General features: G+C 69.6%; 114 protein-coding genes, 1 tRNA gene and 1 riboswitch (1 of these 116 cut by a window edge). Of the genes, 70 read left to right on the top strand and 45 right to left on the bottom strand.

Annotation, left to right across the window (positions count from 1 at the left end):
* Both CQ047_RS18980 and CQ047_RS02090 read right to left on the bottom strand, forming a co-directional pair.
* Nucleotides 1-516, bottom strand: a 516-nt coding sequence (locus CQ047_RS18980) for an alpha/beta hydrolase (protein ID WP_219844577.1), incomplete at its 3' end; no start/stop codon positions are given.
* Entirely contained in the window at nt 513-1,520 is a 1,008-nt protein-coding gene (locus CQ047_RS02090) for an alpha/beta hydrolase (protein WP_105672608.1), read from the bottom strand. The genes CQ047_RS18980 and CQ047_RS02090, both read right to left, overlap by 4 nt.
* Nucleotides 1,521-1,593: 73 nt before the next feature.
* On the opposite strand from CQ047_RS02090, the gene CQ047_RS02085 reads away from it, so the two are divergent.
* Nucleotides 1,594-2,619, top strand: a complete 1,026-nt coding sequence (locus CQ047_RS02085) for a LacI family DNA-binding transcriptional regulator (protein WP_105672631.1) — start codon at nt 1,594-1,596, stop codon at nt 2,617-2,619.
* Here the strand turns inward: CQ047_RS02085 and CQ047_RS02080 are convergent.
* On the bottom strand, nt 2,600-3,070 hold the full coding sequence (locus CQ047_RS02080; RefSeq protein ID WP_105672607.1) for a DUF4442 domain-containing protein: 471 nt from the start codon (nt 3,068-3,070) through the stop codon (nt 2,600-2,602). The genes CQ047_RS02085 and CQ047_RS02080 overlap by 20 nt on opposite strands.
* 108 nt (nt 3,071-3,178) lie before the next feature.
* Here CQ047_RS02080 and CQ047_RS02075 point away from each other — a divergent pair, with 108 nt between their 5' ends.
* From CQ047_RS02075 to CQ047_RS02025, 11 genes are all read left to right on the top strand, one after another.
* A complete protein-coding gene (locus tag CQ047_RS02075; RefSeq protein WP_105672606.1) occupies nt 3,179-3,577 on the top strand; it encodes a GntR family transcriptional regulator in 399 nt (132 codons plus the stop codon).
* On the top strand, nt 3,574-4,629 hold the full coding sequence (locus tag CQ047_RS02070) for a DUF1648 domain-containing protein (protein ID WP_105672605.1): 1,056 nt from the start codon (nt 3,574-3,576) through the stop codon (nt 4,627-4,629). Before CQ047_RS02075 ends, CQ047_RS02070 begins: the two co-directional genes overlap by 4 nt.
* Nucleotides 4,626-5,594 carry a CPBP family intramembrane glutamic endopeptidase gene (locus CQ047_RS02065; protein ID WP_105672604.1) on the top strand — a complete coding sequence of 323 codons (969 nt, stop codon included), beginning with the start codon at nt 4,626-4,628 and terminating at the stop codon, nt 5,592-5,594. The genes CQ047_RS02070 and CQ047_RS02065 overlap by 4 nt, the downstream gene beginning before the upstream one ends.
* Before the next feature lie 31 nt (nt 5,595-5,625).
* Nucleotides 5,626-6,285: an O-methyltransferase gene (locus CQ047_RS02060; protein ID WP_105672603.1), complete on the top strand. Its 660-nt coding sequence runs from the start codon at nt 5,626-5,628 to the stop codon at nt 6,283-6,285.
* 76 nt (nt 6,286-6,361) lie between these two features.
* Nucleotides 6,362-7,642, top strand: coding sequence for a phosphopyruvate hydratase (gene eno, locus CQ047_RS02055; protein ID WP_105672602.1), 1,281 nt, complete (start codon nt 6,362-6,364; stop codon nt 7,640-7,642).
* A 62-nt stretch (nt 7,643-7,704) separates the two neighbouring features.
* Complete coding sequence (locus tag CQ047_RS02050) at nt 7,705-8,265, top strand: septum formation initiator family protein (RefSeq protein WP_105672601.1); 561 nt, start codon at nt 7,705-7,707, stop codon at nt 8,263-8,265.
* Nucleotides 8,266-8,323: 58 nt separating this feature from the next.
* A complete protein-coding gene (locus tag CQ047_RS02045) occupies nt 8,324-8,860 on the top strand; it encodes a DUF501 domain-containing protein (RefSeq protein WP_105672600.1) in 537 nt (178 codons plus the stop codon).
* Nucleotides 8,857-10,149, top strand: coding sequence for a S8 family serine peptidase (locus CQ047_RS02040; protein WP_105672599.1), 1,293 nt, complete (start codon nt 8,857-8,859; stop codon nt 10,147-10,149). The genes CQ047_RS02045 and CQ047_RS02040 overlap by 4 nt, the downstream gene beginning before the upstream one ends.
* A 38-nt stretch (nt 10,150-10,187) precedes the next feature.
* Nucleotides 10,188-11,669: an NAD(P)/FAD-dependent oxidoreductase gene (locus tag CQ047_RS02035; protein WP_105672598.1), complete on the top strand. Its 1,482-nt coding sequence runs from the start codon at nt 10,188-10,190 to the stop codon at nt 11,667-11,669.
* Nucleotides 11,670-11,958: 289 nt separating this feature from the next.
* Nucleotides 11,959-12,819 (top strand): cation-transporting ATPase, encoded by an 861-nt coding sequence (locus tag CQ047_RS02030; protein WP_105672597.1) that lies wholly within the window; start codon nt 11,959-11,961, stop codon nt 12,817-12,819.
* Nucleotides 12,820-12,889: 70 nt separating this feature from the next.
* Nucleotides 12,890-13,618, top strand: coding sequence for a DedA family protein (locus CQ047_RS02025; RefSeq protein ID WP_105672596.1), 729 nt, complete (start codon nt 12,890-12,892; stop codon nt 13,616-13,618).
* On the opposite strand, the gene CQ047_RS02020 is transcribed toward CQ047_RS02025, so the two are convergent.
* Nucleotides 13,589-13,661, bottom strand: a tRNA-Leu gene (locus CQ047_RS02020). The two genes, CQ047_RS02025 and CQ047_RS02020, sit on opposite strands and share 30 nt — an antisense overlap.
* Nucleotides 13,662-13,746: 85 nt before the next feature.
* On the opposite strand from CQ047_RS02020, the gene CQ047_RS02015 reads away from it, so the two are divergent.
* From CQ047_RS02015 to CQ047_RS02005, 3 genes are all read left to right on the top strand, one after another.
* Nucleotides 13,747-14,982 carry an alanine racemase gene (locus CQ047_RS02015; RefSeq protein ID WP_105672595.1) on the top strand — a complete coding sequence of 412 codons (1,236 nt, stop codon included), beginning with the start codon at nt 13,747-13,749 and terminating at the stop codon, nt 14,980-14,982.
* Nucleotides 14,979-16,292, top strand: a complete 1,314-nt coding sequence (locus CQ047_RS02010) for a D-arabinono-1,4-lactone oxidase (protein WP_105672594.1) — start codon at nt 14,979-14,981, stop codon at nt 16,290-16,292. Before CQ047_RS02015 ends, CQ047_RS02010 begins: the two co-directional genes overlap by 4 nt.
* A 79-nt stretch (nt 16,293-16,371) precedes the next feature.
* Complete coding sequence (locus CQ047_RS02005) at nt 16,372-16,938, top strand: LemA family protein (RefSeq protein ID WP_105672593.1); 567 nt, start codon at nt 16,372-16,374, stop codon at nt 16,936-16,938.
* A 128-nt stretch (nt 16,939-17,066) separates the two neighbouring features.
* On the opposite strand, the gene CQ047_RS02000 is transcribed toward CQ047_RS02005, so the two are convergent.
* Entirely contained in the window at nt 17,067-17,540 is a 474-nt protein-coding gene (locus CQ047_RS02000; protein ID WP_105672592.1) for a hypothetical protein, read from the bottom strand.
* Nucleotides 17,537-18,799 (bottom strand): winged helix-turn-helix domain-containing protein, encoded by a 1,263-nt coding sequence (locus CQ047_RS01995; RefSeq protein ID WP_105672630.1) that lies wholly within the window; start codon nt 18,797-18,799, stop codon nt 17,537-17,539. The genes CQ047_RS02000 and CQ047_RS01995 overlap by 4 nt, the downstream gene beginning before the upstream one ends.
* Nucleotides 18,800-18,875: 76 nt before the next feature.
* Here CQ047_RS01995 and CQ047_RS01990 point away from each other — a divergent pair, with 76 nt between their 5' ends.
* Both CQ047_RS01990 and ilvA read left to right on the top strand, forming a co-directional pair.
* Entirely contained in the window at nt 18,876-20,072 is a 1,197-nt protein-coding gene (locus CQ047_RS01990) for an AI-2E family transporter (RefSeq protein ID WP_105672591.1), read from the top strand.
* The gene (gene ilvA / locus CQ047_RS01985; RefSeq protein WP_105672590.1) at nt 20,069-21,298 is read left to right on the top strand and encodes a threonine ammonia-lyase; all 1,230 of its coding nucleotides are present in this window, start codon (nt 20,069-20,071) and stop codon (nt 21,296-21,298) included. Before CQ047_RS01990 ends, ilvA begins: the two co-directional genes overlap by 4 nt.
* Nucleotides 21,299-21,361: 63 nt before the next feature.
* Here ilvA and greA read toward each other — a convergent pair whose 3' ends face one another.
* Nucleotides 21,362-21,850: a transcription elongation factor GreA gene (gene greA, locus CQ047_RS01980; protein WP_105672589.1), complete on the bottom strand. Its 489-nt coding sequence runs from the start codon at nt 21,848-21,850 to the stop codon at nt 21,362-21,364.
* Nucleotides 21,851-21,946: 96 nt separating this feature from the next.
* Nucleotides 21,947-22,333, bottom strand: coding sequence for a DUF4307 domain-containing protein (locus CQ047_RS01975; RefSeq protein WP_105672588.1), 387 nt, complete (start codon nt 22,331-22,333; stop codon nt 21,947-21,949).
* A gap of 68 nt (nt 22,334-22,401) precedes the next feature.
* Between CQ047_RS01975 and CQ047_RS01970 the strand changes: the two genes are divergently transcribed.
* Nucleotides 22,402-22,686, top strand: coding sequence for a hypothetical protein (locus CQ047_RS01970; RefSeq protein WP_223586764.1), 285 nt, complete (start codon nt 22,402-22,404; stop codon nt 22,684-22,686).
* Nucleotides 22,687-22,729: 43 nt separating this feature from the next.
* Here the strand turns inward: CQ047_RS01970 and CQ047_RS01965 are convergent, their stop codons facing one another.
* Nucleotides 22,730-23,464, bottom strand: a complete 735-nt coding sequence (locus CQ047_RS01965) for a hemolysin III family protein (protein WP_105672587.1) — start codon at nt 23,462-23,464, stop codon at nt 22,730-22,732.
* Nucleotides 23,465-23,560: 96 nt separating this feature from the next.
* On the opposite strand from CQ047_RS01965, the gene CQ047_RS01960 reads away from it, so the two are divergent.
* The 3 genes from CQ047_RS01960 (at nt 23,561) to CQ047_RS01950 (ending at nt 27,036) form a co-directional block, all read left to right on the top strand.
* The gene (locus CQ047_RS01960; protein ID WP_105672586.1) at nt 23,561-24,340 is read left to right on the top strand and encodes an isoprenyl transferase; all 780 of its coding nucleotides are present in this window, start codon (nt 23,561-23,563) and stop codon (nt 24,338-24,340) included.
* 22 nt (nt 24,341-24,362) lie between these two features.
* On the top strand, nt 24,363-25,493 hold the full coding sequence (locus CQ047_RS01955; RefSeq protein WP_105672585.1) for an aminotransferase class V-fold PLP-dependent enzyme: 1,131 nt from the start codon (nt 24,363-24,365) through the stop codon (nt 25,491-25,493).
* A gap of 157 nt (nt 25,494-25,650) precedes the next feature.
* Nucleotides 25,651-27,036, top strand: a complete 1,386-nt coding sequence (locus CQ047_RS01950; protein ID WP_105672629.1) for a PhoH family protein — start codon at nt 25,651-25,653, stop codon at nt 27,034-27,036.
* Nucleotides 27,037-27,101: 65 nt separating this feature from the next.
* Here CQ047_RS01950 and CQ047_RS01945 read toward each other — a convergent pair whose 3' ends face one another.
* Genes CQ047_RS01945 through xseA form a run of 5 tightly spaced genes read right to left on the bottom strand, consistent with a single transcriptional unit; the run spans nt 27,102 to nt 31,423 of the window.
* Nucleotides 27,102-28,523: an aspartate ammonia-lyase gene (locus CQ047_RS01945; protein ID WP_105672584.1), complete on the bottom strand. Its 1,422-nt coding sequence runs from the start codon at nt 28,521-28,523 to the stop codon at nt 27,102-27,104.
* Nucleotides 28,524-28,576: 53 nt separating this feature from the next.
* A complete protein-coding gene (locus CQ047_RS01940; protein WP_105672583.1) occupies nt 28,577-29,227 on the bottom strand; it encodes a carbonic anhydrase in 651 nt (216 codons plus the stop codon).
* Nucleotides 29,224-29,868: a DUF4245 family protein gene (locus CQ047_RS01935; RefSeq protein WP_105672582.1), complete on the bottom strand. Its 645-nt coding sequence runs from the start codon at nt 29,866-29,868 to the stop codon at nt 29,224-29,226. Before CQ047_RS01935 ends, CQ047_RS01940 begins: the two co-directional genes overlap by 4 nt.
* Nucleotides 29,865-30,095, bottom strand: coding sequence for an exodeoxyribonuclease VII small subunit (locus CQ047_RS01930; protein WP_105672581.1), 231 nt, complete (start codon nt 30,093-30,095; stop codon nt 29,865-29,867). Before CQ047_RS01930 ends, CQ047_RS01935 begins: the two co-directional genes overlap by 4 nt.
* Nucleotides 30,096-30,145: 50 nt before the next feature.
* Nucleotides 30,146-31,423 (bottom strand): exodeoxyribonuclease VII large subunit, encoded by a 1,278-nt coding sequence (xseA, locus tag CQ047_RS01925; RefSeq protein ID WP_105672580.1) that lies wholly within the window; start codon nt 31,421-31,423, stop codon nt 30,146-30,148.
* Nucleotides 31,424-31,511: 88 nt separating this feature from the next.
* Here xseA and CQ047_RS01920 point away from each other — a divergent pair, with 88 nt between their 5' ends.
* The 4 genes from CQ047_RS01920 to CQ047_RS01905 all read left to right on the top strand — a co-directional run bounded on the left by CQ047_RS01920 (nt 31,512) and on the right by CQ047_RS01905 (nt 34,702).
* Entirely contained in the window at nt 31,512-32,552 is a 1,041-nt protein-coding gene (locus tag CQ047_RS01920) for a 4-hydroxy-3-methylbut-2-enyl diphosphate reductase (RefSeq protein ID WP_105672628.1), read from the top strand.
* 2 nt (nt 32,553-32,554) lie between these two features.
* Complete coding sequence (locus CQ047_RS01915) at nt 32,555-33,346, top strand: IclR family transcriptional regulator (protein WP_105672579.1); 792 nt, start codon at nt 32,555-32,557, stop codon at nt 33,344-33,346.
* Nucleotides 33,347-33,638: 292 nt separating this feature from the next.
* Nucleotides 33,639-34,157, top strand: coding sequence for a DUF6264 family protein (locus CQ047_RS01910; protein ID WP_105672578.1), 519 nt, complete (start codon nt 33,639-33,641; stop codon nt 34,155-34,157).
* Nucleotides 34,154-34,702: an MOSC domain-containing protein gene (locus tag CQ047_RS01905; protein ID WP_105672577.1), complete on the top strand. Its 549-nt coding sequence runs from the start codon at nt 34,154-34,156 to the stop codon at nt 34,700-34,702. Before CQ047_RS01910 ends, CQ047_RS01905 begins: the two co-directional genes overlap by 4 nt.
* A gap of 121 nt (nt 34,703-34,823) precedes the next feature.
* Here CQ047_RS01905 and fbaA read toward each other — a convergent pair whose 3' ends face one another.
* On the bottom strand, nt 34,824-35,852 hold the full coding sequence (gene fbaA / locus CQ047_RS01900; RefSeq protein ID WP_105672576.1) for a class II fructose-bisphosphate aldolase: 1,029 nt from the start codon (nt 35,850-35,852) through the stop codon (nt 34,824-34,826).
* 181 nt (nt 35,853-36,033) lie between these two features.
* Between fbaA and glpX the strand changes: the two genes are divergently transcribed.
* Together glpX and CQ047_RS01890 are read left to right on the top strand one after the other, a co-directional pair.
* The gene (gene glpX / locus CQ047_RS01895; RefSeq protein ID WP_105672575.1) at nt 36,034-37,020 is read left to right on the top strand and encodes a class II fructose-bisphosphatase; all 987 of its coding nucleotides are present in this window, start codon (nt 36,034-36,036) and stop codon (nt 37,018-37,020) included.
* A gap of 182 nt (nt 37,021-37,202) precedes the next feature.
* A complete protein-coding gene (locus CQ047_RS01890; protein WP_105672574.1) occupies nt 37,203-37,493 on the top strand; it encodes a hypothetical protein in 291 nt (96 codons plus the stop codon).
* Nucleotides 37,494-37,629: 136 nt separating this feature from the next.
* Here CQ047_RS01890 and CQ047_RS01885 read toward each other — a convergent pair whose 3' ends face one another.
* Together CQ047_RS01885 and CQ047_RS01880 are read right to left on the bottom strand one after the other, a co-directional pair.
* Nucleotides 37,630-38,868 (bottom strand): DNA recombination protein RmuC, encoded by a 1,239-nt coding sequence (locus CQ047_RS01885; RefSeq protein WP_105672627.1) that lies wholly within the window; start codon nt 38,866-38,868, stop codon nt 37,630-37,632.
* A 40-nt stretch (nt 38,869-38,908) separates the two neighbouring features.
* Nucleotides 38,909-39,502 (bottom strand): 3'-5' exonuclease, encoded by a 594-nt coding sequence (locus CQ047_RS01880; RefSeq protein ID WP_105672573.1) that lies wholly within the window; start codon nt 39,500-39,502, stop codon nt 38,909-38,911.
* 59 nt (nt 39,503-39,561) lie between these two features.
* Here CQ047_RS01880 and CQ047_RS01875 point away from each other — a divergent pair, with 59 nt between their 5' ends.
* From CQ047_RS01875 to CQ047_RS01860, 4 genes are all read left to right on the top strand, one after another.
* Nucleotides 39,562-40,302, top strand: a complete 741-nt coding sequence (locus tag CQ047_RS01875; RefSeq protein WP_105672572.1) for a class I SAM-dependent methyltransferase — start codon at nt 39,562-39,564, stop codon at nt 40,300-40,302.
* A 166-nt stretch (nt 40,303-40,468) separates the two neighbouring features.
* Nucleotides 40,469-41,542, top strand: coding sequence for a redox-regulated ATPase YchF (gene ychF / locus CQ047_RS01870; protein ID WP_105672571.1), 1,074 nt, complete (start codon nt 40,469-40,471; stop codon nt 41,540-41,542).
* 115 nt (nt 41,543-41,657) lie between these two features.
* Entirely contained in the window at nt 41,658-42,470 is an 813-nt protein-coding gene (locus CQ047_RS01865; protein WP_105672570.1) for a DNA-formamidopyrimidine glycosylase family protein, read from the top strand.
* A gap of 211 nt (nt 42,471-42,681) precedes the next feature.
* On the top strand, nt 42,682-43,248 hold the full coding sequence (locus CQ047_RS01860) for an alpha/beta fold hydrolase (RefSeq protein ID WP_105672569.1): 567 nt from the start codon (nt 42,682-42,684) through the stop codon (nt 43,246-43,248).
* Nucleotides 43,249-43,558: 310 nt separating this feature from the next.
* Here CQ047_RS01860 and CQ047_RS01855 read toward each other — a convergent pair whose 3' ends face one another.
* Both CQ047_RS01855 and CQ047_RS01850 read right to left on the bottom strand, forming a co-directional pair.
* Nucleotides 43,559-44,194 (bottom strand): hypothetical protein, encoded by a 636-nt coding sequence (locus CQ047_RS01855; RefSeq protein ID WP_146114247.1) that lies wholly within the window; start codon nt 44,192-44,194, stop codon nt 43,559-43,561.
* A gap of 168 nt (nt 44,195-44,362) precedes the next feature.
* Nucleotides 44,363-44,707 (bottom strand): LysR family transcriptional regulator, encoded by a 345-nt coding sequence (locus CQ047_RS01850; protein ID WP_105672567.1) that lies wholly within the window; start codon nt 44,705-44,707, stop codon nt 44,363-44,365.
* A gap of 117 nt (nt 44,708-44,824) precedes the next feature.
* Between CQ047_RS01850 and CQ047_RS18785 the strand changes: the two genes are divergently transcribed.
* The 3 genes from CQ047_RS18785 to CQ047_RS01840 all read left to right on the top strand — a co-directional run bounded on the left by CQ047_RS18785 (nt 44,825) and on the right by CQ047_RS01840 (nt 47,428).
* Nucleotides 44,825-44,995 (top strand): hypothetical protein, encoded by a 171-nt coding sequence (locus tag CQ047_RS18785; protein WP_181155805.1) that lies wholly within the window; start codon nt 44,825-44,827, stop codon nt 44,993-44,995.
* Between the two features lie 49 nt (nt 44,996-45,044).
* Nucleotides 45,045-46,706 carry an ABC-F family ATP-binding cassette domain-containing protein gene (locus CQ047_RS01845; RefSeq protein WP_105672566.1) on the top strand — a complete coding sequence of 554 codons (1,662 nt, stop codon included), beginning with the start codon at nt 45,045-45,047 and terminating at the stop codon, nt 46,704-46,706.
* Between the two features lie 80 nt (nt 46,707-46,786).
* Complete coding sequence (locus tag CQ047_RS01840; protein WP_105672565.1) at nt 46,787-47,428, top strand: DUF1345 domain-containing protein; 642 nt, start codon at nt 46,787-46,789, stop codon at nt 47,426-47,428.
* 139 nt (nt 47,429-47,567) lie between these two features.
* On the opposite strand, the gene CQ047_RS01835 is transcribed toward CQ047_RS01840, so the two are convergent.
* From CQ047_RS01835 to CQ047_RS01825, 3 genes are all read right to left on the bottom strand, one after another.
* On the bottom strand, nt 47,568-47,864 hold the full coding sequence (locus CQ047_RS01835) for a Fe-S cluster assembly protein HesB (protein WP_105672564.1): 297 nt from the start codon (nt 47,862-47,864) through the stop codon (nt 47,568-47,570).
* Nucleotides 47,865-47,978: 114 nt separating this feature from the next.
* Nucleotides 47,979-48,473: a DUF6328 family protein gene (locus CQ047_RS01830; protein ID WP_105672563.1), complete on the bottom strand. Its 495-nt coding sequence runs from the start codon at nt 48,471-48,473 to the stop codon at nt 47,979-47,981.
* 33 nt (nt 48,474-48,506) lie between these two features.
* On the bottom strand, nt 48,507-49,091 hold the full coding sequence (locus tag CQ047_RS01825; RefSeq protein ID WP_105672562.1) for a 1-acyl-sn-glycerol-3-phosphate acyltransferase: 585 nt from the start codon (nt 49,089-49,091) through the stop codon (nt 48,507-48,509).
* A 142-nt stretch (nt 49,092-49,233) separates the two neighbouring features.
* Between CQ047_RS01825 and CQ047_RS18780 the strand changes: the two genes are divergently transcribed.
* Nucleotides 49,234-49,389 (top strand): hypothetical protein, encoded by a 156-nt coding sequence (locus CQ047_RS18780; RefSeq protein ID WP_181155804.1) that lies wholly within the window; start codon nt 49,234-49,236, stop codon nt 49,387-49,389.
* An 18-nt stretch (nt 49,390-49,407) separates the two neighbouring features.
* Here CQ047_RS18780 and CQ047_RS01820 read toward each other — a convergent pair whose 3' ends face one another.
* Nucleotides 49,408-50,886, bottom strand: coding sequence for a DHA2 family efflux MFS transporter permease subunit (locus CQ047_RS01820; protein ID WP_105672561.1), 1,479 nt, complete (start codon nt 50,884-50,886; stop codon nt 49,408-49,410).
* A gap of 157 nt (nt 50,887-51,043) precedes the next feature.
* On the opposite strand from CQ047_RS01820, the gene CQ047_RS01815 reads away from it, so the two are divergent.
* Nucleotides 51,044-53,098, top strand: a complete 2,055-nt coding sequence (locus tag CQ047_RS01815; protein ID WP_181155803.1) for an ABC transporter ATP-binding protein — start codon at nt 51,044-51,046, stop codon at nt 53,096-53,098.
* Between the two features lie 6 nt (nt 53,099-53,104).
* Here CQ047_RS01815 and CQ047_RS01810 read toward each other — a convergent pair whose 3' ends face one another.
* The 7 genes from CQ047_RS01810 to CQ047_RS01780 all read right to left on the bottom strand — a co-directional run bounded on the left by CQ047_RS01810 (nt 53,105) and on the right by CQ047_RS01780 (nt 60,497).
* A complete protein-coding gene (locus CQ047_RS01810; protein WP_105672559.1) occupies nt 53,105-53,878 on the bottom strand; it encodes an SDR family NAD(P)-dependent oxidoreductase in 774 nt (257 codons plus the stop codon).
* A gap of 111 nt (nt 53,879-53,989) precedes the next feature.
* A complete protein-coding gene (locus CQ047_RS01805; protein ID WP_105672558.1) occupies nt 53,990-54,937 on the bottom strand; it encodes a glycosyltransferase family A protein in 948 nt (315 codons plus the stop codon).
* A gap of 38 nt (nt 54,938-54,975) precedes the next feature.
* The gene (locus CQ047_RS01800; protein ID WP_105672557.1) at nt 54,976-56,106 is read right to left on the bottom strand and encodes a cysteine desulfurase family protein; all 1,131 of its coding nucleotides are present in this window, start codon (nt 56,104-56,106) and stop codon (nt 54,976-54,978) included.
* The gene (gene nadC / locus CQ047_RS01795; protein WP_105672556.1) at nt 56,106-56,957 is read right to left on the bottom strand and encodes a carboxylating nicotinate-nucleotide diphosphorylase; all 852 of its coding nucleotides are present in this window, start codon (nt 56,955-56,957) and stop codon (nt 56,106-56,108) included. The genes CQ047_RS01800 and nadC overlap by 1 nt, the downstream gene beginning before the upstream one ends.
* Nucleotides 56,957-58,465, bottom strand: a complete 1,509-nt coding sequence (gene nadB, locus CQ047_RS01790; RefSeq protein ID WP_105672555.1) for an L-aspartate oxidase — start codon at nt 58,463-58,465, stop codon at nt 56,957-56,959. The genes nadC and nadB overlap by 1 nt, the downstream gene beginning before the upstream one ends.
* Nucleotides 58,462-59,790 (bottom strand): quinolinate synthase NadA, encoded by a 1,329-nt coding sequence (nadA, locus tag CQ047_RS01785; RefSeq protein WP_105672554.1) that lies wholly within the window; start codon nt 59,788-59,790, stop codon nt 58,462-58,464. Before nadA ends, nadB begins: the two co-directional genes overlap by 4 nt.
* Complete coding sequence (locus CQ047_RS01780; protein WP_105672553.1) at nt 59,787-60,497, bottom strand: NUDIX domain-containing protein; 711 nt, start codon at nt 60,495-60,497, stop codon at nt 59,787-59,789. The genes nadA and CQ047_RS01780 overlap by 4 nt, the downstream gene beginning before the upstream one ends.
* Nucleotides 60,498-60,740: 243 nt before the next feature.
* Here CQ047_RS01780 and CQ047_RS01775 point away from each other — a divergent pair, with 243 nt between their 5' ends.
* From CQ047_RS01775 to CQ047_RS01720, 12 genes are all read left to right on the top strand, one after another.
* Complete coding sequence (locus CQ047_RS01775) at nt 60,741-62,081, top strand: extracellular solute-binding protein (protein WP_105672552.1); 1,341 nt, start codon at nt 60,741-60,743, stop codon at nt 62,079-62,081.
* 65 nt (nt 62,082-62,146) lie between these two features.
* Complete coding sequence (locus tag CQ047_RS01770; RefSeq protein ID WP_105672551.1) at nt 62,147-63,094, top strand: carbohydrate ABC transporter permease; 948 nt, start codon at nt 62,147-62,149, stop codon at nt 63,092-63,094.
* Complete coding sequence (locus CQ047_RS01765) at nt 63,091-63,996, top strand: carbohydrate ABC transporter permease (protein WP_374954047.1); 906 nt, start codon at nt 63,091-63,093, stop codon at nt 63,994-63,996. The genes CQ047_RS01770 and CQ047_RS01765 overlap by 4 nt, the downstream gene beginning before the upstream one ends.
* Nucleotides 63,997-64,215: 219 nt before the next feature.
* A complete protein-coding gene (locus CQ047_RS01760) occupies nt 64,216-66,537 on the top strand; it encodes a chitobiase/beta-hexosaminidase C-terminal domain-containing protein (RefSeq protein WP_105672549.1) in 2,322 nt (773 codons plus the stop codon).
* Between the two features lie 116 nt (nt 66,538-66,653).
* Nucleotides 66,654-66,748, top strand: a riboswitch (glycine riboswitch).
* A gap of 136 nt (nt 66,749-66,884) precedes the next feature.
* Complete coding sequence (gcvT, locus tag CQ047_RS01755) at nt 66,885-67,991, top strand: glycine cleavage system aminomethyltransferase GcvT (protein ID WP_105672548.1); 1,107 nt, start codon at nt 66,885-66,887, stop codon at nt 67,989-67,991.
* On the top strand, nt 67,988-68,365 hold the full coding sequence (gene gcvH, locus CQ047_RS01750) for a glycine cleavage system protein GcvH (protein WP_105672547.1): 378 nt from the start codon (nt 67,988-67,990) through the stop codon (nt 68,363-68,365). The genes gcvT and gcvH overlap by 4 nt, the downstream gene beginning before the upstream one ends.
* A 61-nt stretch (nt 68,366-68,426) precedes the next feature.
* Nucleotides 68,427-71,255 (top strand): aminomethyl-transferring glycine dehydrogenase, encoded by a 2,829-nt coding sequence (gene gcvP, locus CQ047_RS01745; RefSeq protein ID WP_374954048.1) that lies wholly within the window; start codon nt 68,427-68,429, stop codon nt 71,253-71,255.
* 235 nt (nt 71,256-71,490) lie between these two features.
* Nucleotides 71,491-73,140: an ABC transporter substrate-binding protein gene (locus CQ047_RS01740; RefSeq protein WP_181155802.1), complete on the top strand. Its 1,650-nt coding sequence runs from the start codon at nt 71,491-71,493 to the stop codon at nt 73,138-73,140.
* 93 nt (nt 73,141-73,233) lie between these two features.
* Entirely contained in the window at nt 73,234-74,166 is a 933-nt protein-coding gene (locus CQ047_RS01735; protein WP_105672544.1) for an ABC transporter permease, read from the top strand.
* Entirely contained in the window at nt 74,153-75,094 is a 942-nt protein-coding gene (locus CQ047_RS01730; protein WP_105672543.1) for an ABC transporter permease, read from the top strand. Before CQ047_RS01735 ends, CQ047_RS01730 begins: the two co-directional genes overlap by 14 nt.
* Complete coding sequence (locus CQ047_RS01725; RefSeq protein ID WP_105672542.1) at nt 75,091-76,761, top strand: ABC transporter ATP-binding protein; 1,671 nt, start codon at nt 75,091-75,093, stop codon at nt 76,759-76,761. The genes CQ047_RS01730 and CQ047_RS01725 overlap by 4 nt, the downstream gene beginning before the upstream one ends.
* A 59-nt stretch (nt 76,762-76,820) precedes the next feature.
* On the top strand, nt 76,821-77,327 hold the full coding sequence (locus tag CQ047_RS01720; protein WP_223586738.1) for a PH domain-containing protein: 507 nt from the start codon (nt 76,821-76,823) through the stop codon (nt 77,325-77,327).
* A gap of 9 nt (nt 77,328-77,336) precedes the next feature.
* Here the strand turns inward: CQ047_RS01720 and CQ047_RS01715 are convergent, their stop codons facing one another.
* Nucleotides 77,337-78,122 (bottom strand): CPBP family intramembrane glutamic endopeptidase, encoded by a 786-nt coding sequence (locus CQ047_RS01715; RefSeq protein ID WP_223586737.1) that lies wholly within the window; start codon nt 78,120-78,122, stop codon nt 77,337-77,339.
* A 102-nt stretch (nt 78,123-78,224) separates the two neighbouring features.
* Here CQ047_RS01715 and typA point away from each other — a divergent pair, with 102 nt between their 5' ends.
* A complete protein-coding gene (gene typA / locus CQ047_RS01710) occupies nt 78,225-80,138 on the top strand; it encodes a translational GTPase TypA (protein WP_105672540.1) in 1,914 nt (637 codons plus the stop codon).
* Nucleotides 80,139-80,347: 209 nt separating this feature from the next.
* Nucleotides 80,348-81,235, top strand: coding sequence for a phospholipase (locus CQ047_RS01705; RefSeq protein ID WP_181155801.1), 888 nt, complete (start codon nt 80,348-80,350; stop codon nt 81,233-81,235).
* A 90-nt stretch (nt 81,236-81,325) separates the two neighbouring features.
* Here the strand turns inward: CQ047_RS01705 and CQ047_RS01700 are convergent, their stop codons facing one another.
* A complete protein-coding gene (locus tag CQ047_RS01700; protein WP_105672539.1) occupies nt 81,326-81,874 on the bottom strand; it encodes a helix-turn-helix domain-containing protein in 549 nt (182 codons plus the stop codon).
* 93 nt (nt 81,875-81,967) lie between these two features.
* On the opposite strand from CQ047_RS01700, the gene CQ047_RS01695 reads away from it, so the two are divergent.
* From CQ047_RS01695 to CQ047_RS01665, 7 genes are all read left to right on the top strand, one after another.
* Entirely contained in the window at nt 81,968-82,666 is a 699-nt protein-coding gene (locus CQ047_RS01695; protein ID WP_258132435.1) for an AzlC family ABC transporter permease, read from the top strand.
* Nucleotides 82,663-82,977, top strand: a complete 315-nt coding sequence (locus CQ047_RS01690) for an AzlD domain-containing protein (RefSeq protein WP_105672538.1) — start codon at nt 82,663-82,665, stop codon at nt 82,975-82,977. Before CQ047_RS01695 ends, CQ047_RS01690 begins: the two co-directional genes overlap by 4 nt.
* Before the next feature lie 43 nt (nt 82,978-83,020).
* Nucleotides 83,021-83,404, top strand: a complete 384-nt coding sequence (locus tag CQ047_RS01685; RefSeq protein WP_258132434.1) for a histidinol dehydrogenase — start codon at nt 83,021-83,023, stop codon at nt 83,402-83,404.
* A 9-nt stretch (nt 83,405-83,413) separates the two neighbouring features.
* Nucleotides 83,414-83,734, top strand: a complete 321-nt coding sequence (fdxA, locus tag CQ047_RS01680; RefSeq protein ID WP_091231642.1) for a ferredoxin — start codon at nt 83,414-83,416, stop codon at nt 83,732-83,734.
* A gap of 3 nt (nt 83,735-83,737) precedes the next feature.
* Nucleotides 83,738-84,850 carry a succinyldiaminopimelate transaminase gene (gene dapC, locus CQ047_RS01675; RefSeq protein ID WP_105672537.1) on the top strand — a complete coding sequence of 371 codons (1,113 nt, stop codon included), beginning with the start codon at nt 83,738-83,740 and terminating at the stop codon, nt 84,848-84,850.
* Between the two features lie 154 nt (nt 84,851-85,004).
* A complete protein-coding gene (locus tag CQ047_RS01670; RefSeq protein WP_105672536.1) occupies nt 85,005-86,300 on the top strand; it encodes a citrate synthase in 1,296 nt (431 codons plus the stop codon).
* A gap of 13 nt (nt 86,301-86,313) precedes the next feature.
* The gene (locus tag CQ047_RS01665) at nt 86,314-86,784 is read left to right on the top strand and encodes an SRPBCC family protein (protein WP_105672535.1); all 471 of its coding nucleotides are present in this window, start codon (nt 86,314-86,316) and stop codon (nt 86,782-86,784) included.
* A 130-nt stretch (nt 86,785-86,914) separates the two neighbouring features.
* On the opposite strand, the gene CQ047_RS01660 is transcribed toward CQ047_RS01665, so the two are convergent.
* Both CQ047_RS01660 and dapD read right to left on the bottom strand, forming a co-directional pair.
* On the bottom strand, nt 86,915-88,309 hold the full coding sequence (locus CQ047_RS01660; RefSeq protein ID WP_105672534.1) for a DEAD/DEAH box helicase: 1,395 nt from the start codon (nt 88,307-88,309) through the stop codon (nt 86,915-86,917).
* A 284-nt stretch (nt 88,310-88,593) separates the two neighbouring features.
* On the bottom strand, nt 88,594-89,547 hold the full coding sequence (gene dapD, locus CQ047_RS01655) for a 2,3,4,5-tetrahydropyridine-2,6-dicarboxylate N-succinyltransferase (protein WP_105672533.1): 954 nt from the start codon (nt 89,545-89,547) through the stop codon (nt 88,594-88,596).
* Nucleotides 89,548-89,635: 88 nt separating this feature from the next.
* On the opposite strand from dapD, the gene dapE reads away from it, so the two are divergent.
* The 3 genes from dapE (at nt 89,636) to CQ047_RS01640 (ending at nt 92,176) form a co-directional block, all read left to right on the top strand.
* Nucleotides 89,636-90,709, top strand: a complete 1,074-nt coding sequence (gene dapE, locus CQ047_RS01650) for a succinyl-diaminopimelate desuccinylase (protein ID WP_105672532.1) — start codon at nt 89,636-89,638, stop codon at nt 90,707-90,709.
* Complete coding sequence (locus CQ047_RS01645) at nt 90,691-91,908, top strand: hypothetical protein (protein ID WP_105672531.1); 1,218 nt, start codon at nt 90,691-90,693, stop codon at nt 91,906-91,908. The genes dapE and CQ047_RS01645 overlap by 19 nt, the downstream gene beginning before the upstream one ends.
* Before the next feature lie 94 nt (nt 91,909-92,002).
* Nucleotides 92,003-92,176, top strand: coding sequence for a DUF3117 domain-containing protein (locus CQ047_RS01640; RefSeq protein WP_067122349.1), 174 nt, complete (start codon nt 92,003-92,005; stop codon nt 92,174-92,176).
* Between the two features lie 181 nt (nt 92,177-92,357).
* On the opposite strand, the gene CQ047_RS01635 is transcribed toward CQ047_RS01640, so the two are convergent.
* Nucleotides 92,358-92,993: an O-methyltransferase gene (locus tag CQ047_RS01635; RefSeq protein WP_105672530.1), complete on the bottom strand. Its 636-nt coding sequence runs from the start codon at nt 92,991-92,993 to the stop codon at nt 92,358-92,360.
* 90 nt (nt 92,994-93,083) lie between these two features.
* On the opposite strand from CQ047_RS01635, the gene CQ047_RS01630 reads away from it, so the two are divergent.
* Complete coding sequence (locus CQ047_RS01630; protein WP_105672529.1) at nt 93,084-93,467, top strand: twin-arginine translocase TatA/TatE family subunit; 384 nt, start codon at nt 93,084-93,086, stop codon at nt 93,465-93,467.
* A complete protein-coding gene (locus CQ047_RS01625; protein ID WP_105672528.1) occupies nt 93,464-94,066 on the top strand; it encodes a hypothetical protein in 603 nt (200 codons plus the stop codon). The genes CQ047_RS01630 and CQ047_RS01625 overlap by 4 nt, the downstream gene beginning before the upstream one ends.
* A gap of 1 nt (nt 94,067) precedes the next feature.
* Here CQ047_RS01625 and CQ047_RS01620 read toward each other — a convergent pair whose 3' ends face one another.
* From CQ047_RS01620 to CQ047_RS01605, 4 genes are read right to left on the bottom strand one after another with little or no spacing between them, the layout of a single operon-like run.
* Nucleotides 94,068-94,550 (bottom strand): hypothetical protein, encoded by a 483-nt coding sequence (locus CQ047_RS01620; RefSeq protein ID WP_105672527.1) that lies wholly within the window; start codon nt 94,548-94,550, stop codon nt 94,068-94,070.
* Nucleotides 94,551-94,553: 3 nt separating this feature from the next.
* The gene (locus CQ047_RS01615; protein ID WP_105672526.1) at nt 94,554-95,672 is read right to left on the bottom strand and encodes an Mrp/NBP35 family ATP-binding protein; all 1,119 of its coding nucleotides are present in this window, start codon (nt 95,670-95,672) and stop codon (nt 94,554-94,556) included.
* Nucleotides 95,669-96,172, bottom strand: coding sequence for a DUF1003 domain-containing protein (locus CQ047_RS01610; protein ID WP_105672525.1), 504 nt, complete (start codon nt 96,170-96,172; stop codon nt 95,669-95,671). The genes CQ047_RS01615 and CQ047_RS01610 overlap by 4 nt, the downstream gene beginning before the upstream one ends.
* Nucleotides 96,172-97,434 (bottom strand): magnesium transporter MgtE N-terminal domain-containing protein, encoded by a 1,263-nt coding sequence (locus CQ047_RS01605; protein ID WP_105672524.1) that lies wholly within the window; start codon nt 97,432-97,434, stop codon nt 96,172-96,174. Before CQ047_RS01605 ends, CQ047_RS01610 begins: the two co-directional genes overlap by 1 nt.
* 87 nt (nt 97,435-97,521) lie before the next feature.
* Here CQ047_RS01605 and CQ047_RS01600 point away from each other — a divergent pair, with 87 nt between their 5' ends.
* From CQ047_RS01600 to CQ047_RS01585, 4 genes are all read left to right on the top strand, one after another.
* A complete protein-coding gene (locus CQ047_RS01600; RefSeq protein WP_258132432.1) occupies nt 97,522-98,271 on the top strand; it encodes a general stress protein in 750 nt (249 codons plus the stop codon).
* 10 nt (nt 98,272-98,281) lie between these two features.
* Nucleotides 98,282-98,935 (top strand): alpha/beta family hydrolase, encoded by a 654-nt coding sequence (locus CQ047_RS01595; RefSeq protein WP_258132431.1) that lies wholly within the window; start codon nt 98,282-98,284, stop codon nt 98,933-98,935.
* 14 nt (nt 98,936-98,949) lie between these two features.
* Nucleotides 98,950-100,134 (top strand): MalY/PatB family protein, encoded by a 1,185-nt coding sequence (locus CQ047_RS01590; RefSeq protein WP_105672523.1) that lies wholly within the window; start codon nt 98,950-98,952, stop codon nt 100,132-100,134.
* 220 nt (nt 100,135-100,354) lie between these two features.
* Nucleotides 100,355-100,747, top strand: coding sequence for a VOC family protein (locus tag CQ047_RS01585; protein ID WP_105672621.1), 393 nt, complete (start codon nt 100,355-100,357; stop codon nt 100,745-100,747).
* 178 nt (nt 100,748-100,925) lie between these two features.
* Here the strand turns inward: CQ047_RS01585 and CQ047_RS01580 are convergent, their stop codons facing one another.
* Both CQ047_RS01580 and CQ047_RS01575 read right to left on the bottom strand, forming a co-directional pair.
* The gene (locus CQ047_RS01580) at nt 100,926-102,347 is read right to left on the bottom strand and encodes an aminopeptidase P family protein (RefSeq protein ID WP_105672522.1); all 1,422 of its coding nucleotides are present in this window, start codon (nt 102,345-102,347) and stop codon (nt 100,926-100,928) included.
* Between the two features lie 121 nt (nt 102,348-102,468).
* Nucleotides 102,469-103,491 (bottom strand): endonuclease/exonuclease/phosphatase family protein, encoded by a 1,023-nt coding sequence (locus CQ047_RS01575; protein ID WP_105672521.1) that lies wholly within the window; start codon nt 103,489-103,491, stop codon nt 102,469-102,471.
* A gap of 82 nt (nt 103,492-103,573) precedes the next feature.
* On the opposite strand from CQ047_RS01575, the gene CQ047_RS01570 reads away from it, so the two are divergent.
* Complete coding sequence (locus tag CQ047_RS01570) at nt 103,574-104,437, top strand: PHP domain-containing protein (protein WP_105672520.1); 864 nt, start codon at nt 103,574-103,576, stop codon at nt 104,435-104,437.
* A gap of 63 nt (nt 104,438-104,500) precedes the next feature.
* A complete protein-coding gene (locus CQ047_RS01565) occupies nt 104,501-105,496 on the top strand; it encodes a DUF817 domain-containing protein (protein WP_105672519.1) in 996 nt (331 codons plus the stop codon).
* Here the strand turns inward: CQ047_RS01565 and CQ047_RS01560 are convergent.
* Nucleotides 105,406-106,923: a DEAD/DEAH box helicase gene (locus CQ047_RS01560; protein ID WP_105672620.1), complete on the bottom strand. Its 1,518-nt coding sequence runs from the start codon at nt 106,921-106,923 to the stop codon at nt 105,406-105,408. The genes CQ047_RS01565 and CQ047_RS01560 overlap by 91 nt on opposite strands.
* Before the next feature lie 191 nt (nt 106,924-107,114).
* Between CQ047_RS01560 and CQ047_RS01555 the strand changes: the two genes are divergently transcribed.
* Complete coding sequence (locus tag CQ047_RS01555) at nt 107,115-107,831, top strand: ferritin-like fold-containing protein (RefSeq protein ID WP_105672518.1); 717 nt, start codon at nt 107,115-107,117, stop codon at nt 107,829-107,831.
* 16 nt (nt 107,832-107,847) lie between these two features.
* On the opposite strand, the gene CQ047_RS01550 is transcribed toward CQ047_RS01555, so the two are convergent.
* From CQ047_RS01550 to CQ047_RS01540, 3 genes are read right to left on the bottom strand one after another with little or no spacing between them, the layout of a single operon-like run.
* A complete protein-coding gene (locus CQ047_RS01550) occupies nt 107,848-108,342 on the bottom strand; it encodes a hypothetical protein (RefSeq protein WP_258132429.1) in 495 nt (164 codons plus the stop codon).
* A gap of 4 nt (nt 108,343-108,346) precedes the next feature.
* Nucleotides 108,347-108,634: a hypothetical protein gene (locus CQ047_RS01545; RefSeq protein ID WP_105672517.1), complete on the bottom strand. Its 288-nt coding sequence runs from the start codon at nt 108,632-108,634 to the stop codon at nt 108,347-108,349.
* 6 nt (nt 108,635-108,640) lie between these two features.
* The gene (locus tag CQ047_RS01540; RefSeq protein ID WP_045259005.1) at nt 108,641-108,865 is read right to left on the bottom strand and encodes a DUF3107 domain-containing protein; all 225 of its coding nucleotides are present in this window, start codon (nt 108,863-108,865) and stop codon (nt 108,641-108,643) included.
* A 156-nt stretch (nt 108,866-109,021) separates the two neighbouring features.
* Between CQ047_RS01540 and CQ047_RS01535 the strand changes: the two genes are divergently transcribed.
* Nucleotides 109,022-111,403, top strand: the 5' portion of a protein-coding gene (locus CQ047_RS01535) for an ATP-dependent DNA helicase (protein WP_258132428.1). Its footprint extends 828 nt past the window's final position; 2,382 of the gene's 3,210 nt are visible here — the first part of the coding sequence; it begins with the start codon at nt 109,022-109,024; the stop codon falls past the right edge of the window.

Here is a 111,403-nt window from a genome sequence, read left to right as displayed (position 1 = left end):
GCCGCCGATGCCGAGCCGGGAGGGGTCGATGCCGAGTTCGTCGGTGCGGAGGCGCAGATCGGCGAGCGCGGCGACCGCATCCTCCACCGCGGCGGGGAACGGATGCTCGGGCGCGAGGCGGTACTCGAGCGAGATGAGCTGCACTCCCGAGCGGAGAGCACGGTCGGCGCAGAGCCGTTCGTTGACGATCTCGTCGATGGTTCCGCTCACCCAGCCGCCGCCGTGCAGCCAGAGCATGGTCGGCAGGAGCCCGCTCGCGCTCTCCGGGCGGAACCGGCGTGCACGGAGGAGTCCGCCGCCGCCGGCCATCACCATCTCGTCGACGCGCACGCCGTCTCCGGCAGGTTCGGTGAACTCCAGCGCGAGCAGGTCGCTGAGCTCCCACGCGGCGAGGCGTCGTGCGGCGGGGTCGTCCGAGTCGATGCCGGGGATCGCGGCGGAGAGCTCCTCGGCGCGACGGATCCACTCTCGGACGGGGGCCGCGAGCGGAGGGATGCCGTGTTCGGATCCGGTCATGCGCGCCCCCGATCGTGCAGGGTGCGCAGCTCCCCGACGAGGATGCGGTGCGCGGCATCCGCAGCCGGCACGTACCCCGTGGACCCCAGGGATCCGTGGGTCTGTCCGATGAACCGGATCGCCGTCACCGGGACGTCGGCGGCGGAGAGTGCACGCGCATAGGCCTCACCGTCACCGCGGAGCGGATCCAGCTCCGAGGTCAGGATGAGCGCGGGCGGGAGGCCCTCATGGCTGTCGGCGAGCAGCGGAGACGCGTACGGGTGGCGGGCCAGTGCGCGGTCGTCGCCGACGTACTGCCGCACGAGGGCCTGTCCGGCCGTGCGCACGATCACGCCCGGCATGCCCGCGCTGATGCCGCGCATGTCCGCGTGGCCGATCGTGAGGTCGAGCGCCGGATTCTCGAGCACCTGCATCGCGATCGGCCTGTTCTCGCGGTCGCGGTTCATGAGGGTCACGGCTGCCGCGAGGTCGCCGCCGGACGACGCGCCGCCCACCGCGAGACGCTCCCGCGACCCGCCCAGCTCCTCGGCGTGCGCGTACGCCCATTCGAAGGCGCTCCAGCACTGCTCGGGCTGCGCGGGGAAGTGCTGCTCCGGCGCGTGAGCGTAGTCCGCCGCGACGATGATGATCCCGGCATCCCGTGCTCGCTGGCGGAACCGTGCGTCCCACGACACCCAGTCGATGCCGGCGATCGTGAAGCCGCCGCCGTAGAAGTACACGAGGATCGGCAACCCCGCACCCCGGGGCGCGGGCACGGCGCCCGGCCAGTACACGCGCACCCGCACGTCGGGGTGCTCGTCCACGGGGACGGTGCTGTCTTCCGTCGCCACGGCGATCGGCTCGATCCCCAGCGCCGCGCTCACCGCCGTGTCGTTCTCCTGGGCGACCCGTCGGCGCCCGGAGGGATCGGCCGGTTCGGGCGCGAGCAGGGGAGCGATCCTCTTCTCGTACGCGGCGACGGCGCTGTCGAGTGTCGGTCTGCGGTAGCGGGGGCTTCTCGGCATCGGTCATCTCCTTCGACGGCTGCGGACTAGTCTGAGGAATCGAAGAACTTCGATGAAGTGCGGAGGCCGGAACATGCGCGCACGCCCTGGACGGGTCACGATCTACGACGTCGCCGAGCGCGCCGGCGTGAGCATCTCGACCGTGTCGCTCGCCGTCAGCGCCCCGCACCGGGTGCGTCCGGAGACCAGGGAGCGCATCGTGGCGGCCGCGACCGCTCTCGGCTATCGGATGACGGCCGGGCGCCGGGTGGGCGCCGCCCGGATCGCCGTCGCCGCGCCGTTCACGACCTACCCCTCGTATCTGCGCCGGCTGTCCGGCATGCTGCGGCGGGCCAGGGATGCCGCGGTCGACATCATCCCGTACGACCTCGACTCCGCGGCATCCGCCGACGAGCCGCTGCTCGACGTCCTGCCGACCCGCACCGACGTGTCGGGGCTCGTGGTGATGGGGGTGCCGCTCGGAGGCGCGGCGAGGCGTGCGAGTCGCGCGGCGCGCATCCCCGTCGTGTACGTCGACGTCGTCCCCACGCGCGCCGATGTAGGCGGACCCGTCGTGCTCGTGGACGACCGCGACGGAGGCGCGCAGATCGGCCGTCACCTCGCGGAGCTCGGCCATCGCCGGGTCCTGTTCGTGCACGAGCCGCAGCGGTCAGAGGCCTACGTCTCGGCGGGGATGCTGCGCATCGACGGCCTCGAAGAGCACGTGGCGGTGACCAGGCTCGCCGTCTCCGACCCGGCGTCGATCGACGACCGCGTCTTCCGGGCGGCGCTCGCCGCCGATGCCACGGCGATCGTCGCGAACCACGACCAGTTCGCCGCCGCGATCCTGAGCGCGCAGCGCGCACGGCCGGAGCACGACCGCCTGGCGGTGGTCGGCTACGACGACGGCGAGGTGGCTGCGGCGCTCGGACTGACGACCGTGCGGCAGCCGTTCGAGGAGAGCGGACGGACGGCGCTCGAGCTCGTGCTCGGGCTCGTCTCGGGCGCGACCGCGTCGCATGAGACGGTGCGGCTGGCCCCGGCGCTGGTGGCCCGCGCCTCCACGCTGGTCCCTGCGGCGTCGGCGGCGGGCGAGGACGTCAGGAACGCGCCGCGGTGACCCGCTTCTTCTCGCGGATGTAGACCTCGCGGCGGACCCTGGCCACGACGTCGCCCTCGCGGTCGGTGATGACGGTCTCGAACCACTCGAGCACCTTCGCGCCGCCCTTCGCCTTCTCGCGGATCTCCTCCGCCTGCTCCCTCGACACCTCGAACTCGGCGGTGAGCACTCCGCGGCCCGGCTTGAGGAACTCGATCTCGCCGCGGGTGTCCCACACGACGTAGTCGCGGCCGAGCTGGTGCATCACGAGCATGAAGAAGTACGGGTCGGTCATCGCCGACATCGACCCGCCGAACGCGGTCTTGACGTAGTTGCGGGTGAACACGTTCACGCGCAGCTCGACCGTGGCGTGCGTCCAGTCCTCACTGAATCGACGGATGCGGATGCCGCTGAAGAGGTTCGGGATCCACAGGCTCATGCCCATGGCGAGACGGCGAGGAGTGATGCGCATGACGTCAGTCTGGACGAGGGTCCGAGTCGGCACAAAGCTCTCTGGAGGGTTGCCACAGTTGTTCTAGTTCTCATAGAATTACTAGAACACGGGAGAGGGAGGTGAGAGATGCTGCTCAGAGTCGATGCCGACAGCGCGCGGCCCCTGTACGACCAGGTCGCGGCATCGATCCGCGCCGACATCCTCGCCGGCGCCCTCGCCCCCGGTGATCGCCTGCCGCCGGCGCGCGATGTGGCGGGCGCGCTGGAGATCAACCAGCACACGGTCCTCCACGCCTACCAGCGGCTGCGCGACGAGGGCCTCATCGATCTCCGCCGTGGCCGGGGCGCCGTGATCGCCGCGTCCGCCGCCCCGCTCGCCGAACTCGCCCACGACATCGACGTCCTCGTGCGCAAGGCCGCCGCACTCGGCGTCTCCGCCGAGATGCTCGCCGGCATCGTGCACTCGCACCGCGGCGATCGCACCGATCATCGCACTCCCGAGGAGAACCAGGAGGTCTCGCCATGACCACCCACGACCTGACCCGCACGCCCCCGTCGCTGCTCCGGCGCGCGCGTCTGACGTTCTTCCTCGTCGCCGTGATCGTTCCCCTCGTGCTGACCGCTGCCGCGGCCGTCGTGGTGATCGCGTGGCTGCCCTCGCTGCCCGACCCGGTCGTGACGCACTGGGGGGTCAGCGGCGCGGACGGGTTCGGCCCTCCGACGACGTACCTCTGGCTGCTGCTCGGGATCGGACTCGCGCTGCCCGTGCTCATGGCCGTGACGACGCTCTCCGCCGTCGGGGCGCACTGGGGCGGCGCCGGCCGGCTGATGGGTGCGCTCGCCGCAGGCATGGCCGCGTTCGCCGCCGGCATGAGCCTCGGCTCGCTCGGAATGCAGCGCGGCCTCGCCGATGCAGCGGAGACACCGGGCATCGGGGGAGTCATGGCGCTGTCCTTCGCCGCGCTGCTCGTCGTCGGCGCGGTCGCCTGGGCGGTGCAGCCCCGCGTGCGCGCCGAGCAGGGACGCACGCTCGAGCCCCGCCACGCCGTGCACGTCGCAGACGGGGAGCGGGTCGTGTGGCTCGGCACGGCCTCGATGCCGCGCGTCGCGCTCATCGCCGTCTCCGTGCTGCTGCTCGGCATAGCCGGACTCGCCGCGTTCATGCTCGGCACGGGTGTCGAAGGCGGGTGGGTGGTCGCGCTCTCGCTGGTCGTCATCGTGATCGCGATGGCCACAGCCACCGCCTTCCGCGTGCGGGTCACGCCGGAGGGATTCTCCGCCAGGGCGCTCGTCGGCTGGCCGCGGATCAGCATCCCCCTCCGAGAGATCGAGTCGGCCCGCGCCGTCGACATCTCGCCCTTCGGCGAGTTCGGCGGCTGGGGCTGGCGCATCGCGGTCGACGGCAGGACGGGCATCGTCACGCGCCGCGGGGCGGCCATCGAGATCAGCCGACGCGACAAGCGGCCGTTCATCGTCACGATCGACGGCGCCGAGGAAGCCGCGGCGCTGCTGCAGGCCTACGTCGAACGAGGAGCCGCGACGCCGCGGGGCGACAGAACAGGAGGCACGGCATCATGACCGACCGGATCGCACCTCGGGGTGGCCGCGTGCCGTGGGCCGCCGTCATCGCCTTCACCGTCCTGGCCTGTGCGCTGGCCTGGCTGGTGTGCCTGCCGCTGTGGCTCGGCGACGGACTCGCCGAGCCCCTCTCCGGAGTGCTGCTCCCGGTGATGATGCTCACCCCGACCATCGCCGCTCTCATCGTCGTGTTCGCGATGCGCGTACCGCCGAGAGGCGGACGGCTGCGGTTCCTCGGCCTCTGGCCTCTGCGCCCGGCGAAGCGCGTCGTCTGGCTCATCGTGCTCGGCTGGCTCGCCCCGCCGATCATCGTGGCCCTCAGCATCCTGCTCTCCGCGGCGCTCGGCTTCGTCCAGCTCGACTTCGCGTTCTCCGGGTTCGCCGCGCAGCTCGAGAGCGCTCTGCCGCCGGGGACGCCGCTGCCTCCGGTCGGGGTGGTCGTCGCCGCGCAGATCGCCATGATCCCCGTCGGCGCCATCCTGAACAGCGTCTTCGCGTTCGGTGAGGAGCTCGGCTGGCGCGGATGGCTGGTGCCGGCGCTCCGGCCGATGGGAACCTGGCCCGCGCTCCTGCTGAGCGGCGTGATCTGGGGTCTCTGGCACAGCCCGGTCATCCTGCTCGGCTACAACTTCGGCCGCACGGACGTCACCGGGGTCCTCTTCATGGTCGGGGGCTGCGTGGCCTGGGGCATCCTGCTCGGCTGGCTGCGGTTGCGCTCGGCCTCGGTCTGGCCCGCCGTCATCGCCCACGGCTCTCTCAACGCCGCTGCGGGACTCATCGTGCTCGTCGCGGCGACTCAGCCCGACATGGCGCTGGCCGGTCCGCTCGGCGTCGCGGGATGGATCGTCGTCGCGGTGATCATCGCGGTGCTCGCTCTCACGGGGCAGTTCCGCGCGCAGCCGGAGCTCGCCGCTCCCGCGCGTCCGGCCGAGGCCTCGGCGCCCCCGCTGCCGGACGCCCCTTGACCGGACTCGCGGCGCGGGGTTGGCTGAGGGCATGGACTCCACACCCTCGGCCTGGGCCGCTGCCGATGTCTTCCTCGCCGACACCCTGGTCGGTCATGATCCCGGCCTGGACGCGGCGCTGGACGCTCAGCACGCGGCGGGCCTCCCCGAGATCGAGGTCGCACCGGTCGGCGGCAAGCTGCTGAATCTGCTCGCACGCATGAGCGGAGCGAGGCGCGTGCTCGAGATCGGCACCCTCGGCGGGTACTCCACGATCTGGCTGGCGCGAGCGGTCGGCGCGGAGGGGCGCGTCGTGACGATCGAGGCCGAGGCGGACAACGCCGCCGTCGCCAGGGCGAGCATCGACGCCGCGGGGGTCGGCGAGCGCGTGGACATCCGCATCGGCAGGGGAGTCGACGTGCTGCCCACCCTCGTCGGCGGCTTCGACCTCGTGTTCATCGACGCCGACAAGGAGTCGAACACGATCTACCTCGACTGGGCCGCGAGGCTCGGCCACCCCGGCACCGTGATCGTGCTCGACAACATCGGGCGCGAGGGCGAGATCCTCCGCGAGGACGCGACCGATCCGAAGGTCGTCGGGACGCGGGAGGGACTGCGGATGCTGGGGGAGGACCCCCGGTTCGACGCGACCGCGCTGCAGACGGTCGGCGTCAAGGGCTGGGACGGGGTGGCCATCGCTCTCGTGCGGTGACTTTCGGCACGGCTAGACTGGCCACGGATCGACGTCGCTCCACCACAAACCCCTTTTCTGAACAAGGAGCACTTCTGTGGCACTGATCGAGGCTGTAGGCGCACGCGAGATTCTCGACTCGCGCGGAAACCCGACCGTCGAGGTGGAGGTGCTCCTCGACGACGGCGTCGTCCAGCGGGCAGCTGTCCCCTCGGGCGCATCCACCGGCGCGTTCGAGGCGTACGAGCTCCGCGACGGCGACAAGTCCCGCTACGGGGGCAAGGGCGTCCTGAAGGCCGTCTCCGCCGTCATCGACGAGCTGGGCCCGGCCATCGAGGGCGTCGAGGCGAGCGAGCAGCGCATCGTCGACGAGATCCTCAACGAGACCGACGGCACCGAGAACAAGCAGCGCACCGGCGCGAACGCGATCCTCGGCGTGAGCCTCGCGGTCGCCAAGGCCGCGGCCGACTCCGCCGACCTGCCGCTGTTCCGCTACCTGGGCGGCCCGAACGCGCACGTACTGCCCGTTCCGCTGTTCAACGTCATCAACGGCGGCGAGCACGCCGACAACGGCATCGACATGCAGGAGTTCTTCCTCGCCCCGATCGGCGCCGAGACCTACTCCGAGTCGCTGCGCTGGGGCGTCGAGACCTACCACGTGCTCCGCAGCGAGCTGAAGGCTGCGGGCTACGCGACCGGCCTCGGCGACGAGGGCGGCTTCGCCCCCGACCTCCCCAGCAACCGCGAGGGCCTCGAGTTCCTCATCAAGGCGATCGAGAAGGCCGGCTTCACCCCGGGCAAGGACATCGCCCTCGGCCTCGACGTGGCCGCCACGGAGTTCTTCTCCGACGGCGTCTACCGCCTGGACAACAAGGACTGGACCGGCCCCGAGCTGATCGAGTACTACCAGGGCCTGGTCAACGACTTCCCGATCGTCACGATCGAGGATGCTCTCGCCGAGGACGACTGGGACAACTGGAAGCTCCTCACCGACGCGCTCGGCTCGAAGGTGCAGCTGGTCGGCGACGACCTGTTCGTCACCAACCCGCAGCGCCTCGCCGACGGCATCAAGCGCGGCGTCGCCAACTCGCTGCTCGTCAAGGTGAACCAGATCGGCACCCTGACCGAGACGTTCGACGCGGTCAGCCTCGCGCAGCGCTCCGGCTACACGGCGATGCTCTCGCACCGCTCCGGCGAGACCGAGGACACCACGATCGCCGACCTCGCGGTCGCCACGAACGCCGGTCAGATCAAGACGGGTGCGCCTGCTCGCTCCGAGCGCGTCGCGAAGTACAATCAGCTTCTGCGCATCGAAGAGGAGCTCGGCGACGCCGCGGTCTTCGCGGGTCGCTCGGCGTTCCCGCGGTTCTCGGCCTGATCGGCTGACGCGCACGCACGATTGACCATGCCGCCCTGAGGCGGCAGACGAGAGGGGGAGCCTTGGCGAGACGTCCGGCTCCCCCTTCTCCGTCTCCGCGGCCGACCACCGCCGCGCCGCGCTCGACGCCAGGCTCCCGGAAGACGCCCTCCACGCGGACCTCCTCCTCGACAGGGGGCGCAGCAGGTCGCAGCGTCGACGTCAGGGAATGGGCCTCCGGCATCCGGCTGTCCGCCTTCTCGGTGATCATGCTCTCCCTGGTCGTCCTCGGCGCCTGGGTGCTCGTGCCGACGCTCGGCACCTTCATCGACCAGCGTCAGAAGATCGCCGCCCTGGAGTCGTCGATCCAGGTCTCGCAGGAGAAGATCTCGTCTCTCGAGGCGGAGCGCGATCGCTGGACCGACCCGGCCTACATCACCACGCAGGCCCGAGAGCGGCTGTACTACGTCAAGCCGGGCGAGATCGTGTACCTCATCGACAACGACCTCGACCCCGCGGCGCTGCCACAGGAGCAGAAGCCGGTGAGCGACACGCTCGAGGAGGATCCGGCCGACTGGATGCCGCAGATGCTGCGCACCCTGACAGCCGCCGGACTCAGCCAGACGGCCGTCCCCGCTCAGTGACGCGCCCGGAGCAGGTCGCTCCGAGCATCCTCCCGGCGGCCTCCCCTACGCTGGTGGGGTGACCACCCCGCCGTTCCCCGCACCCACGCCCGCCGAGCTCGCCGTGGTGTCCGCACAGCTGGGACGCCCCGCGCGCGGCGTCGTCGGCATCGCCGCCCGCTGCGCCTGCGGCAACCCGACCGTGGTCGCCACCACTCCGCGGCTGCCGGACGGCACCCCGTTCCCCACGTTCTACTATCTGACGCACCCCGCGGCGACGGCCGCGATGTCGACGCTCGAGGCCACGCAGGTGATGCCGGAGCTCGCTGCGCTCCTCGCCGAAGACGACGACATCGCCGCCGCGTATCTGACGGCGCACCAGGCGTATCTCGCCGATCGCGCGCAGTTCGGCGACGTGCCGGAGATCGACGGCATCTCCGCCGGCGGAATGCCCACGAGGGTCAAGTGCCTGCACGCGCTCGCGGGTCACGCTCTCGCGGCGGGGCCCGGCGTGAACCCCATCGGCGACGAGGCGCTCGCCCGCTCGACCTGGTCCCCGCAGAACTGCCGGTGCGAAGACCCGGGGGCCGCCGTGCGCGAGGAACCCGTGGCATGAGCCGACGCCGGATGCTGCGCAGCGCCGTCGCGGTTGCGGTGATCGCGGCATCCGTCCTGCTCGCCGGAGCGGCGGCGACGCCCGCGCCCGTTCCCGACGACCCCTCGGATCCCGTACGGGCGACCGAGTACTGGCTCGACGGCGCCCGCATCCGCGAGGCCTGGCAGACGACCCGCGGCGCCGGCGCGACGATCGCGGTGATCGACACCGGCATCGGCAAGGTCCCCGGCATCTTCGACGGCGCCGTCGCGGGCGGCACCGACGTGTCGGGCAGCGGGACCCCGGACGGACGGACCCCGATCGGCGCGATCGACGGCAACCACGGGTCCTGGGTCGCCTCCCTCGCCGCAGGTCGCGGAGCCCCCGACGGAAAGGGCATGATCGGCGTCGCGCCCGAGGCGAAGCTCCTCTCGATCTCCGTCGGCTTCGGCGCATCGGCATCCGTCCCGTTCACCGAGCAGGTCGCCAAGGCGATGCGCTGGGCGGTCGACAACGGGGCCGACGTGATCAACCTCTCGTTCACGACGAACACGCTGGACTGGGACCGGAGCTGGGACGACGCGTTCCTCTACGCGTTCGAGCACGATGTGGTGGTGGTCGTCGCCGCGGGCAACCGGGGGAGCGGCACCAACATCATCGGCGCACCCGCGACCATCCCGGGGGTGCTGACGGTCGGCGGCGTCGACCAGACCGGCTCGGCGAGCGTCGAGGCGTCGACCCAGGGCATCACGATCGGCGTCGCCGCGCCCAGCGAGGGCCTGATCGGCATGTCGGCGGACGGCACGCTCGCCTCGTGGAGCGGCACCAGCGGCGCCGCTCCGATCGTCGCCGGCGTCGCCGCGCTCGTCCGGTCCGCGCACCCCGACATGTCCGCGGCCAACGTCATCAACCGCATCATCAAGACGGCGGTTCCCGCTCCCGGCATGACGAAGGCTCCCGACCCCCTCTACGGATACGGGCTCCTGAACGCCGAGGGCGCGGTCACCGCCGACGTCCCCTCCGTCACGGAGAACCCCATGGGCGACCTCGCCGGATGGGTCAAGCTGTTCCGCCGCGCGCAGACCGCGCCCGCCCCGGTTCCCACCTCCACACCGGTCGCCGTGCCGCCTCTTCCGGCGGCGGATTCGCCGACGGAACCGGGCTCTCCGCTGCTTCCCAGCGCCGATTCACTGCGCTACGGTACCCTGCCGCTCGTCGCACTCACAGTCCCTGGTATCCTGATAGCGCTTGGCGTCACCGCAGCTGCCCGGCGCATCCGATCGGCGCGCGCTCGCACGCCACATTCCTGACTCCGAGGAGTTGTCCCCCTGTGCCTCAGAACAGCACTGTGCCCAAGATTCTGATCGTCGGCGGCGGCTACGCAGGCTTCTACACGGCGTGGAAGCTGGAGAAGCACCTTCGCAAGGGCGAAGCCGACGTGACCATGGTCGACCCGCTGCCGTACATGACGTACCAGCCGTTCCTCCCCGAGGTCGCCGCGGGCTCGATCGAGGCACGCCACTCGGTCGTGGCTCACCGTCGTCACCTGAAGCGCACGAACGTCCTCACCGCCAAGGTCACGAACATCGACCACGCCAACAAGGTCGCCACGATCACCCCGCCGCTCGGCGAGCCGTACGAGTTCGCGTACGACCAGATCGTCGTCACCGCGGGCGCCGTGTCTCGCACGTTCCCGATCCCCGGCATCGCCGACAACGCGATCGGCCTCAAGACGATCGAAGAGGCGGTCGCGATCCGCGACCGCGTGATGTCCAACTTCGACAAGGCAGCATCGCTGCCCGCAGGGCCCGAGCGCGACCGTCTCCTCACGGTCGTCGTCGTCGGCGGCGGCTTCGCCGGCATCGAGGTGTTCGCAGAGCTCCGTTCGCTGGCCTCGTCCCTGGTGGGCAAGTACCCGCAGCTGAGCTTCGACGACACGCACTTCCACCTCATCGAGGCGATGGGCCGCATCATGCCCGAGGTCTCGCTGCAGACGAGCGAGTGGGTACTCAAGGACCTTGCCAAGCGCGGTGCCAACGTGCACCTCGACACGCAGCTCACGAGCGCGGTCGACGGCAACGTCGAGCTCTCGACGGGCGAGGTCATCCCGACCGACGTCATCGTCTGGACCGCCGGCGTCATGGCCAACCCGACCGTCGTGCGCGGCGGAGACCTTCCGGTCGAGGAGCGCGGTCGTATCCAGACCCGCGCCGACCTGCGCGTCGGAACCCCGGAGGCCTTCGTCGAAGGCGCCTGGGCCGCCGGTGACGTCTCGGCCGTTCCCGACCTGTCCGGTGGTGGCGTCGGCGGCTTCTGCGTGCCGAACGCCCAGCACGCCGTGCGCCAGGCCAAGCTCCTCGCGAAGAACCTCGTCGCCGTGCTGCGCGGAGAGGACCCGAAGGAGTACTTCCACAAGAACCTGGGTGCCGTCGCCGGCCTCGGTCTCTACAACGGCGTCTTCCAGTCCGGCAAGCTCGCCCTCAAGGGCTTCGTGGCGTGGGTCGCGCACCGCGGCTACCACGGTCTCGCGATGCCCACGTGGGAGCGCAAGTGGCGGGTCCTCTGGGGCTGGTGGAACAACCTGTGGCTGGGTCGTGACCTCGTGAACCTCGAGACGGTCCAGAACCCGCGCTACGTCTTCGAGGAGTTCGCCGCTCGTCCGCGTCCGGCGGCCGATGCAGCCGCTCCGGCCGCCGCGAAGACGGCGCCCGCCGCCAAGGCCTCCGCAGCCGACAAGGCCGCTGCAGACAAGGCCGAGGTCGCCGAGAAGGCTCCGGCGAAGAAGGCCGCTGCGAAGAAGCCCGCCGCCGAGAAGGTCGCCGCCAAGTAGTCCGCCTCGTCTCGCACGAGAGGCCCTTCCCGCTCGGGGAGGGCCTTTCGCGTTCCCGCGTGGCTCGGAGGAGACGCATAACTCCGCCGGATAGTCTCGGGCGAGCAAGGGGAGTACTCCCGTCTGCGGCGCAGTCGTCACTACGGACATGTCATCGTGTCCCGGCCCGCCGGCCCGTGAGGGTGGAGGAGACCTTGGCGTCCGCCTGGCGGACCGCCGTGGTGCCCCCTGCCGTCGTCCCGACGTGGTGGTCCCCGCCGGTCCGCTTCGCTCCACGAAGGGATCACCCATGGGAAAGCTCTCCCGTCTCCTCGGCCTGGCCACGGAGGCCCTCGACAAGACCACCGGTTCGACACACGGTGAACACGGCGGTGCGTCCCGCTCGACCGAGTGGGGCGACCTGGGGCGTCGGGCCGCCGACGTCGTGCGGGGGTCGTCCGAGCCCTCCTCCCATCGGCCCGCACCCCAGGAGGCGCGTCCAGCGTCCGCCGACCGGTACTCGCCCCCGCCGGCCGGTGCGCCGACGACCTCCGGGCCGGCGAGCTCGGCGTCGCCGGTCTCCGAGTCGGATCGAGCGGCGATCGCCCGCTACGACTACCTTCTCCGCACGGCCGACCCCGAGCAGGTCGAGAGGATCCACCGCGACGCCTTCGCGCGGCTGACCCCGCAGCAGCGCGAGCACGTCGCCGCGCGGATGCGCGAGGAGCTCCCGCCGGGCGAGCGTCCGCGCTCCTCCTCGTCGGAGGATCTGTCGCGCGCCGCCGGCCGCGCGGAGGCCATGAACCCCGGCCGCATGCGCGGGCTCCTCTCGCGTGTCCGCGGTGGGGGCGCCGCGGGCGCGGCGCTCGCGGGAGGCGCCGCGGTCGGCGTGCTCGGGGTGGTCGCCGGTGGCGCCGTGCTCAGCACCGTCGCCGCTCCGCTCCTGGACCAGGCCGCGGGCTTCGGCGTCGACTTCGAGTCGCTCGCCGCCGGTCTGGACGTCGAGGCGCTCGCCGGCGGGTTCGATGTCGAGTCGCTCACGGGCGGCGCGGAGGACCTCGCAGGCTCGGTCGGCGACACGGTGTCCGGTCTCGGCGAGACGGCCTCTGGATGGGGAGAGCAGCTGGGGAACCTCGGCATCCCGGGTATCGGCGACCTGTTCGGCAGATGAACGCCCGAACGGATGACTCAGCCGAGCCTTCTCCGATACCCGCACAGCCCCTGACAGAGACGAGCCCTTGATGAGCCACGCCGCTGCCGTCGCGACGGCCGCCGAACACGGTTTCACCGGACTGACCGGTTTCGCCGCCGATGTCCTCACCGCCCTCGGAGACGTCGGGGTGGGGGTGCTGGTGTTCATGGAGGTGCTGATCCCTCCCATCCCGAGCGAGGTGATCCTGCCGTTCGCGGGATACCTGAGCCAGAGCGGCGAGCTGCACCTCGGCTGGCTCATCTTCTGGAGCACGCTCGCGTCGTGGATCGGCGCTCTGCTGCTCTACGGACTCGGACGCGCCATCGGGATGGAGCGCGCCGTGCGATTCCTCGCGGCGACGCGACTGGTCAGCAGATCCGACCTCGACCGCGGCGTGCACTGGTTCGCGCGCAGCGGCGGGTGGACGGTCCTGGTCGGCCGGATGGTCCCCGGCATCCGGAGCCTGATCTCGATACCGGCCGGTGCCTCGCGCATGGGGCTGGTGCGCTTCAGCGTGTACACGATCGTCGGCAGCGGCCTCTGGAATGCGATGCTCATCGGCGTCGGAGCCGCCCTCGGCACGCAGCACGAGAAGCTCGAGAGCTACCTCGGATACCTCGACTACGTCGTGTACGCCGCGATCGCCGTGGCGCTCATCGTGCTGGTCCTCCGCAGGGTCCGGGAGTCGAGAGCCCAGGCCGCAGCACTCGCCGATGCGGCCGTGCTCGACGCTGCGAGGGAGCGAGAGTACCCCCGGTCGGACTCGAACCGACACTGAAGCGATTTTAAGTCGCCTGCCTCTGCCATTGGGCTACGGGGGCCCGTCGCCAGCCTACAAGCGCGACCGGGGTGCGACCGGGTTCCCGATTCTGTGAATCCGAGTCCGAGAAGCCGTAGGGTGGGGGAGTGCTCGACCTCACCGAAGAACTGAGCCCCACACCGGTCGCGCCCGAGTGGGAGGAACCCGCCCGATACTGGCCACGGCTCTCCGCGGCCACCGGACATCTGCCGGCGCCCGTCGCCGTGATCGACCGAGAGGCGCTGCGCCACAACGCGCTCGATCTCCTCGTGCGCTCGGGCGGTCTGCCGATCCGCGTCGCGTCCAAGTCGGTGCGCGTGCGCGCGGTTCTCGACGCGGTGCTGGCGCTTCCGGGGTTCCACGGGATCCTGGCGTTCACACTGCCGGAGGCCCTCTGGCTCGCCGACACGCACGACGACATCGTGATCGGCTATCCGACCGTCGACCGCGCGGCGCTGCAGCGACTGTTCGCCGACGAGCGGGCCGCCGCGCGCATCACCCTCATGATCGACGACCCGGTGCACCTCGATGTCATCGACAGCGTCGCAGGACCCGGGAACCGTCCGGAGATCAGGGTCGCGATCGACGTCGACGCCTCGCTGCGCTCACCGCTGCTCGGGCACATCGGCGTGCGCCGCTCCGGACTTTTCACCGCCGGCGAGGTCGCCGCGTTCGCTCGCAAGGTCGTCGCCCGTCCGGGCTTCCGGCTGGTGGGGCTGCAGATGTACGACGCTCAGATCGCCGGTCAGGGAGACGCCGCAGGGCCGGATGCTCCGCTCATCCGCGCGGTGCAGGCGCGGTCCCGATCGGAGCTCCGCGAGCGCAGGGCGGAGATCGTCGCCGCGACCGCTCCCATCGCGCCGCTCGAGTTCCTCAACGGCGGCGGCACCGGCTCCCTGGAGTTCACAGGCAGCGACGAGTCGCTCACGGAGGCGAGTGCGGGCAGCGGTCTGCTCGGCGGGCACCTGTTCGACGGTTACCGCTCCTTCCGCCCCGCCCCGGCGGCAGCCTTCGGCTTCGACGTGGTGCGCAGACCGACCGCCGACATCGCGACCGTGCTGGGCGGCGGATGGATCGCCTCAGGGCCGCCCGTGGCGTCTCGCCAACCGCTTCCCGTGTGGCCGGAGGGTCTGCGCACGATGCCGCGCGAGGCCGCGGGAGAGGTGCAGACACCGCTGCAGGGGAGAGCGGCGACGACTCTCGGCGTCGGCGACCGCGTCTGGTTCCGCCACTCCAAGAGCGGAGAAGCCGCGGAGCGCATCGAGGCGTACCACCTCGTCTCCGGCGACGAGATCATCGACGAGCTGCCCACGTACCGGGGAGAGGGAAAGGCGTTCCTGTGACGAGAATCGGCGGCACCTGGCAGAACTGGGCGCGCTCGGCATCCGTGAAGCCCCTCAGAGTGGAGCGTCCGCGCTCTCCCGAGGGTGTGCAGCGCGCGGTCACCGCTGCGGTCTCGCAGGGCCTGACGGTGAAGGCGGTGGGGGCGGGACACAGCTTCACCGGCATCGCCGTCGCTCCGGGGGTGCTGCTGGAGCTCGACGACCTGCAGGGACTGGTGTCGGCGGATGCCGCGACCGGTCGGGTGACGCTGCTCGCGGGCACCAGACTGCATCGGATTCCCGCGCTGCTCGCGCCCTACGGACTCGCGATGCAGAACCTGGGGGACATCGATCGGCAGTCGATCTCCGGAGCCATCTCGACCGGCACCCATGGAACCGGCGTCGGATACGGCGGACTCGCCACCCAGGTGGTCGGCGTCACGATGATCACCGCCGCCGGAGAGTTCCTCCGCATCGACGAGCAGCAGAACGCCGAGATGCTCCCCGCCGTGGCCCTCGGGCTCGGCGCACTCGGCATCCTCGTCGAGGTCACTCTGCAGTGCGTGCCCGCGTTCGTCATGACCGCGATCGACGAGCCGGCTCCGCTGGACGACGTGCTCGCCACGATCGACGAGCGCGCCGCGTCATCCGATCACTTCGAGTTCTACTGGTTCCCCCACACGGACGTCGCCCTCACCAAGAGGCAGACGCGGCTCCCCGAGTCGACGCGCCGTGAGCCGCTCCCTCCCGTCGGGCGGTGGATCGACGAGACGCTGCTCTCCAACGGCGTGTACCGCGTGGTCTGCGCGGCCGGTCAGGCCGTGCCCTCGATCACGCCGCCGTTCAGCAGGCTCGCGGTGAAGCTCACGGGCGACCGCACGTACACCGATCTCTCGCACCGCGTGCTCACGCAGAGCCGCACGGTGCGCTTCCGCGAGATGGAGTACGCGCTGCCGGTCGAGAACGTGGTTCCGGCCTTCCGTGCCGTGCAGGAGCTGATCCGGGAGCGCGGATGGCGGATCGAGTTCCCCATCGAGGTGCGCTTCGCCCAGGAGGACGACCGCTGGCTGTCGACCGCCCACGGACGCGCGTCCGGCTACATCGCCGTGCACCGCTACTGGCGCGCCGACCCGACCCCGTACTTCGAGGCGGTCGAGCAGATCATGGTCGAGTACGGAGGGCGTCCGCACTGGGGCAAGCTGCACACGCGCACCGCGGATCAGCTGCGCGAGAGCTACCCGCGTTTCGACGACTTCACGGCCCTGCGTGACCGCCTCGACCCCGAGCGGCGCTTCGCCAACCGCTACCTCGACCGCGTGCTCGGCGCCTGACCCCACCGCGCGGCGTACCCAGTCGACGCGCAGAGAGCGTCGATAAGATGGGGACAAAACGAGGAAGGGTGGGGCTCTGATGGAATGGCTCGTACCGGTACTGATCATCGTCGGTCTGGTTCTGCTCATCGGAATCTATCTCTGGGCGACGTACAACTCGCTGGTGCAGCTCAACGTCCGCGTCGATGAGGCCTGGAGCGGCATCACGGTGCAGCTCAAGAGACGCGCGGATCTCATCCCCAACCTCATCGAGACCGTCAAGGGCTACGCGTCTCACGAGAAGGCCGTCTTCGAGAACGTCACCCGTGCGCGTGCGGAGACGCTGTCGGCGGGCGGACCGGGCGAAGCCGGCATCGCCGAGGGCCACCTGCAGCAGGCGCTGCGCAGCCTGTTCGCGGTCGCCGAGGCGTACCCGCAGCTGCAGGCCAGCCAGAACTTCCTCCAGGTGCAGCAGTCGCTCGTCGACACGGAAGACAAGATCCAGGCCGCGCGACGCTTCTACAACGGCGGGGTGCGCGAGCTGAACACCAAGATCAAGGTGTTCCCGAACAACCTCTTCGCCAAGGGGCTCGGCTTCACCGAGCGCGAGTTCTTCGAGGTGGCCGACAGCGGAGCGATCTCCGAGCCTCCGCGCGTGCAGTTCTGACGCCTCGCTGGGATCTGACGTCTCACCAGACTGTGGTGCTTCACGGGGCCTTGGCGCCTCACGGCGCGGTGTTGTCCCGCCGGATCTGACGGCTCACCAGACTGCGGTGCCGTGCGGCATCCGACGCCTCACCACACGGAGAGGTCGACCGCGCTGTCGGTGACCTTCGCGTCGCCGCGCACCGCCCAGTCGTCTGTGCGATAGGTCTCGGTGCGCGCGGCACCGTCCTGCCCGGTTCCGCTGACCGTAGCGACGAGCGCTCCGCCGCTCGCCGTGAAGGAGTCTCCGTCCAGCACCAGCTCGGGCAGCTTCTCGACGCGATAGCGGATGCCGCTCACCGTGGAGAACTCGGTGCCCCAGGGGATGCGGATGCCGCAGTGCTCCGGTGGCTCGCTCGCCGTGCTGTCGGCGCACGCCGTGAGCAGGTCGTCGAGCGCGGCCTGGGCCCGCTCGGCGGCAGGGGCGGCAGTGGTCGCCGCGGGGCTCGGGGTGGGGCGAGCGGCGGGCGGAGCGCTCGCCGCCAGCCAGATCCACGCCGCGGCGGCCGCGATCACCAGGACCGCGACGAGGGCGCCGATGATCCACCCCGCCCGTCTGCTCACGCAGCGCTCTCCCTGGCATGCACGTGGCGCGTCACCGAGGCGTCACCTCTCGCATCGAGCTCCCTGTGCAGGGCGTCGGCGGCCGTTCCCCAGCCCGACACCGACACGTGCTCCAAGCCCTGCCATGCGGCTGCGAGGGCGAGCTCGGCTGCGATGCGCTCCGCGTCTTCCGCTGGCCGGGCCTGCGGCTCCCACCAGGCCGACTGCACCTGCAGCGTCGAGGCGGCGCGGTCGGCTTTGAGATCGACGCGCGCGACGATCCTGTCGCCGACGAGCACGGGCAGGGAGTAGTACCCGAAGCGTCGTTTCTCGGCTGGCACGTAGATCTCGATCCGGTAGTCGAGGTCGAACGCCCGCAGAGCCCTGTCCCGGAACCAGACGACCGGGTCGAACGGCGTCAGCAACGCCGCGGCATCCACCCTCCGCGGCAGGGCGGCCTCGGCATGGCGCCACGCGGGGAGCGGGCGCCCCTGCCGCTCCCACCCCTTCACGTGCACGGGCACCAGCTCACCGGCGTCCGTCAGGTCGGCGATCGAGGTGCTGATCGCGGATCGATCACGGATGCGGTAGTAGTCGGCGAGGTCGGACGCCGTCGCGATTCCAGAGGAGCGGGCGGCGCGACGCGTGAGCTCGCGGATCGCATCGGGCACCGCGATCTCCTGCGACAGGATGCCCGCTGGCACGACCTGCTCGGCCAGCGCGTAGGTGCGCTCGAAGCCCTTGCGCCCGCTGATGGCGACGTCGCCGGTGCGCCAGAGGTGCTCGAGGGCGAGCTTCACCTCGTCCCAGTCCCACCAGGTGCCGCGTTCGCGCGGAGCGTCGGCTCTGATGTCGGCCGGCCGCAGCGGACCGCGTGCCCGCAGCTCGTCCTGCACCCACGCGAGCGTGCGGGCATTGCCGGCGGCCCAGGAGTCGGGGTTCGAGAGCCGCTTCCGGAAGTACTCGCGGCGGAAGCGCCACAGCGGCCAGTCCTCGATCGGCATGAAGGTCGCCTCGTGAGCGAGGTACTCGACGTAGTGGGTCGTGCGTGAGAGGAAGACCCGATCGAGCAGCGCCGGATCGTACGCCCCGAGTCGCGAGAACAGCGGCATGTAGTGCGACCGTGCGAACACGTTGACCGAGTCGATCTGCAGCACGCCGAGACGCCCCATGACGGTGTGCAGGTGGCGGGCGGAGACGGATGCCGGGCGCGAGCGCGTGAAGCCCTGCGCGGCGAGAGCGATCCGTCTGGCCTGGGGGGCGCTGAGGGTGTCTGTCACGTCGCCAGCGTAACGCCGGGCGCCGACACCGGCCGCTCCGGCGTTCGTCGACGCGTGATCCCCGTAGACTTGGGCGATGAGTGAAGAGCAGCGTCCGAGGCTGAGGGATCTCTTCCGCCCGCGCCCGGTCTCGACCGACCGCACCGTCACCACAGAGGCCGACGAGGCCGTTCCGATCGGGTTGCGCATCACGGCGGGCTATGCGTGGCGCATCCTGCTGATCGCCGCAGTGGTCGCCGGGTTCATCTGGATCGTCATCCAGCTGAAGCTCCTGGTGATCCCGCTCATGGTCGGCATCCTGATCACCGCCCTGCTCTGGCCGGCGTTCGAGTGGATGCTGCGGCACAGGTTCCCCCGCTGGGCGGCGGTGGCCACCTCGCTCGTGGGCACTCTCGGCATCGTCGCGGCCCTCATCACGCTGGTGGTCTGGCAGATCCGCACCCAGCTTCAGGACGTGCAGGACCGCAGCGCCCAGGCGGTCGACGATCTCCAGAAGTTCCTGATGGGCGATCCGCTGAACCTCACCCAGAAGCAGATCGACGGCTATCTCGATCAGGCCCGGGGCTTCTTCAACGACCAGGCCGACCTGCTGCTCAACGGCGCGCTCACGGTCGGCACGACCGCGGCGCACGTCGTCACCGGGGCCGTGCTGGCGCTGTTCATCCTGATCTGCCTGCTCGCCGACGGCGGGGGCATCTGGAAGTGGACGCTGCGGCTCTTCCCGCGAGCCGCTCGCCCCGCCGCGGACGGCGCCGCCCGCAACGGGTGGGCGACGATCGTCAACTACGCCCGCACGCAGCTCTTCGTCGCCGCCATCGACGCCGTGGGCATAGGGCTCGGCGCGCTGCTGCTCGGCGTCCCGCTCGCGATCCCCGTCGCCGTGCTGGTGTTCCTCGGCTCGTTCGTGCCGATCGTCGGAGCGGTCGTCACGGGTGCGATCGCCGTCCTGCTCGCCCTCGTCTACAACGGACCGTGGATCGCCCTGGCGATGCTCGGCGTCGTGCTCCTCGTCCAGCAGGTCGAGGGTCACATCCTGCAGCCGATCATGATGGGCTCCGCGGTGAAGGTGCACCCGCTCGCGGTCGTGCTCGTCGTCGCCGGCGGGTCGATGATCGGCGGCATCCCCGGGGCGCTGTTCGCGGTTCCCCTCGCGGCGTTCGTCAACGTCGCGGCCGTCACCGTCAGCACCGGGTCCTGGCGCACCGGCGCCCAGCCCGATGCGGACCTTATCTGGAGTACAGTCCCGCGGCAGCGGAGAAGGAGCAATCGATGAGCGCAGTCCCCAGCCTGACCGAGTTCGAGCACGCGGCTCAGAGCCTGGCTGAGGTGATTTCGCACACGCCGACGCTGCCGTCCCGTGCGCTGTCGGACATTCTGGGCGCGCCGGTGCTGCTGAAGATGGAGAACCTGCAGCGCACCGGATCCTTCAAGATCCGCGGGGCCGCCTACCGGCTGTCGCGGCTGAGCCCCGAGGAGCGCGCACGCGGCGTCGTGGCGGCATCCGCCGGCAACCACGCCCAGGGCGTCGCGCTGGCCGCGCAGTCGCTCGGCATCCCCGCCACGATCTTCATGCCCCTGGGCGTTCCCGTCCCCAAGCTGCTCGCGACCAGGGGCTACGGCGCCGACGTCGTGCTGGAGGGGGAGACGGTCGCGACGTCGCTCCGTCTCGCGGCCGAGTTCGCCGAACGCACCGGCGCCGTGCTGATCCACCCCTTCGACCACCGTGACATCGTGATCGGCCAGGGCACGCTCGGACTCGAGCTCCTCGAAGACGCTCCCGAGGTCGACACCATCCTCCTCGGCATCGGCGGGGGCGGCCTGATCGCCGGCGTCGCCGCCGCGGTCAAGGCCCGTGCCGCCGAGCTCGGACGCACGGTCCGCATCATCGGCGTCCAGGCCGAGAACGCGGCCGCGATCCCGCCGTCGCTCGTGGCCGGGCACCCCGTCGACATCGAGACACGGCCCACGATCGCCGACGGCATCCTCGTGGCGCGCCCAGGGGCGATCCCGTTCGACATCATCAAGGACCTCGTCGACGAGGTGGTCACGGTCACGGACGATGACCTGGCGCGTGCGATCCTCGTGCTGCTCGAGCAGGCGAAGGTCGTCGCGGAGCCCGCCGGAGCCGCAGGAGTGGCGGCGATCCTCGCCGGCAAGGTCACGGCGACCGGCACGACCATGGCGGTGATCTCCGGGGGTAACATCGATCCGCTGCTGCTGCAGCGCGTCGTGTCGCACGGGCTCGCGGCATCCGGTCGGTACCTCACCATCCGCATTCCTCTGCCCGACCGGCCCGGTCAGCTCGCCCGCGTGTCGGAGCTCATCGCCGAGGCCGGAGCCAACGTCATCGAGGCGATGCACACCCGGCACGGGCACGGCCTGCAGATCAGCGAGGTGTTCCTCGAACTCAGCGTCGAGACGCGTGGCGCGGAGCACTCCGAGCACACGCTCGACACGCTGCGCCGTGCGGGCTTCGAGCCCATCGTCGTCCCCGACTGAGCGCATCACACGAAGAAGCCCCGTCCGTGAGGACGGGGCTTCTTCGTGTGATGCGGGACGCGATCAGCCCGTGTAGGTCTCGACGTCCACGATCTCGACCGAGATCGAGCGGCCGTTCGGAGCCTCGTACGACGACTTCTCGCCGACCTTGAGGCCGAGGATCGCCTGTCCGAGGGGGCTCGCCTCGCTGTACACGTCGAGGTCGCTGCCCACCGCGATCTCGCGGCTGCCGAGGAGGAAGACCTCTTCGCCGCCGGCGACGATCGCGGTGACGACGGTGCCCGGCTCGACGATGCCGCGGCTCGCGGGAGCCTCGCCGACCTTCGCGGTCTTGAGGAGGCTCTCCAGCGTGCGGATGCGCGCCTCCTGCTTGCCCTGCTCGTCCTTGGCGGCGTGGTATCCGCCGTTCTCCTTGAGGTCGCCCTCTTCGCGTGCGGCCTCGATGCGCTTGGCGATCTCGTCGCGGCCGGTGGTGGACAGGTGCTCCAGCTCAGCGACGAGCCGGTCGTATGCTTCCTGCGTGAGGAAGGGAACCTGAGCATCGGTAGACATGACGAAGCTCCTTCGTTCGGTATCCCGGCCGCACCTGCGGGGGATATGCCAAGACGCCCCGGCACGGTGCCAGGGCGTCGTCTGTCTGCGTCGAGTCTAGGCGACCCAGCAGGTGTTCACCAAACCTGTGGTGGCCTTCGACACGGTCGGCACCGTGGCGGACAGCGCCTGGGAATGGTCATCCCCTGCGGGGATCTCCACGACCTTCCAACCCACGACGCCGAACTCCTCGTCGAGTGCTTCGACGATGCACGTGACGGCCTTCCCCTGCACTCCGGTGAGCTGGAACCGCACATTCACGCTGTGCTGGTCGACGAGGTCGAAGCCGAGATCGTCGGCATCCACCGACTGCATCTCGCGCACAGCGGTCATCCATCCGAACGCGCCGATCGCGACGACGGCGACGACGATCGCGATGATCCACGGCATCCGCTTCCTGCGGGTGCGGCCATAGCGTTCGTCGAGCTCTTGTGCGGTCGTCACGGGTGGGGTCTTCCGGTCGTTAGGCTGGTGGTTCCAGGTTATGCGACCTGCGCATGAAAGGCCGACACATGCTCGCTCTGACCGACACCCCGATGCCGACGCCCACGATGACGGTGAAGCCGGAGTTGGTCACCCCCGGCTTCGTCGGCTTCGCCGCGGTCGTGATCATCCTCATCGCGGTGATCCTGCTCATCCTCGACATGAACCGCCGCATCCGGCGCGTGCGGTACCGCGAGGAGGTCAGGGAGGAGCTGGATGCCGAAGAGGCCGCGCTCGCGGCCGACAGAGCCACCGAGACCGACGCCGACCTCCCGATCGTCGACGAGGGCGATGACGATCCGCTGAGGCGCTGAGGCGCTGAGGCGCTGAGGCGCTGAGGGCGGCCCCTCCGGGCGATCAGCCCGGGATACCCAGCGAGGGGCTCAGCGGAGCAAGCGCGATGAGCAGGCACGCCGCCCAGTGACACAGGAACGCGAGCACCGTGCACACGTGGAAGATCTCGTGGAAGCCGAAGCGCCCCGGCCACGGGTTGGGCTTCTTCATCGCGTAGATGACCGCGCCGACCGTGTAGAGCAGTCCACCGACGATCACCAGCACCACCATCGCGACATTCGCGCGGAACAGATCGCCCATGTACATCACCGCGGCCCAGCCCAGCGCCAGGTAGAGAGCCACATAGAGCCAGCGGGGGGCGTTGAGCCAGAACACCCGGAACAGGATGACGAGCAGTGCGCCGCTCCACACGAACACGAGCAGCAGCGTGCCCTTCTCCGGGGGGAGTGCGAGCACGGCGAGCGGAGTGTAGGTTCCGGAGATCAGCAGCACGATGTTCACGTGATCGATGCGCTTGAGGATGACCTTGACGGCGGGGCGCCAGTTGAAGCGGTGGTACAGCGCCGAGTTGCCGAACAGCAGCAGCGAGGTCGCCATGAACACCGCGGATGCCCACTTGCCGGGAGTTCCGACCGTGAGCGCGATGAGGACGATGCCCGCGACGATCGCGATCGGGAAGATGCCGGCGTGGATCCAGCCGCGCCAGGTCGGCTTGATCTCGACCGCGGCGTCCTTCGCCGCCGCGTCGAGGAGCGGCAGCTGCGGGACGTCGGGAAGCGAGGGCTCGGGTGTGCTCACGTGCTCACTCTAGGCCGGGCCGCATGCCGTGCGGCGTACATATCCACAGCTTCCGCTCCGGCTCAGGGCCCTCCGGCGCGGTAGCGTAGGGGAGTGATGTCACGGGAGAGTCAGGGGCGAGGTCCGCTGTACCGGCTCTACACCAGCCGACTGCGCCGCCACCTGAACCGCGCGTCCATGCCGCACCACGTCGCCATGATGATCGACGGCAACCGTCGGTGGGCGAGACAGCTGGGCTACACGACGCCGGCGGAGGGCCACCGCGCCGGCGCCGCCAAGATGCGGGAGTTCCTCGGCTGGTGCGATGAGCTCGGCATCCGGGTGGTCTCGCTGTACCTCCTCTCGAGCGACAACCTCCGCAAGCGCGACTCCGCGGAGCTCGCCGACCTGATCGAGATCATCGCGGAGCTCGCCGAGGCGCTCTCCCGCGAGGGCAATTGGCGGGTCAAGCACGTCGGGCGCTCCGACATCCTCCCGAAGGAGCTCGCGCGGGTGCTGGCGGATGCCGAGGAACGCACGCGCGATCACACCGGGCTCCATGTGAACCTCGCGGTCGGCTACGGCGGACGCAACGAGATCGTCGACGCCGTGCGCAGCATCCTGGTGAAGCACGAGGCCTCCGGCGGGACGATGGAGGACCTCGCGGCTCACCTCACCCCCGAGATGATCGGCGAGCACCTCTACACGGGCGGCCAGCCCGACCCCGACCTCGTGATCCGCACGAGCGGTGAGCAGCGGCTGAGCGACTTCCTGCTCTGGCAGAGCGCGCACAGCGAGTTCTACTTCGTCGAGGCTCTCGGCCCTGACCTGCGCCAGGTCGACTTCCTCCGCGCGATCCGCGACTACGCCGACCGCGACCGCCGCTTCGGCCGCTGATCCGGCGTGCCAGAATGACGCGGTGAGCACTTTCGACGACTACCTCGCGACCTTCGACGCCGAACCCGGCTATCTGAACTGGGCGGCCTTCGGGCCGCTGTCGCCCTCCGTTCGCGAGGAGGTCTTCGCCGACGCCGATCTGCTCGGCAGCGGACGTCCGTCGTCGCTCGCGCTGGTGGAGGAGCGCCTCGGGCAGGCACAGGAGCTCGTCGCCGAGCTCCTCGGCGCAGACGCCGCCGACGTGACCCTGCAGGGCTCGTCGACGCACGGTCTCATGCAGGCGCTGTACGGACTCTCGGGCGCTGTGGTCGCCGCGACAGGGGAGTTCCCGAGCGTCAGTCTCACTCTGGAGCGCGCAGCCCAGGCTTCTCACGGCGCCCTCGTGCCGCGATGGATCTCCCCGGAGGACGGGCGCGTGACGCCGGATGCCGTCGCCGGAGCGCTCGACGACGGGGTGTCGGCGGTCGCGGTGAGTCACGTCGACTTCCGCACGGGCTACCGGGTCGACATCGCCGCCCTGCGCGAGCTGATCGGCCCCGACCGTCTGCTGATCCTCGACGCCGTGCAGTCCTTCGGTCTCGTGGAGGCCGACTACGCCGCGGCCGACGTCGTCGTCGGCCACGGATACAAGTGGCTCAGGGCGGGACGCGGCACCGGCTTCGCGTGGTTCTCCGCGCGGGCGCGGGAGCGCATCGTGCCCGTCCTCAGCGGGATCACCGGCACCACGGCATCCGGACTCGTCATCGACGAGCTGCCTGCGCCGGCGGCGTCGGGGCAGGCGTACACGGTCAGCCGCCCGGACACGCTGGCGGCCGGGCGGCTGGCGATCGGCGTCCGCGATGTGCGCGACGCCGGCGTCGCGTCGATCGAGGAGCGCCTCGCGGAGCGGGTCGATGCGGTCCTGGAGATCGCCGACCGTCACGGCATCGCGGTGAGCTCTCCCCGTGAGCGCTCGGCCCGTGCGGGGATCGTGACGCTGGCGCCCGAGGAACCCGCGCGGCTCGCGGCGGCGTTCGCGAACGCCGGGCTCGTCGTCACCGCCCGCGGCGCATCGGTGCGTCTGGCCCCGCACGCCGGGACGGACGACGCGACCCTGCAGCTCCTCGACGACACCCTGGCATCCTTCGGCAACGAGACGTTCATCAGCGCGTAACGAATCGATGGCGTGTCGTCGCGGGGAAATGTCCGCGCCTGGTCGTACCTTCTAGGCATCGGGCAAGGCGCCCGGTCGGGTCGGCCTCAGGTTCTCGACTCGTGACCCCCTGGTCGACTCGTTCGCAAAGCCGGGAATCCCCGGGTCGGGAGTGGTCGTGACCTCACGTACAGCGCAGCAGCCCACAGGCACCGCGCAGCAGCAGTCCACCCGCAAGACGACGCGAGGGGCGTCGCCGCAGGGCCCTGATCAGGACCTCCGCACCTACGTGCTCGACACGTCCGTGCTGCTGAGCGATCCGCAGGCGTTCTTCCGCTTCGCCGAACACTCCGTCGTTCTCCCGGTGGTCGTGATCAGCGAACTGGAAGGCAAGCGCCACGACCCCGAGATCGGCTACTTCGCCCGTCAGGCGCTGCGCCACCTCGATGATCTGCGGGTCGAGCACGGACGACTCGACTTCCCGGTCGAGGTGGGCGACGGCGGCACGCTCCGCGTCGAGCTCGCCAACACCGACTCATCGGTGCTCCCCGCCGGGATCCGGCTGAGCGACAACGACACCCGCATCCTCTCCGTGGCCATGCACCTCGCCGCAGACGGGCAGGACGTCACCATCGTGTCGAAGGACCTCCCGATGCGCGTGAAGGCGGCATCGCTCGGCCTGCGCGCCGAGGAGTACCTCGCCGAGCAGGCCGTCGATTCCGGATGGACGGGAGTCACGACCCTCGATCTCTCCGGAGACGAGATCAGCGACCTCTACGAGAGCGAGGTCGGCCTCAGCGAGGACGCCAGGGGGCTGCCGGTCAACACCGGACTCATCATCCACTCGGAGCGGGGATCCGCGCTCGGACGGGTCACCCGCGACGGCGAGTACCGGCTCGTCCGCGGCGATCGGGACATCTTCGGCATGCACGGCCGCTCCGCCGAGCAGCGCATCGCGATCGACCTCCTGCTCGACCCCGACATCGGCATCGTCTCCCTCGGCGGACGTGCGGGCACCGGCAAGTCGGCCCTGGCGCTCTGCGCCGGGCTGGAGGCCGTGCTGGAGCGCCAGCAGCAGAAGAAGATCATCGTGTTCCGGCCGCTGTTCGCCGTCGGCGGGCAGGACCTGGGGTACCTCCCCGGCGACCGCGACGAGAAGATGGGACCGTGGGGCCAGGCGGTGTTCGACACCCTCGGCTCGGTCGTCTCGGGCAACGTCATGGAGGAGGTCGTCGAGCGCGGCATCCTCGAGGTGCTCCCGCTGACGCACATCCGCGGGCGCTCGCTGCACGACGCGTTCGTGATCGTCGACGAGGCGCAGTCCCTGGAGCGCAACGTGCTGCTGACCGTCCTGAGCCGCATGGGTCAGAACTCGCGGGTCATCCTGACCCACGATGTCGGACAGCGAGACAACCTGCGCGTGGGCCGTCACGACGGCATCGCCAGCGTCATCGAGACACTCAAGGGGCACGACCTGTTCGCCCACGTCACCCTGACGCGCTCCGAGCGCTCGGCGATCGCCGCACTCGTGACCGAGTTGCTGGAGGGCAGCGAGCTCAGCTGACAGACGCAGAAAGACGGATGCCGCGGGGACCAGGTCCCCGCGGCATCCGTCTTGTGACGACCGGCTCAGCCGGCGTGCGTCATGCTCAGCAGATCGAGCTTCTCGTCGAGCTGCTCGAGGGTCAGCTCTCCGCGCTCGACGTAGCCGAGGTCGATCACGGCGTCGCGCACCGTGATGCCCTTGGCGACCGAGTGCTTCGCGATCTTCGCCGCGGCCTCGTAGCCGATGAGCTTGTTGAGCGGCGTCACGATCGACGGGCTCATGCCGGCGAACGCCGCTGCGCGCTCCAGGTTCGCCTGCAGGCCGTCGACGGTCTTGTCGGCGAGCACGCGCGAGGCGTTCGAGAGGAGGCGGATCGACTCGAGCAGCGCCGTGCCCATGACCGGGATCGCGACGTTCAGCTCGAACGAGCCGGAGGCGCCGGCCCAGGCCACGGTCGCGTCGTTGCCGATGACCCTGGCGCACACCATGAGCACGGCCTCCGGGACGACCGGGTTGACCTTGCCGGGCATGATCGAGGAGCCGGGCTGCAGGTCGGGGATGTGCAGCTCGCCCAGACCGGTGTTGGGGCCGGAGCCCATCCAGCGCAGGTCGTTGTTGATCTTGGTCAGCGAGACCGCGATGGTGCGCAGGGCGCCGGATGCCTCGACGAGGCCGTCGCGGTTGGCCTGCGCCTCGAAGTGGTCCTTCGCCTCGGTGATGGGCAGCTCGGTCTCGGCCGCGAGCAGCGCGATGACCTTCTGCGGGAATCCGAGCGGCGTGTTGATGCCGGTGCCGACAGCGGTGCCGCCGAGCGGGACCTCCGCGACGCGGGGGAGAGCAGACTGCACGCGCTCGATGCCGAGGCGGATCTGACGCGCGTAGCCGCCGAACTCCTGGCCGAGCGTCACGGGCGTGGCGTCCATGAGGTGCGTGCGGCCGGACTTGACGGCGTCCTTCCACAGCTCGGCCTTGGCCTCGAGAGCCACGGCGAGGTGGTCGAGTGCGGGGATGAGCGTGTCGATGAGCGCCTGGGTGACGGCGATGTGCACGGACGTCGGGAACACGTCGTTCGAGGACTGCGACGCGTTCACGTGGTCGTTGGGGTGCACGGTCGCGCCGAGGATGCGCGTCGCGAGGGTCGCGAGCACCTCGTTCATGTTCATGTTCGACGACGTGCCGGAGCCGGTCTGGTAGGTGTCGACCGGGAACTCGCCGTCGTGGATGCCGGCGGCGACCTGGTCCGCGGCCTGGGCGATCGCGTCGGCGATGGCGCCGTCGAGCGTGCCGAGCTCCTTGTTGGCGAGCGCTGCGGCCTTCTTGATGCGCGCGAGGGCGGCGATCTGCGTCGACTCCAGGCCTTTGCCCGAGATCGGGAAGTTCTCCACGGCTCGCTGGGTCTGCGCACCGTAGAGCGCGTTCACGGGCACCCGCACCTCGCCCATGGTGTCGTGCTCGATGCGGTAGCCCTGCGAGTTCTCGCCGCTGCGCTGGTCGGTGTCGGTCATTCCGAACCCTCCTTGGTTTCGGGGTCGTTCCCCTGGATGTGTGTCTGGTGCTTCTATCGGGGGTCTGTGGCGTCGATGCCGACGGTGATGACCGGGACGGCGGTGCCCTCGGCCAGTCGGTAGTTGGCGCCGACGATGCCCAGGCGACCCTCTGCGACGGCGTTGGAGATGAGCTCCGACGACTGCAGCAGGTCGCTGACGGTGTTGCGCAGGTGCTCCCGGCCGACCAGCTCCGAGTCGATGTCGGCGACCGTGGTGCCGCCGTTCTCGACGAGCACCTTGCGGGCTGCGGGGACGATCGGGGCGATGAGCTTCCAGATGTGCGGAGGCAGGGGAGCGGCGTCGATGGCGGTGCCGTCGATCGCCGCCCGCACCGCACCGCAGGAGTCGTGCGCGAGGACCACGATCAGCGGCACGTTCAGCACGGCCACCGCATACTCCAGGCTCGCGACGATCGACTCGCCGATGACCTGGCCCGCATTGCGCACGACGAACAGGTCGCCGAGGCCGAGGTCGAAGATGATCTCGGCCGCAAGGCGCGAGTCAGAGCATCCGAAGAGGGTAGCCACCGGGTTCTGCGCTGCGGCCAGGTCCTTCCTCCGAGCGACGTCCTGGTTGGGATGGCGGGGCTCGTCGGCGACGAAGCGCTGGTTGCCCTCCTGCATCTGCTTCCAGGCGGCGGCGGGGGTGAGAGCCGTGGTCATGAGGCCTCCGAGAGGGCGTGGATCTGCGGGATGAGGGATTCGGCGAGCTCGGCCGTCGAATCGGCCGAACGCGACCCGTACAGGAGCACGTAGTCGGATCCGGCCTGGGTGCCGATCGCGTAGGTGATGTTCTGCTTCGCGCCGGCGTCGCCGACACGGTAGACATCCCACTCGACACCGCCGATCGTGGTGGTGTCTGAGGGAGCCGTGCCGTTCAGACGCTGCGGGGCCCAGCTGGATTCGGCGTCGAAGGCCTGCGCGATCTTGATGTATCCGCGCTCTTCGTCGCCCTTCGGAGCGAGAGTGACGTCCCACACGACCGTGGATCCGCTGGTCAGCTCCGCCGCGTTGACGCGCCAGAAGGTGCCGGTATCGGGGAGGATGACGGGGCGCTTCATGGTGGATTCGACATCGGCGGCGATACCGGCGATGTCGACCTTGGGGGCGGATGCCGGCTCGCCCCGCGGTACCGCGAAGACGATGACGGCGACGACCGCCAGCGTCACGATGAGGGCGGCGACCAGGCTGCGCACGTTCTGGCTGGAGCGGTAGGCCCTGCTGGACTCGGCCTTGCGCGCCGCGGTCTCCTCGGGAGTCTCCGGGCGTCCGAGCTCGGCGACGATGGGGGCGGGCTTGTTCACGATTCGTCCTCTTCGGATGCCGTGGCACGGGCGGCGTCCAGGCGGCGCTTCGCGCCCAGCAGCCACTCCTCGCAGCGGGCGGCGAGAGCTTCGCCGCGCTCCCACAGGGCCAGCGACTGCTCGAGGGTCGGTGCGCCCTGCTCGAGTTCGGAGACGACCCTCACGAGCTCGTCGCGTGCGGCCTCGAACGACAGCGTCTCAACCGGGGTGTCGTTCTGCGCGCTCACCCCACCATCCTACGCGGTGCCCGGGGACACTCCCTCGGGCCCGGTCGTCGTCAGGGCGCTTCGGAGATCTCGCCGTCGGACACCGCGGCGACCGATCCCCGGTCGACGGTGATCGTCAGCGGAGTGCCCGCGGGGGCGTCGGCGGCGTCGCGCAGGATCACACCGCCGTCGAGGTGGGCGATCGCGTAGCCGCGGGCCAACGTCGCCGCGGGCGAGAGTGCGCGCAGGGAGGCACGCAGCTCGCTGGTCTTCCGCCCTGCGGCGTCGAGCTGGCGGGAGATCGTGTCGCGTCCCCTGGACTGCAGCAGCCACAGCTCCTGAGCGCGGTTGTCGATGATCGGATCGGGGGAGCGCAGCGCCGGGCGCGAGCGCAGCTGCTGCAGCTGCGCGATGTCATGGCCGACGCGCTGCGTGAGCCGGGTCGTCGCGCGCGAACGCAGCTGCCCGATGAGCGCGCGCTGCTCTCCCACATCGGGGACCACGCGTTTCGCCGCGTCCGTCGGAGTGGAGGCTCGCAGGTCGGCGACGTCGTCGAGCAGGGGGTGGTCGTTCTCGTGACCGATCGCGCTCACGATCGGAGTGGACGCAGCGGCCACGGCGCGCACGAGACGCTCGTCGCTGAAGCCGAGCAGGGTCTGCGGATCGCCGCCCCCGCGGGCGATGATGATGACGTCGACCTCGGGGTCGGCATCCAGCCGGGCGAGTGCGGCGAGGGTGTCGGGTACGCAGCGGTCACCCTGCACGGCGGCGTACTCGGTGCGGAACCGCACCTGCGGCCACCGCAGCTCGGCGTTGCGATGCACATCCTTCTCGGCATCCGAGCGCTCGCCGGTGATGAGTCCGATCACGTGCGGGAGGAAGGGGAGCCGCTTCTTCCGCGCGGGGTCGAACAGGCCCTCCTGACGCAGCTGCGCGCGCAGCTTCTCCAGGCGCTCGAGCTGATCGCCGAGGCCGACGTGCTTCATGGCCGAGACGGCGAAGCTGAAGTCGCCGCTCTTGACGAAGTAGTCGGACTTCACCGCGGCGATGACGTGATCGCCGACGCCGAGGTCGTTCGGGATGCGCGCGCGCACGCTCGACCAGATCCTGATCGAGATCTGGGCATCCGAGCGCGTGTCCTTGAGGCGGGCGAACACGTTGCCTGCACGCACGTTCCAGGAGGTGATCTCGCCTTCGACCCAGACCGTGTTCCACTTGGCGACGAAGTCGCGGATGGTCGCATTCAGCCGTGCGACCGAAGTCGGAGCGTCTGCCGTCGAATCGCGCGGCGCGACAGCATCGGCGGGCGGCGCCTCGCCCGGCGCCGTCTCGGCTTCGAAGACCGTCATGTGCTCCCGTCCTACCCGGCTCTGTCCAGCTTTGCGGCGGTAGAATTCCAGAGTGACTTCGACTGCCGTGCATCTGCCTGCCCCGCGTATCCCACGAGTGCGTGCGGCGGCCGGGCGGCTTCAGGATAACCCGGTCCAGGGACAGAAGCGGGTTCTGCTCGCCGCGCCCCGCGGCTACTGCGCCGGCGTCGACCGTGCGGTGGTGGCGGTGGAGAAGGCGCTGGAGCGCTACGGGGCGCCGGTCTACGTGCGCAAGCAGATCGTCCACAACATCCACGTCGTCACCGAGCTGGAGGCCAAGGGGGCGATCTTCGTCGAAGAGGTCGATGAGGTGCCTGAGGGCGCTCACGTCGTCTTCAGCGCCCACGGCGTCTCGCCGGCGGTGGTGAACGCGGCGTCGGATCGAGGACTCCACGCGATCGACGCGACCTGCCCCCTGGTGACCAAGGTGCACCGCGAGGCCGTGCGCTTCGCACGAGACGACTTCGAGATCCTGCTCATCGGGCACGAGGGACACGAAGAGGTCGAGGGCACGGCGGGTGAAGCCCCCGAGCACGTCACGGTCGTGAACTCTCCGGAGGAAGCCGACACCGTCCAGGTCAAGGATCCGTCGAAGGTCGTCTGGCTGTCGCAGACGACGCTCTCCGTCGACGAGACGATGGAGACGGTGAACCGCCTCCGCCTGCGCTTCCCCGAGCTGCAGAACCCGCCGTCCGATGACATCTGCTACGCCACCCAGAACCGTCAGGTCGCGATCAAGAAGGTCGCGGCGAACGCCGACCTCGTGATCGTGGTCGGCTCCTCGAACTCGTCGAACTCGGTGCGTCTCGTCGAGGTCGCACTCGAGTACGGCGCCAAGGCCGCGTACCGCGTGGACTACGCGGAGGAGGTCAAGCAGGAGTGGCTCGACGGCGTCGCCACGGTCGGCGTGACCAGCGGAGCATCCGTGCCCGAGGTGCTCGTGCGCGAGGTGCTGGATGCTCTCGACGGCGCCGGCTACCACGACGTCGAAGAGGTGCGCACGGCCGAGGAGGACCTCATGTTCTCGCTTCCCAAGGAGCTGAGGCAGGACGCCACGGGGCAGCGCGACGCGCGCGCCCTCGGCGGGCGGGCCTCCGGGGGCGCATAGGAGTGAGCGCCGCGGAAGCGGAACCCACCCTCATCGGCTCGGTGCAGCGCGCCCTTCGCCTCGTCGACATCGTCGCGAACTCGCCCCGTCCTCTCCCGGCGAAGATGCTCGCCGCCATCACCGGCCTCACGCCGGGTACGACGTACAACCTGGTCCGCACCCTGGTGCACGAGGGCTATCTGTCCAGCGAGCCCGACGGGCTCGTGCTGGGGAGTCGGTTCCCCGCCTTCCAGACGGAGCTCGACGCCAGGGGCGTGTTCCTCGCCAGGGTCCGCGCGGCGCTGCGAGACGTGACCGAGGAGGTCGGTGCGACGGCGTACCTCTCCCGCTACGCCGACGGGGAGATGCACCTCGTCGACATCGTCGATGCGGTGCAGAACCCCCGGGTCGAGCTGTGGGTCGGGCTGCAGTCGAGCGCGCACGCGACGGCGCTGGGCAAGCAGATCCTGGCCGATCTGTCGGAGGAGCAGCGTGCAGACTACCTCGCCAGGCACCGACTGGAGGAGCTCACGCCGCGCACCATCAGCGACCGCGCGACGCTCCTCGCCCAGCTGGAGCACTCACCCGGGTTCGCGGTCGACCGCGAGGAGTACGCGATCGGCGCCACCTGCGTCGCCGTCCCGGTCATCGCGCCGAACGTCACGGCATCCCTGGCGATCTCGCTGCCTGCGGAGCTCGCGGTCGTCGACATGACGCTGGTGACCGCGCTGCGGCGGGCCGCGAGACGGCTCTCGCTCCAGCTCGGGGCGGATGCTCTGGACGGTGGCGGCCCGGGCGCGGAGTTCAGTATCTGACCGTCGGTTCACTATTTGAAGAACTGCATCTAGCGCAATGGCATGCGCTTTCCTATGATCAGAGTTGTAGTCGTCAGTGCAACGACGCTACAGGAGGTGGAACGTCCCCAGCGTTCTGCAGCCCACTTGGATGACGAGCGTCCCCAGTGCTCTGAGTCCGCGGCCCCGAGGAGTCCCCACTCCGCCGGGGCCGCCATCATGTTCGGGGCTTTTTCTCGCGGCACGGCGCCAGGGGAGCAGCGCTCGTCTCCGCCTGGACGCCGCTCCAGGCCAGGGCGGTTAGCATGGCGTGATGATCGATCAGCGGCCACAGTACGGCGAACTCGCGACTCCGGAAGAACAGCGCAGAGCCGCCGGCCTCCCGCCGCTGAGCGAGGTCGAGTCCGTCGAGCCCGCCGCCCCTGTCGCCTCCGAGGCCGCGCCCGCAGCAGCGCCCCGTCGCCCCGTCGACCGCTTCGCGACCGTCGTGCTGCTCGCCTACGGCCTCGTCAACGTCATCACCGCAGGCCTGTCGTACCTCGACTTCGGCAGGGTCATGACCGAGGTCATGAAGATGATGGGGATCGACGGGGAGTTCACGAACTACGACCAGGGCAGGATCTGGGGCACGGTCGCCGCGATCGTGCTCGTCATCGGATGGTGCCTCACCGCCGTGATCTCGCTGCGGAGGCTGCGCCAGGGCAAGCTCACCTGGTGGGTGCCGCTCGTCGGCGCCGCGGTGACGCTGCTGGTGACTTCGATCTTCGCGGCGATCCCCCTGATGGGAGACCCGGCGTTCATCGCGTACCTCGAGAGCATGACGACGCGATGAGCCGTCTCGTCGCCGTCTGCGCTGTCCATCAGCTGCTGCCGGATGCCGGCACCGTCGGGATCACGGCGATCGACAAGAGGGCGGTCGAGGGGCCGGTGAAGGTCGGCTCCTACGGCGTCTACGCCGACGTGCAGGCCGATCGCAGACATCACGGCGGACCGGACAAGGCGCTGTACGCGTACTCCGAGGAGGATGCCGCCTACTGGGCGGCCGAGCTCGGACGCGACACTCCTCCTGGGTGGTTCGGGGAGAACCTGCGGGTCGAGGGCATCGATGTGAACGCGGCCCTGGTGGGCGAGCAGTGGCGGATCGGCTCGACCGTGATCGTCGAGGTCACCATGCCGCGCACGCCGTGCCAGACGTTCGCCCGTCGCGTCGGCGGCGATGCCGAACGCGGCTGGGTGAAGCGCTTCTCGGATGCGCGTCGTCTCGGTCCCTACCTCCGCGTGGTGAAGAACGGCAGGATCGAGGCCGGCGACGAGATCGTCGTGGTCCACCGCCCCGATCACGCCCCGAGCATCCTGGACATCTACCGGGGTCCGTGACCCACAACCCGTGCGCGGCGCCGCCGACGGCGGGGCTCGCGGCTGTCCGGGAAGAACCCCGCTCGGACGGAGAATGCCCCGGCCGTTCCCGGCCGGGGCATTCCGTGATGATGCTCGTCTGTCAGCTCTTCGACTGTCCGTAGGAGCCGAGCTGGCGGGTCGACTCGACGACGCGGGCGGCCATCGCGGTCTCCGCGATCTTGCCCCAGGCGCGCGGGTCGTACAGCTTCTTGTTCCCGACCTCGCCGTCGACCTTCAGGACGCCGTCGTAGTTCTTGAACATGTAGTCGGCGATCGCACGCGTGTACGCGTACTGCGTGTCGGTGTCGATGTTCATCTTGATGACGCCGTTGGCGACCGCGAGGGCGATCTCCTCGTCGGTCGAGCCGGAGCCGCCGTGGAAGACGAGGTCGAGGGGCTTGGCAGCCGTGTTGTACTTGGCGGCGACCTCGGCCTGGATCTCGCCGAGGAGCTCCGGGCGCAGCTTCACGCCGCCCGGCTTGTACACGCCGTGCACGTTGCCGAAGGTGAGGGCGGCGATGTAGCGGCCCTGCTCGCCGAGGCCCAGGGCCTGGACGGCCTGGTCGACGTCGGCGAACGTCGTGTAGAGGGCTTCGTTCGAGCCCTCGTGCTGCACGCCGTCCTCTTCGCCGCCGACGACGCCGATCTCGACCTCGAGGATGGCGTTGATCGCCTTCATGCGGGGGAGGAGGTCCTTGGCGATCTCGATGTTCTCCGCGAGGGGAACGGCCGAGCCGTCCCACATGTGCGACTGGAAGATCGGGTTGCGGCCGGCCTTCACCTCTTCTTCGGAAGCGGCGATCAGCGGCTCGACGAAGCCGGCGAGGGCGTCCTTCGGGCAGTGGTCGGTGTGCAGCGCGACGGTGACGGGGTAGTTCTTGGCGACCTCGGTCGCGTACCGGGCGAAGGCGAGAGCACCGGTGGCGCGGGCCTTGACCGTGTGGCCGGCGAAGTAGTCGGCGCCGCCCGTGGTGACCTGGATGATGCCGTCGGAGCCGGCCTCGGTCAGGCCCTGGAGGACGGAGTTGATCGTCTGCGAGCTCGAGACGTTGAATGCGGGGTACGCGAAGCCGCCGGCCTTCGCGCGGTCGAGCATTTCTGCGTACTGGTCCGGGGTGGCGACGGGCATGAGAACTCCTGCGATAGGTGAGCCGGGACAGCAGTCACTCTAGCCGGGAAGGGGAGGGGATGCCGTCGGGATGACGCTTCGGAGGGGGACTCTCTGCCGCACGGTTAAGAATCACGATTCCTTCATGCGATTTCGCCCGAAAGGAGGCGATTGCAACCGCGATTCTGGCTACTCTTGCCGCATGGTAAGTCTGACTGGTGATCTGAGCCCTCTTCGTCCCGACCGCAACCTCGCAATGGAGCTGGTGCGCGCGACCGAGGCGGCCGCGATCCGTGCGGTGCCGTTCATCGGCCGTGGCGCGAAGGAGGCCGCCGACGGCGCGGCCGTCGACGCCATGCGAGCCTTCCTCGGCACCGTGGCCTTCCAGGGGCAGGTCGTCATCGGCGAGGGCGAGAAGGACAACGCCCCGATGCTCTTCAACGGCGAGGTCGTCGGCACGGGCACCGGGCCGCTCTGCGACATCGCCGTCGATCCGATCGACGGCACCTCCCTGACGGCCGCCGGCCGCCAGAACGCGCTGTCGGTGATCGCCGTGTCCGACCGTGGAACGATGCTCGACGCGTCCAGCGTCTTCTACATGGACAAGCTCGTCACCGGTCCCGCGGGCGTCGGCGTCGTCGACATCCGCCTCCCGATCGGCGAGAACATCCGTCGTCTCTCGGCCGCGCTGGGCAAGCCGGTCGACGAGATCGTCGTCTCCGTCCTCAACCGTCCGCGCCACGAGCAGCTCATCCAGGAGATCAGGGATGCCGGAGCCGGCACCCGTCTGATGAGCGACGGCGATGTCGCGGGCGGCATCAACGCCGCACGCCACGGCGCGCGCACCGACATGTGCGTCGGCGTCGGCGGCAGCCCCGAGGGCATCGTGACCGCGTGCGCGATCAAGGCGCTCGGCGGTCACATCCAGGGCCGCCTGTGGCCTCGTGATGACGACGAGCGTCAGCGCGGCATCGACGCCGGTCTCGACATGGACAAGGTCTATGAGGCCGACGACCTCGTCCGGGGCGACAACACGATCTTCGTGGCGACGGGCGTGACCGACGGTCAGCTCGTCGCGGGTGTGCGTCGTGAGGGCGGCTACATCTACACCGAGAGCGTCGTGCTGCGCGGCGCATCGGGCACCCTGCGGCGGATCGCCTCGGAGCACCTCGTCTCGAAGTGGCTCTGATCCTGTGCTGACGGCGACGCGCGCCATCGTGAGAGCTGAGGTGCGCGCGGCATCGTTATCGAGACGGAACCCCTGCCCGGAGCGCTGAGCCGTGGTTTCCGTGCGCGTCGTGTGACAATTGTCTCTGGGTTTCTCACCGTCGACGGAGCCGCAGGCACCGCAGACACAGGAGGGCGAAGCAGATGGCAACGCAGCACACGAGCGATTCGAAGGCCGCGCCGACCAAGTTCGTCACGACGAACACCGGGCGCATCCTCCGGGTGAACGTCGACGAGATCGACGCGGCAGCCAAAGCAGCAGCCGCCTCCGCCGCCACGGTCCACGCGGTCGACCCGGCTCGCCGTGCCGATGTGCTCTTCCGCGTGCGTCGCGACGAGGGACACGAGGTCAGCGCCTGGTGGATGATCGGCGCGTTCCTCGCCACCAGCGGACTGGTGATCCTCCTGCTCTCGGGCGTCCCCGGCGTCGCCTGATCAGGCCTCTGGCGTCGCCTGACTGAGTCTCCGGCGTCGTCTGATCAGGTCTCTGATCGTCGCCTGATCAGGTCGCTCATCGGAGCGGACTCTGGTCGGACTGGACTCCGGTCGGACTCTGGTCGTTTCGACGGCCTCAGTCGCCCTCGAGCCGCTGACGCACGTCGCCCAGCTCGGCCCGCACGGGCTCGGCGGCATCCACGTCGCTGACGAGCTCGGCCGCTGTGAATCGGCGCGCGCTGCCTCCGATCACCTGCGGCGACGCGTCGAGCGTCGAGGAGTCGACGCCGGGGAACTGCCGGGCCGTCACGAGCACGCGGTTCTCCAGTGAACCGGCGAAGCGGTTGTAGCTGTCGACCGTGCGCTCCAGGGCGCGGCGGAGGTCGTCGGCATGGCCGGCCAGCACGCCGAGGCGGTCGTACAGCTGCGTGCCGAGGGCGAGCAGAGTGCGAGCCTCGGTCGACACCTCCTGCTGGGTCCAGGTGTAGGCGACCGTCTTGAGCACCGCCCAGAGATTGACGGGCGAGGCCAGCGCCACCCGGCGGCTGAACGCGTAGTCGAGCAGTGTCGGATCCTCGTCGATCGCCGCGGAGAGCAGCGACTCGCTCGGCAGGAAGCAGATCACGAACTCGGGGCTCGACTCGAGGCCAGACCAGTAGGCCTTCTTGGTGAGCGCGTCGATGTGTGCGCGCACCGCTTTCACGTGCTTCTGCATGAGCATGCGCCGCTCCGCCTCGTGCGCGTCGCCCGCCGGCAGCGCCGATGCCTCAAGATAGGCGTCGAGGGGGACCTTCGCGTCGACGGGGATCGACGCGCCACCGGCGAGCCTGATCACCATGTCGGGCCGGCCGACGCCGCGATCCGAGGAGATGGTCGACTGCAGATCGAAGTCGACGTGCCGGGTGAGGCCCGCGGCCTCGACGACGCGCCGCAGCTGCGTCTCACCCCACACGCCCCTGGTCGCGGTCGACTTCAGCGCTCCGGCGAGCGACTCGGTCGTCGCGCGCAGCGCCTCATCGGACTCCTGTGCGCGACGCAGCTGTTCGGCGAGCGACCCGAACTGCGCATGGCGCTCCTGCTCGATCGTCGCGACCTTGTGCTGCATCTGCTGGAGGCTCTCGCGCACGGGAGCGAGCGCCGTCAGGACGGCGTTCTGCTGCTGCACGCGGATCGCCTCGGCCCGCTGCTCCTCACGGGCATGCTCGACGGCATCACGATACAGGTCGTACTGTCTGTCGCGGTCGTCGCGCGCGGCGGCGAGCTCGGCCTGTGCTCTGGCCAGCTCCGCCGCTCCTCGGCCCGCGCGCAGGTACCAGCCCAGGGCGGCACCGGCCGCGAGGGCGATGAGGAGGAGGACGATCGTCAGAGGATCCATGGATCCGATGATGCCCTCGACCACCGACATCGGCGGGATGTCAGGCGACGGCGCGTTCCTCCGCGGCGGCGACCGGTTCGGTGACGCGGAGGCCCAGAGCCCTGGCGAGACCGAACACGTCCGACGCCTCGGCACGTCGGGCGGAGTCGATCACGATCTCGGCGCAGGCGCGGGCGTCGGCCAGCGCATCGTGGTGCGAGAACTCCGAGAATCCCGCGGCGGCAGCGGCCTTGGGCAGACGGTAGGAGTCGAGCTCGTACGTCTTCCGCGCCACCTGCAGGCTGCACAGCGAGCGGTACGGCGGGCAGATCTCGCCCGTCGCCTCCGAGGCGCGGCGCAGCACGTTCAGATCGAATCCGGCGTTGTGTGCGACCAGCACGTCGGCGCCGGCGAACGCGCACAGGCGGTCGAACTGCTCGGACCAGGTGGCGGCATCCCTCACGTCGTGCGGACGGATGCCGTGGATCTTGACGTTCCACTCCTGGAACTCGTCGTGGCCTGCGGGCGGTTGGATCAGCCAGCCCGCGGTGGCGACGACGCGGCCGTCGCGAACGCGGACGAGTCCGACGGAGCAGGCCGAGGCGGGGCTGGAGTTCGCCGTCTCGAAGTCGATCGCGGTGAAGTCCAGGGGCACCTCTCCACTTTCACCCCGCCCTCCGAGCGGGTCCGGAAGACTCGCCGTAGGCTGGCGATATGGCTGAGGATATGGCGACGTCGTTCGGAGCAGAGGCGGGGAACTACGAGGCGGGGCGACCCGACTATCCGTTCGAGGCGGTCGCCTGGATGCTCGAGCCGATGCCCGCGGGCTCCACGCGCATCGCCGACGTCGGGGCGGGCACGGGCAAGCTCACCCGAGTGCTCGCCGCGGCCCCGGACGCCGAGATCGTGGCGATCGACCCGGATCCTGCGATGCTCTCCGCCCTGCGCGATGCCGTGCCCGGCGTGCCGACCTTCGTCGGCACCGCCGAGTCGCTGCCGCTGCCGGATGCGGGTCTCGACGCCGTCGTTCTCGGCCAGGCGTGGCACTGGGTCGACCCCGTGACGGCCTCCGCGGAGGTCGGGCGCGTCGTGAAGTCCGGGGGAGTGCTGGGGCTGATCTGGAACCTTCGCGACGAGCGCGCCGACTGGGTGCGCCGTCTCACCGAGATCATGCACGGCAGCAACGCCGAGATCATGATGGCCGAGGGAGGCCCCTCGGTAGCGACGCCCTTCGGGGAGCTCGAGGAGGAGACCTGGGAATGGGTGCGGCCCATCACCCGGGAGCAGCTGCACAGCATGGCGTCGTCGCGCAGCTACATCATCACGGCATCCGATGAGGAGAAGGCGCGTGTCCACGGCGAGATGGACGCCCTGTTCGACGAGCTGGGACTCCACGGGGATACCGTGATCGATCTGCCGTACGTGACGCGGGCGTTCCGCGCGATCAGGAGCTGAGTCCTGCGGCGGGATCCTGCCGACCGGGCGCTCCGAGACCCGGCCAATCGACCGGGATCCGGATCGTCGCGCGTGAACCTTCCGGATCTCGAGCGGAGATCCGGATCCGGGAGGGCGTCTACCGGGCGCAGGCTCGCGGCATCCGCCCCCGGTAGACTCGACTTCCGTGGCTCTTACAATCGGAATCGTCGGCCTGCCCAACGTCGGCAAGTCCACCCTCTTCAACGCTCTCACCAAGAACGACGTGCTCGCGGCGAACTATCCGTTCGCGACGATCGAGCCCAACGTCGGCGTGGTGAACCTGCCCGACTCGCGTCTCGACAAGCTCGCGGAGATCTTCGGCAGTGAGCGCATCCTCCCCGCCGCGGTGTCGTTCGTCGACATCGCCGGCATCGTCCGGGGCGCGAGCGAGGGCGAGGGTCTGGGCAACAAGTTCCTCGCGAACATCCGCGAGGCCGACGCGATCGCCCAGGTCGTCCGCGGCTTCGCCGATGACGACGTCGTGCACGTGGACGGCGCGGTGAACCCGGCGTCCGACATGGAGACGATCAACGCGGAGCTCATGCTCGCCGACCTCGAGACCGTGGACAGGGCGATCACCCGCTACGAGAAGGAAGTCCGCGGCAAGAAGATCGAGCCGATCGTGCTCGAGACCGCGCAGGCGGCGAAGGAGGCCCTCGAGCGCGGCGTGCTGCTCTCGGTGTCCGGCCTCGATCTCGCGCCGATCCGCGAGCTCGGCCTGCTGACCTCGAAGCCCGTCATCTTCGTCTTCAACGTCGACGAGGGCGTGCTGACGGACGCTGCCCGCAAGGAGGAGCTTGCCGCGCTGGTCGCCCCCGCGAAGGCGATCTTCCTGGACGCGAAGATCGAGTCCGAGCTCATCGACCTCGACCCCGAGGATGCCGCCGAGCTGCTGGCCTCGACGGGACAGGACGAGTCGGGTCTCGACCAGCTCGCCCGCATCGGCTTCGACACCCTCGGCCTGCAGACGTACCTGACGGCGGGCCCCAAGGAAGCGCGCGCCTGGACCATCGGCAAGGGCTGGAAGGCCCCGCAGGCCGCCGGAGTCATCCACACCGACTTCGAGAAGGGGTTCATCAAGGCGGAGATCGTCTCGTTCGACGACCTCGTCGAGACGGGGTCGGTCATCGAGGCCCGAGCCAAGGGCAAGGCCCGCCTCGAAGGCAAGGACTACGTCATGCAGGATGGCGACGTCGTGGAGTTCCGCTTCAACAACTGAGCATTCGCGGCGAGTCGCATCCTGTGTGGGCTGACACCATCTCCCTGATGGATCGACCGCCGTCAGCGTCCATGGGCGGCGGCCGTATGTCGGATGCCGGTGCGACGATGGACGCATGCCCGAATCTCCGGAGGTGCAGGCGCTCGTCGAGTTCCTCGATGAGCGAGTCCGAGACCGTGTCATCGCTGAGATCGACATCGGCGAGTTCCGCATCGTCAAGACCCGCGAACGCCCGCCTGCGTCGCTCATCGGCGCGCGAATCTCCGGTCTACGGCGATTCGGGAAGCACCTCGGGATCGATGCCTCGGCGGGGTGGATGATCATCGGGTTCGGACGCAACGGCTGGATCCGGTGGAAGGCGGCAGGAGATGTCTCCGTCGAAGAGCCGGTTCCGGAGGTCGCGAGCGTCACCTTCGATGACGGTGCAGTGATGCGGATCGTCGACGCGGGCGACTTCCTCGCTGTCACAACTGCGATCGTGGACGTCCCTTCGGACGTCGCGGGCATCGCGGCACTCGGCCCTGATCCTCTCTCGGCAGAGTTCTCCCGCGAGGACTTCGAGCGCGCGCTCGGCACCCGCAAGAAGCAGATCAAGGCGCTGCTGCAGGAGCAGACATCCGTCGCGGGAATCGGCAACGCGTACTCCGATGAGATCCTGCACCGGGCACGTCTCTCTCCGGTCGTGCACGCTGCGGTGCTGGACTCCGAGGCCAGAGAGAGGCTGTTCGCCGCCACCGTCGACATCATGCGCGGAGCGCTCGCCGACCGCCGGGGGCTGCCTCCGGACGCCCTCAAACCCGCCAAGATCCAAGCCATGTCTGTCCATGGGCGCGGCGGGCAGGCATGCCCAGTGTGCGGCACGATGATCGTCGACCACGTCTTCGGAGGAGCATCCGCGCAGCGTTGCCCCCGGTGCCAGCCGGATTAGGCGGACGGGGGCGTGCTGTAAGTCCAGATAGAGCGATCTGAACCGGCCGAGCAGCAGGGGCGTCGGCGCTTCCGGCGACGCGCCCGTCCGTCGCACGGTTGTGGGGAGATACGCTGGAGAGGCCGTTTCGGTCCTTGAGGCTAGCGACGGCCCATACACCCAGGCGCAGCGCCGCAGACGAAGCATCGATCGTGCAAGGAGACCGACGCAGATGACCGACACCCAGATCTTCGAGCCCGACGGACGTGCGATCCCCTTCGTCGATGAGGGAGACGGTCCGGTCAAGCTCGTGCTGATCCAGGAGCACGGCCTCGCCGCCGACGTGCTCGGCGTCGTCGCGCACTACCTCGCCGAGGAAGCCGGGTTCCATGTGCTGCGCATCGGGCACAGGGCCGACGCTGCCGGCGCCTCGTTCGAGGAGCGGGTCGAGGATGCTCTCGCCGTCATCGATCATGTCGGTCTTCAGGACACGTGGATCGGCGGGCACGGCTTCGGCGGGACCGTGGCGCGCGCGCTCGTCGCGGCGCACCCCGACCGCGCGAACGGCCTCCTCCTGCTCGGCGTCGAGGAGGCCGACGTCGAGATCGCGCCGGCGATCCCCGTGCTCATCGTGCAGGGCACCGATGACGACGCGAACCCGCCGGTCAATGCCGAGCGCCTGCACTCGACGATCCCCGACCGGTCGAGCATCAAGACCATCGGCGGCGACCACCTCTTCCCGATGCACCACCCGATCGAGACCGCCGTGGTCATCGAGGAGTACCTCGACTGGGACTGAGTTCGCCCTATGCTGATCGCGTGACCCAGATCCCCGCATCCGCCAAGGTGACACCCTGGCGCTCGTCGCGTTCATCGCGGCCTTCGTCATCCCCCTGGCCGGTCTGATCCTGTCGTTCTTCGCGAGGCATCAGCTCGATACGCTCGGCAATGCGGAGAGCGGGCGCGGGCTGGCGAGATGGGCGATGGTGATCGGCATCCTGGGTACCCTTCTGCAGCTGGCGTTCTTCATCGTCTGGATCTCGTTGTTCGCGACGGCGATCGGGCAGATGCCCGTCGGACGTTAGGCTGCCGGGTCGCTTTGCCGCGGTTCACAGGTCGCTGAAGTCGTTCGACGGTGCCATGATCTGCACCACGGTGTCGCCATCCAGCACGAACAGCAGGAAGAGGATCCCGACCTCACCGGGATGCGCTAGGGACGTCGTCCCCGGCACCGGGACACCGCCAAGCCCGACATAGTCTGCCGTGCCGTCGCCGTCCTCATCCCATTGGTCCCAGCCGTTCGCGGCCGACAGATCGGCACGGGACGAGCCGACGGAGAGGCCCTCCTCTGTCGCGATCGGGACGCCGTCGACCTCGGGCCCGCTGACGCTGATGCTGGCGGCCCCTGTGCCTCCTGCATCCGTGATGACCTTCAGGCCCTCCCAGTCGTAGGCCACTTTGTCCATCTCGTATCCCGGCGGGTCCTCGATCTCGGTGGGCGTCGGCAACTCACCGGTCGCTTCGGTAAGCAGCGCGAGCAGCGCCGCAGCATCGTCGTACTGCGCGCTCGCCGTATCCGCGCCTTCGATGTAGGTGACGCCGTTGATGCCCACCACGAGCTGAGGTGACTCGTCTGTGCTGGGGGAGGGTTCGGTGGTCGTCGACTCGATCGAGGAGGGTGTCGGAGGAGCCTTCGGGGTCGCCGCACAGGAGACGAGGGACGCTGTGGCGGCGGCGATGACCATGATGGGGGCGATGATACGGCGCATGCGTAGACAGTATCGATTCCATCGGCTCCATCGGCTCCATCAGCGCAGGGCGGTGAGAGTGTCTTGCTGATCGTGATGAACTCGCAACCAGCTCACTCCTTCGCTGAGTGAGCGGGCACGGGAACGGAGACGCAGAGGTGGTTCCTAGCGCCCCTGGCGCTTCTTGTAGGGCTTGGGCTGACCCTTGACCACCGGTGCGCGGCCCCTGCCCTTGGAGGCCTTGGCCTTGCCGCCGGCCGGGGCGACAGGCTTCGCGACGGGAGCCGGCTCCGCGGCGATCCGCTCCCTCGCCTCATCGAGCAGGAGCAGCCCGGCGGCGGTGACCTTCGTCTCGCCTCCACGTGTGACGAGAGGGTGCCCCACCTCGTCCTCCAGCTTCTCGATCGTCGAGTAGAGCGCGGCGAGCGGGATGCCGAGGGACTCTGCGGCGCGGGGGAAGTGCAGCTCCTCGGCGACGGCGACGAAACGTCGAAGCTGGGTGATGTTCACGGAGAGCCGTTCCTTCCCCGCGAGGATCGCGGTCGACTCCCCAGCGTACGCGTCGCGACGGTGCCGCAGCGACGCGGTCGGCGTACGCTGTGCGTGTCACCGACCGAAGGAGCAGCCGTGCCCGACCACGATGAGCATGCCCCTCACGGGCATATCCCCGCGCCCGGCGAGCCGACCGTCCCGGAACTGGAGATCGACGAGAACGTCGCTCCGAGGCCGGAGGAGGAGATCGCCGACATCCTGCGATCGGCACCCGACCTGAAGGACCACAGCCGGCAGCGCGAGTGAGCGGGATGCCGTGTCATCCGCCGACCTGCGTCGATGACAGGATTGTCTGATGACCGCGACACTGGTGGCCCAGGACCTGGCCGGAGGGTACGGTCACCGCACCCTCTTCGACTCCCTCGATCTCACCGTCGCTCCCCGCGACGTGGTCGGCGTGGTGGGTGCGAACGGCGCGGGAAAGTCCACCCTCCTCCGTCTCCTCGCCGGGCTCGACGAACCTCAGGCGGGGAGCATCGCGCTGGCGCCGGCCGACGCGTTCGTCGGCTGGCTGCCGCAGGAGCACGAGCGCATCGCGGGGGAGACGGTGTCGGCGTACATCGCGCGCCGCACGGGGTGCGCGTCCGCGACAGCGGAGATGGATGCCGCGGCTGCCGCGCTCGGCGACCCCTCGCTCGCGCGCCCGGGAGCAGACCCGGCCGATGTCTACTCGGCGGCGCTCGACCGCTGGCTCGCGAGCGGAGCCGCGGACCTCGAGGAGCGCGTCCCCGCCGTGCTCGCCGAACTGGGACTCGACCTCGGCGACGCCGCCGGGGACGCGCTGATGACCTCCCTGTCCGGAGGGCAGGCGGCGAGAGTGGGGCTCGCCGCCCTCCTCCTCTCGCGATTCGACATCGTGCTGCTCGATGAGCCCACCAACGACCTCGATCTTGACGGTCTGGAGCGTCTGGAGACGTTCGTGCGCGGACTCCGCGGTGGAGTGGTGCTCGTCAGCCATGACCGCGAGTTCCTCTCCCGCTGTGTGACGCGCGTGCTGGAGCTCGACCTCGCGCAGGGTACGAACCGCGTGTACAGCGGCGGCTACGACGCGTACCTGGAGGAGCGGGCGACCGTGCGACGGCACCTGCGCGAGAAGTACGACGAGTTCGCGGAGAAGAAGGCCGACCTCGTGTCCCGCGCGCGCACGCAGCGGGAATGGTCGAGCCAGGGCGTGCGCAACGCCATGAGGAAGTCGCCGGACAACGACAAGATCCGCCGCAAGGCCTCCACCGAGTCGAGCGAGAAGCAGGCGCAGAAGGTGCGTCAGATGGAGAGCAGAATCGCCCGGCTGGAGGAGGTCGAGGAACCGCGCAAGGAGTGGCAGCTCGAGTTCAGCATCGCCGCTGCGCCGCGATCGAGCTCGGTCGTGTCGACCCTGAGCGCCGCGGTCCTCCGCCAGGGCTCGTTCACCCTCGGACCGGTGTCGCTCCAGGTGAACGCGGGGGAGCGCATCGGCATCACCGGACCCAACGGTGCGGGCAAGTCCACCCTGCTGCGCGCGCTGCTCGGCCGGCAGCTCCCCGATGAAGGCACCGCGAGCCTCGGGGCGAGCGTGCAGATCGGCGAGATCGACCAGGCGCGCTCCCTCCTCGCCGGGGCCCGACCGCTCGCGGGAGCATTCGAGGACCTGGTGCCGGAGTACGCGACCGGCGAGGTGCGCACCCTGCTCGCGAAGTTCGGACTCAGGGCCGACCATGTGAACCGGCCGGTCGACGAGTTGTCTCCCGGAGAGCGCACGCGCGCGGGGCTCGCGCTCCTGCAGGCGCGCGGCACAAACCTGCTCGTGCTCGACGAGCCGACGAACCACCTCGATCTCGCGGCCATCGAGCAGCTGGAGCAGGCCCTCGACTCGTATGAGGGCACCCTGCTGCTCGTCACCCACGATCGACGGATGCTCGACACCGTGCGGACCGACCGCCGCTGGCGCGTCGAGGAGGGCCAGGTCACCGAGCTGTGACCGGCATCCGGCCGCCCGAGCCGCGCCGGATCGCCGATGCACTCCGACCCGCCATGCGGCTCGCCCGATAGCATCCAGGCATGGCCACACCCTCGGCGCGCGCATTCGTCCGTCTGCGTGCTCTCCTCTCGATCATCGGCGGACTCGCCGCAGGTATCGCCGTGGGGCCGTTGCTGGGGGTCGCCGCGGGCATCCTGACCGGGTGGGGCGTCTTCGCGCTGACGAACGTGATCTGGGTGCTGCTGCTCATCTGGAGGATGGATGCCGCCGACACGAGGGCGCACGCGACGCTGGAGGCCCCCGGTCGCCGAGTGGCGCGACTGATCTCGATCCTCGGGAGCCTCGTCAGCCTGGGCTCCGTGCTCGTCGTGCTCGTGCAGGCGCAGAAGACCCCGGGCGTCGAGGAGTATCTGCTCGCGGGGATCGCCGTGCTCAGCGTCGCCGCATCCTGGGCGCTCATCCACACCGAGTACGTGCTGAGGTACGCCCGCATGTACTACTCCGAGCCGGTGGGAGGGATCGACTTCAACCAGGAGGAGGACCCGGAGTACACCGACTTCGTCTACTTCTCCGTCGGGCTGGGGATGACATACCAGGTGTCTGACACGAACCTCACGCGCAACGAGTTCCGCCGGGTCGTGATCGCCCAGACCGTGCTCGGCTACCTCTTCGGCACCGTCATCCTCGCGTCGATCATCAACCTCGTGGTCGGGCTCGGCTGATCCGGATCAGCCGCCCCGCACCACGTCGGACGCCGCTCCGGATCGACGTCGTGATCTGACCGGCACCGTTCCACCCGGCGCCGGACAGCACGGATGCCGCGACCCGGGGGGCGCGGCATCCGCTGTTCCGACCGCGAGGTCAGACGGTCTGGGGGAGCACCGTGAACGAGACGGATCCCGCCTCGTCGACTCCCGCATCGAGGATCTTGTCATCGAGCACCGCCGACGCGGGCTCGTCGATGAAGAGTCGCACCCCGGACGCCTCGAGGACGTGATCGCTGGGCTCTGGATGCGCGGTGACCTGCACGGCCAGTCGCGCGCCGCCCGCCGTCTCGGAGGCGGTGGAGCGGATGCGGAGACCCGCATCGGCCGCGTCGCTCTGACGGCTGACCAGGGTCGTCACGATCGCGGTGGCGTTGTCGGTGAGGGTGAGCATGGGTGCTCTCCTTTCCGGTTGGGGCATGCCGAGGTCACGACATGTCCGGGCCACGCTTCCTCACCCGAAGGGATGCCGCAACCCTCGACCGCCGATTCGGAGGGCCCTCACACCTCAGCCCGCCCGACGAGCGGCGAGCATCCGCCACAGCCCCGCCCACAGCGCTCCGACGAGCACCACGGAGCAGACGAGGGTGAGCGCACCGGCCGACCTGCCGACGGTGAAGTCGACGATCAGCGTCGTCACGCCCACGGTGAGGAGACCGATCACGAAGAGGTCGAGAGTCACGATGCGCGCGGCGATCCGCACGAGCTCGGGCTTGCGCCTCCGGCCGAACAGGGCGCGATGCATGCCGACCGGGGTCAGCGAGAGCAGGGTCGCGACGGCGGCGAGGGCGACGAGCACGATGTACAGCACGTGCTGTGCGGCGTCCATCTCGGTGAAGCGCTGCTGGAACGCGACGGCGAGCAGGAAGCCGGTGAGGATCTGCGTGCCGGTCTGCATGACCCGCAGCTCCTGCATCAGCTCGTCCCAGTTGCGATCGGCGCGCTCGTTGGGTGTCTCGTCGCGTCCGTCGGCGAGGTCGTCCACCTCGGGATCAGTGCTCATGACCCCAGTCTCGCGGGGCGCGCAGTGAGCCGTCTAGAGCGTCGTGGGCGCGGAGCCCTCTTCGCGCAGCCGTGGCTCGGTGCGGCGCTCCGGGCGGACCCCTGCCTTGTCGGCGTAGAACGCGCGGATGCGGTCCATGTCGGCGGCGACGTCTCCGGTGAGGTCGATCGTCGGGCCCAGCCCCGTGGTCATCGTCGTGCGGTCGACGAAGCCGAGCGTGACCGGCATCCCCGTCTGGACGGCGATGCGGTAGAAGCCGCTCTTCCAGTACTCGTTGCCGCCGCGGGTCCCGTCCGGGGTGACGACGAGCCCGAAGACGGCGCCGTCGTTGACCTGGCTCACCACGTCGTTCACGACCCTCGCAGGATCGGCCCGGTCGACGGGGATGCCGCCGATCCCACGCATCATCGGCCCTCGCCAGCCGCGGAAGAGGCTCTTCTTGCCCAGCCAGTGCACGTCGATGCCGAGGCGCCACGCGATGGCGAGCATCAGCACGAAGTCCCAGTTGGAGGTGTGCGGAGCACCGATGAGCACGGTGGGCCGTGTCGGCGCCGGCTCCGAGGCGAGCGTCCAGCGGCTGAACACCCAGAAGAGGCGGGCGACGAGTGACCTGAGCATCCCTCAACCGTAGGGGGTGGGCCCTGTCGATCCGCTGTCGGTCTCGTCGCCTCCTCGTCCCGGGCGCGTCGTGTGCTCCGATTCAGTGCGGAGGGGCGTCGAAGACGGAGCCATCCCCGCGCAGCAGGCGTACCATCGAAGGATGACGAAGACACAGGGGGACGGCGTCGGCGCGGATGCGCCTGAGACGCTCCACTCTCTTCTCGGTACCCTCAACCTGCTCGGCGACGACGCCGCGGGTTACTGCAGCGGCGGCGTCTGCCACTTCCCGGCGCCCCCTGTCGAGAAGGCCGAGTAGCGGCAGACGCCTCGCCGGTCAGTGTCCGGCGTGCTGCGGGGTGCTGCCGTCGTCTTCCGGCTTGCGGATGAAGAACGCGCCCACCACGGTGAGTGTGGCGATGACCGCGCCGATGAGGAATGCGACCTGCGACCCGGAGGCGACAGCCGCCGGGTCATCGGATCCGCCGTTCGCGTTCATGACCACGGTGTACACCGCGACCATGACTGCGATGCCCGCGGCGCCGGCGACCTGCTGCACGGTGCCGATCACGGCGCTCCCGTAGGAGTAGAACTTCGGCGTGAGTGAGGCGAGGGACGCCGTGAACAGCGGAGTGAACGACAGTGCGAGACCGATCGACAGCGTGATCTGCGAGAGCAGCACCACCCACACCGGCGTGGTCGTGCTGAGGGTCGTGTAGAACCACAGCGTCGCCGCGGCGAGGATCGCACCGGGGATCAGCAGGATCCGCGTGCCGCGCGCGTCGTAGATGCGGCCGATGATCGGTCCGAGCAGGCCCATCGCCAGGGCGCCGGGGAGGATGATGAGGCCGGCCTCGGTGGTCGGCAGCATGAGCGCCTTCTGCAGGTAGAGCGGGACGAGCGTGATGGTTCCGAAGAACGCCAGCGAGAGCAGGAACATCTGCGCCATGGACAGCGAGAAGCCGAGCGAGCGGAAGACGCGCAGATCGAGCAGCGCGTCGTCCTTGCGCTGCAGGATCACCTGACGCCACAGGAACGCACCCAGTGCGATGACGCCGACGACCAGGGCGATCACCAGCGGCGCCGGGTTGGCTCCGCCTTCGCTGAGGGCGCCGATCTGGCTGAGACCGTAGACGATGCCGCCGAAGCCGAAGGCCGACAGGATGATCGAGAGCACATCCAGCGGAGCGTTCGTCGTCTCGCCGACGTTGGTCAGCCAACGCCATCCGACGAACATCGCGACCAGTGCGATCGGCAGCACGACGACGAAGATCGAGCGCCAGCCGAAGTGGTCGAGAAGGAAGCCCGACATCGTCGGACCGATCGACGGAGCCAGCGAGATCACGATGCTCACGCGGCCCATCATGCGGCCGCGGGACTCGTTCGGCACGAGGTTCATCATCGTGGTCATGAGCAGCGGCATCATCATCGCGGTGCCGCCCGCCTGCACCACACGGGCGACCAGCAGCATCTCGAACCCCAGCGCGAACGCGGCGAGCAGGGTGCCGGCGGAGAACAGCGCGAGGGCGGCCAGGAACACCTGACGGGTCGTGAAGCGCTGCAGCAGGAAACCGGTCGTCGGGATGACGACGGCCATCGTCAGCATGAAGGCGCTGGTGACCCACTGTGCGGCGATCGGGGTGATCCCGAGGTCGTCGATGAGATGCGGGATCGCCATGCCCATCGTGGTCTCGTTGAGGATCGTGACGAACGCGGCCGTCAGCAGGACCCAGATCACGCGCATGTCCCTGCGCGGGATCAGGCCTGTCGAGGGGGCCGGGGTCGTCGAGATGGAGCCGGTATCGACGGCAGACATGGGCGGCCTCCAGAAGGCATCGAGGTAAGGGGATGCGTGCGAGTGCACGAGAGTCACTCAGCGTAACGGCTGCCTCGGACATTTCATTCCGAACTCACAGGAATCCGCCCTCAGCGGATGCGGAGCCGGTGTCGGCGGGGCTGGGTACGCTGGCGTGATGAGCATGGGCATGGGCGGCGGTCCGCGCGGCGGATTCCACGGGGTCGACGCGGCGGCGCAGCGGCGCATCAACGCCGCCGCTCCGCGCATCGAGGGGCTCGGCTCGCGGGTGATCGCCCTCTTCCACCCCTACCTCTGGCGCATCGGCTTCACGGCCTCGCTCGTGATCGTCGGCGCCGCCATCGCCGTCGTCCCTCCGCTCCTCGTGCAGCGGATCTTCGACGACGCGCTGTTCCCGGTGTCCGGCGGGGGACCGCAGCTCGATCTGCTGCTGTGGCTCGTGCTCGCGACGATCGGGCTGTTCCTGCTGTCGGCGGTGCTCGGCGTCGCGCAGACGTGGCTGACGTCGACCGTCGGCAACAGCGTGACCGGCGATCTGCGGGAGAAGCTGTTCGAGCACCTGCAGGCGATGGAGCTCGGGTTCTTCACGCGCACCAAGACGGGCGTGATCCAGTCGCGGCTGCAGAACGACGTCGGCGGCGTCTCCGGAGTGCTGACGAACACCGTCACCAGCATCCTCGGCAACACGGTGACGGTCGTGGCGTCCCTCGTCGCCATGATCCTCATCGACTGGCGGCTGACGCTCATCGCCGTCGTGATGATGCCGTTCCTCATCCTGGTCCAGCGCCGCGTCGGCCAGCTGCGGGCGCGCATCGCGGGCGAGACGCAGGAGTCGCTGTCGGAGCTCACCTCGATCACGCAGGAGACGCTGAGCGTCTCGGGGATCCTCCTCTCCAAGTCCTTCAACAGGCAGCGCACCGAGTCCGCCCGCTATCAGGCCGAGAACCGCAACCAGGTGATGCTGCAGGTGCGACGGGCGATGAGCGGTCAGGGCTTCTTCGCGGTCGTCCAGGTGCTGATGTCATCGGTCCCGGCGATCATCTACCTCGTCTCGGGCTATCTGATCGCCGGGGGCACCGGTGCGATCACCGCCGGAACGGTCGTGGCGTTCACCACAGTGCAGGCGCGCCTGCTGATGCCGCTGATGGGGCTCATGCGGGTCTCCCTCGATCTGCAGACCTCGTCCGCACTCTTCGCGCGCATCTTCGAGTACCTCGACCTCGTGCCCGAGATCCAGGATGCTCCGGGGGCGATCACGGTCGCCGAGGCCCCAGGGCCTCGGGGCCGGATCGAGTTCGCCGACGTCGTCTTCCGCTATCCGGATGCCGCCCCCGATGCGCGTCCGACGCTTCAGGGCGTGTCCTTCGTCGCCGAGCCGGGAAAGCACGTCGCCTTCGTCGGCCCGTCCGGTGCGGGCAAGACCACGATCCTGTACCTCGCACCGCGGCTGTATGAGGCGCACGGCGGCGCCGTGCTGTTCGCCGGAGCCGATGTCCGAACCCTGACGCAGGAGTCGATCATCGACCAGGTGGGCATCGTCTCGCAGGAGACCTACCTGTTCCACGCGACGATCCGCGAGAACCTGCTCTACGCGAAGCCCGACGCCACGGAGGACGAGCTCGTCGCGGCGTGCACAGCGGCCAACATCCACCACATCATCTCCGGCTTCGAGAACGGCTACGACACGATCGTCGGCGAGCGCGGGTACCGGCTCTCCGGCGGCGAGAAGCAGCGCATCGCCATCGCCAGGGTGCTGCTGAAGGATCCGCCGGTGCTCCTGCTCGACGAGGCGACCTCGGCGCTCGACACGGTGTCGGAGCGCGTCGTGCAGGAGGCTCTCGACGAAGCGGCCAAGGGCCGCACCACGCTCACGATCGCCCACCGGCTGTCGACGGTGATGGGCGCCGACGTCATCCACGTGCTCGAGGCGGGGCGCATCGTGGAGTCCGGCACCCACGCAGAGCTGCTCGCCCAAGGCGGGCTGTACGCCGAGCTCGCTGCGCAGCAGGTCGCCGCCTCGCTGGTGCTCGACACCGAGACGGAGGTCGAGCAGTCCGTCACCGGAGGGCTCGCCGCCGCGTTCGCCGATCGTCGTGCAGACAGGGCGCCTGCGGATTCTGCGGGGGAGGATGCCGTCGCGGCGCTCACCTCTCCGGTCCCGCTCCTCGACGCGACGATCGCCGAGGAGCGGGTGTATCCGAACGAGGCGTAGCGGCGCTCAGTGCACCGAGAGACCGCCGTCGACGAACAGCGAGTGCCCGGTGACATAGGCCGAACCCGCGCCGGCGAGGAAGACCGCCGCCGCCGCGAAGTCGGAGGGGAGGCCGTTGCGGCCGATCATGGTCCGCGATGCGAGGGCGGCGATCTGCACGGGGTCCTCCTGCAGCCGCGCGTTGAGGGGCGTGAGCACGAAACCGGGCACGAGGGTGTTGCTGGTGACCCCGGTCCCGCCCCACGCCTCCGCCTCCGAGCGCATGAGCGACTCCACAGCCCCCTTGGAGACGCCGTAGATGCCGCTGCCGACGAAGGCGCGATGCGCCTGCTGCGAGCTGATGTGGATGAGTCGTCCGTAGCCGCGCTCGGCCATGCCGACCCCGTAGCGCTGGCCGAGCAGGAACGGAGCGAGGGCGTTCACGGTCATGGTCGCGTCCCAGTCGTCCTCGGTGATGTCGGCGAAGGCCGGACGGATGTTGATCCCCGCGGAGTTCACGAGGATGTCCGGTTCGCCGAAGGGCTCGGCGGCGGCCTCGGCGACCGCGCGGATGCCGGCGCGAGTGCTCAGATCGCCGACCACGCCGACGGCGCGGCCGCCGGCGTCGGTGAGCTCGCGCACGGTCTGCTCGACGCGGTCGGCCCCGCGGGCCACGATGACGGTCGCGGCACCCGCTCCAGCGAGCGCGGTGGCGATGCCCCGGCCGATGCCGGAGCTGCCGCCGGTGACGATGGCGGTGCGGCCGTCGAGGCCGAAGAGGGAGTCGAGATAGGTGTTCATGTGTCTCCTGAGGTGGGAAGACGCGGATCGTTCAGCGGCTGGGCGGCGTGTCCACGGAGTGACACGCCGCACGAGGAGTGACGGTCTGCGGCTTCCCGAGGTGGACCGGCGTCACCAGGCGAGCGCGGCGACGAGGTCGGGGTCGGGGTGGGCGTCTGCGAACTCGGGCAGTGACCGCAGTTCGGCGATGAACGCCGAGACCGCCGCAGCGTATGCGGGGTCCGGATGGGTGCCGGCGATCTCCTGGAGCGGCGGCACGTCCATGGTGAGGATGAGCTCGAGTCTAGCCGTGACCGCGGCGTGGGCCCCGGCATCGCGCAGAACCCGGATGCCCCCGCGCAGCGCGGTGAGGTAGTCGAGCAGGACGGGCAGCTGCGCCTTTCCCTGCGTGATCGAGGTGCCGTCGGCGCGGAGCCGCCAGCGCACGACGGTGTCAGGGATCACGTCGAAGGCACGGGCGCGCGTGTACATCTGCTGCGCGACGATCTGATCCTCGTAGGCGACGCCCTCGGGGAAGCGCAGATCGGCCCAGAACGCGGCACGGCTCACCTTCGACCAGGCGACGATGTTCGCGGACGCCCGCGGGTGCTCGACGATCGTCGTGCCGAGGCGTGCGGGGTCGGTCGCGGCGGCGACCCACGGCTGCACGCGCCCGGCGACGTAGCGCTCGCCGTCGAAGCGCGAGCGCACGTAGGCAGCGGCCGCGAAGTCGCTCCCCGTCTCCGCGAGGGTGCCGGTGAGTCGCGCGAGGGCGGTGGGGGCGAGTTCGTCGTCACCGTCGAGGAACCCGAGATACTCGGTGTCGACGAGGGACAGCCCGACGTTCCGTGCGGCGCCGAGGCCGATAGAGGCCTCATGCCGGAGCATCCGGAATCGCGGGTCTGAGGAGGCGGCATCGGCGAAGATCGCCGCGGTCTCGTCGGTCGATCCGTCGTCGATCAGGATCGCCCGCCACCGTGATTCCGTCTGCGCACGCAGGGAGTCGAGAGCGGCCGGAGCGAACGCGGCGATGTCGCGCCCGGGGACGATCACGGTCACGAGCGGAGCGGATGCAGTCACCAGCCGAGTCTATGGCGAGCGGATGCGCCGGAGGCGGCTCAGCGATCGGCGACGGAGCGCACGGACTCCGCGACGAGAGCCGCGAGCTGCGCTGCGGCATCATCGGGGAGAGCCTCCCGCCCGAACGTGAAGCGCACCGAGGTCTGCGCCACCTCGGGCGGGATGCCGCAGGCCAGCAGCACATGCGAGGGTTCGTCGCTTCCGGCGGCGCAGGCCGAACCGCTCGACGACACGACTCCGCGGCGCTCCAGCTCCAGCAGCACCGCCTCGCCGCTGACCCCGGCGAAGGTGAAGCTCGCGGTGCCGGGAAGCCGGTGCACCGGGTCGCCGGTCAGAGCGGCCTGCGGAACGGAGGCGAGCACTCCGGCGATGAAGCGCTGCGTGAATGCACCGACTCCGGCCGCGACATCGGAGCGCTCCGCGTCGGCGAGTTCCAGGGCGGTCGCCAGAGCTACCGCGCTCGCGACGTTCTCGGTGCCGGAGCGGCGCCCGCGCTCCTGTCCGCCGCCGTGCAGCAGCGGCTCCAGCGGGATCCGTCCGCGCACGGCCAGCGCTCCGATGCCCTTCGGTGCGCCGAGCTTGTGGCCGGCGATCGCGATGGAGCCCGTACCGAGACCGTCGAGCGGCAGCCACCCGGCGGACTGCACGGCGTCGACGTGCAGCACGGCGCCGGCCTGGTCGACCACGGCCGCGATCGCGAGGACGTCCTGCACCGTGCCGATCTCGTTGTTCGCGTGGCCGAGAGCGACCAGCGCGGTGTCGTCGCGGAGCACGGCGGCGACGGCATCCGGCGTGATCCGCCCTGCCGAGTCGACGGCAGGCGAGGTCACCTCGATGCCGTGGAAGCGGCGCAGGTAGTCGGCCGACTCGAGGATCGATTCGTGCTCTATGGGGGAGACGACCAGATGCCGCCGCGGGGAGGCGAGCACGATCCCCTTGACCGCGAGGTTGTTGGCCTCGGTGCCGCCGCTCGTGAAGACGACGTCTCCCGCGCGCATCCCGAGCACCCGCGCCACGCGTCGGCGGGCGTCGTCGAGCGCGCTCGCCGCGGCCTCGCCGACCGTGTGGTGACTCGAGGGATTGCCGAAGACCCCGGTCAGGTACGGGCGCATCGCCTCGAGCACCTCCGGTCGCACCGGCGAGGTGGCGGCGTGATCCAGGTACAGCATCAGTCGATCCTGACGTCCAGCCCGAGGTCGAGGGCACGGGCGGAGTGCGTCAGGGCGCCGACGGAGATCACGTCGACGCCGGTGGCCGCGATGGCCGCGACGGTGTCGAGGCTGACGCCGCCGGAGGCCTCGACCTGTGCGCGATCGCCGATGAGCGCGACGCCCGCCCGCAGGTCGTCCAGCGAGAAGTTGTCCAGCAGCACGGTGTGGGCGCCGCCGTCGAGCACGGCCGGGATCTGATCGAGCCGGTCGACCTCGACCACGATGTGCATCGAGTGGGGGAGGTGCGCGAAGGCGTCGCGAAGCCTCCCGGCGAGGTCGCCGCCGGCGCGCTGCAGCACGGCGAGGTGGTTGTCCTTCGCCATCACGGCGTCCGACAGGGAGAACCGGTGGTTGCGGCCGCCGCCGGAGAACACGGCGTGCCGCTCGAACGCGCGGAGTCCCGGTGTCGTCTTGCGCGTGTCGGCGATGCGGACGCCGGTTCCCTCCACGGCGCGGACGTATGCCGCCGTGAGAGTGGCGATGCCGCTCATGCGCTGCGTGAAGTTCAGTGCGATGCGCTCGGCGGTGAGGATGCTCCGCGCGGATCCCGTGACCGAGGCGAGGACATCTCCGGGGCGGAACTCGTCGCCGTCGCCGACGTGCACGTCGACGACGAGGGACGGGTCGGTGAGGGCGAACGCGGCGGTGAAGACCTCGCCGCCGCTGAACACCCCGCTCTCGCGCGCGACGAGGTCGGCGGTCGCCGTCGCGTCGGCTGGCAGAAGGGTCGTGCTGGTGAGGTCGCCCCAGGGGGCGTCCTCGTCGAGGGCGGCGGCGACGACGCGGGTGACGGTGGCTGCGGTGAGCATCAGACTCTCTCCAGACGAGGGGCTTCGAGGTAGTGGGCGCCGACGCTCGCGGTGCGGTTCCGTGCGGCGGAGGCGGTCTCGGCGGCGAGGAGGAGGAGATTCGCGTCTTCGTGCTCGGCGACGGTGGCAGAGGCGACGGCATCCGCCTGCCAGGCCAGGATGACGTCGATGGCGCGCGCGAGCCCGTCCTCTGTGCGGAGGAGGCCCACGTCGTCCCACATGAGCCGCTGGAGCGCCGCGCGGGTGAAGCTCTCGTGACCGCCCCGGTGGCGAACCCGGTCGCTGCGGTCGCGAACCTGGTCGGCGAGGCGCGGGGAAGCCGACCGGTTTCGCGACCGGAACGGCGGGTGCGGGTCCGAGAGCGCCGCGGCTGCTCTGGCCCCGAAGACGGCGCCCTCCAGCAGCGAGTTGCTCGCGAGGCGGTTGGCGCCGTGCACGCCGGTGCGCGCGGTCTCGCCGACGGCGAAGAGTCCGGGAAGGGTCGTGCGGCCGTCGAGATCCGTGACGACGCCGCCCATCAGGTAGTGGGCGGCCGGGGTCACAGGGATCGGCTCTCCTGCCCAGTCGAATCCGCGCTCGCGGGTCACCCGGTCGATGGTGGGGAAGCGCTCCGCCAGCCGTGCCGCGCCCAGCATGGTCGCGTCCAGCCGGACCGGGGAACCCTGCGCCGCCGCCTGCCTGGCGATCGCGCGGGATACCACGTCGCGGGGGGCGAGCTCGCCGTCGGGGTGGGTGTCGAACACGAAACGGCGGCCCTCGTCGTCGATCAGGGTCGCGCCCTCGCCGCGCACGGCCTCGGAGACGAGGAACGCGGGCTCCGACACGAGGATCGTCGGGTGGAACTGCACGAACTCCAGATCGGCGACCGCGGCACCGGCGCGGAGCGCCGCGGCGATCCCGTCGCCGGTGGTTCCGAGCGGGTTCGTCGTGTGCGCGTAGAGGTGCCCGGCTCCTCCGGTCGCGAGGATGACGGCATCCGTCTCGCGCTCCACCAGACGTCCGTCGACGAGAGTGCGGATGCCGTGCACCGATCCGTCGCGCATCAGGAGGTCGACGAGGAAGGCGTGCTCCGTGACGTCGATGCTCGTGTGCCGCACCGCGGCGACCAGTGCCAGGGAGATCGCGGCGCCCGTGGCGTCGCCGCCCGCATGGACGATGCGTGCATGGCTGTGCGCGGCCTCGCGTCCGAGCAGGAGCCGCCCGTCGGGTGCCCGGTCGAACGCGACGCCGCGCGCGATCAGCTCGGCGATGCGCGCGGCCGCGTCGTCGACGAGCACGTCGACGGCGGCGGCGTCCGACAGCCCCGCGCCGGCGGCCATCGTGTCGGCGGCGTGCCGAGCGGCCGAGTCCCCTGGTCCGTAGACGCCCGCGACCCCGCCCTGCGCGAACCCGGTGCAGCCGTCGCCGAGCGCGCCCTTGGTCACGAGCGAGACCCGATGCCCCGCCTCGTGCGCGTGCAGCGCCGCAGTCAGCCCGGCGATGCCCGAGCCGACGACGATGACGTTCATCTCGCGCCCGCCGTGACCGGGGGCTTCGCCGCGAGCATCCGTTCGAGCGCGACACGGGCGGGAGCCGCCACGTCGTCAGACACCGTGATCCGGTTGGGCGTGCGTCCGGCGACGAGCTCCTCCAGCACCCAGGCCAGGTAGCCGGGGTGGATGCGGTACATCGTCGAGCACGGGCACACGACAGGGTCGAGGCAGAAGATCTCGTGCTGCGGGTACTGGGCCGCCAAGCGCCGCACCAGGTTGATCTCGGTTCCGACGGCGAAGGTCGTAGGCGTGGTCGCCGCCTCGATCGCCTTGCGGATGTAGTCGGTGGAACCAGCCTCGTCGGCGGCGTCGACGACCTCCATCGGGCACTCGGGGTGCACGATCACGCGCACACCGGGGTGCTCGGCGCGGGCCTGATCGATCTGCGCGACGGTGAACCGGCGGTGCACGGAGCAGAACCCGTGCCACAGGATGACCTGCGCATCGGCCAGCTCGTCGGCGGTCGAGCCGCCGAGCGCCCTGCGAGGATTCCACATCGGCATCCGATCCAGCGGAACGCCCATCGCCTTGGCGGTGTTGCGGCCCAGGTGCTGATCGGGGAAGAACAGCACGCGCCTCCCGCGCTCGAACGCCCACTCCAGCACGGTCGCGGCGTTCGACGAGGTGCACACGATGCCGCCGTGACGGCCGACGAAGCCCTTGATCGCCGCAGAGGAATTCATGTACGTGACGGGGATCACCGGGACGCGCCCGTCGTCGTCGACCGCGTCCATGTCGCCGTAGATCTCGGCGAGCTGCTCCCAGCAGTCCTCGACCTGGTCGATGTCGGCCATGTCGGCCATGGAGCACCCGGCGGCGAGGTTCGGCAGGATGACGGCCTGGTCCGGTGTGGAGAGCAGGTCGGCGGTCTCGGCCATGAAGTGCACGCCGCAGAAGACGATCGCCTCGGCATCCGTCCGGCCCTTCGCGGCCGTGGCGAGCTGGAACGAGTCGCCCACGTAGTCGGCGTGTCGCACGACCTCCTCGCGCTGGTAGAAGTGGCCGAGCACGACGACCCGGTCTCCCAGCGTCTCCTTCGCGGCGCGGATGCGGGCGTCGAGCTCGTCTTCGTCCGCTTCGCGGTACTCGACCGGCAGCTCACCCTGCCGGGGTGCGCCGGTGGGGATCACGTCGCCCATCGAGGAGCCGGGGCCGTAGCCGGGACGGGTGTCGAAGTCCCAGGGGCCGGCCGCGAGATCGGTGCTGCAGGTGGCGTCTGTCGACGCCCCGCTCACGATCTCCTGGAGCTGGTGGTCGACCGACGGGTCGAGGCGGGTGACGGGGATGAAGGTGATGCTCATCGGATGCTCGTTTCCTCGGGGCCGAGCGGGCCGCGATCGGCCAGCGCGACATCGGTGTTGTAGCGGTAGAGACGTGCGGGGCGGTGACTTCCGGTGCGGAAGCGGTCGGTGGGGAGCAGGTTGCCTGAGGCCTCGACCTGGCGACGGAAGTTCGCCGGGTCGAGGGACCTGCCGAGGATCGCCTCGTACGCCTCGCGCAGATCGGCGAGGGTGAACTCGGCGGGGAGGAATCCGTGGGCGACGCGGCTGTAGCCGACCTTGTTGCGGAGTCGCCAGAGCGCGTACTCGATGATCTTCGCGTGGTCGAAAGCCAGCTCGGGCAGGGCGTCGATCTCGAACCAGCGCACGTTCTCGGGGGCGAGACCCGAGGCGCGGTGAGCGGCGATCTGGGCATCGACGTCGTCCTGTCGCAACAGCGCCCAGTAGACGAGGGAGACGACCCTGGTGGGGGAGCGGTCGACCGCTCCGAACGCGTAGAGCTGCTCGAGGTAGCTCGGAGAGAGGCCCGTCGTCTCGGCGAGTGTGCGGGCGGATGCATCGACGGGGGACTCCGCTGCCGTGAGCCATCCGCCGGGGAGCGCCCACTGGTCCGCGAAGGGCTCGCGCGTCCGCAGCACGAGCGGAAGGGCGAGCACGGCGGCGCCCGACTCCGCGCGCCGCAGCGTGAGGATGACGGTCGAGACCGCCACGCGGATGCTTTGAGTCATAGTTACCTTAACCTCCGCTGTCGATCTTAGTGTCCTTTCGACCTTTAGGGGGGAATCATGACGGATCCGAGGGTCGAGGCCGAAACGTTACCTCCGGTCGGCGTCGAGGGTTGTCACCCCGAGCAGGGTTTGTTAGGTTGCTGTCCTAACAAACCTTTCGCGGTTTGTTCAATGGACCTCACCCGGGGTTCGACTCCATCCGGAGATCCCTCCTGCAGTGCAGCACCGAGAGGAAACACCAGAATGATCCGAAATGGGAAGCGCAGACTCGCGCTCACCGCTCTCGCGGGGGCCTCGGCTCTCGCCCTCACCCTGACCGGCTGCGCCGGCGGGGGAGACACGCCCTCTGGCGATGCTCCCGCCGGCTTCGATGCCGAGGGAGCCAAAGGCCAGGACATCACGTTCTGGGTCATGGGCGGTGACACGCCGGACGAGGCGCGCGAGTACCTCGTCGACCACTACAAGCAGGCGACCGGCGGCACGCTGAAGATCCAGCAGCAGGACTGGACCGACGCCCTCACGAAGCTGACGAACCAGCTCCCCGACGCGAAGAACACCCCCGACGTCACCGAGATCGGCAACACGTGGTCGCCGACCTTCACCACGGCCGGCGCCTTCTCCGACCTGAGCCCGATCTACGAGGACCTCGGCGGAGACAAGCTGCTCCACTCCTTCGTCGAGGTCGGCGAGGTCGACGGCAAGCAGTACGCGCTGCCCTACTACTTCGGCTCGCGCTACGTCACCTACCGCAAGGACATCTGGCAGGCCGCGGGGCTCGAGGTCCCCACCACGCTCGAGGAGTTCAACGCCGACGTCGCGAAGCTCAAGACGCCCGGACAGTCCGGGTTCTACATCGGCGGTCAGGACTGGCGCAACGGCGTGTCGTGGGTGTTCGCGAACGGCGGCGAGCTGGCGAAGAAGGACGGCGACAAGTGGGTCTCGACGCTCTCCGACGCCAAGACGATCACCGGACTGGAGCAGTTCCAGACCCTGTTCGAGGACGCCTCGAACGCGCCGGCGACCGAGGATGACTCGACCCCGTGGGTCAACATCAACAACGACAAGGACGGCGCGGCGCCCTCTGCCGCGACCATCATCGCTCCGGGATGGGCGCACTGGTCGATCGGCGACTACGTCGGCGATGACGACAAGGGCAACGAGAAGCGCGAGTGGAACGACGAGGTCTTCGGCGTCTTCCCGCTGCCCGGCACGACGGCGGGCGAGCCCGCACCCGTGTTCGCGGGCGGATCCAACATCGCCATCTCGGCGAAGAGCACGAAGCAGGCCGGCGCCAAGGAGCTGCTGCGCATCATCTTCTCCGACGACTACCAGAAGCTGCTGGCCAAGAACGGCCTCGGTCCGGCCAACACCGACTTCGTCGGCGACCTCGGTGACGACCAGTTCGCGAAGGCTCTGGTCGACTCCGCGCTGAACTCGAAGCTCACCCCGGCGGCACCCGGCTGGGCGGCGGTCGAGGGGCAGAAGATCCTCGAGGAGTTCTTCGGCAAGATCGCCGAGGGCGGCGACGTGAAGGCCTTGGCGAAGGAGTACGACGCCAAGATCGATGCGATCATCAACGGCTGACGCCTGCGGCGGGGCTGGACTCCGGTCCAGCCCCGCCGCATTCTGATCCTCGGATTCGTGATCTCATGACCCTCACCGCACCTTCTCCGTCGACGGCATCCGTCGACGTCCCCCCGGCGCGCCGCCGGAACTGGGCCCCCTACGTCCTGATCCTCGGCGCGTCGCTCGTCCTCCTCCTCGGCATGGGCTATCCCGTCGTCTGGCAGATCATCACCTCGTTCCAGAAGTACGGGGCGCTCCAGCAGCTGGGCGGCAAGGCCCCGGACTTCGTCTGGTTCGCCAACTACATCTCCATCGCGCAGAACGCCACGTTCTGGGAGGTGACGCTGCGCTCGGTCCTCTTCTGCATCGTCACCGCGGCGATCACCGTGGTCGTGGGCGTCCTCATGGCGCTCCTCATGACGAAGGTGCCCGCCGCCGTCCGTTTCATCCTGCAGATTGCACTCCTGCTGGCCTGGGCCATGCCCGTGATCGCGGCGATGACCGTGTGGATCTGGCTGTTCGACCGGCGCCGCGGCGTCGTCAACTACCTGCTGAACCTCATCCCGGGGGTCGACGTCGGACAGTTCAACTGGATCGGCACGACTCCGGCGCTGTTCTTCATGGTCGCCGGGATCATCATCATCTGGATGTCCGTCCCGTTCGTCGCCTTCTCGGCCTACGCCGGTCTGACCCAGGTCAGCGGAGAGGTGCTCGAGGCGAGCCAGCTCGACGGCGCCGGCGCGTGGCAGCGGTTCCGCTACGTGATGTTCCCCGTGCTCAAGCCCGTCATCGCGATCGTGCTGTTGCTGAACCTGATCTGGGACCTCCGGGTGTTCGCGCAGATCACCCTCCTGCAGGACGCCGGGCCGAAGTCCACCGACTACGACCTGCTCGGCACCTACATCTACAAGACCGGCGTGGCCGGATTCGACTACGGTGCGGGGGCGGCGATGTCGATCTTCGTGCTCGCGATCACGATCGCGCTGAGCTGGTTCTACGTGCGCAGCCTCATCAAGGAGGAGACATCATGATGACAGCGGTCGCAGAGCGACGCGCCGAATCGGGCGTCGCCGTCTCGCCGTCTCGGGTGGCCGTGCGCAGGCGCCGTCGGTTCCGGCCGGGCGTGTGGCTGCTCAGCATCCTCGCGCTCGTGCTCGCCGTCATGTGGGCGTTCCCGGTGTACTGGATGGTGAACTCCTCCATGCTGTCCTCGGTGACGTTGGAGGCGGCGACGCCGACCTTCTTCCCCATCGGGGGGAGTCTGAAGAACTTCGAGCGGGTGCTCACCCCCTCCTTCTTCGCCGCCCTCGGAGTGAGCGTCGGTGTGACGCTGCTCTCGGTCGCGGTCTGTCTCGTGTTCGCGTTCCTCGCGTCCATCGCGATCAGCCGGTTCCGGTTCCGGGGCAGGGTGAGCTTCATCATCACGATCCTGCTCATCCAGATGCTCCCCGCCGAGGGGCTGTTCATCGCGCAGTACAAGATGATGTCCGCGATGGGACTGCTGAGCAACGTCTTCGGGCTCAGCATCCTGTACGTCGCGGCCGTCGTGCCGTTCACGATCTGGATGCTGAGAGGGTTCGTCGTCGGCGTGCCGGCAGAGCTCGAGGAGGCGGCCATGATCGACGGGCTGAGCCGCACCCAGGCGTTCATGCGGATCACGCTTCCGCTGCTGGCGCCGGGGCTGGTCGCGTCCGGGGTCTTCGCCTTCCTGCAGTGCTGGAACGAGTTCACGGTGGCGCTCGTGATCATGGAGAACAACCGCACGCTCCCGCTGTGGCTGCGGGGCTTCGTGCAGCAGAGCGCGACGCAGGCGATCGACTGGGGCCAGGTGATGGCGGCGTCGGCGATCGTGGCGATCCCGGTGATCATCTTCTTCGTGATCGTGCAGGGGCGGATGACGAGCGGTCTCGTCGCCGGAGCCGTCAAGGGCTGAGCTCGGAGCGGTGGCGGTGGTCGGATCCGACTGCCGCCACCGTGCGGCATGCCGTGACCTCCTGTTCACCGGGGAGTCGGGGGATTCTCGTCCTGACGGCGACGAGTATGCCGATGTATTCAGCGTTCGTTCAAGCTGTATATACAAGTCGTTGCCCTGATACCGGCACCGTCGATCGTGTCCCGCCCCCGAGGGGCGACCCCGATCGAACGGAGCGCCATGCCCACCCGCCGTCTTGCCGTCCTCGCCCTGGGGGGAGCGGTGCTCTTCGCGGGCCTCCCCGCTCTCACCGGGGCGGCGTCTGCGTCTGCCGTATCCGTCGCCGCCGTCGGCGCGCCGAACGCCGATCTGCCGGCCGGCCGCCACATCGGCACACAACTCGTGACGCTCACGGCGGAGCCCGGTGCGACGATCCGCTACACGCTCGACGGCACGGAGCCGACGGCATCCAGCGCACTGTATGTCGGACCGGTCGAGGTGTCCGCATCCGCGACCCTCACGGCGGTCGCCTTCGCGGGCGCCGCGCAGAGCGCTCCGCTCAGCCGCGGATACGTCATCAAGACCGCGGAGGAGCCGCTCGCCCAGTTCGCCGTGATGAGCGACATCCACCTCTCCTCCGACGCGCCCGACCTCGTCGCCAAATGGCAGACGTACTTCGACGCGCTGCAGCGCATCGCTCCGCACCCCGATGCGATCATCTCCAACGGCGACCAGATCAACGACAACAACCACGACACGGCCGCCGATCACCGCTTCCCCCGCGCGATGCTCGAGCAGAACCTCGCGCGCACCGGGATGAGCGACACCCGCGTGCTGATGAGCTTCGGCAATCACGACGACCTCGTCGACCGCATGGCGGGGCAGTACCCGCGCGACTGGTTCCCGCACACGGGAGCCGGCTACTACGAGACGGAGCTCGGCGGCTTCCCCGCGTTCGTCGTGAACACGGAGGCGTGGAATGCGACCCAGGCGTCGTGGCTCTACGGGCGTCTGAGCGCGATCAGCGCCGACCCCGCGACCCAGGGCTCGCCGGTGTTCGTCTTCGGCCATCGTCCGCTCCCCGGAACCGTGTGGGACGGCGCGCAGTCGTCCAACCCCGGGCTGAAGTCCAACCTGTCCGACTTCCCCCAGGTGGTGTTCTTCTCCGGGCACTCGCACCTGAACATCACCGATGAGCGCTCGATCCACCAGGACGCTTTCACATCGGTGAACGACGGCTCGATGTCGTACGAGGAGACCGACACCATGTACCAGTCCTTCGGTGCGGGGCTCGCCAAGGAGTACACGATCCCCTCGGCGCAGTCCGTGCTCGTCGAGGTCTACGCGGATCGCGTCGAGATCGACCGCATCAACTACGCGGCCGACGAGGGGCGCACCTACGACGATCAGGGCAGATGGGGCTTCCAGAAGAACCCGCCCTTCGCCTCGACCGGCACCATCGCGGGGCCCACCTGGGTGATCGGGCGCGGCGCCACCCCCGCGGCCGTCAAGGAGCGCTTCATCTACACCGCGGCGAATCGCAACACGATCGCACCCGCGTGGGGAGAAGCTGCGCAGCCGACCGTCCGCACGACGGCGACAGGCCTGGTGCTGAACCTGCCCCAGGCCGCCGACGACCAGTACGTCAAGAGCTACGCCGTGACGCTGAAGAACCTGGCGACCGGAAGCACGGCCGAGTTCCTCTCCGCCGGAGACCGGATCAACGCCCAGTACACCCAGTCCCCGCGGCCCGCGGTGCTGCGGATCCCGCTCGCTCTGCGCGCCGGCGGCAAGGTCGGCGGTGCGATCGACCCTACTCTGACCCTCGGCGCCGAGTACGAGGCGACGGTCGTCGCCTACGACTCCTACGCGAACGCGAGCGCCCCGCGGGTCTTCCGCTTCACGGCCGGCGTACTCGATCGTACGGGCTTCGACGCGGCCGTCGCGGCAGCGGAACCGCTCGTCTCCCGCGTCGAGCGGGTGCTCGGAGACGTCACGCCTCCGGAGCGGGACGACTTCGGGTTCGCGGTATCGGATGCCGCGACCGCTCGCGACCTGATCGTCGCGCTGCGGGTGCAGTTCGGCATCCTCGCTCCGGTTGACGCCCGAGCGGCCACCACCCAGGACGAGGTGGATGCCGCCACTGCGGAGATCGACCGACTCGACGGCCTGCTGCAGGCTCAGCTGGTGGCCGTCGATCGGTCCGTGCTCGCGGCGACGATCGAGTCTACGAGGAAGGGCGTCGCCTCGGCCGTGGGCGACGACCGTGCCGCGGCTCGGCGACTGCGGACGGCGGACGAGGCGGCGCGGGCGCTGTCGACGCGGCTGAACGTGCCCCAGCCGTCGATCGATGCCGCAGCGGCCGAGCTCGCCGCGGCGGCGGCAGCGTACGCCTCGGTCGGCCCCGGCGGGGGAACCGTCGTCGTCCCCGGGGCGGACACCGCAGGGGACGGCCTCGCGGCGACCGGCGCGACCGTGCCCGTCATCGCGATGTCGGCCGGAGCCGCCCTGCTCGCGCTCGGCGGGGTGCTCCTCGCGCGTCGTCGGCGCAGCCTGAGCTGACGGCATCCGCTCCCGTCGCACTCCTCCTCGCCCGGACCACTCCGCGCGACGCAAAGTGCGACGGGAGCGGACCCCTCGGAGCCGCTAGACTGAACCCACAACCGAACACAGGCCGTATGACCCACGCGGGAGAGCCCCGGCGAACGCAGCCGGGCACCGAAGGAGCAAGCCTCCCCGCCAATCTCTCAGGTACGCGTACCGCGCGAGTCCGGCCACTCTGAAAAGCGATCTCGCGATCCGCCGACGGTGAAAGCCCCCACGGGTGAAGCTCTCAGGCCCATGACAGAGGGGGAGTTCCAAGGAACGGCGATGCCGCCGTTCCGCCCGTTCCAGCCCGGGAGAACTCCATGTCCGACCCCCGCTACACACCGCTCCGCGAGCGCCACGAGGCGCTCGGGGCATCGTTCACCGACTTCGGCGGCTGGCAGATGCCGGTGCGCTACACGTCCGATCTGGCCGAGCACCACGCCGTTCGCGAGGCCGCCGGGATCTTCGACATCTCGCACATGGCCGAGTTCACGATCGTCGGCGCCGGTGCGGCCGAGTACCTCGACTACGCGCTGGCCGGACGTCTCTCGGCGCTCGCGATCGGCAAGGCGAAGTACTCGCTGCTGCTCGCCGAGACCGGCGGCATCATCGACGACGTCATCGTCTACCGGCTGGGCGAGGACGACTTCCTCATCATCTCCAACGCCGGCAACCGCGAGGCCGTGCGTGCGGCGCTGCGGGAGCGGGTCGCCGGACACGAGGTCGTCGTCGAGGACGTCTCCGACGCCTATGCGCTCATCGCCGTGCAGGGACCTGCCGCCGAGGCCATCCTCGCCGCGACCGAGGGCATCGACGACGTCTCCGTGCCCTGGGCGGAGCAGAAGTACTACGCCTGGGCGAGCGCCACCTTCAACGGCGCGGCCATCCTCCTCGCTCGCACCGGCTACACCGGTGAGGACGGCTTCGAACTTCTCGTCGCAGGCCCCGACGCCACTGCTCTGTGGGACGCGGTGCTCGCCGCCGGCGCCCCGCACGGGCTCGTCCCCGCAGGCCTCGCGGCCCGCGACACGCTGCGTCTCGAGGCGGGCATGCCGCTCTACGGGCATGAGCTCACCCTCGACACCAAGCCGGCCCAGGCGGGTCTCGGCCGCGTGGTCGTCACCGCCAAGGAGCGCTTCGTCGGCAAGGACGGCGTGGATGCCGCAGCAGGCGCCCCCGTGCTCGTCGGCCTGACCGCCGAGGGCAAGCGCGCGGGCCGTGCCGGATACGCCGTCGTCGCCGAGGACGGATCGCCGATCGGCGAGATCACCAGCGGCGCCCTCAGCCCGACGCTCGGCCACCCGATCGCGATGGCTTTCGTCGCTCCTTCTTCCGCGGAAGAGGGAACAGCAGTATTCCTGGATGTGCGGGGGACCAGGATCCCCGCGACCGTGACCGCCCTGCCTTTCTACCGGAGGACCAAATGACCGATCTCACCGCACTCAAGTACAGCGAAGAGCACGAGTGGGTCGCCCTCGACGGCTCCGTGGCGACCGTCGGCATCACCGACTTCGCCGCTGACGCCCTCGGCGACATCGTGTTCGTGGAGCTCCCGGCCGTCGGCACGACGTTCGCCCGCGGCGCCGTGTTCGGCGAAGCGGAGTCGACGAAGTCCGTCTCCGAGCTCTACGCACCCGTCGCGGGCACGATCACGGAGATCAACCAGGCCGTCGTCGACGACCCGGCCCTGCTGAACTCCTCGCCCTTCGAGGACGCATGGCTCGTCAAGGTCGAGGTCGCCGACGGGGCGCTCGACGGACTGCTCGACCGCGACGCCTACGTCGCGCACACGGAGGGCTGATCGACCAGTGGTCTCCTTCGCCGATCGTCACATCGGAACCCCGGCATCCGCTCAGCGCATCATGCTCGATGCGCTGGGCGTCGAGTCCGCGCTCGATGACGGGAGCCCCGTCGAGGCGCTGATGCGCCAGGCCGTCCCCGCATCGATCTTCACTCCGGCGCGCGGCGAGAGCGTGATCCCGCGCGCCGCGAGCGAGACCGAGGCTCTCGCCGAACTGCGCGCTCTCGCATCGCGCAACACGGTGAACCGGCCGATGATCGGCCTCGGGTACTACGGCACGATCACGCCCAGCGTGATCCAGCGCAACGTGCTCGAGAACCCCTCGTGGTACACGGCGTACACGCCGTACCAGCCCGAGATCTCCCAGGGGCGTCTCGAGGCGCTCATCAACTTCCAGACGATGGTCTCCGAGCTCACCGGCCTCACCACCGCCAACGCGTCGATGCTCGACGAGTCGACGGCCGTGGTCGAGGGCATGCTCCTCGCCCGTCGCGCCTCGAAGTCGGGCTCGAACGTCTTCGTCGTCGACGCCGACGCCTTCCCGCAGACCAAGGCGCTGCTGAAGACGAGGGCGGATGCTGTCGGCATCGAGCTCGTGACCGTCGACCTCGCCGCGGGGGAGGAGCTGCCGGCCGAGCTGTTCGGCGTGTTCGTGCAGTACCCCGCCGCCTCCGGTCGCGTGTGGGATCCGAGCGCCGTGATCGACGCCGCGCACCTCGCCGGCGGTCTGGCCGTCGTCGCCGCCGACCTGCTCGCCCTCACGCTCATCTCCTCGCCGGGCTCGCTCGGCGCCGATGTCGCGGTCGGCACGACGCAGCGCTTCGGTGTGCCGATGGGCTTCGGCGGACCGCATGCCGGCTACATGGCGGTGCGCTCGGGACTCGAGCGTCAGCTGCCGGGTCGCCTCGTCGGCGTGTCCGTGGATGCCGACGGCAAGCCGGCATACCGCCTGTCGCTGCAGACCCGTGAGCAGCACATCCGCCGCGAGAAGGCCACGAGCAACATCTGCACCGCGCAGGTGCTCCTCGCCGTGATGGCGTCGATGTACGCCGTCTACCACGGCCCCGACGGGCTGCGCGCGATCGCCGCCGACGTCGCCCGCAAGGCGGACGCGCTCGCGACGTGGCTGATCGAGCTCGGTCTCGACCTCGAACACGAGGCGTTCTTCGACACGCTCAGGGTCCGCGTCCCCGGGCGCGCCTCGGAGATCGCGGCGCTCGCGCACGAGTCGGGCTACCTCGTGCACGAGGTCGACGGCGACACCGTCGGCGTCTCGGTCGACGAGACGACGACGTTCACCGATCTCGATCGGGTCGCGGGATTCTTCGCGGCCGGGAGCGGACGGTCCTTCGGCTACATCGCCGCATCCGATCACGGCCGCCTCCCCGAGGGGCAGCTCCGCAAGGACGAGTACCTCACGCACCCGGTGTTCCACGCGCACCGCAGCGAGACGGCCATGATGCGGTACCTCAAGAGCCTCGCCGACCGCGACTACGCGCTCGACCGCGGCATGATCCCGCTCGGTTCGTGCACGATGAAGCTCAACGCGGCCACGGAGATGGCCGCCATCACGTGGCCCGAGTTCGCCGGCATCCACCCCTTCGCGCCGCTGTCCGACGTCGGGGGCTACCTCGACCTCATCACGCAGCTCGAGGGCTGGCTGGCCGAGGTCACCGGCTACGACGCGGTGTCGCTGCAGCCCAACGCGGGGTCTCAGGGCGAGCTCGCCGGACTCCTCGCGATCCGCGGCTACCACCTCGCCAACGGCGATGACCAGCGCACCGTGTGCCTCATCCCGTCGTCCGCGCACGGCACGAACGCGGCATCCGCCGTGCTCGCCGGCATGAAGGTCGTCGTCGTCGCATGCGATGAGCTGGGCAACGTCGACCTCGCCGACCTGCGCGCAAAGATCGCCGCGCACGCCGCGGAGCTCTCGGCGCTGATGATCACGTATCCGTCGACGCACGGCGTGTACGAGCACGACGTGGTGGAGATCACCTCGGCTGTGCACGAGGCCGGCGGCCAGGTGTACGTCGACGGCGCCAACCTGAACGCTCTGCTCGGCTACGCGCGGTTCGGCGATCTCGGCGGAGACGTCTCGCACCTCAACCTGCACAAGACGTTCGCGATCCCGCACGGCGGCGGCGGCCCCGGCGTCGGACCCGTCGCGGCCAAGGCGCACCTCGCTCCGTTCCTGCCGTCGCACCCGCTCGCGCAGCGCGCTGAGCACGCGGGCGGCTTCGTGTTCGAGGGCGGTCCGGTGTCGGGCGCTCCATACGGATCGGCCGGTGTCCTGCCGATCTCCTGGGCGTACGTGCGCATGATGGGCTCCGCCGGTCTCCGCGATGCGACCGCCGCGGCCGTGCTGTCGGCGAACTACATCGCCGCGCGCCTCGGCGAGCACTATCCGGTGCTCTACACGGGGGAGAGCGGCCGGGTCGCACACGAGTGCATCCTCGACCTGCGCCCCCTCAAGGAGGCCACGGGCATCAGCGTCGACGACGTCGCCAAGCGGCTCATCGACTACGGCTTCCACGCGCCGACCATGTCGTTCCCCGTCGCGGGCACCCTCATGGTCGAGCCGACGGAGTCGGAGGACCTGGGCGAGATCGAGCGCTTCATCGAGGCGATGATCATGATCAAGGCCGAGGCGGATGCCGTGGCCGCCGGGCGCTGGCCCGCCGACGACAACCCGCTCGTGCACGCGCCGCACACCGCGGTCTCGCTGATCTCGGGGGAGTGGACCCACGCGTACACCCGTGAGGAGGCCGCGTACCCGGTTCACGCGCTCGTCGCGGGCAAGTACTGGCCGCCGGTGCGCCGCATCGACCAGGCGTACGGCGACCGCAACCTCGTGTGCGCCTGCCCGCCGGTGGAGGCCTTCGCCTGACCCGCATCGTCTGACGCCGAACGGCGCCGTGCCTGACCCGCGAGGGGAGCACGGCGCCGTTCTGCTGTGTCCCGCGGTGTCGACATGTGACGGGGATGTATCCAGATGATCGCAAGTCAGTAACGGTTCATTCACTTGGTGCGACCGGATGCCGCGCCCCGGGTTACGCTCAGATATCCCTGCGCACTCGATGACGCGTGCGCAGCCTGATGAATCGTCCACAGGAGGACATAAAGTGAAGCGCAACAAGATCGCCCTTGCGGGCATCGCGCTGTTCGCGACTAGCGCTCTGGCGCTCGCGGGCTGCGCGTCTGGCGGATCGGACAAGACCGACAAGGGCGACTCGTCCGGCTCGTCGACGGCCATCATCACGGCGAACGGCTCGGAGCCGGAGAACCCGCTCATCCCGACCAACACCAACGAGGTCGGCGGCGGCAAGATCCTCGACGCGATCTTCGCGGGCCTGGCGTACTACGACGGCAAGGGCGCGCTGGTCAACGACATGGCCGACGACATCAAGGTCGACAGCCCCGAGCAGCTCACCGTGACCCTCAAGAAGGGCCAGAAGTTCACGGACGGCACCGAGGTCAAGGCCGACAACTTCATCAAGGCGTGGAACTACGGCGCCCTGTTCTCGAACAAGCAGCTCAACCAGTCCTGGTTCAGCGACATCGTCGGCTTCAGCGACGCTGAGGACTCCGAGCTCACCGGCCTCAAGAAGGTCGACGACTACACGTTCACGATCGAGCTCACGAGCCCGGTCGCTGCGGACTTCGCGACGCGCCTCGGCTACTCGGCGTACTACCCGCTTCCCGACGTCGCGTTCGACGACATGGAGAAGTTCGGCGAGAACCCGATCGGCAACGGCCCGTACAAGCTCGACGGCGAGGGCGCGTGGCAGCACGACGTCAAAATCGCGCTCGTCAAGAACGACGACTACAAGGGCGGCCGCACGGTCGAGAACGGCGGGCTCACGCTCACGTTCTACTCCTCCCTCGACGCGGCGTACGCCGACCTCCTCTCGGGAGAGCTCGACGTGATCGACGCCATCCCGGACACCGCGATCGCCACGTTCCAGGACGAGCTGGGCGAGCGTGCCGTCAACCAGCCGGCTGCGATCTTCCAGTCGTTCACCATCGGCGAGCAGATCGCGCACTTCTCGGGCGAAGAGGGACAGCTGCGTCGCGCCGCCATCTCGATGTCGATCAACCGTGAAGAGATCACCGACAAGATCTTCAACGACACCCGCACGCCCGCCAGCGACTTCACCTCGCCGGTGCTCGACGGCTGGAGCGACTCCCTCAAGGGCGCCGACGTGCTGAAGTACAACCCTGACGAGGCGAAGAAGCTGTGGGCCGAGGCCGACAAGATCTCGCCGTGGTCGGGCACCTTCCAGATCGCGTACAACTCGGACAGCTCGCACCAGGCATGGGTCGACGCCGTCTCGAACTCGATCAAGAACACGCTCGGCATCGAGGCCTCCGGTGCTCCGTTCGTCGACTTCGCGACCCTGCGCGCCACGGTCAACGAGCGCGGCGCCGATGGCAAGCGCACGATCCAGACGGCCAACCGCTCCGGATGGCAGGCCGACTACCCGGGTCTGTACAACTTCCTGTTCCCGCTGTACTCGACCGGCGCTTCCTCGAACGACGGCGACTACGCGAACCCCGACTTCGACGCGCTGCTCAAGAAGGGCGCTTCGTCCAGCGACGCCGCTGACGCGATCAAGGACTACCAGGAGGCTCAGGAGATCCTCCTGAAGGACCTGCCCGCGATCCCGCTGTGGTACTCGAACGTCTCCGGCGGTTACGGCGAGTCGGTGAAGAACGTCACCTTCGGCTGGAACTCGGTGCCGCTCTACTACGAGATCACCAAGACGAAGTAATCCCATGGGAGAATAGGCCGCGAGGCGGCGACGGTCAACGTCGCCGCCTCGTGGCTTGTCCTGTGGGTACGTCACCTCCACGAAAGGAGAACGATGCTCTCGTACATCATCCGGCGCCTGCTTCAGCTGATCCCCGTGTTCTTCGGGTCCACTCTGCTGATCTACGCCCTCGTCTTCCTGATGCCAGGGGATCCCATCGCCGCGCTCTTCGGCGACAAGCCTCCGGCACAGGCGCTGATCGATGCGATCCGCGCGCAGTACCACCTGGATCAGCCGTTCCTGGTGCAGTACTACTACTACATCGTCGGTGTCTTCAAGGGAGACATGGGCACGACCTTCTCCGGCCAGTCCGTGAATGAAGTCCTCGCCCGCACTCTCCCCGTCACCGGTCGGCTCGCGATCATGGCGATCGGGATCGAGTTCACCCTCGCGATCGTCGTCGGCACGTTCTCGGCGCTGCGCAAGGGCAAGCTCTTCGACCACGGCGCCCTGATCGTCTCGCTGGTGTTCCTCTCCATGCCGATCTTCGTCGTGGCGTTCCTCGCCCAGTACTTCCTGGCGATCAAGCTGGGGTGGTTCAAAGCGACGGTCGGTGGTGAGAACGACTGGGGAGACCTCTGGCTCCCTGCGATCGTGCTCGGTCTCAGCCTGTTCGCGACGAGCATGAGGCTCATGCGCGGGTCGGTGCTCGACACGCTCAACCAGGAATGGGTCCGCACGGCGTACAGCAAGGGGCTCTCTCGCCGTCGAGTGATCCCCGTGCACGTCCTGCGCAACTCGTTGATCCCGGTGATCACCAACTCCGCGACCAACTTCGGCGTGCTGCTGGTCGGGGCCACCGTCACGGAGTTCATCTTCAACATCCCCGGCGTCGGCAACACCCTCTTCCACGCGACGCTCAAGCACGAGGGGCCGACCATCGTCTCCTTCGTGACCGTGTTCGTCATCATCTACGTCCTGGTGAACCTGGTCGTGGACCTGCTCTACGGACTTCTCGACCCGAGGATTCGCTATGTCAGTCGATAACTCTTCGCACTTCGTCGCGCCGGTCGCCGGGCCGGCGCCCGCCACGGACGCGGTCCGCGTGTCCGGAAAGCCCGCGAGCCTCTGGCGCGACGGATGGCGCGACCTGCGCCGTCGTCCGCTGTTCTGGATCTCGCTGGCCGTCGTCGCCCTCGTGCTGCTCATGGCGGTGTGGCCGACGCTGTTCACGCAGACCCCGCCGAACGACAACTGCCAGTTGGCGAACTCGAACGAGGGTCCGACCGCCGGGCATCCGCTCGGCTTCACCTTCCAGGGATGCGACATCTACGCCCGCATCGTCTGGGGAGCGCGCACGTCGCTGAGCGTCGGTCTGCTGTCGACCATCATCGGCTCCGGCATCGGCCTCATCATGGGCGCCCTCGCCGGCTACTACGGCGGATGGCTCGATGCGCTGCTCTCGCGCATCGGCGACATCTTCTTCTCGATCCCCTACGTGCTCGCGGCCGTCATCGTGATGACGGTGTTCTCGCAGTACCGCAACGTGTTCACCCTCGCCCTCGCCATCGGCGGGTTCGCATGGGCGTCCACGGCGCGTGTCGTGAGAGCCGAGATACTCAGGGTGAGGCAGGCGGAGTTCGTCACGGCATCCACCGCGCTCGGGCTCTCGCGCTTCCGCATCCTGCTCACGCACGTCATCCCGAACGCGATCGCACCGCTGCTCGTGCTCACGACGCTGTCGCTCGCGGCGGCGATCGTGGCCGAAGCGACGCTGACGTTCCTCGGTGTGGGGCTCGGTGACGGGATCATGTCGTGGGGTGCAGACATCAGCAAGGCGCAGTCCTCGCTGCGCATCGCCCCGATGTCGCTGATCTATCCGTCGATCGCGCTCACGGTGACCGTGCTCGCGTTCATCATGCTGGGCGAGCTCATCCGAGACGCCCTCGACCCGAGAGCGAGGGCGAGCCGATGACCCGCAAGGAAGGCGTGCCGCCGATCCTCAGCGTCCGAGGACTGAAGGTCGCGTTCAAGGGCCAGGACGGGATGCGCGAGGTCCTCCATGGGATCGACCTCGACATCCATCCCGGCGAGACCGTCGCGATCGTGGGGGAGTCGGGGTCAGGAAAGTCCACGACCGCCACGGCGATCGTGAACCTGCTGCCGGGGACCGGGAGGATCACCGAGGGATCGGTGACCCTCTCCGGACGTGAGTTGACGACCCTCGGTCGCGAGGAGATCGAGCAGGTCAGAGGCCGTGACATCGGCTTCGTCCCCCAGGACCCGATGGCCAGCCTGAACCCGGTGTGGAGCATCGGCTTCCAGGTCAAGGAGGCGATCAGGGCCAACGGCCTCGCCCAGGGGCGCCAGCAGGTCAAGGACCGTGCGATCGAGGTGCTGCAGCAGGCGGGGCTCGCGGATGCCGCGAACCGACTGCACCAGTACCCGCACCAGTTCTCCGGGGGCATGCGCCAGCGGGCGCTCATCGGGATCGGCCTCGCGGCCGACCCGAAGCTGCTCATCGCAGACGAGCCGACCTCGGCTCTGGACGTGACGGTGCAGCGGGTGATCCTGGATCACATGGCCTCGCTGACCGAGGAGCGCGATACGGCGGTGCTGCTCATCACCCACGATCTCGGACTCGCCGCTGAGCGGGCCTCGACGATCATCGTGATGAACAACGGCAACATCGTCGAGTCGGGTCCGAGCCTGGAGATCCTGCAGAATCCGCAGCACCCGTACACGAAGCGGCTCGTCGCCGCGGCGCCCAGCGTCGCGTCCCAGCGCATCCAGGCTCAGGTCGAGGATCGCGGGATCGAGACGCTGGCTGACCTGTCGGCGATCCCGCCGACGGTTCGGGTCGCGGGGCTCACGAAGGACTACAAGATCCGTCAGGGTCTCCTCCGCAGCGAGCCGTTCCGTGCGGTCGACGACGTCTCGTTCGAGATCCCCCGGGGCAAGACGCTCGCGCTCGTCGGCGAGTCCGGCTCGGGCAAGTCCACCGTCGCGAAGATGGTGCTCAAGCTCGAGGAGCCGACGAGCGGCATGATCGAGGTGGACGGCCAGGACGTGTCGAAGTTCTCGGCCGCGCAGGCCTTCGCGCTCCGTCGTCGGATGCAGCCGGTGTTCCAGGACCCTTACGGGTCGATGGACCCGCTGCGCAACATCGGCAACACGATCGCGGAGCCGCTCGACATCCATCGCATCGGGGACGCCGCGTCCCGACGTGAGCGGGTGCTCGAGCTGCTCGATCAGGTCTCGCTGCCGCAGGCCCTGATCACGCGATATCCGAACGAGCTGTCCGGCGGTCAGCGTCAGCGCGTGGCCATCGCCCGCGCGCTGGCGCTCAAGCCCGACATCGTCGTGCTCGACGAGGCCGTCTCGGCACTCGACGTGCTGGTGCAGGACCAGATCCTGAAGCTGCTCGCCGAGCTGCAGTCGGAGCTGGATCTCACCTACCTGTTCATCACCCACGACCTCGCGGTCGTGCGTGTGTCGAGCGACCTCGTCTGCGTCATGGAGCGCGGTCGCATCGTCGAGCAGGGCACCGTCGACGAGATCTTCGCGAACCCGCAGCAGGAGTACACCGAGAAGCTGCTGCACGCGATCCCCGGCGCCTCCATCCCGTTGGCCGGTCAGTGACGGCGAACTCACCCTCGGGTTCGGAGAGCGGGCGGACCTTCCGTCCGCTCTCCGGGCCCGTGACCCTCGTCCTCGCGGGGCTGATCGCGCTCTTCCTGCTCGGCGACGCCGTCGTCCGCGCAGGCTGGGCGCAAGCGGCGCTGCTCGCACCCTGGGTGCTGCTGGCGCTGTGGGTCCTGTACGAGATCAGCTTCGTGTCCCGCGTGCAGGTCGACGATCTCGGCGCCTCCGTGCATAACATGCTGCGGCGCACCTCGTTCGGCTGGAGCCGTGTGAAGGACATCGATCTGCGCTGGCAGCTCGAGTTCACCTTCGAGGACGGGAGCAAGACCTCCTGCTACGGCGGTCCTGCACGATCCCGTCCGCGGCGCAGCAGGATGCGCGAAGACGACCCCACGCCGCCCCGTGGGGGCGAGCACGACCTCGCCGACATCACCGCGCTGTGGCGCACCGCATCCTTCGAAGCGGATGCTCCGATCGTCCGGTCCTGGGACCTGCGGGCGCTCATCGCCCTCGGAGCGATCGTCGTCTGGGCCGTCGCATCGGTCCTCATCGCGAACTCCTGACACCCGAGCTCAGCCGGGCAGGCCGAATAGCGCGGGCCAGGTGGTGGCCGCCCAGGGGTAGCCGACGAAGACGGTCGCGTCGATGGCGAAGTGCGCCACGAGGAACGGCAGCAGGCGCCCGGTGCGCTGGAACAGCCAGCCGAAGAGCAGGCCCATCGCGAAGTTGCCGATGAAGGCGCCCGGCCCCTGGTAGAGGTGGTAGCTGGCACGCAGGGCCGAGGTCGCCAGGACGATCGTCCACGGTCCCCAGCCGAGCTGCTTCAGCCGAGCGAAGAGGTAGCCGAGCACGACGAACTCCTCCTGCAGCGCCGCTCGCGCGGCGGAGAGAAGCAGCACAGGGACCGTCCACCAGTAGGCGTCGAGCCCTCCGGGGTCGACGGCGACGAAGAGTCCGCTCGCGCGCCCGACGAGGTACAGAGCGAGACCGGGGACGCCGATCGCCACGACGAGCAGGATGCCGCGCCCGGCATCCCGTCCGATCCTGGTGCCGTCGAGGCCGAGCCGACCCAGGTGCGGGCGCGAGCTCTGCCACAGGAGGAAGCACACCAGGATCACGGGGACCAGCGAGAATCCGATCGACAGGACCTGATAGACGAGGTCGAAGACCTCGCGGTCGCTTCGCGAGGGGTTCAGCGTCGCCGTCTGATCCGCGAGGGGAGTGGAGTCGGTCAGACGGTAGGCCAGCTGCACGACCGCGTAGACCGCGGACTGGCCGAGACCGAGGCCGAGCACGATGGCGATCTCCCACCAGATGCGGGCGCGAGAGGGGGTGCGGGACGGGTCGACGCTGGTCACGCCCCCGATCGTACGACGTGCGCTCAGGAACCGGCTGCGCGCATACGGTATCCTGGAACGTCGGGTTCCCGGCGTTTCCCACCACCTTCTTAGGATTCCTGCATGGCGCACGCCCTCCGTTCAGACCTCCGCAACGTCGCAATCGTCGCTCACGTCGACCACGGCAAGACCACTCTCGTCGACGCGATGCTCCGCCAGACGGGCTCGTTCGGCGAGCACTCGCACGTCGAGGAACGCGCGATGGACTCCAACGACCTCGAACGTGAGAAGGGCATCACGATCCTCGCCAAGAACACGGCGATCACGTACAAGGGCAAGCACGCCGACGGCAAGGAGATCACGATCAACGTGATCGACACCCCCGGCCACGCCGACTTCGGCGGCGAGGTCGAGCGCGGCCTGTCCATGGTCGACGGCGTCGTGCTGCTCGTCGACGCGAGCGAGGGGCCGCTGCCGCAGACCCGCTTCGTCCTGCGCAAGGCTCTCGAGTCCAAGCTCCCCGTCATCCTCCTGGTCAACAAGACCGACCGCCCCGACGCCCGCATCGCGGAGGTCGAGGAGGAGGCCCACGACCTGCTGCTGGGGCTGGCATCCGACCTCGTCGACGACGTGCCCGACCTCGACGTCGACGCCCTGCTCGACGTGCCGGTCGTGTACGCGTCCGGTCGTGCCGGCGCCGCGTCGCAGAACCGTCCCGCCGACGGCTCGCTGCCCGACAACGACGACCTCGAGCCGCTGTTCGAGGCGATCCTCGAGCACGTGCCGGCTCCAGCGTACGACGACGAGGCTCCGCTGCAGGCCTGGGTCACCAACCTCGACTCCAGCCCGTTCCTCGGCCGCCTCGCCCTCCTGCGCGTCTTCAACGGCACGCTCAAGAAGGGCCAGACGGTCGCCTGGGTGCGCGCCGACGGCACCACCAGCAACGCCCGCATCACCGAGCTGCTGAAGACCCGCGCCCTCGAGCGCTACCCGGCCGAGTCCGCGGGCCCCGGCGACATCGTCGCCATCGCCGGCTTCGAGAACATCACCATCGGCGAGACCATCGCCGACCCGGATGACGTCCGTCCTCTCCCGGCGATCACGGTCGACGACCCCGCCATCTCCATGACCATCGGCACGAACACGTCGCCGCTCATGGGCAAGGTCAAGGGGCACAAGCTCACCGCTCGCATGGTGAAGGACCGCCTTGACAAGGAGCTGATCGGCAACGTCTCGCTGAAGGTCGTCGACATCGGCCGCCCCGACGCGTGGGAGGTTCAGGGCCGCGGAGAACTGGCCCTCGCCATCCTCGTCGAGAACATGCGCCGCGAGGGCTTCGAGCTCACCGTCGGCAAGCCGCAGGTGGTCACCAAGAAGATCGACGGCAAGACCTACGAGCCGTTCGAGCACCTCACGATCGACACGCCGGAAGAGCACCTCGGTGCGATCACGCAGCTCCTCGCGAACCGCAAGGGCCGCATGGAGAACATGACCAACCACGGCACCGGCTGGGTGCGCATGGAGTTCATCGTCCCGTCGCGCGGCCTCATCGGCTTCCGCAGCGAGTTCCTCACCACGACCCGCGGCACCGGCATCGCGAACGCGATCTCGCACGGGTACGAGCCGTGGGCAGGGCAGATCACCACGCGCCAGAACGGCTCGATCGTCGCCGACCGCCAGGGCGTCGTGACGCCGTTCGCGATGATCGCGCTGCAGGAGCGCATGTCCTTCTTCGTGCAGCCCACGCAGGAGGTCTACGAGGGCATGGTCATCGGTGAGAACTCGCGTGCAGACGACATGGACGTGAACATCACCAAGGAGAAGAAGCTCACCAACATGCGCTCGGCGAACGCCGACAACTTCGAGTCGATGACGCCTCCGCGTCTGCTGACCCTCGAGGAGAGCCTGGAGTTCGCGCGTGACGACGAATGCGTCGAGGTGACTCCGGAGAGCGTTCGCATCCGCAAGGTGATCCTCGACCAGACCGTGCGCGGCCGCGAGACCTCTCGCCTCAAGCGTCAGGACGCGAACACCTGAGAATAGCCTGCGAGGTCGCTAGCCAGCACCTCCACGAAAGGGCCCCGTACCGCCGAGATGGCGCGTACGGGGCCCTTTTCTCATGAATTGTCCAGGTCGGACAGATTTTTCGTTCAGGAAGCGCGTACAGACTCGAAGACTTGCGCCTGGGACGAGCTCCCGATGAGTCTCCTGCGAGGGCGTACGACGACCCGAAAGTCGACCTCTTCATGCTTCAGAACACCCGTGCGCTTCAGCGCGCCGCCGCAGCGGCATCCGCCCGAGCTGCCGTCACCTCCCGCCGCCCGACCCTGCTCTTCGGCGCCGCGACCGCCGCGATCCTCGGGATCGCCCTGACGGTGGGGTTCACCTCCGCATCGGCAGCCGGAGCCGAGAACGGCGCACCGGCCCCGGCAGCGGCCCAGCTGATCCCCGGCACCGTACCGCTGGCGAAGATCGCCGACGAGGCCTCCACGTCGCTCGTGGAGGCGCGAGGCGCCGTGACCGCGGCCGAGAATCTCGCGGCCGACGTCGTGTCGTCGGGTCTCGATGTCGGTCCGATCGATGCGACCGTCGACACGAGCGAGCTCCGGGACGGCATCGATGCGCTCAAGGAGCGCGACGTCATGCCGCCGATGATCCTCGCCGTGCGCTCGGCCGACCTCGTCCAGGAGACGGACGAGGTCGTCGCCGCGACGGCCAGCCTGCAGTCCGCGTTCTCCGCGGCCCAGGAGAAGAAGGCTGCGGAGGATGCGGCCCGCGCGGCAGCGGAGCAGGCAGCCGCGGCGGCAGCGGCCCTCGCAGCGGCGAACACCCCTGACGGGGCGAAGGCCACTGCCCAGTCGATGGCCGCGAGCCAGTACGGCTGGGGAGCGGACCAGTTCTCCTGCCTCAGCTCGCTGTGGAACAAGGAGTCGAGCTGGAACTACCAGGCCCACAACCCGTCGGGCGCCACGGGCATCCCGCAGGCCCTGCCGGGGAGCAAGATGGCCTCCGCGGGCTCCGACTGGCAGACCAATGCCGCCACGCAGATCGCCTGGGGCCTCGGCTACATCTCCTCCGTGTACGGGACGCCGTGCAGTGCCTGGGGCCACTCCCAGGCCACCAACTGGTACTGATCGCGAGTCGCGCGGCTTGCGTGAGCCGCGCTTACCGCCGCAAAGGGCGGGTGCCTCGTGCAGGCGCCCGCCCTTCGCGATGACCCGGGGTCAGCGCAGCTCGGAGATGAGGACGGCGCTGGTGCCCGCGGCGACCGCTTCGAAGACGTGCGGGGCGTCGCCGGGGTAGGTGAGGTAGTCGCCGGGGTTCAGGAGCACGGGGTCCTCGGCCGGCCCGACCTGTGCCCGACCCGTCATGAGGACGACGTGCTCGATGGTGCCGGGGTGATGCGGGTCGGACCTCCTGGCGTCTCCAGGTTCGGCCTTGATCAGGTAGATGTCCCGGCGCGCACCGGGCGGGCTCGCCGAGAGCAGTGTCGCGCTGTAGGCGGCCGCCGATGACGGCACCCCGGCGAGGTCGTCGGCGCGGATCAGGGTGGGAGCGTGCGACTGCTGGTCGACGAGCACGGCGAACGGCACCCCGAGCGCCACGCCGAGCGCCCACAGCGTCTCGACGCTCGGATTGCCCGCCCCGCTCTCGAGCTGCGACACCGTGGCCTTCGATACGCCGGCGCGACGTGCGAGCTCGGAGACGGAGATCCCCGCGGCCTCCCGCTCTCGACGCAGGGTCCGTGCGATGCGGGTGCGCAGATCTTCCATGTGTTCATCATGTCAAACGATCGTTCGCTTGACTATGCGCCCTGGCGTGTTCAGAATGATGTTCATGTGTTCATCAGATCGAACGGTGTCTCCGTGAGCGCCGAGCGCGAGGTGTGGCGGGAGGCGCTCGGGGTCGTGCTCGCGACCAGTGCCTACGGCATCTCGTTCGGAGCCCTCGCGGTGGCGGCAGGCCTTGATGTCTGGCAGGCCTGTGTGCTGAGCCTGCTGATGTTCACCGGCGGCTCGCAGTTCGCCTTCGTCGGGGTCTTCGCCGCCGGCGGACTCTCCGCTCTGCCGTCCGCCGTCGCCTCGGCCGCACTGCTGGGTGTGCGCAACGTCGCCTACGGCATGCGGATGTCGCCGATCATCGGCGGGGGAGCGATGCATCGCGCCTCGGCCGCGCACTTCACGATCGACGAGTCGACCGCCGTCGCGATCTCGCAGAGCGATCCTCGGCTGCGACGGATCGGGTTCTGGGTGACGGGCATCGGCATCTTCGCCGGCTGGAACGTCACCACGCTCATCGGCGCGCTCGTCGGAGACGTTCTCGGCGATCCCCGGGCGTGGGGGCTGGATGCCGCGGCGGCCGCCGCATTCCTCGCACTCCTGTGGCCCCGGCTGAAGCAGCGCCAGGCCATCGCGGTGGGCGCCGCCGCGGCCGTGGTCGCGGCATCCCTCACCCCGTTCATCATGCCGGGGCTCCCCGTGCTGGTCGCCGCCCTCGTCGCGATCCTGGTCGGCTGGTTCAACTGGTTCAGCGCGCCCGCCCCGCGTGCGGAGGCCGGCACATGAGCCTGTGGGGCGCGATTCTGCTCGCCGCCATCATCTGCCTCGCCCTGAAAGCCGCGGGGTATCTGGTGCCTCCCCGGGTGCTCGAGGAGCCGCGTCCCGCCCGCATCTCCGATCTGCTCACGGTCGCCCTGCTCGCCGCCCTCGTCGCGGTCCAGACGCTGGGAGCCGGGCAGGCGGTCGTCGTCGACGCGCGGGTGCCCGCACTCCTGGTCGCCGCCGGGCTGCTGTGGTTGCGGCAGTCGTTCCTCGTCGTGGTGTTCGCGGCGGCGCTCGTCGCCGCGCTGCTGCGCCTCACGGGCCTCGCCGCCTGAGCCGCGCCCGTGCGTCCATAGGGTGCGCGCGTAGGATCGAGGGGTGAAGTGGCTCTCGAAGATCGTGTCGTGGATCGCCGCGGCGATGGTCGGCGGTGTCTTCGGCGTCGCCGGGACCATCGCCCACAGCGTGATGTGGGGCCCCGTCCCGATCGGGATCATCATCGGCACGATCGCCTGCGGATCGATCCTGATCGGCATCCGCGCCCTCACGCATGACCGTGCGGCCACGGTCGCGGCCGGACTCGGGATGGTCGGGATGCTGATGCTGATCTCCGGCGTCGGCCCCGGCGGATCCGTGGTCGTCCAGAACACGCCGGCCGGTCAGGTGTGGATCTACATCGTCGCCGGTCTGGTGCTGCTCACCGTGGCGTGGCCCTCTTTCCGGCGCCTCCCGGTGCGCACCGAGGCGGACGCGCGCGCGTAGACTGATCCCGTGACGTATGTGATCGCCCTTCCGTGCGTCGATGTGAAGGATCGTGCCTGCATCGACGAGTGCCCCGTTGACTGCATCTACGAGGGTGAACGCTCGCTGTACATCCACCCCGACGAGTGCGTCGACTGCGGCGCCTGCGAGCCGGTGTGCCCCGTGGAGGCGATCTACTACGAGGACGACCTGCCCGAGGAGTGGCAGGATTACTACAAGGCCAACGTCGAGTTCTTCGACGAGATCGGCTCGCCCGGCGGCGCCGCCAAGGTCGGAGTCATCGCGCACGATCACCCCATCATCTCGGCCCTCCCGCCGCAGGGCGAGTAGCCGGTGAGCGTCCGCGACCTGGCTGATTACCCCTGGGATGCGGTCGTCCCCTACCGCGACAGGGCAGCGCAGCATCCACGCGGCATCGTCGACCTCTCCATCGGTTCCCCGGTCGATCCGACGCCCGAGATCGTGCGCAGGGCGTTGGCGGAGGCCACGGACGCGCACGCCTACCCGCAGACCGTCGGCACCCCCGCGCTGCGCGAGGCGATCGTCGACTGGTACTCCCGACGCCGCGGAGTGAGCGACCTGACCGTCGCGAACGTCCTCCCGACGATCGGCTCCAAGGAGCTGGTGGCGCTGCTGCCGACGCTGCTCGGACTCGGCGACGGCGACATCGTCGTGCATCCGCGTATCGCGTACCCGACGTACGAGGTGGGTGCCCGGGTGGCCGGAGCGACCCCTGTCGCCCTCGACGACCCCGCGGAATGGCCCGAGGGTGCGAAGCTCATCTGGATCAACTCCCCGGGCAACCCCGACGGCCGCACCTGGACGGTCGAGGAGCTGCGCGTCGCCGTCGACCGCGCGCGCGAGCTGGGCGCCGTTCTCGCCAGCGACGAGTGCTACGCGGAGCTCGGCTGGGACGGACGCTGGGCGAGTGAGCCGATCCCCTCGATCCTCGACCCCCGTGTGACGGGGGGAAGCCGGGCGAATCTGCTCAGCGTCTACTCCCTGAGCAAGCAGTCCAATCTCGCGGGCTATCGAGCGGCCTTCGTGGCCGGATGCGCGCGCATCGTGGGGGAGCTGCTCACCGCCCGCAAGCATCTCGGTCTCATGCCGCCGGCGCCGGTGCAGCACGCCATGGCCGTGGCTCTGGGCGATGAAGAGCACGTCCGCCTGCAGAAGGAGCTGTACCGCACCCGTCGTGACGCGCTTCGTCCAGCGCTGGAGGCCGCAGGCTTCCGCGTCGACGGATCCGAGGCGGGTCTGTACCTCTGGGCGACCGAGGGGCGTGACGCCTGGGAGAGCATGGACCGTCTGGCCGGTCTCGGCATCCTCGCCGGCCCCGGTCCGTTCTACGGCGCCCACTCCGGCGATCACATCCGGCTCGCGCTGACGGCTCCGACGGATCGCATCCTGGAGGCCGCTCGTCGCCTGAATGGTGAGAATCTGTAGGTTCTCCCTCGAAGTCCGCTGTCCTTTTGGCGGATGTCACAGTTGGTCATGGCGGCTACTAGGCTGTAAAGGCGATTCGGTCGTGACCCGACCTGGCGCTGTGCGCCGTGACATCGCCACTTCCGGCTTGATCAACACCCTTGAGGAGGCCCGCGTGAGCGCAGGGGCAGAGCAGCAGGCTACGGCGAAGCTGACGATCGGTGAGACCACCGCAGAATTCCCCGTGGTGCGAGGCACCGCAGGACACGACAGCATCGATTTCTCGACCCTGACCCGCCAGACGGGCTACACCGGACTCGACTACGGATTCGTCAACACCGCGTCCACGAAGTCCGCCATCACCTTCATCGACGGCGACAAGGGCATCCTGCGCTATCGCGGCTACCCGATCGAGCAGCTCGCGGGGCAGACCAGCTATCTCGAGGTCGCCTGGCTGCTCATCTACGGCGAGCTCCCCTCGGCATCCGAGCTCGCGGAGTTCGACGAGAAGATCCGTCGCCACACCCTTCTGCACGAGGATCTCAAGCGCTTCTTCTCCGCGCTGCCGCACACCGCGCACCCGATGTCCGTGCTGTCCTCGGCGGTGGCCGCCCTCTCGACCTACTACGAGGGCCAGACCGATCCGCACAACCCCGAGCACGTCGAGCTGAACATGGTCCGCATGCTCGCCAAGCTGCCCGTGATCGCGGCGTACGCGCACAAGAAGAGCGTCGGGCAGGCGTTCCTCTACCCCGACAACTCGCTCGGCTTCGTCGAGAACTTCCTCAAGCTCAACTTCGGGGTGCACTCCGAGGAGTACCAGGTCAACCCGGTCATGTCGAAGGCCCTCGAGCTGCTGCTCATCCTCCACGAGGACCACGAGCAGAACGCATCGACCTCGACCGTCCGCCTCGTCGGATCGACCGGAGCGAACCAGTTCGCGTCGATCTCCGCCGGCATCCAGGCCCTGTCCGGCCCGCTGCACGGCGGAGCGAACGAGGCCGTCCTCACCATGCTCGGCCAGATCCGCGACTCCGGCCAGAGCGTGTCGCGCTTCGTCGACCGGGTGAAGAACAAGGAAGAGGGCGTGAAGCTGATGGGCTTCGGGCACCGGGTCTACAAGAACTACGACCCGCGCGCGAAGCTCGTCAAGGAAGCCGCCGGCGAGGTGCTCGCCGAGCTCGGCGTGACCGATCCGCTGCTCGACCTGGCGCAGGAGCTCGAGGAGATCGCCCTCGCCGACGACTACTTCAAGGAACGGCGTCTCTACCCGAACGTCGACTTCTACACGGGCGTGATCTACAAGGCGATGGGCTTCCCGACGCGGATGTTCACCGTGCTGTTCGCGATCGGCCGCCTTCCCGGATGGCTTGCGCAGTGGCGCGAGCTCCAGCTCGACCCGCAGACGAAGATCGGTCGCCCGCAGCAGCTCTACACAGGGTCTCCCGAGCGCACGTTCCAGACCCGCTGAGCCGCCGACCGCGATGCCCGTCGTCAGCGCGGAGGCGATCGTTCCGGTCGATCCAGCGACGGCGTTCGCGGTGTCGCAGACGACGGGAGCCGTACGGCGACGCTGGGATCGCTTCATCAGCGAGCAGCATCTCCTCGACGGGGCGGATGCCGCAGCCAAGGGCGTGCGGACTTTCACCCGCCAGCGCTTCGGCTTCGGCATGGTGAGCCGCTACGTCTCCTACGCTCCGCCGACCAACGTCGGCATGGTGATGGAGCGCGGTCCGTGGTTCTTCGAGAAGCTCGGAGGCGGATGGCGCTTCACCGAAGTCCCGGAGGGGACGCTCGCGGTCTGGAAGTACAACTTCTCCTGCCGGCCCCGCTGGCTGGCTCCCGTGGCCGAGTGGATCGGCGCCCGCGTCCTCGGCGTCGAGATCAGGCGCAGGCTCGCCGGGTTCGTGAGCGGATGCTCCGACCCGGCCGTCCTCGCGGCCGTACAGCATTGACCCGGCCCTGCCCGTGCCCCTTCCCGGGCAGACGCCGACGCCCCACCTGCGCGTCGACGCCCCATCGCGCTGACGTCTGTCAGGCGGGGCGTCGACGGCCAGATGGGGCGTCGATGCGGAAGGGTGCGGGTCAGCGACCCTGACGGGGCGCGCCGCCGCGGCGCTGGCCGCCCTGCGACTGGCGCTGGCCGCCCTGGCGGGCGCCGGCGGGCTGGCCCTGGCCACCCGCGCCGCTGCCTGAGCTGCGACGACGGCGACGGGCGGGCGGGTTCGCCGCGCCGCTCTTCTCGCCGCCGGCCGGGCGCTGCTTGGGCGCCTGACGCTGCTGCTGCTGCACCGGTGCGGGGCGCACATGCGGCGCGCGCTCCGGGACGAGCTCGGTGACGGCGGCCGTCGTGAGCTCCTCGAGCGGGGCCGTGATCGCGGCCTTGCGCAGGAGGTCCTTCACGTCACGGCGCTGCTCGGGCAGCACGACGGTCACGACGGTGCCCGCGGCGCCGGCGCGAGCCGTGCGGCCTGAGCGGTGCAGGTACGCCTTGTGCTCCATGGGAGGGTCGACGTGGACGACCAGGTCGACGTTGTCGACGTGCACGCCGCGTGCGGCGACATCGGTCGCGACGAGCACGCGCACTCCGCCGTCAACCGGGTCGGAGGAGAACGCGCCCAGGTTGCGCTCACGCGCGTTCTGCGACAGGTTGCCGTGCAGATCGACCGCGGGGATGCCCGCGGCGGTGAGCTGCTTGGCGAGCTTCTTCGCCTGGTGCTTGGTGCGGGTGAAGAGGATGCGGCGGCCGGTGCCCGACGCGAGGTCGCGCACGAGCGTGGTCTTGTTCTCGGTGGAGTCGACGACGAGCACGCGGTGCGTCATCTCGCCGACCGGCACGCTCTCCTCGTCGACCTCGTGGCTGACCGGGTTCGAGAGGAAGCGGCGGGCGAGGCTGTCGATGCCACGGTCCAGCGTCGCGCTGAACAGCAGGCGCTGTCCACCGGCGGGCGTCGCCTGGAGGATGCGGGTGACGCCGGGCAGGAAGCCGAGGTCGGCCATGTGGTCGGCCTCGTCGAGCACGGTGACCTCGATCGCGCTGAGGCGCACGACCTGCTGCTTCATGAGGTCTTCGAGGCGGCCGGGGCAGGCCACGACGATGTCGACGCCGCCGCGCAGCGCCTGCTCCTGCGGACGCTGGCTGACGCCGCCGAAGACGGTCGTGACGGAGAGGCCGGCGGCTTCGGCGAGCGGGGCGACGGTCGCGGCGATCTGGGTGGCGAGCTCGCGCGTCGGTGCGAGCACCAGACCGCGCGGGAGGCCGGAGCGGCGCTTGCCGCCGGAGGCGGCGAGGCGGGCGACGAGAGGCAGGGCGAAGGCGATGGTCTTGCCGCTGCCCGTGCGTCCGCGGCCGAGCAGGTCGCGTCCGGCGAGGGAGTCGGGAAGGGTGTCGCGCTGGATGGCGAACGCCTCGGTCTTGCCTGAGGCGGCGAGAACGGCGGCGAGTTCGGCGGGCACGCCGAGATCAAGGAAAGAAGGCATAGAGAAAAGCTCCGTAGGGCGCACGTATGACGGCGAGCCTGATAAAGGTGGGTATGAGGTGGGCGACGGCGCAGACAGCGCATCGGTTCGCCGTTCGAAAAGGCCAGGCTGATTGCTGGTTGTGGGAGCAGACCTCTGCTCGCTTCGGTCCTCGGAGACCCCGTTACGACGACGACGTCGCTCGACTGGCGGTACGAGCAACGCCGCCCAGTCTATCAGTGACCGGGCGGCGTGAGCTGAGCGCGCGCCGTATCAGCGCGTCGCGTCGTCTCGGGCGTCGAGTTTCAGGCGTGCAGGGCCTCGTTGAGCGTGACGCCGACGCCGGTGCGGCGTACGGCCTCGACCGCCCCGCTCAGCGAGTTGCGCCGGAAGAGGAGGCCGTCCTGACCGGAGAGGTCGGCGCCCTTGACGGTCTTCTTCGTGCCGTCGGCGGTCACGGGGCCGTCGACGAGGACGATCTTCGTGCCGGCGGTGACGTAGAGACCCGCCTCGACCACGCAGTCGTCGCCGAGGGAGATGCCGATGCCGGCGTTCGCACCGAGCAGGGTGCGCGCACCGATCGAGACGCGGTGCGCGCCGCCGCCGGAGAGCGTGCCCATGATCGACGCGCCCCCGCCGATGTCGCTGCCGTCGCCGACGACGACGCCCTGCGAGATGCGTCCCTCGACCATCGACGCGCCGAGAGTGCCGGCGTTGAAGTTCACGAAGCCCTCGTGCATCACGGTGGTGCCGGGGGAGAGGTGCGCGCCGAGGCGCACGCGGGAGGCATCCGCGATGCGGACGCCTGCGGGCTGCACGTAGTCGGTCAGACGCGGGAACTTGTCGAGCCCGGCGACCTGGATGCCCGCGCGCTGCAGCAGCGGACGCAGCCGGTTGGCGTCGTCGGGGTGCACGGGACCGGCGTTGGTCCAGGCGACGTTCGGGAGGTGGGCGAAGATGCCGTCGAGGTTGAGCTCGTTCGGGCGCACCACGAGGTGCGAGAGGGCGTGCAGACGAAGGTAGGCATCGGCCGTCGAGGTCGGCGCCGCATCGAGGTCGATCACGAGGTGAACGGTCTCGACGGTCACGTTGCGACGCTCGTCCGGACCCGCCAGCGCCTCGAACGTGATCAGTCCGGCCGCGGTGTCGCCGGCATCCGGCGTCCCCGTGCCGACCTCGGGGAACCAGGCGTCCAGAACGGTGCCGTCTCCGGCGATCGTCGTGAGACCAGTACCCCATACCGTGCGCGCGTCAGTCATGCCTTCAACGGTAGCGTCCATCGGCCGGGCGGTTCTCGCATGTGTCGCCCCGAGTTCTCGTGGATGCCGCGCTGAGTAGGCTGGTGACATGGTGCTCGATCTGACCGCGTCCTCCGTCGAACTCACTCGCGCGATCTGCGACATCCCCAGCGTCTCGGGTGATGAGAAGACCCTCGCCGATGAGATCGAGGCGGCGATCTCCGCGTACGGACACCTCGAAGTGATCCGCCACGGCAACACGATCGTCGCCCGCACCGATCTCGGTCGCGCGCAGCGCGTGGCGATCGCCGGCCACATCGACACCGTGCCGATCAATGGGAACGTTCCGACGAAGGACATCGAGCTCGACGGGCAGCCCTACCTGTGGGGCAGAGGCACCGTCGACATGAAGGCGGGCACGGCCGTCCAGCTGAAGCTCGCCGCCGAGCTGTCCGATCCCGTCGTCGACATCACGTGGATGTGGTACGACAACGAGGAGGTCGAGGCGTCGAAGAACGGCCTCGCGCTGCTGGCCGCCGATCGCCCCGAGCTCTTCGCCGCCGACTTCGCGATCCTGGGTGAGCCGTCGAACGGCGAGGTCGAGGGCGGATGCAACGGCACGCTGCGCGCCGTCGTGCGCACCCACGGCGTCCGCGCCCACGCGGCGAGAGCGTGGATCGGCGAGAACGCGATCCACAAGGCGGCGCCGATCCTCTCCCGTCTCGCCGAGTACCGGGCGCGCGAGGTCGAGGTCGAGGGGCTGCTGTACCGGGAGAGCCTCAGCGCGGTGCGCATCGCCGGGGGCGTCGCCGGCAACGTCATCCCCGACGCGTGCGAGGTCGAGGTCAACTACCGGTTCGCACCGAGCGCATCGGCCGCTGAAGCCGAGGAGCACATCCGCAGCGTGCTCGCCGGGTTCGACGTCGAGATCACGGATGCCGCCGAAGGCGCGCGTCCCGGTCTGGACGCGCCGATCGCGAAGCAGTTCGTCGAGGCGGTCGGCGCGGTGCCGCAGCCGAAGTACGGCTGGACCGACGTCGCCCGGTTCTCGGCTCTCGGCATCCCTGCGGTGAACTACGGACCGGGGGATCCGCACCTCGCTCACCACGACGAGGAGCGGGTGCCGCTCGCCCAGATCGACGCCGTCGAGCGCGGACTGCGCGCATGGCTCACCTCGCACTGATCGCGGCGCGCCGCTGGGCGCACGTCCCGCATGCGGCGCGCATCGCGGTGATCTATGTGGTCGCGCGCCTGGTCACGACCGCCTTCCTGATCGTCGCCGCGACCCAGTCCACGTCTCTGTCGCGCTTCGGGGCGCAGCCGGGACTCGGGACCTTCGTGCTCGGCTGGGATGCGCAGTGGTACTGGTCGGTCGCCGACTTCGGATACCCGACGACGCTGCCGCTCACCGATTCCGGCGATGTCGCGGAGAACACCTGGGCGTTCATGCCCCTGTATGCATATGCGGCGAAGATCGTGGGCCTTCCGTTCGGGTCCTGGGGAGCGGGAGCCTTCCTGATCTCGCTGGTGGCCGGGTACTTCGCGTGCCTCGTGCTGCACCGTCTGCTGCGCGACAGGATCGGTCGTTCGGCCGCGACCTGGGCTGTGATCTTCTTCGCGGCGGGACCGATCGCCGCGATGTTCCAGGTGGGATACGCCGAGACGCTGTTCCTCCTGCTTCTGTTCCTGTCGCTCGACGCGGTCGCCCGCCGACGATATGCGCTGCTGTATCTGCTGATCCCGCTGATGGCGTTCACCCGACCCGGGGTGCTCGCCTTCGCGCTCTACCTCGGCCTGCACGGCATCCTGCGGTGGATCCATCGCCGGAGCGACCCGCTGCCGAGCAGGGAGATCCTTCACATCGTCGCGGCGGGCGCCCTCGCGACGGCATGCGGCTTCGCCTGGCAGGTGATCGCCGGCATCGCCACGGGAGATGCCGGAGCCTATCTCGCGACCGAACTCGCCTGGCGCTCGAACTGGATCATCGGCGGCGTCGAGGGCTTCATCCCCTTCGAGGGGTGGGTTCAGGCATCCCAGTTCTGGTTCGGGCAGTGGGGGATGCCGCAGTCCTGGGGTCCGATCGCCCTGGCTCTTCTCGTCGTGGCGGCCGGCATCGTGCTCCTCTACGCGCGCAGAGTGCGCGCGCTGGGCGCCGATCTGAGGCTCTGGAGCGCCAGTTATCTGCTGTATCTCCTCGCGGTCTTCTTCCCGCAGTCGAGCACGTTCCGGCTGCTGCTCCCGCTGAGTCCGCTGTGGGGAGCGGTGGCGGTTCCGCGATCCCGGCTGTGGCGTCTGGCGGTTCTCCTCGCCTGTCTCGCCGGTCAATGGACCTGGATCCACTACGTCTACGCGCTCGGGAACACCTTCTGGCAGGTGCCGTGAATGTAAATGATTGATGCATTTCTTCACAGGCGACATCCCGAGCTCGGTGACACCCGATAAACTGATTGCATACCACCGAGGAAAAGGAGCCACGATGGCAGCGATGAAGCCGAGGACCGGAGACGGACCTATGGAGGCCGTGAAAGAAGGACGACTCATCATCGTGCGTGTCCCGCTCGAGGGAGGCGGACGCCTGGTCGTCTCCGTGAACGATGCTGAGGCGAAGGAGCTTCACGACGTGCTCGCCGCGGTCGTGACGCCGGCCTGACACACTTCGAACTCTGAGAAGAGGGCGACGGATCTTCGGATCCGTCGCCCTCTTCCTCGTCTCGGGGCAGCGCGAGTGCGGCGCGGCGCGTCGAACCGTTGGAAACGGCGGGTTCAGTGTGCAGCGACCCGCCACGTGCGACGGCTCGCGCACGGGGAGGGGCTCGCGCGGCGAGAGTAGCTCAGTCGGCTTCGACGCTGATGAGCTGCAGCAGACCCTCGCCCGCGGGGGAGACCGTCGCCAGCACCGCGGAGGACTCCTGCGTCTCCTGGACGAGCGAGCGGTACGCCGAGGTGACCTCATCGCGCTGCACGGGGTCGGCGACGCGACCTCCGGCAAGGATCCGCGGGACGAGCACCATGCCGCCCGTCCTGACCAGGCGCAGGCCGTGCTCGACGTAGTCGATGACGTTCTCCGCGTCGGCATCGACGAGGACGATGTCGTAGGAGGCCTCGTTCATGCGGGGGAGCACATCCGCCGCGCGTCCGGTGATGAATCGCGCCTTGGTCGCGGGGATGCGCGCATCGGCGAACGCCTGACGTGCCGCAGCAAGATGCTCCGGCTCGTTGTCGATCGACGTGAGCACCGCCTGGGGGGCTCCGCGCAGCAGCCAGAGCCCGGAGACTCCCGCTCCCGTCCCGATCTCGACGATCGACCGGGCGCCGGTGGCCGCGGCGAGCACGGCGATCTGCGAGCCGACCGCTGCGCTGATGGGCGCGGCGCCGAGCTCGACCGCGTGTGCGCGGGCGCGGGCGATGGATGTCGGCTCCACGATGGATTCGCGGAGGAAACGCGCGTTCGCGTCGTGCTCGCTCATAGCCCTGGTTCTCCCGCCTGAGGTGTGACTTCTCCCAGGGTATGCGGTCGGCGTGCATCGAAGAGGCAGGCGCGGCGGTAGCCTGGACAGATGCAACTCGGGATCTCGTTCGAGAAGATTCTGCTGATCGGGCTGATCGCGGTTCTCATCGTGGGTCCTGACCGCCTGCCCCGCTACGCCGAGGCGTTCGCGAAACTGGTCCGTCGCGGCGGCGAGATGCTGCGCGACACCAAGTCGCGGGTGCGCGAGGAGATGGGTCCGGAGATCGACGACGTCGACTGGCGCAAGCTCGACCCGCGCCAGTACGACCCGCGCCGCATCATCCGCGACGCGCTGTTCGACGACGGTCCCGCCCCGGCGGCGGCGGCATCCGCGGCGCTCGCGGAGCCGACCCCCGCCGCACCGCGTTCGCCGATCGAGAGGCCGGAGTTCTCGCGCACGAGCCTTCCGCCGTTCGACATCGAAGCCACGTGAGCGACGGGTCGACGCAGCAGAGGCACAAGGATCAGGTCGCGTTCGCGGCCGCGGCGCTGTGCGCGATCGCGGGTGTGCTGATCTGGATGCTCTGGGTTCTGCCCATCGCCCGGTCCGTCGGTGAGGCTGCTCCGACTCCGGTCGGCGACAGCATGACGGTGGAACTCGCGGCCGGCGAATCCGCAGGCCTCTGGGGGAGCGGGCACTCCGTCATATTCGGCACCGTGGACTGCTCCGTCGTGTCTCCGGATGGAGACCCCGTGACGCAGCACGGCCCCCCAGCGCTCACCTGGGACGACACGGTGTGGTGGATGAATCCGCGCCCGGGATTCGAGCAGTTCGCGCAGTTCACCGCCGCGGATGCCGGTGCGCACAAAGTGAGCTGCGTCGACTCCCTCGACACCTACGGGGGCGAGTACCTCGTCGCGGGAGACACGTTCGGCACGGGGAGCATCGGGCTCGGCCGCACCGGTTCGAACGACTTCGCGGTCGGCACGCTGCTCGCTTTCGGCGCCGTCGTCTGCCCGCTCTTCGCGGTGCTGGTCGTCATCGTCATCCCGCTGCGGCGGCTGCGCGACCGACGCAGGGCGCGCCGCTGACTCAGCCGATCTTCGCGCGGAGGATCGCGATGTCCTCGTCGGCGAGGAGCGCGCGGGGCACGGCGGTGACCACGGACGCCTTACGCAGCTTCAGCAGCACGGCGTCCCGTCCGGCGCGGACGCTCTGGAACTCGGCGTACGGCACCGTGGAGGTGCGGGTGGCGGCGCCGATCCTCAGCGCATCGTCGCCGACGGACACCCACACGTCCGTCCCCGGGGGCATCGCCGCACGCACGGCCCGGCGTGCGGACGCCACGGTCAGCCAGACGGCGTAGAGGCCGAGCAGGGTCACGGCGACCGGCATCCAGGCGGTGAGCGCCCCTGCGCCGCTTCCGGCGGCGTCGAGGTTCAGGATGCTGGTGATCAGGGCCGCGACGAGGGCCGCCCACATCACGAGCGCCCAGGGACGGGTGAGCGAGTAGATGGACGCGTCGCGTGCCATGCGGCGCAGCAGGCTCTCGTCGACCGTGAGGGATCCGTTCATTCGTCAGCTCACCCGCATCGGCAGGGAGCGCCCGGCGAGTCCGCGTCCCAGCTCCGTGAGCGAGCGGGCGAGGTCGCGGATGGCGATGGCCGCTGCGTCCGCCGGATCGCCGATCACGACGGGGACGCCCTCGTCGCCGCCGACCCTCAGCGCAGGGCTGAGCGGGATGCTGGCGAGCAGCGGGACCAGGCCGTCGGTCGAGAGCGCGTCGGCGACCGCAGCGCCTCCTCCGGAGCCGAACAGGTCGATCACGGAGCCGTCCGGCAGCGTGAACGCCGCCATGTTCTCGACGACGCCGATCACGCGCTGTCCGGTCTGGCGTGCGACGAGGCCGCTGCGGATGGCGACGTCGGATGCCGCCGCCTGCGGAGTGGTGACCACGAGGACCTCGGCGTGGGGCAGGATCTGCCCGATCGAGATCGCGATGTCGCCCGTGCCGGGGGGCATGTCGATCAGCAGGATGTCGAGATCGCCGAAGAAGACATCGGTGAGGAACTGCTGCACCGTGCGGTGCAGCATCGGTCCGCGCCAGGCGACCACGGCCTCTCCGTCGCGGAGGAACATGCCGATCGAGATCGTCTTCACCCCGTGCGCCACAGGGGGGAGCATGAGGTCGTCGATGCGGGTCGGCTGCGTGCCGGCGGGGATGCCGAGCAGCCCGGGGATCGAGAAGCCGTGCACGTCGGCGTCGACCAGTCCGACGGCGAGCCCCTGCTCGGCGAGGGCCACGGCGAGGTTCGCGGTCATGGTGGACTTTCCCACCCCGCCCTTGCCGCTGGAGACGAGGATGACCCTGGTCAGGGAATCGGGGCCGAACGGCATCTGCCTCGCGGGCCTGCCGTCGCGGAGCTTCTCGGTGAGGGCCTTGCGCTCCGCCGGTGTCATGACGCCCACCTCGACGTCGACCTCGTCGACCCCGGGGACGGATGCCGCGGCCGCCCGCACGTCCGACTCGATGCGTGCTGCAGCGGGGCAGCCCACGATCGTGAGCACGATGGCGACGTGCGCCCTCGTGCCGTCGAGCGAGATGTCGCGCACCATGTCGAGGTCGCCGATCGGGCGGCGCAGCTCGGGGTCGGTGACCGCCGAGACCGCCGAGCGAATCGCGTCAGCGGAGGTCATGACTTCTTGTCTGGGGTGTCTTCGAGCTCGGCGAGCAGCGCCTTCAGCTCCTGACGGAGCACGTCGCGAGTGACGGCCTGCGCGTTGCGCTCCTCGAGCGACATGCGCAGCGCGACGATCTCGCGGGCGAGGTACTCGGTGTCGGCGAGGTTGCGCTCGGCGCGCTGTCGGTCCTGCTCGATCTGCACGCGGTCCCGGTCGTCCTGCCGGTTCTGCGCGAGCAGGATGAGCGGAGCCGCGTAGGAGGCCTGCAGAGACAGCATCAGGGTCAGTGCGGTGAACCCGAGCGCGGCGTCGTCGAAGCGGACGCTGTCGGGCATCAGCGTGTTCCAGCCGATCCAGAGCACGCAGAACAGGCTCAGGAGCAGAAGGAACGCGGGTGTGCCCATCGCCCGCGCGATCCACTCGGTGAAGCGGCCGAAGCGGTCGCGCGAGACGGGCTTCTGGCGAACCGCGCCGCGGCCGAGGGGGGCGTCGAGCCTGGCGTTGTTCTTCGCCATCAGCGCACCTCCTTCGCCGGCTGCTCGTCGTCGTCGTGCGTGCGCCAGTCGTCGGGCAGCAGGTAGTCGAGCACGTCGTCGACGCTGATCGCTCCGACGAGGCGGTGGGCGGCGTCGATGACCGGAAGCGACACGAGGTCGTAGCTGGCGAGCATCCTCGCCACCTCGGCGGCGGACGCCGTGACGGGGACGGGTTCGAGGCTGTCGTCGACGATCGCGCCGAGGCGTTCGTGCGGGGGATAGCGCAGCATGCGCTGGAAGTGCACGACGCCGAGCAGGCGACCGGTTGGTGTCTCGAACGGCGGGAGGGTCACGAACACCGCGGCGGCGAGGGCGGGGTGCAGCTCGTGACGTCGGATCAGCGCGAGCGCCTCGGCGACCGTCGCGTCGGCCGAGAGGATGATCGGCTCGGGCGTCATCAGACCGCCCGCCGTGTCGGGGCCGTAGCGCAGCAGCATCCTGACGTCCTCGGCCTCCTCCGGCTCCATCAGTGCCAGCAGGTGCTCCAGACGCTCGGGCGGGAGCTGGGCGAGGAGGTCGGCCGCGTCGTCGGGCTCCATCTCGTCGAGGACGTCGGCGGCGCGCTCGTCGCCCAGGCGATCGAGGATGTCGACCTGATCGTCTTCGGGCATCTCCTCGAGGGCGTCGGCGAGGCGGTCGTCGGAGAGCTCCTCCGCCACCTCGATCAGACGCTGCTGAGGCAGGTCGAGCAGCGTCGTGGCGAGGTCGGCCGCGTGCAGCTCGGAGTACGAGGCGACCAGCTGCTCCGCCGACTGGGACTCGCCGGGTGCGCGTTCCTCCGACACCTCGCTCCATGCGGCGAACGTGGTCGGCCCCTTCGCGAAGGGGGAGGCGCTGGTCTTCGGCCTGCGGAGGAACAGCTGGCTGATGGCCCACTCGCCGAGGCGGTTCGGCTCGATCGCGACGTCCTCGATCACGGCGGTGCCGCTGCCGTCGACGAGGCTGACGCGTCTGCCCAGCAGCTCGGCGAGCACGCGCACCTCACCGGCGCGCGGGGAGAACCGGCGCACGTTGATGAGGCCGGTGCTGATGACCTGGCCGGCGCGGATCGAGGTGACGCGTCCGATCGAGAGGAACACCTGCCTGCGGCCGGGGATCTCCACCACGAGACCGATCACGCGCGGGGCGGCGGTACTTCGGTACACGATGACGACGTCACGGACTTTGCCGAGCCGGTCGCCCACGGGGTCGAAGACGGCGCAGCCTGCCAGGCGCGCGGCGAATACCCGTTGTGTGCTCACCCGTCCAGCGTAGTGCGCGCCTCCGTGTGAGCGGCCCCGGTTCGCCGCGCAGAGCCAGCGCCCAGAGGGGCATGGAACAATGGCCGGATGAGCATGTTGAACCGTCCGGCAGGCAGCAACGACACCGGCGAGGTCGTCGCCTCGGTGCGCGACTACGAGAGCGCGCAGAAGACGGTGTCGAAACTCATCGCCGAGGAGGTGCCGGCGCGCGACATCGCCATCATCGGCCAGAGCGTCCGCACCGTCGAGCGCATCACCGGCCGCCTCGGCTACGCCGCAGCCGCACGCTCGGGGGCGATCAACGGCGTGCTCATCGGACTCTTCCTCTCGGCGATCCTCGTGCTCGGCAACCCCGACGTGCCGATCCAGCTCTTCGTCGGCTTCGTCTTCATCGGCGTCGCACTAGGGATGCTGCTCAGCCTGGTGACCTATGCGATCGTCCGCCGCCGGCGCGACTTCGCGAGCGTCACCCAGTTCGCGGCCGACCACTACGAGGTCACCGTGCTGCCCGCATCCGTCGCCAAGGCGCGCAAGGTCCTCGGCGCCGTGCGTCAGACGACCGTCGCTCGGCCCCCGGTGAACCTCGACGAGCCGCCCAGGTACGGCGAGCGGATCCCGGCCGCCGGTGCGGCCCCCGCGACGCCCGCCGCGCCGGTGATCCCGCCGCGGCCCGCCGACCCGGTGCCGCAGGACGCGTTCCCCGCCGATGCCGCACCCGCCGCGGAGTCGGCAGCGGCCGCATCCGCGGATGAGTCCGTCGCGGCGCCGCAGAGCGAGGGTGATGCGTCCGAGGCTCCCGTGCAGCAGGACGGCGAGCAGGCCGAGCCGAAGCAGTGAGCGCGGCCTCGTGACGGTCGCGATCGAGGTCGAGCTGCCGACCGGGGTCACGACCGTGTCGGCCGACTGGGATCAGGGCACGAACGGGGCGACGATCGTCATCGCGCACGGTGCAGGCACGGGCAAGGACCATCCGTTCCTGACCGGTTTCGCCTCCGGGCTGCACGAGCGGGGATTCTCCACGCTGCGCTTCAACTTCCCCTACGTCGAGCAGGGGCGGCGGATGCCCGGTCCTGCCGCTCATGCGATCGCGACCTGGAACGCGGTGGTCGCCTTCGCGCGATCGGTTGACCCCGAGGCGGCGATCTGGGCTGCGGGCAAGTCCTACGGCGGACGGATGGCGTCGATGGCGGTCGCGGAAGGGATGACGGTGGACGGTCTCGTCTACCTCGGGTACCCGCTGCACGCGCCGGGCAAGCCGGAGAAGCCGCGCGCGGAGCATCTGCCGGCGATCGCGGTTCCCCAGCTGTTCATCGAGGGGACGAACGATCCCTTCATCCAGCCGGTGTCGCAGTTCGACGAGGTGGTCGCGACCTGTCAGGACGCGCGCGTCGTCTGGATCGAGGGCGGCGGGCACACCTTCGAGATCAAGGGTCACCGGCGCGAGGCATCCGATATCGGGTCATCATTGGTCACATTCGTATCGGAGTTCGCGGGGCGCTGAGAGCATGGAGGCGTATGGGCACCTCACACGCTTACGACGCGATCGGCATCGACCAGCTCCGGCAGACCGGCAGCTTCAAGTGGTCGACCTATCCTGACGCCATCGGCGCGTTCATCGCCGAGATGGACTTCGGTGTCGCGCCCGCGATCAGCGACGCGCTGACCGGGTCGGTCGGGGCCCTCGTCGGGTATCCCACTCCCGCCCTCGTCGACGCGATGGCAGACGCGTGTGCGCGCTTCCTCGACGATTCCTACGGCTGGAAGGTCCCCGCAGAGCGCATCCGCCCGGTCGGCGACGTGCTCATCGCGATGCGCGCCACGATCGATCACTTCACCGCGCCCGGGTCGAAGATCATCCTGCCGACCCCGGCGTACATGCCGTTCCTGAAGATCCCGCCGATGCACGACCGCGAGATCGTCGAGGTCCCGCTGCTGGTTCAGGACGGCAGGTACGTGTTCGACCTCGACGGACTGGACAGGGCCTTCGCCGACGGCGGCGGGATGCTCATCCTGTGCAACCCGTACAACCCCGTGGGGCGCGTGTTCACGCGCGAGGAGCTGCTGGCGATCTCGGAGATCGTGGAGCGGTACGGCGGACGCGTGTTCTCCGACGAGATCCACGCCCCGCTGGTGTTCGCGCCGCACGTGCACATCCCGTACGCGAGCATCAGCGAGGCCGCCGCGAACCACACCATCACGTCGACGAGCGCGTCGAAGGCGTGGAACCTGCCCGGCCTGAAAGCCGCGCAGGTGATCCTCAGCAACGACGCGGATGCCGCTGTCTGGGCCACACCCGTCGTGACGCGCAACGAACTGCTCGCGAGCAACCCCGGGATCATCGCGAACACCGCGGCCTACGACGACGGGCGGGAGTGGCTCGCGGACACGCACACCTACCTCGACGGGAACCGTCGAGTGCTGGGCGAGCTGCTCGCCGCACAGATCCCCGAGATCGGCTACATCCCTGCGGAGGGGAGCTACATCGCCTGGCTCGATGCGCGCGGTCTCGGCATCGACGGGTCGCCCGCCGACTTCTTCCGCGAGCACGCGGGGGTCGCGCTCACCGACGGCATCGCGTGCGGGGCGCCGGGTGACGGATTCCTGCGGTTCATCCTGGCCACGCCGCGCCCGATCATCGTGCAGGCCGTGGAGCAGATGGCCGCGGCGCTCGCGCGACGCGGGGCGCCGGTCAGCGTCTGACGGCAGTCACGGATCTCCGGGGCCCGGTGACCGGGGCCTGGGATGGGGTGCTGGCGCGGGTCGGAACGTCCGATTCCCGGCTGAACTGCGGCGCTTCGCCCCGGTTCCGGCAGATCCGTGCCGATCTCACCGGATCTCGGGGTGTCTTCCGGATCTCGGAGGGGTTTCGGGGGGAGCTAGCATGCCTGAGGGGCGGAGCACGGACGATCAGGAGGTGGCGATGAGCGGACTGCATCACATCGAAGTCTGGGTCGACGACCTCGACGGAGCGATCTCCTCGTGGGGTTGGCTGCTCGAACGGCTCGGCTATGCCGTGACGGCGCAGTGGCCGGGGGGAGCCAGCTGGGGAGACGGCGGCGCCTACATCACCCTGACGACCTCACCGAACCTTGCGGATGCCGCGCACGACCGGCGCCGCTCGGGCGTGAACCACCTCGCCTTCCTCGGCGGGACGAGAGCGGAGGTGGATGCCGTCATGCGAGAGGCCCCTGGGCGCGGCTGGACCCCGCTCTACTCCGACCGCTACCCGCACGCGGGCGGTCCCGACCACTACGCCGGATGGATCGAGAACGCCGCGGGGTTCAAGGTCGAGATCGTCGCCGAGGCGCCCTGAGCCTCCGGGCATCCTGCCGCCCGAATGACCAGTCCCACCACCTCTGCCCCCGAGGGGCCTGTGCGCACGGCATCCGGTCGTCGACCCCACCCCGAGATGCGGAAGACCGCCCGGGTTCCGGACAGATTCTCGCGAATCATCCGGAACCCGGGCGGTCTTCCGTGTGCGGTGCAGGTGGTCAGGCCTGGACGCGCGCGATCCACGCCTCGATCTCGTCGGCGGTGCGGGGGATGTCGGCGGAGAGGTTGACCGGTCCGTCCTCCGTCATGAGGATGTCGTCCTCGATGCGCGCGCCGATGCCGCGGTACTCGGCGGGCACCGTGAGGTCGTCGATCTGGAAGTACAGGCCGGGCTCGATCGTGAAGACCATGCCCGGCGCCAGGATGCCGTCGTAGTACATCTCGCGGCGCGCCTGGGCGCAGTCGTGCACGTCGATGCCGAGGTGGTGCGAGGTGCCGTGGACCATGTAGCGGCGGTGCTGGCCACCGGCATCCGCGTCCAGCGCCTCCTCGGCGGTCACGGGGAGCAGGCCCCACTCGGCGGTGCGGGCGGCGATGACCTTCATGGCCGCGCCGTGCACCTCGCGGAACGGCACGCCGATCTGCGCGGCGGCGAAGGCGGCGTCGGCCGCCTCGCGCACCGTCTCGTAGACGCGGCGCTGCACCTCGCTGAAGGTTCCGGAGACGGGCAGCGTGCGGGTGATGTCCGCCGTGTAGAGGCTGTCGGCTTCGACTCCGGCGTCGACGAGGATCAGGTCTCCCGGCACGACGGCTCCGTCGTTGCGGGTCCAGTGCAGGTAGCAGGCGTGGGGTCCGGATGCGGCGATCGTGTCGTAGCCCTCGCCATTGCCGTCCTCGCGTGCACGGCGGTGGAAGACGCCCTCCACGACGCGCTCGCCGCGGGCGTGAGCGGTGGCCTGGGGGAGTGCGCGGATGATGTCGTCGAAGCCGTTCGCCGTGATCTCGACCGCTCGGCGCATCTCGGCGATCTCGAACTCGTCCTTGATGAGGCGCAGCTCGGATACGAAGCGGTCGAGCTCGTCGGAATCGCCGAGCGTGAGGTCGTCCGCTCCGGCGGCGAAGGCGTCCAGGTGATCGGTCGCGATGCCGAGATCGGCGGCGACACCGGCGAGGGCCGGTCGGGGGCCGATCCAGAACTCGCCGATCGTGGCATCGGCGTAGAACTCCGTCGTCGTGCGGTCGGCGCGCTCACGGAAGTACAGGGTGATGTCGTGGCCGGCATCCGTCGGCTCGAACACGAGCACCGAGTCGGGCTCGGAGTCGGACGCCCACCCGGTGAGGTGCGCGAACGCGGAGTGCGCGCGGAACACGTAGTCCGTGTCGTTGCTGCGCTGCTTGAGGGATCCTGCGGGGATCACGAGGCGCTTCCCGGGGAACGCCGCGGACACGGCCGCACGGCGAGCGGCCGCGTACGGAGCTTGCGCCCGCGCGGCCGGCAACGACTCGGGGCGCTCGGCCCATCCGGTGGAGATGGTGTCGAGGAAGCCCTGCGGGAACGGCTGCTTGCGGTTCGTGGTGCTGTTCTCGATGACGGTCTCGGCGCTGGTCTCGGCGATCGTGTCGCGTTCTCCGGTGTTCATCCCTCAAGTCTGTCACTGCGCGGGCTGTTTCGTCGCGCCGCACGGGTCGCCGGAAGAGGCGCAGACGATTCGTCTCGTGGCCGAGGGCGGTCGGCGGCGCAGGGCGGCGATTCGTCTCGGCTCAGCCCGCGGGTTCGAGCTGCACGACGAGACCGCGATGATCGCTCCCTGCGGCGTCGCCGATGACGGACGATCCGGTGGGCGTCCAGTTCTGAGAGGCCATGACGTGGTCGATGGGCGCGCTCAGCAGCTCGGGGAGCGAGCTGGGCCAGGTGCCGCTGAAGCCGTTGCCGGTGCGCGACGCGGCGTCCCGGCAGTAGCCCAGGTCGCCTCCGCCTGTGCCGAGCGACGCCATGTGGTCGATCGTGGCGTTGAAGTCGCCGGCGAGGATGACATCGCCCTGCGGGCACTGATCGGCGATCCACTGCAGATCGCTGCGCCACTGTCCCATCTCCTCCCTGCGAGGAGCGACTGCATGCACGGCGACGATGGTCGGCCCTGTGCCGTCGATGGGCATGAGGACGACGCTGGGCACCTGTGCCGTGTTGCTGGTGCCGTCTGTCGACGACTCGATCACCGAGTACTCGCCCATGTCGGGGGAGACCAGGACCGTCGTCTGCCACGACTTCGGGCCGTCCACGACGTCGGGCTTGTACTGCACGTTGTGCACCCACATCGGATGCCCCTGCGCGCGCAGCATGATCGCGATCTGCTCTCCGACGGCCTCCGTGGTCTCGGGGAGGGCGACGACGTCGGCCCCGCTGTCGAGGATCTGCCGTGCGATCGTCTCCGCCGGGACGACCTCGCCCGCGGTGTTCCAGCTCAGGACCCGCACGCTCGACTCCGTCGCGGCGGGGAGGGTGTCGCCGCCGAAGCCCCGGCTCATGCCGATCGCTCCGGTCGCGCCGGCGCCCAGCAGCGCGACGATGAGGACGGACGCCGCGAAACCCCGCAGCGGCCGCGCGAACAGGAGCAGCAGCGAGAGCATGGCGATGAGGAGCAGCGCCCCGAGCACGACGCCGCGAGCGGCGACGATCTGCGCGAACGGGAAGGTCTGCTCGAGTCGGAAGAACTGCGGCCACACGGCGATCGCCGTCGCGATCGCGAGCAGCACGGTGAACAGGATCCCCAGTAGTCGAAGCATCCCTCCCAGCCTATGAGCCGTGTCTGGGAAGTCCCTGCCGCGGCGCGAGCCTCGGGCCGTCGCGGCTCGGTACGCTCGGAGGATGGCCTCATCGTTCGCCGGTCCCGCCGACCTGCACCTCCACTCGAATCAGTCGGACGGCACGGAGGCGCCAGCGGAGGTCATGCGACAGGCCCACGCCCATGGCGTCCGGACCGCGGCCCTCACCGATCACGACCGCACGACCGGGTGGCAGGAGGCCGGTGACGCCGCCGTCGCGCTGGGCATGACCTTCATCCCGGGGATGGAGCTGTCGGCCAAGCACGAGTGGCGCAGCGTGCATGTGCTGGGCTACCTGTTCGACCCGGCGGATCCGGCACTCCGCGCTGAGACCGATCGCATCCGCGACGACCGGATCGGTCGTGCGGAGAGGATCGTCCGCAGCATCGGCCGCGACTACGACCTGCACTGGGACGACGTGCTCGCGCAGACCACGGAGGACGCGACGGTGGGGAGGCCGCACATCGCCGACGCCCTGGTCGCCCGCGGCATCGTGCGCGACCGCACGGAGGCGTTCGACGGCATCCTGCATCCGAGGGAGGGCTACTACGAGCCGCACTACGCGCCGGACCCGCTCACCGCCGTGCAGCTCATCACGGAGGCAGGAGGGGTCGCGATCATCGCGCATCCCGTGACGTCCGGACGAGATCGGATGATGCCCGTTCCCTACATCGAGCGTCTGATCGGCGCGGGGCTCGGCGGCTTCGAGATCGATCATCGGGAGAACACGGCCGCGGGCAAGAGGATGCTGCACGAGATCGCCGCAGCCCATGACCTCATCGTGACCGGGTCGAGCGACTACCACGGCACCGGCAAGCCGAACCGGCCGGGGGAGAACACCACCTCCGACGAGATGGTGGCGCGGCTCATCGCCCGCGCAACGGGTACCACACCGCGCTACCCGTGAATCTGGGCGTCCTGTCGGGATTCTCCCGGCCGCTTGTCGATCACGGCCCCTACTGTTCGACACATGCAACGGGCGACATCACTCGAGCAGCGCATCGACGCGGTCGCTCACCGCATCCTCCAGGGCGCCCCGATCGACGGCTTCCGTGCGGGGGTCGTCGAGTTCTCGGTGTTCGTGCTCAAGCAGGCGTGGGCATGCGTCTTCGGGGCGGCGCTCCTGCTGGCGATCGTCGCCGCACGGCTCTGGTACCCGGATGACGCGGCGCTCGCCAGAAACGACGCGCTGACCCTCACCGCGGTGGCGATCCAGATCGCCATGCTCGCGTTCCGTCTCGAGACGGGCCGCGAGCTCTGGGTGATCGTGCTGTTCCACCTGACCGGCACCGCGATGGAGCTCTTCAAGACGGACGTCGGGTCATGGGCGTATGCCGCGGACGGGATTCTTCGCATCGGCGGCGTTCCCCTCTTCAGCGGCTTCATGTACGCGGCGGTGGGGTCGTACATGGTGAGAGTGCACCGCCTGTTCGATCTGGGATTCACGCGCTACCCCCGCCGCTGGCTGACGACGGTCCTCGCCGTCGCGATCTACGCGAACTTCTTCACCCACCACTGGTTCTGGGATCTGCGCTGGGTGCTCGTCGTGTGCATCGTGCTGCTCTGGTCGCCGACCATCATGCATGCGCGCGTGTGGCGTCGCACACTGCGACTTCCCCTGATCGCCGTGTTCGCGGGCGTCGCCGCCTTCATCTACATCGCGGAGAACATCGGCACCTGGGCAGGCGCCTGGGCCTATCCCGACCAGGTCGAGTCCTGGCAACCGGTGTCGTTGAGCAAGCTCAGCTCATGGTTCCTGCTGATGATCATCTCGGTGGTGATGGTCACCTGGGCGTATCCCCCTGCGCCGCCGGCGGGGCCCGTCGGGAACGACGAAGGGGCGGATGCCGCAGCATCCGCCCCTTCTGAGATCGTTCAGGCGCCGGTGACCGGCGCTGCTCCGGTTCCACCGGAACCACCGCGACGGCGGCGGCGGCGACGAGCGGGTGCCGGCTTGCCGTCGTGATGCTCCTTGCCTGCGCCGTCGTGAGTTCCGGCGCCCTCGGCGCCGCGATCGGCGGACTGACCGGAGTCGGACGCAGATGACGACGACTCCGTCGCGCCCTCGGCGAAGGTCGACCCGACGGCCGCGGAACCGCCGCGGCGACGACGGCGGCGGCGGGTGCCTCCTTCGTCGGTGCCCTCGGCCGCGGCATCCGCCGCACGCTCGGGGCGCGGAGCCCGTGCCGGCTTCTCGGCCTTGGGGGCCGTCACCAGGCGGCCCTTGGTGCCGGCGGGGATGTCGAGGTCGCTGTAGAGGTGCGGGCTCGACGAGTACGTCTCGACGGGCTCCGGCTGACCGAACTCGAGCGCCCGGTTGATGAGGGCCCACTTGTGCAGGTCCTCCCAGTCGACGAAGGTGACCGCGATACCGGTCTTGCCCGCGCGACCGGTACGACCGGCGCGGTGCAGGTACGTCTTGTCCTCATCGGGGATCGTGTGGTTGATGACGTGGGTCACGTCGTCGACGTCGATGCCTCGTGCCGCGACGTCGGTCGCGACGAGCACGTCCTTCTTCCCGGCCTTGAACGCCGCCATCGAGCGCTCGCGCTGATCCTGACCCATGTCGCCGTGCACGCCGCCGACGTTGAAGCCGCGGTCGCCCAGCTCGTCGACCAGACGCTGCGCCGCACGCTTGGTGCGGGTGAAGATCACGGTCTTGCCGCGGCCCTCGGCCTGGAGGATACGGGCGATGACCTCGTCCTTGTCGAGCGAGTGCGCGCGGTAGACGAGGTGCTTGATGTTGGCCTGGGTGAGGCCCTCGTCGGGATCGGTGGCGCGGATGTGGATCGGGTTGATCATGAACCGGCGCGCGAGAGCGACGATCGGCCCGGGCATGGTCGCCGAGAACAGCTGCGTGTGCCGCACCGCCGGGACCTTCTGGAAGATCTTCTCGATGTCGGCGAGGAAGCCGAGGTCGAGCATCTTGTCGGCCTCGTCGAGCACGACCTCGGTCGCGTTCGACAGGTCGAGGAGGCGCTGGCCCGCGAGGTCGATGAGTCGACCGGGGGTGCCGACCACGATCTGCGCGCCGGCCTTGAGCTGGTCGATCTGACCCTCGTATGCCTTGCCGCCGTAGATGGCCACGACGCTGGTCGAGCGGTTGCTGGTGAGCAGATCGATGTCCTCGTACACCTGCACCGCGAGCTCGCGGGTGGGCACCACGATGAGCGCCTTGACGCCGTGCTCGGGGTTCTGGCCGAGTCGCTGGACGACGGGGATGCCGAAGCCGAAGGTCTTGCCCGTTCCGGTCTTCGCCTGTCCGATGATGTCCTGGCCGGGGAGGCCGAGCGGAATGGTCTGCTCCTGGATGGGGAACGCGTCGACGATGCCCTTTGCGGCGAGTGCGTCGACGATGTCCTGATCGATTCCTAGATCAGAGAAAGTTGTCACTGTGTTCAGATGCCTGTCCGGCGACATGGAGAGTCGCCTCGTCACGGATCCACGCCGTCTCTTGTGCCACAGGCGCGGGGCCCCGCTCCGACGGCGGGGACGGGACCAGCCTACCCGAGGCGTGCTCCGACCCTCGGGATGGCTTCTCCCCGAGTAGTGTGATCCCGTAGTCGATCGGTTGGGGAGCATCCGTGGTCAATTGGTTCTGGAATCGGAGCAGGGCTCCTCGTCGCACCCTCGCGCTGCGCAGCAGGGGCGATCAGGGCGGTGCGACGCGCGTCGACTTCGCCGAGCTCGCCCCCGAGTTGAATCGCTTCCTCGGGCAGGCGGCCTACCTGCAGCTCGGCTACTTCGAGACGCTCACCCGTCTGATCCGCGCCACTCCGGAGCTCTCGGAGAAGGAATCGCTGTCCCGCGCCGCGGGGGCGACCCTCACGAAGCATCGGGCGATCGTGGACCTCATCTCCGAACGCGGCGAGGACCCCACCCAGCTCATGCTCCCGTTCCGCGAGAACCTCGACGCGTTCCGTCGCAAGACGATCGGCGCCCGCCCTCGCGAGACGATGCTGGCCGTCTACATCACCGCGGGCATGCTGGACGACTTCTACCTCGCGCTGGCGTCGAGCTACGGCGACATCGGCGAGAAGGTGCGGACGATCCTCAGCGAGGACGACGCGCGCCACGAGATCGTCGCGATCATCCAGGAGACGATCGAGAGCGACGAGGAGTGGCGTTCGCTGCTGTCGATGTGGGCCAGACGGCTCGTCGGCGACACGATCCTGGTCTGCCGCTCGGCGCTGCGCCCCGAGAGACTCGCCGCCGCAGACGACGAGAGGATCGAGCCCGTCTACACGGAGCTCATGGGCGCGCACGCCCGCAGGATGGACGCGATGGGCCTCGCGTCCTGACGACGTCGTCGTGCCGTCACTCCGTGGCGCGCTCCAGCCGACGGGTGAGCCGCCAGGCGATGACCATCGGGATCACCCCGATCACCCCGAACGACATGTCGATGAGCTGCCAGCCGAGCGGGATGCCCCGGATCCCACCGGCGATGAGCGCGAGCGGGATGATGCCGGCGCAGGCGATCACGCCGAACTGGATGACCCAGATGTTGCGCACGGGGTCGATCAGCGGGCCGATGAAGACGACCGCGATGACCAGGTGCGCGAACGCCAGCCAATCGGTGCCGTATGACATGAACGGGTAGCGGTCGCCGACGTCCACGAGCGCCTGCGACACCCGCTCGACCCAAGAGACGGCGTCGGGGAACCATGCGGCGACAGGGGAGTCGCGCAGGATGCCCGATGCGAGTCCGAGCTCCTCGCGCAGCGGGAACGCCGTGACGCCGCTGACGATCAGCCCCAGCATCATCACGACGATGCAGAGGCGGATCCAGAAGAGGGTCCGGCGTCGGTCCACCGGTTCAGATGCCGAGCGCGGCCCTGGCCTCGGCGTCCCGACCGGTGCGGACGCGGACGAGCACGATCGTCGCGAGGGCGGCGATCACCGCGGAGCCGAGAACGCTCGCCAGCCACAGCCAGATGCTGCCTTCGCCCACACCGGCCCACTGCAGGCCCGTGTAGACCAGAGCGGCGACTGCGGTCGCGATCGCCGGAGTGACGGCGACGCCACGCAGCTCACGTCCGCCGATCAGGTAGTGCGCGGCGATGCCGAGCACGCACGCGCCGATGAGTGCGAGGAGGATGTACATCGCGGATCAGGCGACGAAGCCGACGCGGCGCGACTCTTCGGTGCCCAGCTCGATGTAGGCGAGGTTCGCGGTCGGGACGAGGTAGGAGTTGCCCTTCACGTCGGCGAAGTCGAGGTGCGTGGAGCTCTGCTCGAGGGCTGCGGTGACCTTGGCGCGCACCTCGTCGGCGCTGGCGGAGGTCTCGAAGTTCAGTTCGCGGCCGGTGTTGACGATGCCGATGCGGATTTCCACGCGTGCTCCCTGTGGTTGATGCTGCTGACTGTGCCCAACTCTACCCCGGCGGCGGTCGCGGGGATCGGCAGTCGCCGTCGGTTTCGCCGTGAGCGCACGCGGGCGTCACCGCGGGCGGGAGGGCCGATGTCCGGACATCCCAGTAGCGTGGAATCCGTGACTCAGGATGCCGCGCAGCGAGCCGTCGTCGCCGCTGCTGCGGCGGCGTCCGGTGTGATCATCGGCGCCCCCGGCACGGGAAAGACCCGCACCCTCGTCGACCGCATCGTGCACCTGCTCGACGTCGAGGGGATGCGGCCGGAGGAGGTGCTGGTCCTCACGCCGAGCCGTCAGGCGGCCACCGCGCTCCGCGACCGCATCGGCGTGCGCATCGGCCAGGCCACGCCGGGTCCTCTGGCCCGGTCGCTCGGGTCCTTCGCGTTCCAGCTCGTTCGCGGGGCGATGGTCAGGGCGGGCGAGGAGCCCCCGGCGCTGCTCACGGGCGCCGACCAGGACCGGCTCATCGCCGAACTGCTCGCCGGAGACGAGGAGGACGGGCACATCTCGTGGCCCGACGCCCTCAGCCCGTCGGTGCGGGCGTCGAAGGGCTTCCGCTCCGAGCTGCGCGCCCTCATCGCGGAGTGCGTCGAGATGGGCGCGTCACCGGACGAGCTCAGAACGGCCGGAGATCCGACCTGGGCGGCCGTGGCGGACTTCCTCGTGGAGTATCGCACGGTGCTCGACGCCTCCAGGGCCGCCCACCGCGACGCCGCAGACCTCCTCGCGGAGGCGGGGGAGATCCTGCGGTCCGCCGACGCGGCGACCCTCGGCCCCCTCGCGTCGCTGCGAGCGGTGCTGATCGACGACGCGCAGGAGCTCACCCGAGGCGGGGTGGCCGTCGTGCAGGCGCTCCGAGGCAGGGACATCGCCGTGCTCGCGTTCGGCGATCCCGACATCTCCTCGGGCGCCTTCCGGGGCGCCAGCCCCGAGCTCTTCGCTCGGCTCGCCGGCGCACTGGGCGACGTGCACGTCCTCGACGGTCCGCACCGGCAGGCGCCGGCGCTCACCGCGCTGACCCGCACGGTCACGCAGGCCATCGGCGCCTCCGGCCGGGTGGATCACCGCCGCGCGCCCGCTCCCGTCGGCGCGGACGAGACGACCGAGGCGGTGAGCACGTTCATCGCCCCGTCACCCTACGAGGAGCTCGACAGGATCGCCGGGGTGATGCGCGACTGGCACCTCGCAGGCGGCATCCCCTGGGACAGGATGGCGGTCATCGCGCACGACACCCGTCAGGTGACGACCCTCGAGGGCGAGCTCGCCGCGCGTGAGATCCCGACCAGAGCGGCTGGTGTGCAGCGTCCGCTGGGCAGCGAGAGCATCGTGCGCGACATCGTCGAGGCGGTGCGGCTCGCGCTCACGCCCGTCGAGGAGCGAACTCCGCAGATGCTGGAGGAGGCGCTGCGCACGCCGTTCGGCGGGATGGACGCCATCGGCCTCCGTCGCCTGCGTGCGCGGCTGCGGCACATCGAACTCGAACAGGGCGGATCCACTCCGGCGCGCGAGCTCCTGCGCCAGGCGTTCGCCGCGCCCGCGCACTTCACCCTCATCGATGCGGCCGAGTCGCGCACCGCCTCGCGGTTCGCGGAGACGATCGCCGCGGTGTCGGCGGCGGCCGAGCGGGGCGAGACGATCCATGACCTGCTGTGGCGGATCTGGGACCAGGCACGCGCCGTCGACGGTCGACGTCTGCAGGTCGCGTGGCGGGAGATGGCGCTGCAGGCGTCCGGGGCGGAGACGGCGCGGGCGCTCGACGCGCTGGTCTCGCTCTTCGATGCGGCCAAGAGGTTCGTCGAGCGCACGCCGAACGAGAAGCCCGACGTCTTCGTGCGTGACATCCTCGACAGCGAGGTGCCCGAGGACTCGCTGTCGAGCCCCGACCGTCCGGGGCGCGTCACGCTGCTGACTCCCGCGACGGCGCTGGGAACCGAGTTCGACGCCGTCGTCGTCGCCGGTGTGCAGGACGGCATCTGGCCCAACGTGCGGCTGCGCGGAGGGATGCTGCAGACCTGGCGGCTGGCCGATGCGCTCTCCGCCGTGCGCGACGGAGTGGTCGTCCCCGAGCCCGGTGTCCTCGATCGGCGGCGTGCGGCCCTGCACGACGAGCTGAGGCTGTTCGTGCGTGCGGTGTCGCGAGCGCGCACGCGGCTGCTGATCACCGCGGTCGACGACGACGACCTGACGCCGAGCCCGTTCTTCGGGTTCCTGCCGAAGCCCGATCCGCCGGAGCTGCACGCGTCCGCCGAGCATCCGCTCACCCTTCGCGGCCTGGTCGCGCGTCATCGCCGGATCCTCACCACCTCGTCCTCACCCGCGGCGAGAGCCGAGGCCGCTGCGCAACTCGCCGTGCTGGCGCGTGAGGGCGTGCCCGGCGCAGACCCCTCCGACTGGTACGGGGTGACTCCGCCGACGACCGACGCGCCGCTGCGCGATCTCGCCGTCGACGGGGCGAAGGTGTCGCCGTCGAAGATGGAGTCGTTCGAGGAGTGTGGCGTGAAC

This window comes from Microbacterium sp. MYb72 (assembly GCF_002979415.1).
GTDB classification, from domain to species: Bacteria; Actinomycetota; Actinomycetes; order Actinomycetales; family Microbacteriaceae; genus Microbacterium; species Microbacterium natoriense.
Note: the sequence above shows the minus strand (reverse complement) of the source record. Positions and strands in the feature narration are given on the sequence as shown.

Bases quoted from the DNA above. Each gene is read 5' to 3' on its own strand.
- CQ047_RS02085 (WP_105672631.1), top strand. From the start codon at position 1,594: ATGCGCGCACGCCCTGGACGGGTCACGATCTACGACGTCGCCGAGCGC.
- CQ047_RS01545 (WP_105672517.1), bottom strand. From the start codon at position 108,634: ATGTACATCCTCCTCGCACTCATCGGCGCGTGCGTGCTCGGCATCGCC.
- CQ047_RS01635 (WP_105672530.1), bottom strand. From the start codon at position 92,993: ATGAGCGAGCACGACGCGAACGCGCGTTTCCTCCGCGAATCCATCGTG.
- CQ047_RS01815 (WP_181155803.1), top strand. From the start codon at position 51,044: ATGAGCATGGGCATGGGCGGCGGTCCGCGCGGCGGATTCCACGGGGTC.
- CQ047_RS01585 (WP_105672621.1), top strand. From the start codon at position 100,355: ATGAGCGGACTGCATCACATCGAAGTCTGGGTCGACGACCTCGACGGA.
- CQ047_RS02090 (WP_105672608.1), bottom strand. From the start codon at position 1,520: ATGCCGAGAAGCCCCCGCTACCGCAGACCGACACTCGACAGCGCCGTC.
- CQ047_RS01830 (WP_105672563.1), bottom strand. From the start codon at position 48,473: ATGAGCACTGATCCCGAGGTGGACGACCTCGCCGACGGACGCGACGAG.
- CQ047_RS18780 (WP_181155804.1), top strand. From the start codon at position 49,234: ATGACGAAGACACAGGGGGACGGCGTCGGCGCGGATGCGCCTGAGACG.
- CQ047_RS01940 (WP_105672583.1), bottom strand. From the start codon at position 29,227: ATGACCACGGCTCTCACCCCCGCCGCCGCCTGGAAGCAGATGCAGGAG.
- gcvT (WP_105672548.1), top strand. From the start codon at position 66,885: ATGTCCGACCCCCGCTACACACCGCTCCGCGAGCGCCACGAGGCGCTC.
- CQ047_RS01570 (WP_105672520.1), top strand. From the start codon at position 103,574: ATGGCCTCATCGTTCGCCGGTCCCGCCGACCTGCACCTCCACTCGAAT.
- CQ047_RS02025 (WP_105672596.1), top strand. From the start codon at position 12,890: ATGAGCCACGCCGCTGCCGTCGCGACGGCCGCCGAACACGGTTTCACC.
- CQ047_RS01735 (WP_105672544.1), top strand. From the start codon at position 73,234: ATGCTCTCGTACATCATCCGGCGCCTGCTTCAGCTGATCCCCGTGTTC.
- fbaA (WP_105672576.1), bottom strand. From the start codon at position 35,852: ATGCCCGTCGCCACCCCGGACCAGTACGCAGAAATGCTCGACCGCGCG.
- CQ047_RS01860 (WP_105672569.1), top strand. From the start codon at position 42,682: ATGACCGACACCCAGATCTTCGAGCCCGACGGACGTGCGATCCCCTTC.
- glpX (WP_105672575.1), top strand. From the start codon at position 36,034: ATGGTAAGTCTGACTGGTGATCTGAGCCCTCTTCGTCCCGACCGCAAC.
- CQ047_RS01780 (WP_105672553.1), bottom strand. From the start codon at position 60,497: ATGACTCAAAGCATCCGCGTGGCGGTCTCGACCGTCATCCTCACGCTG.
- dapD (WP_105672533.1), bottom strand. From the start codon at position 89,547: ATGACTGACGCGCGCACGGTATGGGGTACTGGTCTCACGACGATCGCC.
- greA (WP_105672589.1), bottom strand. From the start codon at position 21,850: ATGTCTACCGATGCTCAGGTTCCCTTCCTCACGCAGGAAGCATACGAC.
- CQ047_RS01615 (WP_105672526.1), bottom strand. From the start codon at position 95,672: ATGACCTCCGCTGACGCGATTCGCTCGGCGGTCTCGGCGGTCACCGAC.
- dapE (WP_105672532.1), top strand. From the start codon at position 89,636: ATGGTGCTCGATCTGACCGCGTCCTCCGTCGAACTCACTCGCGCGATC.
- CQ047_RS02065 (WP_105672604.1), top strand. From the start codon at position 4,626: ATGACCGACCGGATCGCACCTCGGGGTGGCCGCGTGCCGTGGGCCGCC.
- CQ047_RS01840 (WP_105672565.1), top strand. From the start codon at position 46,787: ATGGCCACACCCTCGGCGCGCGCATTCGTCCGTCTGCGTGCTCTCCTC.
- CQ047_RS01725 (WP_105672542.1), top strand. From the start codon at position 75,091: ATGACCCGCAAGGAAGGCGTGCCGCCGATCCTCAGCGTCCGAGGACTG.
- CQ047_RS01845 (WP_105672566.1), top strand. From the start codon at position 45,045: ATGACCGCGACACTGGTGGCCCAGGACCTGGCCGGAGGGTACGGTCAC.
- CQ047_RS01700 (WP_105672539.1), bottom strand. From the start codon at position 81,874: ATGGAAGATCTGCGCACCCGCATCGCACGGACCCTGCGTCGAGAGCGG.
- nadA (WP_105672554.1), bottom strand. From the start codon at position 59,790: ATGAGCATCACCTTCATCCCCGTCACCCGCCTCGACCCGTCGGTCGAC.
- CQ047_RS01610 (WP_105672525.1), bottom strand. From the start codon at position 96,172: ATGGCGAAGAACAACGCCAGGCTCGACGCCCCCCTCGGCCGCGGCGCG.
- CQ047_RS01885 (WP_105672627.1), bottom strand. From the start codon at position 38,868: ATGGATCCTCTGACGATCGTCCTCCTCCTCATCGCCCTCGCGGCCGGT.
- CQ047_RS01600 (WP_258132432.1), top strand. From the start codon at position 97,522: ATGAGCATGTTGAACCGTCCGGCAGGCAGCAACGACACCGGCGAGGTC.
- CQ047_RS01775 (WP_105672552.1), top strand. From the start codon at position 60,741: ATGATCCGAAATGGGAAGCGCAGACTCGCGCTCACCGCTCTCGCGGGG.
- CQ047_RS01765 (WP_374954047.1), top strand. From the start codon at position 63,091: ATGATGACAGCGGTCGCAGAGCGACGCGCCGAATCGGGCGTCGCCGTC.
- CQ047_RS01575 (WP_105672521.1), bottom strand. From the start codon at position 103,491: ATGCTTCGACTACTGGGGATCCTGTTCACCGTGCTGCTCGCGATCGCG.
- CQ047_RS01665 (WP_105672535.1), top strand. From the start codon at position 86,314: ATGCCCGTCGTCAGCGCGGAGGCGATCGTTCCGGTCGATCCAGCGACG.
- gcvH (WP_105672547.1), top strand. From the start codon at position 67,988: ATGACCGATCTCACCGCACTCAAGTACAGCGAAGAGCACGAGTGGGTC.
- ilvA (WP_105672590.1), top strand. From the start codon at position 20,069: ATGAGCGCAGTCCCCAGCCTGACCGAGTTCGAGCACGCGGCTCAGAGC.
- CQ047_RS02075 (WP_105672606.1), top strand. From the start codon at position 3,179: ATGCTGCTCAGAGTCGATGCCGACAGCGCGCGGCCCCTGTACGACCAG.
- CQ047_RS01970 (WP_223586764.1), top strand. From the start codon at position 22,402: ATGCTCGCTCTGACCGACACCCCGATGCCGACGCCCACGATGACGGTG.
- gcvP (WP_374954048.1), top strand. From the start codon at position 68,427: ATGCTCGATGCGCTGGGCGTCGAGTCCGCGCTCGATGACGGGAGCCCC.
- xseA (WP_105672580.1), bottom strand. From the start codon at position 31,423: ATGACGGTCTTCGAAGCCGAGACGGCGCCGGGCGAGGCGCCGCCCGCC.
- CQ047_RS01770 (WP_105672551.1), top strand. From the start codon at position 62,147: ATGACCCTCACCGCACCTTCTCCGTCGACGGCATCCGTCGACGTCCCC.
- CQ047_RS02070 (WP_105672605.1), top strand. From the start codon at position 3,574: ATGACCACCCACGACCTGACCCGCACGCCCCCGTCGCTGCTCCGGCGC.
- CQ047_RS02040 (WP_105672599.1), top strand. From the start codon at position 8,857: ATGAGCCGACGCCGGATGCTGCGCAGCGCCGTCGCGGTTGCGGTGATC.
- CQ047_RS01825 (WP_105672562.1), bottom strand. From the start codon at position 49,091: ATGCTCAGGTCACTCGTCGCCCGCCTCTTCTGGGTGTTCAGCCGCTGG.
- CQ047_RS01645 (WP_105672531.1), top strand. From the start codon at position 90,691: ATGGCTCACCTCGCACTGATCGCGGCGCGCCGCTGGGCGCACGTCCCG.
- CQ047_RS02005 (WP_105672593.1), top strand. From the start codon at position 16,372: ATGGAATGGCTCGTACCGGTACTGATCATCGTCGGTCTGGTTCTGCTC.
- CQ047_RS01580 (WP_105672522.1), bottom strand. From the start codon at position 102,347: ATGAACACCGGAGAACGCGACACGATCGCCGAGACCAGCGCCGAGACC.
- CQ047_RS02080 (WP_105672607.1), bottom strand. From the start codon at position 3,070: ATGCGCATCACTCCTCGCCGTCTCGCCATGGGCATGAGCCTGTGGATC.
- CQ047_RS01660 (WP_105672534.1), bottom strand. From the start codon at position 88,309: ATGCCTTCTTTCCTTGATCTCGGCGTGCCCGCCGAACTCGCCGCCGTT.
- CQ047_RS01865 (WP_105672570.1), top strand. From the start codon at position 41,658: ATGCCCGAATCTCCGGAGGTGCAGGCGCTCGTCGAGTTCCTCGATGAG.
- CQ047_RS01640 (WP_067122349.1), top strand. From the start codon at position 92,003: ATGGCAGCGATGAAGCCGAGGACCGGAGACGGACCTATGGAGGCCGTG.
- CQ047_RS01590 (WP_105672523.1), top strand. From the start codon at position 98,950: ATGGGCACCTCACACGCTTACGACGCGATCGGCATCGACCAGCTCCGG.
- CQ047_RS01945 (WP_105672584.1), bottom strand. From the start codon at position 28,523: ATGACCGACACCGACCAGCGCAGCGGCGAGAACTCGCAGGGCTACCGC.
- typA (WP_105672540.1), top strand. From the start codon at position 78,225: ATGGCGCACGCCCTCCGTTCAGACCTCCGCAACGTCGCAATCGTCGCT.
- CQ047_RS01905 (WP_105672577.1), top strand. From the start codon at position 34,154: ATGAGCCGTCTCGTCGCCGTCTGCGCTGTCCATCAGCTGCTGCCGGAT.
- CQ047_RS01960 (WP_105672586.1), top strand. From the start codon at position 23,561: ATGTCACGGGAGAGTCAGGGGCGAGGTCCGCTGTACCGGCTCTACACC.
- CQ047_RS01855 (WP_146114247.1), bottom strand. From the start codon at position 44,194: ATGGTCATCGCCGCCGCCACAGCGTCCCTCGTCTCCTGTGCGGCGACC.
- CQ047_RS01800 (WP_105672557.1), bottom strand. From the start codon at position 56,106: ATGCTGTACCTGGATCACGCCGCCACCTCGCCGGTGCGACCGGAGGTG.
- CQ047_RS01630 (WP_105672529.1), top strand. From the start codon at position 93,084: ATGCAACTCGGGATCTCGTTCGAGAAGATTCTGCTGATCGGGCTGATC.
- CQ047_RS01820 (WP_105672561.1), bottom strand. From the start codon at position 50,886: ATGTCTGCCGTCGATACCGGCTCCATCTCGACGACCCCGGCCCCCTCG.
- CQ047_RS01835 (WP_105672564.1), bottom strand. From the start codon at position 47,864: ATGCTCACCCTCACCGACAACGCCACCGCGATCGTGACGACCCTGGTC.
- CQ047_RS01890 (WP_105672574.1), top strand. From the start codon at position 37,203: ATGGCAACGCAGCACACGAGCGATTCGAAGGCCGCGCCGACCAAGTTC.
- CQ047_RS01565 (WP_105672519.1), top strand. From the start codon at position 104,501: ATGCAACGGGCGACATCACTCGAGCAGCGCATCGACGCGGTCGCTCAC.
- CQ047_RS01690 (WP_105672538.1), top strand. From the start codon at position 82,663: ATGAGCCTGTGGGGCGCGATTCTGCTCGCCGCCATCATCTGCCTCGCC.
- CQ047_RS02030 (WP_105672597.1), top strand. From the start codon at position 11,959: ATGGGAAAGCTCTCCCGTCTCCTCGGCCTGGCCACGGAGGCCCTCGAC.
- CQ047_RS01705 (WP_181155801.1), top strand. From the start codon at position 80,348: ATGCTTCAGAACACCCGTGCGCTTCAGCGCGCCGCCGCAGCGGCATCC.
- CQ047_RS01810 (WP_105672559.1), bottom strand. From the start codon at position 53,878: ATGAACACCTATCTCGACTCCCTCTTCGGCCTCGACGGCCGCACCGCC.
- CQ047_RS01760 (WP_105672549.1), top strand. From the start codon at position 64,216: ATGCCCACCCGCCGTCTTGCCGTCCTCGCCCTGGGGGGAGCGGTGCTC.
- nadB (WP_105672555.1), bottom strand. From the start codon at position 58,465: ATGAACGTCATCGTCGTCGGCTCGGGCATCGCCGGGCTGACTGCGGCG.
- CQ047_RS01620 (WP_105672527.1), bottom strand. From the start codon at position 94,550: ATGAACGGATCCCTCACGGTCGACGAGAGCCTGCTGCGCCGCATGGCA.
- nadC (WP_105672556.1), bottom strand. From the start codon at position 56,957: ATGCTCACCGCAGCCACCGTCACCCGCGTCGTCGCCGCCGCCCTCGAC.
- CQ047_RS01910 (WP_105672578.1), top strand. From the start codon at position 33,639: ATGATCGATCAGCGGCCACAGTACGGCGAACTCGCGACTCCGGAAGAA.
- CQ047_RS01990 (WP_105672591.1), top strand. From the start codon at position 18,876: ATGAGTGAAGAGCAGCGTCCGAGGCTGAGGGATCTCTTCCGCCCGCGC.
- CQ047_RS02060 (WP_105672603.1), top strand. From the start codon at position 5,626: ATGGACTCCACACCCTCGGCCTGGGCCGCTGCCGATGTCTTCCTCGCC.
- CQ047_RS01730 (WP_105672543.1), top strand. From the start codon at position 74,153: ATGTCAGTCGATAACTCTTCGCACTTCGTCGCGCCGGTCGCCGGGCCG.
- CQ047_RS01875 (WP_105672572.1), top strand. From the start codon at position 39,562: ATGGCTGAGGATATGGCGACGTCGTTCGGAGCAGAGGCGGGGAACTAC.